Origin of the sequence: Variovorax sp. CF079 (assembly GCF_900101545.1) — a bacterium.
Taxonomy (GTDB): domain Bacteria; phylum Pseudomonadota; class Gammaproteobacteria; order Burkholderiales; family Burkholderiaceae_C; genus Variovorax.
Genome location: NZ_FMZU01000023.1, coordinates 1 through 111,587, shown reverse-complemented (window position 1 = coordinate 111,587; position 111,587 = coordinate 1). Strand labels below are relative to the sequence as shown.

The following is a 111,587-nucleotide window of genomic DNA, read 5'->3' as shown; positions in this document are numbered from 1 at the left end:
CTTGGGCCTCGATCGGAGGTAGAGGTCATATACCGCCGGCTCCACCGTCGGGGCCGGTGCGCTGGCGAAGGCCTGATCGAGTGCGCGGGCGATGTTCTCGGAGATCTCGTCCTGCACGGCGAAGATGTCTTCCACCCCGCGCTCGAAGCGTTCCGACCACAGCGTGGTCTGCGAGGCGGCCTCCATCAGATGCGCGCTGACCCGCAACCGGGCCGCTGCGCGGCGGATCGAGCCGTCGAGCACGTGGGTGCAATGCAAGGCGTTCGCCGCCTCGGCCTTGCGATCGCCGCGGAACTGGAAGCTCGACGTGCGTCCGATCACCTTGAGCTGGCTGCCACGCGATACGCGCTGAATGATTTCCTCGCTGACGCCGTCGGAGAAGAACTGCATCTCGGGGTCGTTGGACAGGTTGTCGAATGCCAGCACGGCGAGCAGTGGTCCGGCGGCCGGCGCGGCGGACGTCGACGATGTGGCGGCCTGGGCCACGCGCTGCGCCTTTTCCGCGCTTGGAGGCGGCGTCAGCGCGTCAGCGCCGGCGGTGGCCACTTCGCAGACCTCCACCGGATCGTCAACGCCGGCCATCCGGTACGGCCCGTGCACGGCCCAGCGCAGCGCGGCCTCGTCGGCATGGCCCACCGCACCCCGGCGCGCGAAGTCGTAGGCCGTGCGTGTCATCAGAATGCGCCCCTGGCCGGCGAGCGACATGACGCGCGCGGCGATGGCCTTGGCCAGGCCCTCGACCTCCAACGGCTTGGCGCCTCGCGCGACGTCGGCGGCCGCGTTCTCGCGCAGCACCACCTCGCCGAGATGAATGCCCACGCGCGAGGCGAGGGAAGTCTTCGACTGGGCGCCGAGTTCGAGCAGCTGCGCCTGGTAGGCAAGCGCGAAGCGCACCGCCTCGACCGGCCGCTCGAACAGCAGCAGGAACCCGTCGCTCTTGTCGATCTCGCGGCCGCCGTGGGCAGCAAGCAGGTCACGCGCGATGCGGTCGTGGCGTGCCATCAACTCGGCCGCAGCGGCGTCGCCCAGGCGCTCGACGAGGTGGGTGCTGGCGACCAGGTCGCACAACAGCAACGCGCGGATCGCGGGGGAGGATGGGCCGGGTGCGGGAGTGGGCATGCAGGGGTCCCTCGATCGAGACCACCGCGCGGTAGCCGCGTCAGGGCACATCTTCGCACAGGAGCCTGCCAGGTCAGCGGCGCATGGCCGTTGCGAGCGATTCGACGTCCGAATCAGGGGAACACCAAGCGTCGAGCGCGCATCCGCGAAGCGGAAACCGCGCTCGACGAAGTCGCGAATGTTCTGTTTCGGAAGCGCCGTGTTTCGGCTCTGGGGTCGAGAGTGCGAGTTCGCAACTTTCGAGTGTGGCCGTTCGGTTGCCGTGTTTTCCCAGTCGTCGATTGACCCCTACCAATGACCGCTTCCGCTGGGCTCTGAGTCGCCCCGCAAGTTCCGCGGAAGCCCAGGCCCAGGCCCAGGGTGGACCGACCGGTCGCTCGGAGACCGCCACGGGCTGCAATGGTTCGAAAGCGGCGTCGAGCGGCTGCTTCTGGCATCCACGTTGAATGCTGTTGATGGCCGCATTCTGACCCTAGCCTGTAATGCGGCGAACGTCGCTCACCAGCGAGGCCGAAGGGTCGCTCGGCGCTGTCGAAATGGTCACACGGCTCATCTTCGTTGGGAGGTGATAGTGGATGACTGGTCTTGGGCCGACACCGGTATTCGGCGCTCGCATGTCACGTACAGCACCGGGCTCCCTTGCGGTCCATCGCCCTCGATCGCTCAACGGCATATGGAGCAAGCAACGGTTGCTGCATATGGCCAGAGGCTGCTTCCTGGCAGCAAAACGGTGGCGGGTGATCCGCCGTAGGTCAACGTCCAAGGCTGCCAGCGGCGGCAATGATCTCCGCCGCATTCGGGAAGATGGAGAGGCTGTTCGGCCCGTCGGGCGCCTCGATCTGCACCCAGCCGACGATGCCGGCCGCATCGACCAGGAAGTGTCCGACGAGCTGAGTGCCGTGGTTCGCGACGATCGCCTTGTCGGCCTCTTCAAGCTCGAAGCCGTCCTTGGCGTTGAGTGCGGCGAGGGCTTCCAACGGCTGTAACGGTTCCGGCAGCTCACCGGTAGGGTTGATGCGCGACGCGACGAATTCCGCCATGCTTGCCTGATAGGGCCATTCGGGCTGCTCAAGGCTGCCATCGGGCAGGAACTCGCCATGCGGCACGCCGAAGGCCCGGTGCGTGACGCATTCCGGGTCGCACAGAAGCGTGACCGGCGTCGGCCGGTGGCGGAAATACAGGCGGGCGTTGTCCAGGGGCGTGTTGATCACTGCCACGGTCTCTACGCCGGCCGCATGCAAGGCCGGCTGTACGCCTGCAAGCTGAAGCACCTGGCGCCGGCAGAACGGGCAATGCAGCCCGCGATAGAAGCCAATCAGGAACGGGCGACCACGCAAGCTGTCGAGGGAGACCATTCCTTCGAGGTTGGCCGCCGGAAGCGCGAACGCCGGCGCAAGTTCTCCCGGTCGCAGCGGGCGTCTCTGGTCTCCCATGGATTCGACCGTATCACTTGTCGAAGGAAGGCACAACGCTCAACGTCGAGTGTCGCGTCCGCCTCTCAGCCTAGAGCGTTGCCTTTGCGGCCGCATTCTGCCTAGGCAGTCGGCTACCCAATCGCAGGCTTGGAGCCGACCAGGATGGGCTGATAGAACGCGTCGTCAAGCCGCTTCACGCTCTCGAACTCTCGAAGCCAGCCTTGCGCATCAACTCGCAAAGCCGTGCGACCGAAGCTGCGTAGTACCTTGAACGCATCACGTGGGTCTTCGCCTGGCCGGTGGCCAATTCATCTTCAACAACGAAGAAGGACAGGTCGTAGTGGTCGCCACCGAAATCCCAGACTTGGAACAGCACGTAGCGCTTGCCGTCTTCGACCCGCGCTCCGTAGTGCTTGACTAGGTTCGTGCCGCGCGCTTCCTCGTCATAGTCCCTGACACTGATGATGCATCCGCCGCCAGGGCGCAAACACGCGACGAACTGCCGAAACGCAAGTAGCAGGTCGTCGTCGGTCAACAGGTGCGGAACCGAGTTGTCACACGAAATGTGCCAAATTCGGACGGTCGCCAGCGGGCCCTAAGCGGTCAGACGCGAGGACTACTCTCCATGACGGCATGCGCCCAAAGCGAAGTGGCTGGAACCAAATCCGGTGATGAAGACAGGCAGGACCTTCCGGGGTCAATCGCTTCGTGATTCAACGCCGGCTTGGCCAGGGCATGTCCGCTCGATGGATAGACCCCACCGGTAAGGTAATTTACTTCTCCGGCATGGCCGAAGAATGGTGGCTGGTGATTAGCCATTGACTACCGTCCCACTTGTAGGTGTACGTGTACCGCGCCTTGACGACAGCTCCCGTCTTGGCGAACGTGAAGGTATACAGGCCAGCATCCACTGCCGTGGTGCAACCTATCTCTATTGTTCTGAAGTCAATGCGGCCGAACGGCTTGTTTTCAAGAAAGTGTTCAAAGTAGTCTTCCTTTTGCGCCGCATTGAGACGCGGTGTGTTGGAAACGGTGGGAAGCAGGACCGATTTCTCCGCATAATTTGCAACCACCTTGTGCGCGTCGCCAGTTTGCAAAGACTGGTTCCAGCGGTCAAACAGCGCGGCAACTTCCCGCTCGCTGGTTGCCTTGCAGACTTCGGTTCGCGTAGATGTGGAACCCGGTGGATTTAAGGCGCATCCTGCAAGCACGGCGCCCGCGGCCAAAAGCGAAAATACGACATCTTTCTTCACGGGTGCTCCTTTTCGGTCTGGGAACTCGGCTGTAGGCGAAGTAGGGGTTTAACGAATATATACATAAACCGCAAACGGGTGAGTCGGTAGGTCGGCTCACGCGGGCCAGCGACCGAGCCCGGTTGATGCATCCCGAGCAGGCGATACAGAGGTTCTGTGAGCTTACCGGTCAACCCCGTACAGAGAAACTCAGGTAATTGCCAATGACAGGCCGGGCCCCTCATCGTCCCAGGCCATTGCGCTCATCTTCCACCCTGTGGGCGTCAGAATGAACTGGGTCGAAATCATCCCACGCGCCGTGAAAGAGCGTCCATTCATGGTTCCAGACTTCGAGTACGCGCTGAAGCGGTGCGCGATATTGCCGAAGATTTGCGTTACCTCGGAAAGCTCTTCTTCTAGGAACCTCGTCAGTTCGCCCTTGCGGACCATGGTCTCCCTTGGCTCGATGAATTCCTGAACAGTAGAGATTTCAGGCGTGGCTCCCACGTTCTTGATGAGCAAACCGGACTTGATGAAGAGCGACCGGATGCGCTCATAGGCTGGTGGGCTGCTGGCGGGTTCAAACGACACAGCGCCGAAGAACTCGGAAGTCAGACGGTCGAGTTCGGTCTTCACAGACTCGGTGGTTTGCTGATTGCCCATGGCGCCCTCCTAGAGGAGCTAGATTCTGCGCTGCTCGTCGACAACAGGCCAGCGGGTCAGGTTTGCGAACGCCGCCCGTCCCGCGACCGTGAGTCTGCTTGATCACCATCCGCCAGCGGCGAGCCACTCTTCGACAACCGGCAATTTCTCCAAACCGAAGAACGGCTCTCCATCCACGATGAAGTAGGGCGAACCAAACACGCCGCGCTGGATCGAGTCATCGACATTGCGCCGAAGGAGCTCAGCCGGAGTTCCCTCGGCGCGAGCCGCCTCGAAGGCGGGCCACGACAGCCCGGCCTTTCTTACACACGCGCTCAGCACGCTGTCCTCCGAGATGTCGAGACAGCGCACGAAGTAGCTGCTAAAGATGAATCCGGCGAGCCGTTTGGCAGCTGCCGGATCGATCCCCTTTGCCCAGGCGAAGGCGCGTCCAGCCTCCACAGGGCGGGACGTTGGAGACGTGCTGGGGCGTTCGAATGCAACTTGATGCTGCCTGGCATAGCGTTTGGCATCGTTGATGACATATGGACCCTTCAGCGGAAGCTCGACGATGGGCGGCAGACCCATCACCTTGAGCACACTGACGCCCACCAGCATCGATGTCCACTCCACCTCGCGGCCATAACGTCGGGCCAGCTCGTCGATTCGAAGGCTCGCGAAGTAGCCGAAGGGGGAAATGAAGTCGAAGTAGAACTGGATCGGCGTTGCGGTTTGCGCCGTCATTTAGCTTCCAGCTTGATCGATCTGGCGAGCCGCCGGAGCTTCTCGGTGTCGTCGCCATAGAACTTCGCTGCTTGTTGCAGCGTCAGGCCGGGGTCGGGAACGCTGGTGCCGTTCTCAGCCGAGAACTTGAGGTACTCCGGGGTGCGAATCGCATCATTGACGGCGGCGTTCACCTTCTTTGCCGCCTCGGCGGGCAACGTGGCAGGGCCGAACAGGCCCAACCAGACGGTGTGGTGCAAGCCCTTCATCTGCCGGGACTCGTCCACCGATGCGACTTGTGGGAGTTGGGGATTTCGCTTGGGGCCCGTCAGCGCGATGGGCTTCACCCGGCCTGAATTGATGAGGCCCACAGTCTGTCCGGCCACGGGCAAAAAGGCGAGGTCGACCTGATTGCCGATCAGATCGGTGACGACGGGTCCCATACCCCGGTAGGGGACGTGCAGCAGTTTCCCGCCGCTGCGATTCTTCAGGTCCTCTCCGATCAGGTGGTAGATCGACCCGTCCCCGAAGGAGGCGTAGCTCAATTCCGTGCTGAATGCGGCGCGCATGTGCGCCACGAGGTCATCCAGGCTGTTCAAGGCCAGCCCCGGGCGCCCCACGATGACGAATTCGGCTTGGCCCATGTAGCCCAGCAGGCGCAGATCTTCAGGCTTGTATCGCGCCGACTGGATGGCAAGCGGTGCCAGCACCGTGTCGCTCGCGGTACCGAGAAACAGGACGTGCCCTTCAGGCGCCGCATTCAGCATCTTCTGCACGCCGATGGAACCACCGGCACCTGGCACGTTCTCGACGATGACGGACTGTCCCCACGACTTTTGAAGGTGCGGTATCGCGACCCGGGCGGTGACGTCCGTCGCGCCGCCGGCGGGAAAGCCGACCACGACGGAAATGGTGCGCGAGGGAAACGCCGGGCTCTGGGCCCGAACGCTTCCGAAAGGCAAAAGCGTAGCTGCGACGGCCGCTGCGGCGGTCCGCCTGTTGACGGTTTTCAAGGTGATCTCCTGGTTGCGATCAGGACGGGCTTGCCTGGGAGCTTGCCCACTCGAGGGTGAGCAGATAGCCCTTCAAGTCGGCAGCGATGCGCTGACGGGTTTCGTGGGAGGAGTCCTCCTCGGCGGCTGCCAACTCGATGCACACGACCAGGCCGCGGCCGGGTTCCTCGCGCACCGTCAGGGCTGCGATCGATTCACCCTGGAGCACCTCCAGCAAGTGCTGCCGTGTGCAGTCCTGCCGCAGTGCGGGCTTGTAGATCTTTCCCACGGCGGTCATGGGCAGTTGCTCCAGGACGAAGAGCCGCCGCGGGAGCGCGGGCGGTTCATTGATGGTGGCCTTGGCGAAAGCCAGCAATTCGTCCTCCGTGACGCTAGCGCCTTGCCGCAACGTGACATAGACCACCGGCACTTCGCCCGCGTAGGCGTCCAGCATGCCCACCGCGCCCGCATCGGCCACTGCGGGGTGCCGCATCAGGCACTCTTCGATGACAGCCGGGTCGATGTTGTGGCCGCCGCGGATGATCAGGTCCTTGGCGCGACCCGTGATGAACACACGACCGGTGGCGTCGACGTACCCCACGTCTCCGGTGATGAGCCAGCCGTCCTCGGTAAAGAGGCTGGCGGATTGCCCGGCGTCCTTGTAGCCGGGCGTCACGTTGGGCCCGCGAACCACGAGCATGCCCGCCTCACCCGGCATGCAGGAGCGGCTCGAGGCGCTTGTTCCGGCCAGCGCGCGCGCCTCGACTTCGCAGAACGGTATGGGGCACCCCGCGGACCCCATGACCCGCGCGCGGGACACCGGGTCGACGCAGATCACGCCACCGGCTTCGGTCATGCCGTAGACCTCACGCATGGGCTTGCCCGTGAGCAGCTCCATCTGCTCGGCGACACTGCGAGGAAGCAAGGAGGCACCGCAGATGTTGATGCGCACGCGGCTCAAGTCCGCGCCTTTCGGATCGACCTTCACCACGGCCGAGAGCGCCGTGGGTACGCCGCCGACGATGGTCGTTCCGGTGCGCTCCACGATGCGCCAGAAGTTGGCGACGATCTGGGGGTTGCGAAATCCGGCTGGCGAGAGGATCACCACTTCCGCGCCGGCAACGAACATGGCCAGGCTGCAAAAGATTGCGGATGCCACGTGGAACATCGGCAAACCGTTGACGATCACATCGTCGGTGCAAGCGCCTACCGCCCAGGCGCCTCCGTAGGCAGCGGCCAGCTGGTTGCGATGGGTATGAATAACCAGCTTCGGCGCACCGGTCGTTCCGCCCGTGTGGAAATAGGCGGCGACATCGTCTGGCTCGGGCAGGTCAGAAAATGCCAGTTGCCGCGAGTTCGACCGCAGCAGATCCGCCAGGAGATGAACCTTGGCGCCGCTGGCGGCTTTCTCACCTCCCACCTGGATCAGGGCGCCGATCGCCGGCACCAGCGCTCTTACCCGCTCGGCCTTGTCCCAGATCTCGGTGCCCGGCAGAGGTCCCAGTGCCACCAGCGCCTTGACACCGGCTGCCCGGCAAAGGCTGGCGATCTCCTCGGCCTTCAGCAGCGGGTTGAGCGGCAAGGCCGACGCAGCCGTCGCCGCGCCCCACAGCACGAACTGCGTTTCGACCAGCGACGGCAGCATATAGGCCACCACGTCGCCCCGCCGCAAGCCGAGAGACCGGAAGGCATTCGCCGTCCGCGCGATCCCCTCCACAAGTTGGGTGTAGCTGAGCTTGTGTGGCGGGGCTTCAGGCTCCGTGCCGAGGAAGGTGATGGCTGTCTTGCCGCCGGCGCAGCGCCTTTGCGTGCGCTCGATGGCATCGAACACGTTCGTAGCCTGAATCCAGTCTTCGAAGCGCATTCCAGGGCTGGGTGTGTCGATGGTCGGCAAGGCGACGCCGCAGGTGTTGCTCATCGTTGTCTCCTTTTTCTTGCAGATTTCAGGTGGCGGCGCTGGCGGCCTGCGCGACAGAATCCTTCAGCATCCGTCCGAACTCCAGGGAGCCGACGGCGGAGAAGCCGCCATCGATCGGAATCACCACGCCATTGATATAGCGCCCGGATTCGCTGGCCAGGTACAGCGCCAGGTCGGCGATCTCCTGCTTGGATGCGCCACGTCCGGACGGAATGGACTGCAGCAGCCTGGCCCAGCTTTCCTGGCCCTGCGGCGCGAGCCGGACCATGCCTTCGGTATCGGCCACCGGGCCCGGCGCTATGCCCACGCATCGGATTCCATCCTCGGCCCACTCCACCGCCAGTGAGCGAATCAACATGTCGATGCCGGCCTTGGCGGCGCACACATGGGCCTGGGCGTAGGTGGGCATGCTGGACTGGACGGCGGAAATGGCCAGCACCAGGGCGGATGGCTTGCGAAGGAAATCGTAGGCGGCGCGTAGCGCATTGAAAGTCCCGACCAGATCGGTGTCGATGACGGCACGAAAGCCGTTGGAACTCATCCCCGTCGCCGGCGCGACGAAATTTCCGGCGGCGCCGGCGACCACGATGTCGATCGGGCCAAACGCCGCGTGCGCCTGCTCGACGGCGTTTCGTAACGCCTCATAGCTGCGCACATCCGCGGACAGCCCGATCGCATGCCCGCCGACAGCCCCGATCTCGGCAGCGGCATCGCGCGCCTTTTCCTCGCTGCGGCCAACGATCGTCACTGACGCCCCGGCAAGCGCGTAGGTGATCGCGATCTGGCGGTTGATGCCGCTGCCGCCGCCCGTGATGAACACGGCCTTGTTGCGCAGGAGGCCGGGTTGGAAGGTGTGGTGGGTGCTCATGGCGTTCCTCTCAATGCGCGCGCAGCGCGGCAGCGATGGCGGCGAACGCCCGCCGGTCGAGGTTGTGCGTGAAGCCGGTATCGCCATTGGGGTGGGAAGAGAGCTTGACGATGACCAGCTCGGCCGCCGGGTTGATGTGCATGTGCTGCCCGTTCAATCCCTTCATCTCGAAGGTGCCGTCGCGGTCGTGGGGAATCCACCACTGGTTGTGATACGAGTAGCCGAAGCGCGTCGCCTGGCCGCTGGCCTTGAACTTCTCGATGTCGGCGCCCTTGCGGATTTCCGCGATGACGCTTTCCGCGATGACCTGCTGCCCGTTGGAACGGCCCGCCGTGCGCAGCGTCTCGCCCACCCGCCCAAGGTCTCGCAGCGTTGCGCTGAAGCCCACGCTGGTGATCTGCGTGCCGATCGGGTCGACCCAGACGTACGCGTCATCCTGGGCGCCGATGCGCGACCAGAGGCGCTCGGACAGGAGCGCGGAATAGCTCTTGCCCGTGACGCGCTGCAGGAGCCAGCCCATGACCTCGGTGTCGACGGTCTTGTATTTGAATCCCGCGCCATGCTCGCCATCCTTCTTGAGGGTCACCAGCAGGTCGGGGATGGCGCGGGGCCCGCTGTAAGCGGGAGGCGCAGGCAACAGCCCGGCGGCGTGCAGGTACTGGAAGATGCCGGAGCTCGGGTCGCGGAAGTTTTCCTGGTACGCAACGCCAGTGGTCATGTCGAGCGTCTGCTGTACGGTGGCATCCGCCCACGCGCTGTCTTTCAGCTCGGGCAGGTACTTCGTGACCAGGGCGTTGGGATCGATCACCCCCTCCTTGATCAGCATCGTTGAGAGCAAGCCGGTAAACGACTTGCTCATGGACCAGAGCGAATGCGGCTGGTGGGCGGCCATGCCGGAGTAGTGCTTCTGGTAGACGATCGCGCCCTTGTGCAGCACGAGAAGGCCATCGGTGTAGGTGCTGCGCTGCCAGTCGGCCAGGGTGGTCTTGCCGCCCTTGTCGTCCTCGAACTTCAGCGCGCCGATATCCTGTTGGGCCTCGCGCACGATGGACGGCTTCTCGTCGCCACGCCAGACCTGCACCGTCGGACCGAGTTCTCGCATGTGGTGGAACGCCCAGCGGCCATTGGGGAATTTCAGGACCGTGGACAGCCTGACGGTTTTGTCGGGCGCCGGCGGGAATCCTTTCATGAGTTCCAGCTTCACGGGATCGGTGGCCTCTGGCGGCGGAGGCTGCGGAGCCTGCGCCAGGGAGGCCGAGGCACTGAGGATGAGAGCAACCGCGACGGCAACGGCGCGATGCGGTTTCGATGGGTTCTGCATGATGGTCCTTGCGAGGTGGGATTGGGGTTGGGGTTCAGGGGATTTTTCTTGCCGCTTTGCGAGCGGGGGCGGGGCTGATGCGTTCCAGGGCGCTTGTGCCGCGGCTGCTGGCCGTCCCCTGATGGGCGCCGCGAACCAGGGCTGACATGGTCCTTTCATGGAGTTGCCGCAGTTCGGTGTCGTCGGCCACGATGCCCGAGAGCCTCAGCATCACGAGGCCGTGTGCGGACGCCCACAGCATCTGCCCCAGGGCTTGCGTTTCGCCGCGCAGGATGCCCTTGTCGATCAGTGGGGCCACGTATGCCACCATGCTGCGGCGCGCCCGCGCCAAAGCTTCTGTCAGCTCCGCATTGCCGGTCACTGCGGCTTGACTGACGTCGAACATCATTCGGTAGGCGTCCGGGTTCTCCAGGGCAAAACCCAGGTAGGCCTGGCCGACGTTGCGTGCGCTCTTGCGCGGGTCCGGGCTCGAGCGCGTCGCTTCTTCGATGACTTCGCAGAACCGGTTGAATGCAGCGGCTCGCACAGCCGCAAGGATTTCTTCCTTGTTCTTGAAGTAGCGGTAGGCGGTGGTAGGACTCCAGGCAAGCTCCGCGGCAATCTGCCGCATCGTGACGCCCTCGACGCCATGACGCGCGAACAGCACCTCGGCAACGCGGCAGACATCGGCACGGAACTGAGCTACCTCTTCGTCGGTCAGTACAGGTCGCATTTCACTTACACCGTTAAATAAACAGTGTTAAATGTACTTTGCTTGCGTTCGTTGTCAATGCTTTTTCGGGCGGATCGCTGAAAAGGCCAGTAGGGACAGGGCACAACGCCCCCACGCGGCAACGGCCGGTGCCGACTTCTGAAGACCGATCGCTCGATCTGGACGTCGTGTGCCGCCCGTATTGAGAAAGAGATCGAACAGCTCTCTGGTCCCGCGCAGCGTGAGGGGGTGCACACCGCCGCACTCGCAATCGATACCCGCAATTGGCAATGGATGAAGTTTGTAGCGTGGGAGCACGCAGTTGCGATTGACGAGGTTGTCACCGAGAAGTTCGAGATCCTGCATGTGTCCACGCCCGGCGGGCCGGGTTTGGTAGGGAGCATCGCCTACGCACAGGTGTGCCGAATTTTCAGAGCACCTCTGCGGTCTTGGCAACGCGTGGCGTTTGCCGGCATGCCATCGCGCTCGTGGCCATGGCATTGGCGGCTACCGCGATCTTGTTCTTCTCACGCGGGCGCTTGTGGCAGCCGTGAGCAAAATGGATCTGGCGGCAGAATGGCGTGCTCATAGACTCGCCCTGCTTGCGGCCACAAGCATCGATGATCGGGCGGGTCCAGTAGCTCGCGGAGTTGTCTCTCTAGACTCGTAGCCCTTCACGAAGGAGAGATCGAACGAGGTCGGCGAGCGCAATTCAGGGCGAGCGATCTGCTGAACAGGACTGACGCATCGATCGCCGATGGCGTGCCCATGCAGGTGGCGTTGTCGTTGATCGACTTCGATCCATCGCAGCCGCGGCGTTCGGTCGATGAAAGGACCATCGCGGAACTGGCGGAGTCGATTCAGACGCACGGGGTGCTGGAGCCCGTGTCGCTGCGCCGGCATCCGGAGGCAGCGGGACGCTACATCGTGAACCGGGGGGAACGTCGCGTTCGCGCGGCCAGGCGCGCGGGACTCGAAACTGTGCCGGCCTTCCTGGACGACCGGGTGGATCCGTTCGCCCAGGCCGCAGGAAACCTCCACCGCGAAAACATGTCGCCGTTCGACCTGGCGCTGTTCATCGCGGAGCGCGAGAGGGAGGGGTATTCGCGCGCGGAGATTGCCCGCAGGCCCAACAAGCCTCGATCATTCATCACCGAGGCCGCGGGCCTGATCGACGCGCCGGCGCAGGTGCGGTCTGCATTCGAGACAGGACGTGTGGGTGGCGATACCCGGGTGCTCTACCAGCTCGCAGCGGCGATGAAGAAACGACCGGCCCAGACCGTGGCGTTGCCGGAGGGCAGCGCAGCCATCACGCGTGGCAACGTCGATGCGATTCTTGGTCGACCACCGCCAGCTGAGTCGGGCGCAGCAGCGACTGCGGCGCCCGCCGCGGTTCGTTGCGACTCAAGGCGCACGACAACGACCTGGCAGAGATTCGCTTCGGCGATGGCTCTCGCGACCTCATCAATTTGAAAGAGCTCCGGCTCGTCTGCTGGGCGACGGAGGAATGAACCATGGACCACTTCAATATCGGCCGATCTCGATCTGTGACCGTGCCCGCGCACCGCATTCCCATCGCGCTTCGGTTGCTGGAGATCTCGCTTTTTGTCGGTTGGCAGATGGTGCGCCTGGCATGCTGCGCCTTGCTCGTGCTGATGGAGCCGTTTCTGCGCGCGACGTTCGTGCCGATCGCATTCTTGGGGTTCCTGGTAACCCTGGTCTTCGGCTTCCTGATCGGCAACCCCCGATTTCCGCGCTGGGGCATGCTTGCGTTCTCGGTGGGGGCGCTGATGCTCTACTGGCTATTCCTGGGCCTGATGAGCCTCTTCATGACCTTGCCGCCCAGCCATGATCGTCATTGACAGCCACCCGCTCGAACGCGTCGCGCGCGAGCGGCGCTTCGATCCGCGGACATTGGAGATTGCCTGGCGGCTTTTCATCGAGAAGGAACCGGTCAAGAAGTTGTCGGCCGAGTACGGCGTGAGCAGATGACCGAGCTGGCAGCGGAAGCGAACAAGTAGTCGATGGATCGGCGACCGCGAGGGCATCGGTAGTCGCGAGATCGACTGTTGACGCCCCTGCGCTGCCCATGGAGTGCCAGCGTCCTGGTCGCGTGGTTAACCCCGGAGGTCTTCCAGAGTCTTTCCGGCGGCCAGTGCGGCCTTCAGCCATCCGGGCTTGGGCCCCATCCCGCTCCAGGAATTGCCGGCATCATCCTTGTAGATCTTCGACGCGGCGCGCTTCGCCTTCTTGCGGGCAGGGCGGGCAGCTGGCGCAACAGTCTCGCCGGACACGGTCTCCACGGAGACAGGCTTCGACTTCTTGCGCGATCCCACTCGGAATTCGTCGATCGACCGACCCGCCGTCAGCGCGTCACGAAGCCATTGAGGACGCGGTCCACGGCCTGACCAGACGTTGCCGTTGCCGTCACTGAACTTCGCACCGGACTTGCCCGACGCGTTCGTGGCCTTCTTCGGCTGAGCAACTGTCTTGTTCGTGCCAAGTCCCAGTTGTGCAGCCGTCAGGCCGTAGTGCGCAATCGCCACCTTGATGCGGTCGATGACACCTTTGACCTCACTGTTGCGCAGAGCTTCTGCCTGTCGTTGAAGCTGTTCGATCTGCTTCTGGATCTGCTTGTACGTTTGCGCCATGGATACTTCCATTGAATGAATAAAGGGCCGACTTTACTCGGTTGCCAATTGGAAGCTGATTAACTCCATTCGCCAGTCCACCAATGCGTCTGATTGCTGGGTGCCCGTTCGACAGTGTGAATCAGATGCTAGACCACATCTTCGGGACTGCTCACGACTCTGCGGTATTTGCCCATGGCCTCTGGCTCGACACCAAGCCACCGTGCGACCTGATCGGAATCTGTCCCGCGGCGCAGCTGCCGCAATGCGAAGGTATGCCGCAACCGGAACGAGCCGCCATCGCTGGCATCCAGACCTGCTTCCTCCAAGACCTGCCTGGCGGCCTTGTACTGCGCATCCTTGCTCCAGGGCTTGCCGCTGCGGGTCGACGGAAAAAGGAAATTGCCCAGAATGCGAGCTTCCGTGCGGACTTGGAGCCAGTGCTGCAGCAACTCGCCCGCCCAAGGGGCGATCGGCGTTTCGCGTGCAGGCGAATTGCCGTTGCCCGGCACCGCGACTTTCCATGGGCGTTCGCGCACGCGGCCACCGCGCGATGTCGGCGCATCGAGGGTCAGCGCGCGAACATCGCCCGGTGCCAGGCCCCCGCCCAATTGCAGCGCTACGGCCACTCGATTGCGCAGCTGCTGCCAGGTGAAAGCCAGATGACTGTCGCGGCGTGAGCCCGACAGACCCGGGCGAGGTCGCGCATCCGACAAGAACGTGATCAGGTGCCGCGCCTCGGCCACCGACAAAAACTCAGGCAAGGGATCGGCCTGCGCGGCTTCGGCGTAGCGGATCTCCGGGTGCGCATCGATCCAGTCGCTCGCCGCCGTGTTCACGGGCTCGCCGGTCTCAGCGGCATGGTGACGCAGCACCCGGTCGATCAGGCGCAGCAGGCGAAGCGCGTGACGCGGGGTGAGCGACAGGTCGGCGCTTTTCATGCCGAAGCGCGCCGCCTGGAACGCCTGCAGATCGCGGACATCGAGAGACGCCAGCGACACGGCCGGGGATTGCCCGAGGCACCAGGCCGTGAAGCTGCCCCACATGTCTCGGTAGACCTCGATGGACGACGCCTGGCGCAGGGATCCAACGGCGCGCTGGTCCCGCAACCATCGCTCAAACGCCAGGCGATGAACGGCGAGGGGCGACTCTTCGAAGAGGGAGAGAGAAGGCATTGAAATTACGCTAACGGCGAGGAAGTTGATTTTGCCTAGCTGGGTTGGTTTTGTCACTTTGTGATGGAGTGAGGGCGTGCTTGCTGGGTGCTAAGCTGGCATGCCGTTAGTGTATTAATTGCGGGACAAGGGATGGGACCCGGCCTGGGGTTCCGGGCTCGAACTCTGGGACAAGAAGCAGGACCGCTGCGTGACCACCGTGCAGCCCGAGTTCGGCCGCACCATCGTGCTGCCGCACGGCCCCGCGAGCTACCACGGCCACACCAAGCCGCTGCAGGCGCCGGACGGCCGGCCGCGCCGTTCGGTCGCCGCCTACTACTACACCAGCCCGCTCGCCGGCAAGCAGCACGGGGACGAATCGGCCTCGGTCTTCATGAAGACGCACCGCGTCGACCGCGTCAAGGCGCTGGCCCGCATGCTGACGCCGCCTGTGGTCTGGCTGCTGGCGCGAAAGGTCAGCGGGCGCGCCTGAGGAGCGGACCCGGCGCTGCCCCGCAGGACGGGGGAGATGTCAGTCTTTCGACTTCGGGACTTCCCCGAGTGTGCGACAGTCCTACGCCAGCACTGGCAACTCCCGACACCCTCGGCCGGTCGCGCTGCAGCAAGATGAATCATGAGACATCTTTGGTTAATGGCCAGGGTGATCGTGATCATCGTGCTGACACCCTTGGTCGTGATTGCGGGTTTAGCCATGGGCCAGATCTACGCCGTGCTGGCGCTGCTGTCGCTGCCGTTCCTGTTGGCGTACGAACTGATCCAGCGGAAGGCCGAAGAAGCCGCCTTGGCCGAGCGCGAACTGGATCTGCTGCAGATGACCGACCCAGACGTTCCGCGGCACATGCTGCGGCAAGCCAGGCGGGGAACTCTCATGCAGGAGGGCGGACATGAAGTAGACGCGCGGCAGTTGGAGCGCGATGCGACAGCGGAGATGTGGGCCGACACTGCAGGGCAACGCGCTCCAGACCTGTCGCGCTGATGCGCTCGCTCGCCGAAGCGTTCGACGGCCCCGTGCTCAACGCGCGCACACGCCTCAATCATCCTTGCGAGTCGCTTGGCGACCTGGCATTCAGTTTTCATCGTCGTGCTCGCATTGACGCAATGAAAGTGGCAGTAGTTTCTGCTGCGGCCAACATCCTAGATTCCTGGATCGAAGCCGCGGCGCTGCTGCCACTCGAAAGTCGTGCAGGTCTTTTTCTGCCAATGGCATGCGCCTGCTGTCCCGCAGACAGTCCGGTTTGGTCATTCACGGCTACCTCCACGCGCAGTCGCACATTGTCGAATTGCTGAGCTGGTATCAGCTCGGAAATGCTGCCGCGCGCAGCTCGCTCGACGAATTCGAAGAACCCCCGCGACACCCGCTTACCGTCAGCACCGGGGCCGTAGACGCGAACGCTTCCTAGGTGCGGCCCGGCGGCACATGAAAGATGGAACTTGAGGTCGCCCCCATCGTCCGAAATGGGGACCAAGTGCGATGGCAACCCGTCGAGCAGCAGGTTCCTGAGCAGCGCTCGAACGTCAGTCCAATAGGGTGGCTTACTCCCACGTCCTCACAGGTGTCCTTTTGGTGATGGTCCGCCATCGTCGCGGATCACGCAATTGACACACCCAACAAGGCCATCACCTGGCGCACGGCCAGGTCTAGGGCCGCGCGGGACAAAGCACACTAACATTGCGGGCGACCAGCGGCAGGTGTTGGTCGTTCCTGCCGCTCTCGCAAGACGGCGCCCCCGGCCCGAGTGCAAGTCTGAGCAATGAGCAACAAGAGCAACAAGAGCAAAAGGATTCGCGGCACCGTCGAGATGGTTGCCGCCATGCTGATTTCGGGGACGATCGGGTGGTTCGTCGTTTTTTCCGGGCAGCCTATCATCCAACTGCTGTTTTGGCGCTGCGTCTTCGGAGCCGCGACGCTGCTGGTCGTATGCTTCCTCACAGGAGCGCTGGTCGGCAGGCTGACGCTCAAGCAGGTCGGTTGGGCGGCCCTCGGCGGCGTGGCCATCGTCCTCAACTGGCTGCTGATCTTCGGCTCGTTCTCGCGGGCATCGATCTCCGTTGCGATCGCCGTCTACAACACGCAGCCGTTCATGCTGGTCGGCCTGGGCGCGATCTTCTTCTCGGAGCGCATCACCGCCACCAAGCTGACGTGGCTTGGCATCGCATTCGCGGGCGTGCTGCTCATTGTCTATACGAGACCTTCAGCGGCGGCCTACGCAGGGCCCGCAAGCGCCTACATCGCCGGCGTTCTGATGGCGCTCGGCGCCGCATTCTTCTACGCCATCGCGGCGATCGCGACCAAGAAGCTGGGCGACACGCCACCGCACCTCATCGCGTTGATCCATGTCTGCGTCGGCACCGTCATGATCGCGCCCTTCGCGGACCTCACGAATCTTCCAACCGACTATCGGGCCTGGCGCGATTTCGTGGTGATGGGCGCCGTATACACGGGTCTGGTCTTCGCGCTTCTGTACGGCGCGATCCAGAAGCTGCCGACGCACTCCGTAGGTGCACTGTCCTTCCTCTATCCCATCTTCGCCATGGTCGTGGACTTCGTCGCCTTCGATCATAGGCTCAAGCTGTTGCAGTTCGTCGGCTCGGTTGCCATCCTGATCGCCGCTGCCGGAATGACCCTCGGGTGGTCCCTGCATCGAAGGAAGACTACTTCGCAGACCTGAGCTTGGAAGGGAGCCGCCATGGGAGCGGCGGCTGGGCGCGACAGCATGACTCTCTTCGTCGCCGCTCGAGTAGTTCACGTTGATGGCCGCGATCGGAATTCTGGCGTGTCCCGGCTCGCCGGAGCCGGCGTTCCACTCGGGAAGTACAACCAGCTCCGAGTGACCCGGGAGTCTTCCGAGTCGAAGCGTGCCTTGGACACCCCTTCTAGGAACCGGTCACGCATCGCAGCGGGAAGCGGAAGTTCAGCAGTGCACGGCCGCCGCTATGACGTACATAGATCTAAATTGGGTGGCCCATCACCGCAGTCTATTCAGCCGAACAATGGGTAGGAAAGCTTCCCGCGCCATAGGCTCTGAAAAGCTGTTCCCCTCTGCTAACCGTAGGAACCAGCCTGCTCCCCTCCTTCCGGTGGATTCATGCAGCGCTTTCGATCTCGCAATGAATGCTTTAGTAAACGCCGAAGGATTGGCTGGCCGAGAAGTGCAGCCGGGGGTTGAACGGCACTGGCCGACAAAACGCCGCCCCTCGAAGCAATTGCGTCGTGACAACGCAACTTCATTCACGCTCGTGCGATCTCTGGTCGCTCACGCACGTGTGCCGGGCGGGCTTTTATGAGTATGCTGGCCGAGGCGTTGACCCGATGACCAGAGCGAAGCGACGCTTCCGGGTCTGCGGCATCGAGCTGCGGCTGTTCCGACCTGAACTCACATGATGCGCCTCCCAGTCCTTCGCCTCTCTCGCCTCGGCCTGCGCGCCCGGTTGTCCCTGGGCATGGTCGCCGTTGTCCTGCTGACGACGCTGGGCGTCGCCACCGCCGCGCTCTACTTTGCCAAGCGCCACATGCAGGAGGACATCGCCAACGAACAGTTCGATCGGATTTCGGCCATCGCCGATGCAGTGGATCAGAAGTTCTTAAGCCGGCGCACCTTGCTCAAGACCTTCGGCAACAGCGTCGAGGCACAACACATTGCCGACAGCAAGCTGCTGCAGGACTTTGTTATGCAGCACAAGTCGCTGAAGGAGGCCTTTGACAACGTCGCCTTTGTCGACAGGAACGGCGACCTTGTGGCCAACCTCAACGGCGCGGACAAAATCGGCAAGGTCAATATCAAAGACCGCGAATACTTCCTGCGGACGGTCGCTGCCAAGGCGGGCGTCATCTCGCAGCCCTACCGGAATCGACTCAACGGTCTGGCGCAGATCGCGATGACGGAGCCGGTATTGAACAGCCAGGGTGAAGTGGTCTATGTCATCTCCGGCGCCATCAGCCTCAAGGAGCAGAACTTCCTGGGTGAACTTGCCAACATCAAATTTGGCAAGAGCGGATACATGTTCATCGCCAATACGGATGGCATTGTTATCGACCACCCTCGCAAGGACCTGATTCTGCAGAGTGTGAATGCTGAGGGAGGCCGCAATCCTGCGCTGGACCGCGCCATCGCCGGATTTGAGGGTACGGCCCAAGCCATGAATCGCGTTGGCGTGTACGGGCTCTACGCATTCAAGCGCAGCAGCCAGACCAACTGGGTGCTCGGGGGCATTTATCCGCGAAGCGAGGCCTTTGCCCGCATCGAAGAGATCGAGCGGTACACCTGGGCGGGCGCGCTGCTCCTGACCGCGCTGGTCGGGGGGCTCGCCTTCGTGGTCATGCGCTCCCAGCTCATGCCCTTGTCACAGCTGCATGAACACATGCAGGTTTCGCGCGCCGTCTCGAACTACGCCCCCTTGGAGCAGGTCGGCCCCAAGGACGAGATCGGCGATCTTTCGCGCACCTTCGATTCGCTCATGCTGGAGCGCCAGATCGCCCACGAGCGGCTGCGGTCGAGCGAACGGTTCTTGCGCGATGTGACCGACAACCTGCCGGCCGTCGTCGCCTACTTCGATCGCCACCAGGTCTGCCTCTTCGGCAACAAGGCGGGACTCGCCATGCGCGGCAAGACGAAGGCCGACATCGGCACACTGACGATGAAGGAGTCGCTGCCGGAGGCGGTCTACAAGCAACTGGAGCCGGAGATTGCCAAAGTGCTGGCGGGGACGGCGACGCGCTACGTGGGCACCTACGATCGCAATGGCAAGGAGGGTTTCTTCGAGTGCCATCTGGTACCCGACATACGCCATGCCGGCGAGGTGTTCGGCTACTACGTGATGACCTTCGACGTCACGCGCCAGAAGGTGGCCGAACGCGAGCGAGCTGCGGGCGAGGCTCGCATTCGCACCATCACCGATAACCTCCCGGCACTGGTCTCGCACGTGGATGCATCGTTGCGCTACACCTTTGTCAACGCACATGTGCGGGCGCTGCACGACAACGCGGAGCTGGTGGGCCAGAGCATGGCCGATGTGCGTGGAATCGAAGACTTCAAGATGGTCGAGCCCTATGTGCAGCGTGTGCTCGCCGGGGAAGCGGTGACCTTCGAGATGACTGGATACCGTACGCGCGGGCTCAGTCAGAACTGGTACCAGTCTCACTACATTCCGGATCGCGATCAGGAAGGCATCGTGCGAGGCTTTTATGCGATGACCTTCGACGTGACCGAGCGCAAGCGAGCCGAGATCCGCAGTGCCGAGAGCGAGAAACGCCTGCGCGGGCTCACCGATAACGTGCCGGCGCTCCTGACCGAGCTGGATCGCGATGAGCGGGTGGTATTCTGCAACGGCAGGTACCTGACCTGGCTCGGCATCCCGCCATCTTCGATGATGAACCGGCCCATTCGGGAGGCCGTTGGTGACGCGCACTACGAGATGCGCAAGCCGCTGCTGGCGCGCGCGTTTGCCGGCGAGGAGGTCTCCTTCGAGCAGACGGCCAAGCTGCTGGTCGGCGAGCGAACTCTGCAGACGACCTACCTGCCGCAGAGAAATGCAGAGGGCGAGGTCGTCGGCCTGTACATCCTGGCGAACGACGTCAGCGACTTGAAGCAGAAGCAGATGCAGCTGGACACCCTCGCGCGTGAAGACGCGCTCACGGGCCTGCCGAACCGCCGGTCCTTCGAAGAGCACGTGCGCGAGGCATTCGCCAGATCCCGGCGGTCCCACCTTCCGGTCTGTCTCATGTTCCTGGACATCGACTACTTCAAGTCAATCAACGATTCGCTGGGCCATGCAGCGGGCGACGCGGTGCTCAAGGAATTCGGCCGTCGGCTCAAGGAGAGCGTGCGTGAGACGGACATGGCGGCGCGCTACGCCGGCGACGAATTCGTGGTCCTGCTCGAAGGTGTCACCGATGCCGACGAAGCGCGGCTGGTTGCCGGCAAGGTGATCAGTGCGATGCAGCCGGTATTCCACCTTCCGAGCCGCACCTTGCAGGTGACGACCAGCATCGGTGTCGCGATCTCGGAGGGGGATGAGGACTTTCCCGCGCTGCTGGCATGCGCCGACTCGGCGCTGTACGCGGCCAAGAAAGAGGGAAGAAACCGATTCATAATGGCCGCGTCGAGGTCCGAAACCCAGGAAGCCCGGTACGGATCCTCATTTGCGAGGCGGGAGCAGCTGGTCCAATGAAAACCGAAAACATCACCGAGGCCGCCGGTTCTCGCATCGGGCCGGACTTCACCATCGCGTTCCAGCCCATCGTGGACCTCGAGCAGCGAGACATCTTCGCGCATGAGGCGCTTGTTCGAGGCATTCACGGGGAAGGGGCCTTCGAGGTGCTCGGCAAGGTGCAGGCGCGTCATCGCTTTGCTTTCCACGAGGCGTGCCGCGTGAGGTCGATCGAGATGGCATCGATGCTCGGCATGCGATCGAGGCTCAGTCTCAATGTCATGCCCAACGACATTGCAAGGCCAGCGGAATGTTTCCAATCTGCCATCCGCACGGCCGAGCGAGTGGGCTTTCCCGTCGATCGCCTGATGTTCGAGATCACGGAGGGCGAGCCGTTCAAGGACCTGCGCGAACTGGCCGCGACGTTCGAAACCTTCGAGCGCTTCGGGTTCATCTCGGCCATCGACGATTTCGGTGCGGCCTATGCAGGCTTCGAACTGCTGGCCGCTTTTCAGCCGGATATCGTCAAGATTGACATGAGCTTCATTCGGGACATCCACCTCAGCGCCGTGCGCTTCACGATCGTGAAGGGGTTCGTCGCGACGTGCGACGAACTCCAGATCAAGGTGATCGCGGAAGGGGTGGAGACCCGGCAAGAGGTCGATTCGCTCCGAAGCCTCGGCGTGAAGTTGTTCCAGGGCTACCTATTTGCACGTCCTGGCATAGCCATGCTGCCGAATGTTGTCTGGGATGCGGCCTGAGCTTAGCGCTGCGCGATGCCCGTCGGCGCCAGCAGACGGGCGCGCGCGATGGCCTGCTGTCGATTGCCCATGTCACCGGTGACTGGTGTCGACGTCGCCGTGCCGTTGGCGAGGGTCGTCACCGGAGGACCGAGATGGGCGAGGCCGTCAGGGCGCAGTCCTGGCCCAGTCTCGCTGCGGGCTCAGAGGCTTCGTAGGTCTCGGACATCGGCTTCGGGCAGCGTGGTCGCACTGTCAGAGCCCAACACCACGGCCAGCAAGGCATTGCACGCCCGCTGATCGGTCCGCGGGACAGAAAGCCGGACCTATGCGCCGCCGCGGAAGCAGGACAGGCCCCACGGCGTGGCGGGATGAACGGCCGGGATCTGCCCGAGAGGAGCCGTCGATACGACGATAAGGGGCTTGCGTGAAGTTGGACATCCACGAAATTCTGAAAAGGCTTCCCCACCGCTATCCGTTCCTGTTGGTGGACCGCGTCGTGAAGCTCGAGGCGGGCAAGCGGATCGAGGCGCTGAAGAATGTCACGATCAATGAAGCGTTGTTCCAGCCCGAGAGCGAGAGACTTTTCCACGCAAGCAACGCGCTGTCGAGAACGGCTGTTGCGGTCGCCCAGCCCAAGCCGTCGTTGACTGCCTGGCAGCGCAGTTGGTAGGTCTCGGTCGTCGTGGTATTGCCGACCCGGGCAAAGAACAGCGACCGGATTTCTGCGCGGTACTTCTCGCGTGTCGGTCGCAGCAGTCCGGTCAGCTCCATGCCCAGCGTGATCCGTTGGGGCGCGAGGATGCGCAGCCGCTCGACATCCGCCGCGGCCTTCGCAGCCGAGATCTCGAGTTCGCAGGCCGGCAGCTGATCCTGCTAGGCCTTGGCACGGGGGCCTGCGCGCTCCAGCACCCAGGCGTTCATTTCCCCGTGCACAGCGCGAACGCACCGGATCACAGCGTTGTAGAGGCACCGGGCCTTGAGGATCTGCTCGGCTGCCGCAGCTTCGCAGTTCTCGTCGAGGCGAGCACTGAACTCGTAGACCACGATGTTCGCGGGCGCCGAAATCCAGGGTTTGAAGAGGAGTGGGTGGGGGGCGGGCGCAGGCGTAGCGCCGATCTCGGTGCCTTTCGCCTCAAGCAGGAACCCGTCGGCACTCTTCATGGCTAACGCGTGCCGGGCTGTGCCTTACGTTGTCGAACGGCGCTGAGGATCCCGCGCAAGATGTCGACCGGCGGTGGGGGACAGCCGGGTATCGCCACATCGACAGGAATCACGTTCGCTACCTTGCCACAGCTGGCATAGCTCTCACCGAAGATGCCGCCGGTGCAGCCGCAATCGCCAACGGCGACCACCAGCTTCGGTTCCGGCGTAGCGTCGTAGGTGCGCCGCAATGCCTCTTCCATGTTGCGCGACACCGGCCCAGTCACCAGCAGCATATCGGCGTGGCGCGGACTGGCGACGAACTTGATGCCGAGTCCCTCGATGTTGTAGTAGGGGTTGTTGAGTGCGTGGATCTCGAGTTCACAGCCGTTGCATGAGCCGGCATCGACCTCGCGGATCGTCAGCGCCTGGCCAAGGATGGCCAGTAGGTCGCGCTGAATGCGATCGACCGCGGCGTGTTCGGCATCGTCAACCTGCGGCGCCGGCTCAGTGACGATGCCGGTGCGCACGATCTGCTTGAGGATGTGCCACATCAGAGGTCGTGCCCCGAATAACTGAGGTTGAAGGACTTGTTGATCAGCGGGAAGTCCGGAACGATGTTGCCGATGATGGCGTGCTCGAGCACTGGCCAGTTCTGCCAGGACGGATCATGGCAATGGCATCGCACGATGCGACCATCGCTCCCGATCTCCAGTGCGACGAAAACCTCGCCCCGCCAGCCTTCGACCCAGCCCGCCCCCAGCGATGCCGACGCCTGAGGCCGGATCTCGGTGCGAGCGGCGCCGTCCGGCAAGCCAGCGCAGATGGCGCGGATGAGCCGCAATGACTCGAAGGCCTCTTCGAACCGCATCGTCACGCGCGCAGCGACATCGCCGTCGCTGGATGTGGCGATCGCAACCTTGAGCCGATCGTAAGGCGGCCATGGGAAGCTGCAGCGCAGATCGGCCGTCTGCCCGCTGGCGCGTCCCGCAAGGCCCGAGAGGCCGAGTTGCGCGGCCAGTTGGGGCGTCACCCGCCCGGTGCCGACAAAGCGGTCCTGCAGGCCCGCATGTTCGTCGTACACACGTCGCAGCGCGCGCACCTCTCGCTCGATCACATCGCACTGCATGCAAAGGCGATCCCGCTTCATTGGCGTCAAATCGATCGCCACGCCGCCGGGCACGATGGCGTCCATCATCAGGCGGTGGCCGAAGATCTCCTTGGACAGGCGCAACCAGTCTTCGCGCAGGCGCGAGAACTGCGCCAGGCCGAAGGCCAGGGCCGCATCGTTCCCAAGAGCGCCGAGGTCGCCCAGATGATTGGCCACGCGTTCGCGCTCCAGCATCAGCGCACGCAGCCAGTTGGCGCGGTCCGGGACCTCGCCGCCCCAGGCTGACTCCAGCGCCATGCTGTAGGCCCAGGCGTAGGCCGCCGTCGTGTCGCCCGAGATGCGTCCCGCGAGGCGGTGTCCCTCGAGCGGCATCAGTTCCATGAACCGGCGCTCGATGCCCTTGTGCGTGTACCCGAGGTGCTGTTCGAGCCTGAGCACCTTCTCGCCCACGACGGAGAACCGAAAGTGGCCAGGCTCGATGATGCCGGCATGCACGGGCCCGACGGCGATCTCGTGCACCCCGTCGCCGTCGACGCGCACGAAGGGGTAGTCGGCAGGTAGCGCGCCGGCGGTAGCAGATGCTTCGGGCTGGGGTTTGTGCTGCAGTGGCAATGATCCGGGTGGCCACACCCCGTGGTCGAGCCAGGGGCGATCGTCACGGCTACCCTCGGCTCGGATGCCTGACAGGTCGGCCACGGCGCGTTGCATGCGCGCCGCGCACGGGAATGCGATGGCCAGATCGGGAAACCCTTGCGCTGCATCGTCCAGCTTCAGTTCGAGCCAGACCAGCCCCTGGGGGACCGCATAGGCTGCACACGCCGCCATGGCCTCGCCCGATGCGCTGCGATCGACGCCCCAGACTGAGATCAGGCGCCCACCCATGTCCGCGATGCTGCGCGCCATGGCGCTCCAGGCGTCCCGACCCACGCGCCCATGCCAAATGGGCGTCGGCGCCGACAGGCGCCGCAGATCGAGTCCGAGTTCCGGCCGTGCCATTTGCTCAGTTCCCCAGCATCGCCGCCGCCTGGACGTACCAGGCGTTGAGATAGGGTGGGATGTAGACGCCGAGCATCAGGCCAAGCGCCAGATGCACGAACACCGGAACCAGGGCCGGCGGATGCGCCAGGGGCTTGACGTTGGTCTCGCCGAAGACCATCGGCTGCACCCGGCTGAAGACGGATGCAAACGCCAGGCCCAGGGCGATCAGCAGGAACGGCGTCGCCCAGGGCTGCTCGCGCATTGCGGTCGTGACGATCAGGAACTCGCTGGCGAAGACCCCGAACGGCGGCATGCCGAGGATGGCGAGCGATCCGAGCATCATCCCCCAGGCGACCGTCGGGCTGACCTTGATGAGCCCGCGGATGTCTTCCATGATCTGGGTGCCCGCCTTTTGCGTGGCATGGCCGACGGCAAAGAAGATCGCGGACTTGATCAGCGAATGCACCGTCATGTGCAGCAGCCCGGCGTAGTTGGCGATCGGGCCGCCCATGCCGAAAGCGAAGGTCATCATCCCCATGTGCTCGATCGACGAGTAGGCGAACATGCGCTTCACATCCTTCTGCCGGATCAGGAAGAACACTGCCGCCACCACCGACAGCAGGCCGAAGCCCATCATCAACCGGCCGGCCAGAGGATAGTGCAGCGCACCATCGGTCAGCACCTTGCAGCGCAGGATTGCGTAGAGTGCGACGTTCAGCAGCAGGCCCGACAGCACGGCCGACACCGGCGTCGGACCCTCGGCATGCGCGTCCGGCAGCCAGTTGTGGACCGGCACCAGCCCGACCTTGGTACCGTAGCCGATGAACAGGAACGCGAACGCCAGCGTGATGATGTTCGGGTCGAGCTGGTCCTTCACTGCATCGAGGTTGGTCCAGAGCAAGGCGCCGCCCTCGGGGCCGATCACCTTTTCGGCCGCCATGTAGAGCAACACCGTTCCGAACAACGCCTGGGCGATGCCCACGCCGCACAGGATGAAGTATTTCCATGCGGCCTCGAGACTGGCCGCGGTGCGATAGACGCTGACCAGCAGCACGGTGGTCAGCGTGGCGGCTTCCATCGCGACCCAGATGATGCCCATGTTGTTGGTCGTCAGTGCCAGCAGCATCGTGAAGCTGAACAGCTGGTACATGCTGTGGTACAGGCGCAGGCGCGGCGGCGTCATCTTGCCGTGGTCGCGCTCCACGCGCATGTAGGGGCGCGAGAAGATGGAAGTGGTCAGGCCGACGAATGCGGTCAGCGTGACGAGAAAGACGTTCAGCGGGTCGATGTAGAACTCGCGGTCCCACACCAGCATCGGCCCGCTCTTGACGATCTGCGCCGTGAGCACGCAGGCGGCGACGAAGGTGCCCAGGCTGAAGGCGACGTTGACGTCGCGCGCGTTGTCGCGATGGCCGACCAGCGCCAGCACCAGTCCGCCGGCCAGCGGAGTTGCGAGGAGGAAGGCCAATGCGAGCACCTCAGTCGTCCTTCAGCTTCTCGAGGTGGCGGATGTCCAGGCTGTCGAACTGCTCGCGAATCTGGAACATGAACACGCCCAGAATCAGCACGCCGATCAGCACGTCCAGCGCGATGCCGAACTCGACCACCATCGGCATCCCGTAGGTGGCCGACGTGGCGGCAAAGAACAGGCCGTTCTCCATCGCGAGGAAGCCGATCACCTGCGGAACCGCCTTCGCACGCGTGATCATCATCAGGAACGACAGCAGCACGCAGGCCAGCGCGATGCCCAGTGTGCCGCTGGCCAGCGCCGAGGACAGCTGGGAGATCGGTATCGCCAGATTGAAGGCGAAGATCACGACCCCGATGCCGATCAGCATCGTCGTCGGGATATTGATCAGTGTCTCGACGTCCCAGCGGATGTCGAGACGGTCGATGACCCGGTGCAGCAGGTATGGAATCAGCAGCACCTTGAGCACCAAGGTCAGCCCGGCTGACAGGTACAGGTGGTGCTGGTCGGTCGCATAGCCGACCACGGCGGTCGCGAGCGCCAGCGCCGCACCCTGCATCGTGAACAGGTGAATCAGGGTGAGGATGCGCCGCTGCGAGATCATCGCGAATGCGAGCATCAGCAGCACCGCACCGAGCAGGTTGACGAGTTGGGTCAGGATGCCGCTGCTCATGTCACTGGTTGAGCAGCAGGTGCACCAGCATGCCGATCACCGCAAGCAGGAAGGCGGTGGCCAGGAACTCGGGCACGCGGAAGATGCGCATCTTGGCGCTTGCCGTCTCCAGCGCGGCAAGCAGAAAGCCGCCCACGGCGAGCTTGATCACCAACACGGGCAGCGCCAGCAACATCTCCAGCGGCGCCTGGGCCTCGGCAACGCCCCAAGGGAAGAACAGGGCCAGGCCGATGCACGAATAGGCGAACAGCTTCAGGCTGGCCGCCCATTCGATCAACGCCAGGTGGCGGCCCGAGTACTCGAGGATGAGCGCCTCGTGGATCATCGTCAGCTCAAGGTGCGTGGCCGGGTTGTCGACCGGCACGCGCGCGTTCTCGGCCAGCGACACCATCGTGAATGCGACCCCGGCAAAGGCCATACCGGGATAGATCGCCAGTTCGCGGTGCGCCAGCGTCTCGACTATCGTGGTGAGCGAGGTCGACTGGGAAATCAGCGAAGCCGAGAACAGCACCATCAACAAGGCAGGTTCGGCAAGAAAACCAACCAGCATCTCGCGCCGCGCACCCATGGTGCCGAACGCGGTGCCGATGTCCATGGCGGCCAACGAGATGAACACTCGCGCCAGGGCGAACAGGCCGACGAGTGCGATCGCATCGGCCGCTGGCGCCAGCGGTAGATCGGTCGACAGCGTGGGGATGATGGCGCAAGCCAGCACCATGCATCCGAACATCACATAGGGCGCGACGCGAAACAGTCGCGATGCATGGTCGGCGACCATCGACTCCTTGTTGAACAGCTTGTGCAGCATCCGGTAGGGCTGCCAGAGGCTGGGCGCGGACTTGTTCTGGAGCCACGCGCGCCACAGGTTGACCCAGCCGGTGAGCAGGGGTGCCAGCCCGATCGCGATGACGATCTCCAGCAACTGCGACATGAAGCCGGCGAAGCTCATGGCGACCTCATCGCATCACCACGAGCAACGTGGCCACCAGCGTCAGGAAGCTGTACAGCAGGTAGACCGAGATTCGCCCTTGCTGCATCAGGCCGATCAGCCGCGCGAGGTACGCCGCCAGGTCGACGATGGGCACATAGAGCCAGCGCCAGAAGTGATCCTCCACCGTTACGCGGTAGCGCGGTTTCGCGTCGAAGGGCGTGGGCAGATCACGTCGCATCAGGAAGAAAGGTTCGAAGATCTGGCGGATCGGCTGGCCGAATCCTTCGGCGGTGTCCTGCATGCGTGCTGTGCCCCACGGGAAGCCGCAGGCCCAGGGCAGGCCGCGACGCACGCGGCCGTGGTAGAGCTTCCGCACGAGCAGGAAGGCGAACGCAAAGCTCCCCAGGATGCCGAGCAGGAAGATCACGGGGCCGTAGCTGGCCTGCGCGAGACTGTTCGGCGCCAACAGCCAGCCATTGGCTGCCACCTTGGCGCCGAGACCCGACTCGACAAGCTGCTGCGTCACAGGGTCCATCAGCTGAATGAATTGTGTCGGCAGCAGTCCGAGCGCGATGCAGCCGAGCGCCAGCCATACCATACCCATGCGCTCCCAGCGGCCGGCATCGTGGGCGTGGGTGAGCTTGTCCTCGCGCGGCTGCCCGAGGAAGATCACGCCGAAGAACTTGACCATTGTGTAGCCGGCCAGCGCTGCGACCAGAGCGATGAGTGCGGCGACCACCGGGATGAGCATGGTCAGCAACGGCACCGGCAGCCCCGGCGTGAAGAGGAAGCTCTGGAGCAGCAGCCATTCTGATACGAAGCCCCCCAGCGGCGGCAGACCCGCGCTGGTCAGCACGCCCAACAGCGTGAGCCAGGCGACCCAGGGCATGGTCCGGATCAGGCCCCCCAGCTTGCCGAGGCTTCTCTCGGAAGTGGCATGAAGCACGCTGCCGGTGCCGAGGAAGAGCAGGCTCTTGAAAAAGGCGTGGCTCGCGACGTGATAGAGGGTCGCAGTCAACGCGAGTGCGGCCATCGGCTTCATGTCGTAGGCCGAGAAAATCAAGGTCAGGCCCATGCCGACGAACAGCAGGCCCATGTTCTCGATCGACGAATAGGCCAGCAGCCGCTTCATGTCGGTCTGCACCGCCGCGAAGATCACGCCGAACAGGGCCGTCGCCAAACCGAGCGCCAGCAGCAGCCCGCCCCACCACCACAGGTGCGTGTGCAGCAAGTCGAAAGACACGCGCAACAGGCCGTAGATGGCCGTGTTGAGCATGACGCCACTCATCATGGCCGAGACGGGGGAGGGTGCGGCGGGGTGAGCTTCGGGCAGCCACACATGCAGGGGCAGGATGCCGGCCTTGGCGCCGAACCCCAACACGGCGAGCAGGAAGCCGGCCGAGGCCCAGAACGGCGACAGTGCCTGGGCGCGCATGTTGGCGAAGGTGTAGTCGCCCGTGTTGGCCTGCAGCACACCGAAGCACAGCAGGACAGCGATCGCGCCGATTCTCGCCATCGTGATGTAGAGATAGCCGGCGCTGCGCACTTCAGCCATGCGGTGGTTCGCGGTCACCAGGAAGAACGACGACAGCGCCATCGTCTCCCACATCACCATGAACGAATACGCGTCGTCGGCGAGGACCACCCCCACCATGCTGACCAGAAAAACGTGGTACTCCAGGCACAGCAGGCCGGGCGGCGTGCCTTCGCCCTTGCGGAAGTATCCGGCCGCAAATGTGGAGATGCCGGCTGATGCTCCACCGATCACCATCAGGAAGTAGGCCGACAGACTGTCCAGGCGGAGATGGAACGGCAATGCCGGCAACCCGATGGGCAGCACGGCGACCTCGGGGGCGCCAAGCAGGGCATCGATGGCAAGCCCGAAGAGCACCAAGCCAAACAGCGCCCCGACGGGGAAGAGCACCTGGGACACCAGGCTGAAGCGATGCAGGGCGAAGATCCCGGCGGCCCCCACGAGCAACCAGGCCATCGTCACAACGAGTATCCAATCGAGATGGAGCCATTGCGCGACGGGGGGCATGCTGCTCCTCAGGCCCTGGGGCGCACGGCTCGACGCCTCACGGCCGAAAGAGCGGCGCCCAGCGAATCCGACCTCGGCCGCAGCGCCGGTATGTCGAATCGGGCGGCGAACTCTCTCGCGCTCACGCCGCGCGCCATGTACTGGACACCGTGCTGTGTGAAGTAGTCACGGGCCAGCTGTCGCACCACCTGCGACGCCGTCCGATCCTGCAGCGCACAAAGTCGCTCGAAGGCTTCCTTCTCATGAGGATCAATGAGCAGAGTCAGGCGTGCAGTTTTGAGCTCCATGGATCCTCAGCATGACAATGCAACAGGTACCCGTGACACATAGTATATGAACGCCATGCGATTCAAGAAGCCCTAGCTTCGCTGATCTTTCAGCACCGATGCGATCAACGCAAACCCTGCGAGCAACTGGCTGGCGGCGCCTGGATCGAGGTCTGGCGGCCTTCGAATTGCTCCCAGGCGGTACGTCTCGAGGGCGTCACCTTTGCAGGCAAACACGATGCTATGGCTCTCCTCGCCGTCATCGACCACCAGGACCGAGCCATTGAAGCTGCGACGGATGCGAGCCAGGTGCTCGTCGGTTTCGGGGTCGCCGTACTGCAAGTTGACCACCATGATTCCGTCGGGCTGGAGCGTCTCGCGGCAGTCGTCGTAGAAGCTTTGAGAAGACAGTTGGGCAGGCAGTCCCTCAAGGTCATAGCCGTCGACGATCAACACGTCGAAACGACTTGAACCGCGGCGTACAAAGTCCGCCCCATCGCTTTGAAAAACGATGAACCGCGCGTCATCGCGCGGGATGTGGAACTCCTCGCGCAATGCGATCACCATCGAATTGATCTCGGCGATTTGGATTCGGGCGCGGCTCAAATGGCGATAGCAGAATTTGGCCAACGACCCACCGCCCAAGCCGATCATTCCAATACTCCGCGGCTCCGGCTTGAAAAGCAGGAATCCCATCATCGTGCGCGTGTACTCGAGAGCGAGCGCGTATGGGTCGCTGAGTCGCATGCGGCTTTGAGTGTGACTGATACAGAAGTGGAGAGCCTTGGAGCTGACGGTCTCGTAGATGAAGGGTTTGACGTGCTGCGCAGATGCGGAACTATCGGACATGAGCAAGGTCGATTTTCTGTTTCTTGATTGAGGGGCTACTTGGATTTCAGTGCTTAGCCATGTGTACCAGCGAGGCACGAACGTGATCGGTGTCCATGTTGGTGATCACCACGCGCGGAGTGAGGAACGTCGGCTGGTTGATTTGGAGATTGGGCACTACGAGCAGGCATTGGGTCCGAGCATTGTTCGGGGCGGTCATCCTGTGGTGTGCCAGCACCCCTTGATGTACGACGTCCGTCGAGGTGATGTTCGCGAGCAAGGTGACAACCACCGCTCGATCCAGCCCGAGGTCCAGCGTTGCGACGTCATCCCCCTTTTGAGAGGTCGATTCGATTTGTCCTGCCACCAAATCAGGGGCGTTCTTCAGGATCTGCCTGATCATTTCCAGCAGGCAATCGCGCATGATCGTCTCCGGGAAGGCGCCAGCGGTCTCGGTCGCCCGAATCAGACCTGCCAGCCCTAACAGGCTGGCGTCGCCTCCGTCGTACCGCACGCATCGCAATCGCCACTCGGGGTGTTGCTGACATGCGGTATCAACCTCGTGCGGATCGGCAGCGGCGTAGCACGCTGCATCCAGCCAGGTCATGGCTTCTTCGAAGGCATCGATCGACGCCAAGGCATCGGGAAACTGCCGTGCATAGGACTTCGGATCCCGAACACCGTTGCGCGCGCGCATGAGCGGCGCCGCGAGGCGTACACGGTCACCCTCGCGCCAGAGTGCTGCACAAACTCGTGGTTTCCCGCTGGGTGGCAGGAATTGCACCAGCATCAGGTTGTGGTTCAGCTGTGATCCGCAGGCCGCCGCGGGCTTGTTGAAATGCTGTTGGGGCATGGCGTCGCCTCAGGCCCCTCGAACGACGTTGATCAACCGTCGTCTCGGTGAACACCGCCGGCCAACTCGAACTGCGATCGCCGTCGCTGCCGGAACGATAGCAAGAGTCGGGCGAATGAACCCCACGTAATCGAGCCTCCGCACTGCAAGTGTGGCCAGCGACGCGATTTCTCGACGCTGGACTAGCCAACGCACTCAAGGAGGCATAAGCTTCAAGGCAAATGTAATGCGTTGAAAGTGTAATTGCAATGGTAATGATATTAACATGTTTGGCGGATGCGGATGCGGATGCGGATGCGGATGCGGATGCGGATGCGGATGCGGATGCGGATGCGGATGCGGATGCGGATGCGGATGCGGATGCCGGATCGCTGCAGGTGCGGCCACCGCGATGCGGCGATGGAGCCGACGCGCTATCCGTCGTCCGTTGGAGGGCAATCCACCTGCGGATCCGATCGCTACCAGCGAGGCGTTGCCCCAGCTCAGTCCGAGGCACCCGACACCGAAGCCGATGCTGGCGATGCTCACGTTTTCGGTCGACGAGTAGCCCAGCAGACGCTTCAGGTCGCGTTGCCCGACCGTGTACAGGGCGCCGACCACCGCCGATAGCACGGAGAAGCCGATCAGGAACCAGCCCATCCATTCGTCAGGCTTGCCGATCAGAAAAAGCGAAGCGCACCAGTGCGTAGAGGCTGGCCTTGTGGATGACACTCGACATCAGCGCCGACACATGGGCTGGCGCCGCTGCGTGGGCCCGTGGCAGCCAGGAAGGAAACGGAAAGAACGCGGATTTAAGGCCGAAGCCCGTGACCTGCAGCAGGAAGACGAGGTTGCGTTCCGAGCTCGCGTTGTCGCGCAGTCATCGTCCGAAGCTGCTGAGGTCCCACGAGTCCGAGTGCGTGTACAGGATCATGAACGCCGCACCCAGGAAGATCAGACCGATGTGCGTGGACACCAGGTAGTTGAACCCGGCGAAGCGGACTTTCTGGTTCGTGTAATCCCAGATGACGAGGAGCCATGCGGCCAGAGCGGCGGTCTCCCAGCCGAGCAGGAAGATCAGATCCTCAGATCCGCGGTGTAGACGAGCACGAACGACAGGGCCGTCAGGTTCAGCAGTGCGTAGTGCACCCCCAGATGACGCTTCGATGTGAAGTGCGGCCGCAGGTGGCCGACCGCATAGACGCTGCCCAGCAAGATCATCGGGAGTGACCAGGCCAGGAAGAAGGCGCCGAGCGCGTCCAACCGTACGGCGGCGCTGAGAGCCGTCATTGGTGTTCCAGAGCCTTGGGCGCCGCGAAGCCGTCTCTAACTCGTCCGGTTACGTGCTTCAGCGAACCGGACGGCCAAGCCGCGTGCGGTGCGCAGGAATCAACGAGACAATGCAATGAACAGCTCTGGCATCTCGGCCAAGCGGGCATCAGAAACGCCTTGGCCTAGCTTGCAATTCGATTGCGCTGGATGATACTGTTATTATCATGAAACTGACATAGGGATAGCTCATGGAACTCAAGACAGCGCGCCTGACGGTGCTGGTCGATCCCTCGAAGAAAAAGGCCTTTGAGGCACTTTGCGCCCGCCAGGATGTCACGCCTTCGCAGGTCGTTCGACGTCTGATTCGCGACTACTTGGCGCACCACGGCGTCACCTTCGTCCCAAGCGGAATGGAGCAAGACGAGGAAATGCCTGCGAAGCCCTGATAGCCGCTGACGCGTGCGAGAACATTTGAGAAAACTGTCGGACGGTACAGTGGTTGGTGTCGGCAGCCCGGAAATCTTTGCCCAGTTCGGATGCTGGGTGCATGCATTTTTCTCGGGGACGGTCTGCGAAGCGCGATCTGGTCCCAATGGCTCTGGTCGCTACGTGCTGTCGGCAACGGCGACTGCGAAACTTCGTGGGCCGCGCGCGGCGGCCCTCGGTCAGCACGAGAGTCGCCGAGCCACATGGCGATCCTCGGCCTTGTGCGCAACTCGACGATTGAAAGTGTCAAGCCCAGCGGCGGCCATGACAACGCGGCGCGCGGTATTTTGCGTAGCCGCCTCATCAGGCACTGAATGTCTTCTCCCAACGAAATTGAGAAACGAGCGGACGTGAGTGACCGCGTGCCGCCGCATGAACTCGACGACGATCAATTGGCCGAGTTGGCCCGGGAATGGCGCAGTCGGGCCGCACGCGGGGATGAGCTCGCCTTTGGCCTCGCGCATGCTTTCGAGGCCGAACTTCGTCGCCGCGTGCGGGACAGCCAGGTCTCGCCTCTCGCGACGCCCGAGCAACCGAGTAGCCCCGAACCGCGGCCATGGTGGAAGTTCTGGTGAAGCATCAGTTTGATGCGTAGTCCGACAGTACCGAATCACTATCCACCCGCTCTGTCCCGCCTCATTTCTGTAAAACACCCCGAGCCTGCCTTTTTCCGGCACGCGTTTCGCGTCGCAGGCTCGACTTACAGCTTGACCTCAACCGGCTCAATGCCGAACCAGGCGGGAGCAAGCGCGCGGCAGCTGTGCAACCGTGCCCGCACGCAACCACCGCATTTCGTGCGCCGAAACCCGTCGTCGCGATCTCAGACCTTCGACAGGATTTCCATCGCCTTGTTGGCGTCGCCCAGCGAGTCGACCGCGATATAGGCCACGAACTGTTTGCCGATCACGGAGGCCGAGAAGCCGCGAAGATTGATTTCCCCGGCGGCAAGCTTTTGCGTCAACTCCGCAGCGATGCCCGGGCGATCCGGGCCCATGACTCGAACCGAGTGAAGGCTTTGCGTCACGTTGAAGCCCACCTGTGCCGCCGCACGGATTTCACGGTCGTTCTGCAGCGGCGTGACATAGACGACCCCCGTCGCGGGCTTGTCCGGCCTACGCCTCGCAACGATGAATTGCAGGTCTGCCCCCGCTTCGCGCAGCGTATCCAGCACCTCGGCAAGGCCGCCGGGCCGGTCCTGGATGTCCGCTGCCCATACATCCGTACGTTCCACGAGAAGATCCATGATTGATCCTCCTTTTCTGCTGGTGACGTGTCCAACCAGAGGCTAGGCCAAAACCTCCGGGTTGACAAGCATGGGCAGAGTGGTGTAGTTGTTTCTGCTTGGAAATTCGATCTGCCCAAAAAAAGGAGTGACCGTCATGACTGAACACAGGTCGTCTCGCCATGCCGCGGAGCAGCAGACTGTTGAAGTCTCCGAGGCACAGATCGCGGTGCATTGGCCGGAAGAGGACTATGTCGCGCCGTCCAGCCGGTTTGTCGCGCAGGCCAACTTGACCGACGCCGGCATCTTCCAGCGCTTTGCCCTCGACAAATTCCCCGAGTGCTTCAAGGAATTCGCGGACCTTCTCGACTGGTACCAGCACTGGCAGACGACGCTCGATGCCAGCAACCCGCCGTTCTGGCGCTGGTTCGTCGGCGGCAGGATCAACGCCTGCCACAACTGCGTCGATCGCCACCTCGTCAAACACAAGAACAAGACCGCGATCCATTTCGTGCCCGAGCCGGAGAACGAGCCGGTACAGCACCTGACCTATCAAGAACTATTCGTCCGCGTCAACGAGTTCGCGGCGCTGTTGCGCGACTTCTGCGGACTCAAGGCAGGCGACCGCGTGACCTTGCATATGCCGATGGTGGCGGAACTACCGATCACCATGCTCGCCTGCGCGCGGCTCGGCGTGATCCACTCACAGGTGTTCAGCGGCTTCAGCGGCAAGGCTTGTGCCGACCGCATCTGGGATTCCGAGAGCCGCGTGCTGATCACGATGGACGCGTACTACCGTGCCGGCCATCTGCTCGATCACAAGGAAAAGGCTGACATCGCGGTGAAAGAGGCCTCCAGCCTCGGCCAGCAGATCGACAAGGTCCTGGTCTGGCAGCGCTACCCGGGCAAAACCTCGAGCGCCAGGCAGCTGGTCGAGGGGCGCGACGTCATCGTCAACGACCTGCTCGGTAAGTTCCGCGGCCATCGTGTCGAGCCCGTGCCGATGCCGGCCGAGGCGCCGCTGTTCCTGATGTACACGAGCGGCACCACCGGGCGGCCGAAAGGTTGCCAACATTCGATCGGCGGCTACCTCGCCTACGTCACCTGGACATCCAAATACATCCAGGACATCCACCCCGAGGACGTGTATTGGTGCATGGCCGACATCGGCTGGATCACGGGCCATTCCTACATCGTCTACGGCCCGTTGGCGCTCGCTGCTTCAACGGTCGTGTATGAAGGCGTTCCGACCCATCCGGATGCCGGCCGGCCATGGCGCATCGCTGAACAACTCGATGTCAACATCTTCCATACCTCGCCCACGGCAATCCGCGCGCTGCGGCGCGACGGACCCGACGAGCCAGCGAAATACAGCCACCAATTCAAGCACATGACGACCGTTGGCGAGCCGATCGAGCCCGAGGTGTGGAAGTGGTACCACCGCATGGTCGGCAAGGGCGAAGCCGTCATCGTGGACACCTGGTGGCAGACCGAAACCGGCGGCTTCCTCTGCAGCACGGTGCCGGGCATCCACCAGATGAAACCCGGCAGCGCCGGGCCCGCGATTCCCGGCATTCATCCGGTGATCTACGACGATCAGGGCAAGGAGCTCGCCAGCGGTTCGGGCAAGGCCGGCAACATCTGCATCCGCAATCCCTGGCCGGGCGGCTTCCAGACGATCTGGAAGGATCCCGAGCGTTATGTGCGCCAGTACTACTCGCGCTACTGCAAGGATCCCAAGAGCAAGGACTGGCGCGACTGGCCCTACCTGGCGGGCGACGGCGCGGTGCAAACGGCCGACGGGTACTACCGCATCCTCGGCCGCATCGACGACGTGATCAACGTTGCCGGCCACCGCCTGGGCACCAAGGAAATCGAATCGGCTGCGCTGCTCGTGCCAGAGGTCGTCGAGGCGGCCGTGGTTCCGGTGGCCGACCCGGTCAAGGGCAAGGTGCCCGACCTGTATGTCGCGTTGAAGCTGGGGCTGGCACCTTCCGCGGAGATTGCCGACCGGGTCTCGGCATCGGTGGTGTCCGAAATCGGCGCCATTGCGCGTCCGCGCCGGGTGATCGTCGTTCCCGACATGCCCAAGACGCGCTCGGGAAAGATCATGCGGCGCGTGCTCGCAGCGATTTCGAACCGTCAGGATCCAGGCGACGTGTCCACCCTCGCCAATCCGGAGGTCGTCGACCGGATCAGGGAGCTGGCCAAATAGAACCGTACTCGGGCGACTGCGCTTCGTGGCCAAGCTGCGCCTGCAATCTGAACGCGGTTCTGTCGGCCTGAAATTCGGTCGTTCGCCAACCTTGCCGCCATCATCGCCTACCTGAGGGTGCAGCCCGCCGTCAGGAATGAAGTACCCAAGTCGAAATTCAACATCCGTCTGCCGACCAGTTACGGCCCGGTCGTCAAGAGCGTACAGGCACCGGCCACCAGCAAGAAGGTGAAATACGGGGAGTACCTCGCCAACGTCGGCCACCGCATGGAATGCCACACCCCGCGCGACGCCAAGGGCTTGCTGTAGCGCGCCAGCCTGGGCGCAGGCGGCATTGCCGGTCTTCGGCTCTTGGTCGCAATGGCGGGGCATCGCTTGTTCGATGACGCGGTCCCGGCAGTCAGCTTGTGTTGGCCTTCAGCCGCTCGAAGACTTCGGTCACCCGTGTCCGGCGCTGCGGTTCGACGAAGTCGAAGTTGAGGCCGCGGTCATTCAGTTCCCAGAACACTCGGTCCTGCACGGAAAGGATGCCGAGCTTCGCTTTCTCGATGACAGCCGGCGTCACGCCCCGCAACGAGGCCTCCACGAGTTCCAACTCCTGCGTCAACCCGCACTCGAGGAAATAGGCCGCGAGAATTGCACGCGACTTGACCAAGCCTACGCTCTGCGCGGCGCCGTCGAAGGCGAGCACGGCATCGAGCAGCTCTCGCGCTGGCGCAGCCTTGCGCTCGTAGGCGCGCTCGGTCAGTTCGCTCAACTCGTAACTGACCAGTTCATAGATGAAAGGCAGCCCCTGCATGCGCGCGTACTCGGCGTAAAAGCGCAGGTAGCGTACCAGTCGAGGAACCTGCTCGGGACGGTCGCTGAGCAAGCGACGGATCAGGGCCTTGTACGAGTAGACGACATTGAAGACGGAGGCATTCTCTTTCTTCTTGATCGCCTCGCGCGTGAAACAATTCAGCACGCGCACGAGCAGGTCGAAGACAGCATCGTTGCGCCGGCACGCCTCTTCGTGCGCGGCGTTCTTGACCGCCTGGGCCATGGCGCTCACGCCGTCCGGCATCTTCCCCAGCACGCTCTTGAAGGCCAGGACCAACTGAATGGCAATGCGGTGCTCCATCCAGATGCGGGCCTCGCTGAGAATGTCGGTGGCGTCGCCGGACAGGCCGACGAGCAGGTCGTTGCCGACCTGGAAGAACTTCTCGGGCAGCCGCGCCTTCACATCGCGTAAGCGAGCCAGTTCCAGCATGTGTGTCTGGATTGCGTCGAAGGTCACGTCGCGATCAGCTCGATCCGCCGCGCGCAGCAGCACGCTGCCGAGGTTGGCGATCTTCTGGTTGACGCGATGCTGGGACACAGCCACCGAATGCTTGCCGGCGGCAGCGTCGTCGAGTTCGTGCATCAGGCTGTTGCGCACCCGCTTGATGATCGTCAGCGGGTCAATGAAGCTGACGACATAGAAGTAGTACGGCAGCAGCAAGAGCCAGCCGAAGATCGCACCGGCAACCGCAAGCGCGAACGGCAGTTGTCCGGTCCATTGGTCGAACGAAAGGCTGAAGGCGAACAGGTTGTGGGAGGCGAGAATCGCGCAGGTGCAGAGCACAAACAGGTTGATGCGGTCGCGGATGAAGATTTCGATCAGCTTCGGGGTGTAGAGATTGGCTGTGATCGGGATGGCCAGGGAGATGAAGGTCAACAGCAGGGCGATCAGCGTGTTGTAGGCGCCGGCGAAAGACGAAGAGAGCGAACGCACCATCGCCGGCGTCGCTCGAAGTTGCGACAGCCGCACGGCCTCCCCGGTGGCTGGGTCAATCGCGTGCGACAAATCCCATGCGGCTTCCAGCCAGAAGAAGCTCAGCGTGATAAAAAACAGGGCGACCAGCAGCCTCAGGGCGAATTTGACATGGTCCATGGTGGAAGGGTCACAAGCGATAAGGGCTTTCGGCCAGCATCCCAGCATTCTGGAGCGACACGACCTACTTGTCCGCTTCGCGTCCGCGTCGAACCCAATCCTCACACTCCACTGCGGAGGGGATTTGCCCGGCGCCCGCCGGCACGCAAGATCTGGGTCAATCGGGAGTAATCTTCGCTATCCTTGGAGAATCGCCATGTTCAAACGCATTCTTGTCGCTACCGATGGTTCCGCGCTGTCCGAACAGGCCGTCGCCAAGGCGATCGACCTGAGCGTGCTGACCGGGGCCGAGCTGTTTGCAGTCACTGTCGCTCACCTCGAACCGCACAGCTACTTTGACGGCTCGACCGTGTTGTTGAACGACCGGGAGATCGAAGAGTCGCGTCATCGTTCGGTCGCTGCCGCCCAGAAGTTGGTCGACGCAGTCAAAAGCGCCGCGCTCGCCAAGGGGGTTCGCAGTGCGGAGGCCGTGGTCATGAAGTCGAACCTGGTGGCCGAGTCCATCGTCGACGTCGCCAAAACCCACGAGTGCGACTTGATCGTGATGGCTTCGCACGGGCGCCGGGGCCTCACGCGGCTGCTGATGGGTAGCGAGACGCTGCACGTCCTGACCCACTCGCACACGCCCGTGCTGGTACTGCGCTAGTCAGGGCTGCCTGCCACGCGGGCTTTGCGTGCCGGCCACGGACTGCTGCACACCCTATTCTTGCACCATCGTCGCTATCGGCCTGTTTCTTGGGAAACGTGCCGGCGTGCAAGCGCGACCCCCATGGCAGCCGCGATTCGCTCACTCACACCAGCGGCATGCCCCGTATGGCGGCCGCTCGAGCAATTGCGCCTTCCTGTCGGTGATCTGGTTGGGAGGCACGTCGTGCTGCTGGGCCAACGCGGCCAGCATCGTGTCACCACGGACGGCCCCCAACGCCACCAAGGCTCAAGAACGCTGGTGAGTGATCGCGGCGTGGTCTTGGCTCTTGGTCTCTATGCCTCGTACACCCGCTTCGCAGGTGCGTTTATGGGGCAGAGTTTCCATTCATCGCGGTGTGGGGCCAGCGATCCAGACGGCGCGCTCAACCCTTCGATCGAGACCGTGATCCGCAGCCACAACGAGGGCGAGGCCGATTGCTCATCTAGGAAGCGTCATCGTCCAAAACGCAATGTGGCGCGCCCTGGCAGACGGTGCACTGAAGCCGATCGAGACTCAGACCATCCTCCTCGACAGCGATGGCGTCCGGTTCGTCGTGCGCACGGTGTCGAGCCTCGCGCGCAGGGACAAGGCGCGCCATGGAAGCAAACTCAACATGTGCGCGCGAACCGTGGAACAGCGGCCAAGCGGCTGGCGTCAATCCGGCCGCCATGCCATGTCGATGCGGCCGTCGACGATGCCGATGCGCCGGTCTGCCACAGAGGCAAAGTTGGCGTCGTGCGTGACGGCAACCACGGTCTTATCGAACTCGTGGGTCAGGTTGCGCAGGATGTCGCGCACGTTGGTGCTGGCGACCGAATCGAGGTTGCCGGTCGGCTCGTCGGCGAGGATCACGAGCGGGTCATTCGCCAGCGCACGGGCGATCGCGACGCGCTGGCGCTGGCCACCCGACAACTGGCTCGGCCGCTTGTGGTGCTGGCCCGCTAGGCCGAATCGATCCAATAGCTCGGCGGCGCGCGCCCGGGCCGCTTCGTCGGACACGCGGCCCAGCTTTCGCATGGGCAGCGACACATTGTCGAGCGCGCTGAACTCGGCTAGCAAGAAATGGAACTGGAACACATAGCCCAGCCGCAACAGCCGAAAATCCGTGAGCCGGTCGTCGTCGAAGCTGCTCGTATCTTCGCCGTCGATCCAGACGCGCCCACGCGTGGGCACGTCGAGCAGCCCCAGCAGGTATAGCAGGGAGGACTTGCCCGAGCCCGAAGGCCCCATCACGCAGACAAACTCGCCGCGCTCGATCTGCAGGCTCACGTCGCTCACCAGCGTGACCGGCACCTCGCCTTGGAGCGTGCGGGTCACGTGTTCGACACGAATCGCCGGGCCAGACGCCGATTCACCGCCACTCATGCCGCACCCCGCAGGATGTCCACAGGATTTACGCGTCCGGCGCGCCGCGCCGGAAGATACGAGGCCGCCAGGCACGAAAGCATCGCAAACGCCGCCGCCAGCGCGTACTGTTCGGCGCCCCAGAACATCGGCAGGTGCACGACCTCGGTCACGCCGGGCGGACGGATCTCGATCTGCTCCAGCAGCCGCATCAGAGACAGGCCGAGCAGTTCGCCTAAGGCGCTGCCGATGAGTCCGACGATCAGCCCTTCGAGTAGGAAAATGCGGCGCAGGTCGCGCGCGTGGAAGCCCATCGACTTCATGATCGCGATGTCGCGCGTCTTTTCCATCACGATGGTCGAGATCGTGTTGTAGATGCCGAACGCGGCCACCACCAGGATCGCCGAGACCACGCTGTACATGATGATGTTGCGCACCAGAAGCAGGCTCAGCAGGTCTTCTGAGGCCTCGATCCACGACACCGACTTGTAGCCCGTGGCGGCCTCGATGGTCTGCGCCACGCTCTGCGCCGCATACGGGTCGGCGACTTGGATGACAAAGCGGTTGACGCGGTTCTCGCGCCCTAGCAGCGACTGCGCGCGCTTGAGCAGCACAAAGGCCTGGGCCTCGTCGTACGTGGCGTTGCCGGTGCGAAAGATGCCGACCACGCGCAAGGATCGGCTGGTGCCGTCGGCGGCCAGCACGATCAGCGTACTTCCCAGGCGCAGGCTGAACTTGTCGACCAGGCCGCGGCCGACGACAACCCCGTTGGGGTCGGCAGCAAGCGCTTCGAGCGAGCCCTCGAGCATCTTCTCTTCGATGGTCGTCACATGCTTCATCTTCTCTGGCACCACGCCGGACAAGGTGACGCCCTGCTGGCGCCCAGCGAAGGTGAGCACGGCTGCGTCGGCGAGCACCGGCGCGGCGCGCACACCCGGCAAAGCCTCGATGACGGCCAGCCGCTGCGACCAGCCGCGTATGCCGCGCGTCTCACGCGGCGGCCGCACGTTGTGCACGCTGACTGCGCCATCGGGCCAGCGCATCGCGGCCGGCTGCGCGCGGCCGTGGCGCATCTCGTCGTAGACGGTGATGTGCGGGCTGTTGTCGACCAGACGCTTGAGAAAGTCTGCCTCCGAGCCGCGCATCAGCCCCGACACAGCGAGGAAGAAGGCCACGCCGAGCACGACGCCGGTGAGCGAGACCAGGGTCTGCCGCTTGCGACTAGTCAGGTGAGCCAGCGCGACGTCGAGTGCGATCGCCATGGCGTCACCGTTGGGTCGATGGTGCCGAGGCAGCCGAGGCGGGCGCGCTGCGCGCGCGCTGCCCGTCGCGCAACGCGTCGGGCGGCGACAGCACCACTTCTTCGCCATCCGCGAGTCCGGTGACGATCTCGGTGCGCTCGCCGCCGACCACGCCCTTGTTCACCGTGCGCCGCTTCACTCGACCCTGCGCCAACACCCACACGGCGTCGCCCTTCAGCGCGCGGTTCGGTATCAGTAGCGCCCCTTCGCGGCGCGACACGATCAGGTTGGCGTCCATCGTCATGCCGCTGCGCAGCGGGCCGGCATCGACGGCGGGCGCGTCGGCGAGGCGGACGCGCACCCGGTAGCTGCGCGACACCGGATCGCCCTTGGGCGTGATCTCGGCCACCTCGCCGTCGAACAGGCGCTTGGGCAAGGCATCGCTGCGCATCGTAACCTTCTGGCCGACCGCGACACGGGCGATGTCCTCTTCGTCGACCTCAGCCGTCACGCGCAGCGGCGCGCAGCAGGCCAGCGTGAACACCGCCTGGCCGGCAGGCACGAACTGGCCGGCTTCGCCATCGCGGCGCAGCACCATGCCGTCGGCCGGGGCCACGAGTTGGTTGTAGTCGCGTTGGGCTTGGGCCCGCTTCGCAGCAGCCTGCGCGACCTGCAGCTCGCTGCGCGTGCGGTCGAGCTCGGCCGGCGCGACGAAGCGCTTCTCCACCAGGTTGCGGGTGCGCTCGAACTGGGCGCGCGCCAGCTGTTCGCGCGCGCGCATCTCCAGCACGGTCTGATCGAGGTCGATCGACTCGATGCGCGCGAGCACCTGGCCGCGCTTTACCGGCGCGCCTTCCTCGGCCTCGATCGCCACCAGCCGTCCGCCGGCGCGCGGCGCCACCGGCACCATCACCGTGGGTTCGACCGTGCCCGTGGCGTACACCGCCTCGATCGCCGGACCGCGCGTAGGCAGCGCGGTTTCCACGCGCGCGGGCCACTGCCACCAGACGATGGTGACCGCCCCAGTCGTCAGCGCGGCGAGGGCGATGGCGATTGCCGTCTTCCGTTGCAAGCGCATTCCGGTTCGCATGAGTGCAAGGGGGTTCACTATCGCACGCCGGTGAATTCATGGGCTAGGGGTCTTTGGCATTTGCGATGTCCGGTCTGGCCCGACTGCCGAAGTCAGCAGCAGTCGCATCGACCGGTTGAATCCGCACTGCAAACCCGGCCGGACGCGTCATGCGGCCGCAGCCTCATGTCGAAGAGAAATGTCTCGGCAGAGTACAGATTGATCGCCACTTCCGCGACCCTGTCCGAAGCCGTCTTGTACGAGCGAGTGGCGATCCGGTTCTCATCGGTCCTGTGCGCGTTTCACCAGCTTGCGAAGCTCGCTGAACCACAGCACCACGCTGGCCATCGCAGCGCACACCAGCCATTGATCGACAGCCAGCGGCACCGTGCCAAAGGCGAGGTTGAGGAAGTCGAGATGGACAACCGCCACCTGCAGCAGAACCGAAAGCGCAACCGCCCCCCAGAGCCAAGGATTGACGAACAGATGCGAGAAGGCACTCGTGGTTTCGGAGCGCGCATTGAAGCAGTTGAACAACTGGGCGAAGACGAGCACCGTGAAGCCCGCAGTGCGCGCAGTGGCGAGGTCGTGCGTGCCCTCGATCAGCCCGCCGGGCAGGTGGATGTCGATTGTCAGCAGCGTCATCGCGGCCATCACGGCGCCGATCTGGATCACCCCTGCCCACATTCGCGCGTCGATCACCCGTTCGGTGAGCCGCCTCGGCCTTCGGGCCATGACATCGTCGGTGGGCGGGTCGACACCCATCGCCAGTGCGGGCCCCGAGTCGGTGATCAGATTGATCCAGAGAATCTGCGTCGCCAGCAGCGGCAGCACCAGCGCCTCGCCGGAACCCGTGAGCCCGATCACGCCGGCTCCCACGACACCCAGGAAGACGGTCAGTACTTCGCCCATGTTCGAGGACAGCAGGTAGCGCAGGAATTTGCGGATGTCGTCGAAGATGGCGCGCCCTTCGCGCACGGCCGCGACGATCGTGGCGAAGTTGTCGTCGACGAGGATCATCTTGGCGGCCTCCTTCGTGACCTCGGTCCCGGTCACACCCATTGCAATACCGATGTCTGCCGATCTCAATGCCGGAGCGTCGTTGACGCCGTCGCCGGTCATCGCGACGACGTTGCCATCGGCCTGCAGCGCATCGACGATGCGCAGCTTGTGCGCGGGCGCCACCCGGGCGTAGACCGAGGTCTTGCGCACTGCCTCGGCGAAGGCCGCATCGTCCAGCCCATCGATCTCGATGCCGGTCAGCGCGGTCACGCCGGATTCCACAATCCCGAGATCCGTGGCGATGCGCACAGCCGTGCGGGGATGGTCACCGGTGATCATGATCACGCGGATTCCTGCGCGCCGGGCCTCGCGAATGGCCACGGCCGCTTCCTCGCGCGGCGGGTCGATGATGCCCACGGTGCCGACGAACACGAGATCGCGTTCGAGCGCTTCCGTGATCAGCGGATCTTCCTCGGGCCCGAGCGGGCGGTAGGCCACGGCCAGCGTCCGCAGCGCCGCGTCGGACAGCGTTTCGACGTCGGCGAGGATCCGCGCCCGAAGCGAGCCGTCGAGAACGACCGCGTCCATTCCCACCCGCGCCCGGGTGCACCGATCGAGCAGGACGTCCGGGGCTCCCTTGGTGATCAGCACGACTTCGTCGCCGTGCTCGTGGTCGCGCTCGATCGTCGACATCATCTTGCGCTCGGACGTGAACGGGATTTCCCCGATGCGCTCGAAACGCCGCTCGCGCCGCCCGGTGACGCCCAGCTTGCGCTCGGCTACCAGAAAGGCCGCCTCCGTGGGATCGCCCTGGATCTCCCATTGGCCATCCGGTCCTTGGCGCAGGTCGGCATTGCCGGCCAGGCTGCCGCCGCTGAGCACCACGATGTGCTCCTCGCGCAGCGCCCCGGGCTCAAGTTCGACGCCTTCGTGCTCGACCCGTCCCTGCGGCGCGTACCCCACCCCGGTGACGCGGGAACTGCCCGAGGCGGTGATCACCCTCTCAATGGTCATCTCCGCCCGGGTCAACGTTCCTGTCTTGTCCGAGCAGATGACCGACGCCGACCCGAGCGTCTCCACGGACGACAGGTTCTTGACAATCGCGTTGTGCTTTGCCATCCGCTGCACTCCCAGGGCGAGCACCACCGACAGGATCGCCGGCAGCCCTTCGGGCACGGCCGCCACCGCCAGCGAGACGCCGAGCAACAGGACGGTGATGACATCTGCGGCGCTGCGGATGTCGGAGATCAGCAGGATGGTCCCCACCACCACGACGGCGATGATGACGACCGCGATGCCCAGCATGCGCCCGATGCGTCCGACCTCCTTCTCGAGCGGCGTCGGCTCCTGGGCGGTGGCCTCGAGCATTTCGGCAATCGCGCCCATCTCGGTGTCCATCCCGGTCGCCGTGACGACGGCGCGGCCGGTTCCCTGCGCGACGGCCGTTCCCTTGAAGACCATGTCGAGGCGGTCGCCGAGTGCAGCGCAATCCTGAAGCGTGGCGGCGTCCTTGAGCACCGCTTCGCTCTCGCCGGTGAGAGAGGCTTCCTGCACGCGCAGCGATGTGGCCTGAATCAGGCGCGCGTCCGCCCCAACGGCGTCACCCTCGCCGAGGACAAGCAGGTCCCCGCACACCAGTTCGGCGCTGGGAACGCGCAGCGACTGCCCGTCGCGCACGACGGCCGAAGTCGCGGCGGTCATCCGGGCCAGCGCGGCCACGGCGTTCGCCGCCTTGGCCTGCTGCAGATAGCCCAACACGGCGTTGAGCAGGACGATCGTCGCGATGACGATCGCATCCACGGGCCAGCCTTCCCGGCCTTCGATCGCCCAGGCAATGAGCGCGATGGCGACGGCGACCAGCAGCAGGTAGATCAGCGGATCCTGGAACTGCGACAGGATGCGGCGCCAGGTCGGCGTCTGCGGGCTGGCGCGAAGTTCATTCGGACCGCTTTCCGAAAGTCGGCGTGACGCCTCCTGCGAAGTGAGCCCTTTGTCGACGTCCGCCCCGAGCGCACGCGCGACCTCGTCGATGTCCTTCGTGGCCGGCTCGTCGAGGCGGGCTGCCTTTGCCATGGCGTCAGGCCGCCTGGGTCATGTATCCCATCCATGACCAGTACGTCAGCGCGAAGATCCCCAGCAGAACGGTCGCCGCCAGCATGTTCTGCGGCGCATTCACCGGCAGGATGAAGCCGAAGCTCACCACGAACTGCAGCAGCATGGTCATGCCGGAGATCTGGACCCTGTCTCCAGGCTTGAACGCGGAAACACCCGGACCCACGGCGTCGCCGATGCCCACGCCTTCATGGCGCGGTACGGTTGCGGGTTGGCAGCTCGGCGCGTCACCCTTGAGGATGTGCAGGTCGGTGCCGCAGATGGTCATCTTCGTGATTCCTGATGATCGCGTCGGTGGGCCTGCTGATGATCGGCTTGGAGCGGACTTCCAGCGTCTGGCGACCTGGGCCGTTGTACACGAGGGCTTGAATGAGGATCTCCTTTGCAATCGGCCTGATGGCTGGTACGGGTGAGAGCGGACAAGAACCCACGTAGCCTAGGTTTCGAGCTTGCGCTGTGGCTTGCGCTGAATCAACGCAGCGTTTTCGGCCGGCGTGGCAAAGCTTGATCGAGCGCAAGTGCCATGTCCCGGCTGCTCGCTAGTCTCGGCCATTGTCCGCGGAGAAGTCATGACACGAGCATCAATGAAATTCAGATTGGCTGCGGCTTCACTGCTGCAAGCGCTTCGAGACGGTGAGCGCGAGGTCTCGTCGTTTGACGCCGGCGGACGATCGCGCGATGACGACGCCATCACGGCTCAAACGAAAGAAAGATCAACTCGGCGCAAGCGGCCCGGCTCAAGCGCCGGTAAGCCCCCCGGGCGACTGCAAGCCCCTTGAGGGGGAACTTTCATTCAATGGCGCCGTGGGCGCTCGTTGTCTCACGCGCGGCGCCATGGAGGCCGCGTTCTGGAAACTTTCATGGTCCTTCCATCGACGAGCTCAAGCGCTGGGCATCCCAACACTTTGGATTCATCGAGAACCTGCTGGATGGTGCGTCAGGTCAATGAGCTTGAATAAGCGGATCAGATGTCAGCCTCGGATCGATCCGACGCCCCTTCCATGGGCTTGCCTCTCGCGGATCCGGCTGCGAGAGATAGATCGGGCTTCTGACGGTGCTTGAAGAGGCCAACAACACCCATTCGTCGGCAGCCAGATGGCTCGTGTGGATCGCCCCTCAACGGGCATTGACCGGCAGACAGATGATGCAAGCTCTCATCGCGGCCGCCGGCTGCGGCTCTTCAGCAAGACCTGCGGCCACCAGCAGGGCTGTCGCTCCAAGGGTTGCAAGAACGAAGGCCAGCGCCTTCAGCGTTCGGGTGTGCCTCGAGATCATGGGGTCCACTCCTCATTCAACGAAGCACCAATACCGGCAACGCCGAATGGGTCAGCACATGCTGTGTCTCGCTCCCGAGCAACAGCCGCTTGATGCCCTTGCGGCCGTGCGATGCCATGACGATCAAGTCGCTCTTGTGCTTCTTTGCGGCGGCGATCACTGCGTCCCCCACGAGGTCCGAGTTGATGGTTGCCGTCTTGCTCCTGACACCCGCTGCCTCTGCCAGCGTAGTGGCTTCGTCCAACGTGCCCTGCGCGGTCTCGGCCCACTGCCGCTCAATGCGCGCGACCTCGTCGTGCGAGAAGACCATCGCGCCGTCGAAATAGGCCTTCGGATAGCGAGGCACGACCGTGACTGCCACGAGGTCGGCATTGTTCTGAGCCGCCAGGGCGACGGCGCTTTTCACGGCCTTCTTCGAGAGCGCGGAGCCGTCCGTGGCGACGAGGATGCGTTTGAACATGATCTTTCCCCTATGAGGATGAACGTTGCAAGCGTACGGAACGCGGTGTGATGGGGGTTTGATGCAGATCAAGGCCGCCCTGCATGCGTGCCAATAGCCTTGCACAATGCAAGCCGCAGCTGCGTCCAGCCCGCCCGCCCGCCACGACCCCATGTCCGCCGATCTCGCGGCACAGGCGGACTGCTCGCTGCTGGACGATGCGACCGAGTGGCCGGCATTCGGGCGTTCGCTCGACGACCAGCCTGCGGCGGGCCGCTGGGAATCGCAGGTTGTGGTCGAGGGCATGCATTGTGCAGCCTGCGCCTTCACGGTCGAGGCGGCGCTGGCACAGGTGCCGGGCGTCGAGAAGGCGGAAGTCAATGCCGCAACCCAGCGCGCCCGTATTGTGTGGTCGGCCGCGGCCGTCAAGCCTTCGCGCTGGTTCGCGGCCTGCTCGGCCGCCGGCTACCGGCTCGTGCCGGCCGGCGACATGTTCGTGCGTGCACGGCGTGCGCGCGAGGCGCGGCTCGCGCTCTGGCGCTGGCTGGTCGCGGGCTTCTGCATGATGCAGGTGATGATGTATGCCTACCCAGCGTACATCGCCGAGCCCGGAGACATGACGCCCGATGCCGCGCAGCTGCTGCGCTGGGCCTCCTGGGTGCTCACCCTGCCAGTGATCCTTTTCTCGTGCGGCCCGTTCTTTCGCAGCGCGCTTCTTGATCTGCGCCGAAAGCGCATCGGCATGGACCTGCCTGTTGCGCTCGGCATCGCAATCACCTTTGTTGTCAGCACGGCGGCCACCTTCGATGCCTCTGGCCCGCTGGGCGGCGAGGTGTACTTCGACTCCCTCACGATGTTCGTGTTCTTCCTGCTCACCGGCCGCTGGCTCGAGACGCGCCTGCGCGACCGCACGGCGGGCGCGCTCGAAGCCTTGATGAACCGGCTGCCCGACAGCATCGAGCGGCTCGGCGCCGACGGAATATTCACTCGCGTGGCCGTGCGCCGGCTTGCGCTTGGAGACATCGTGCGCGTGCTGCCGGGCGAGGCTTTTCCGGCGGACGGCATCCTGACGGCCGGCGACACCACGGCGGATGAGGCCTTGTTGACAGGCGAATCGCGCCCGGTGCCGCGTCCCTGCGGCACGCGCGTCTTGGCCGGCAGTCACAACCTGTCGTCGGCGGTGCAGATGCAGGTCGAATCGCTGGGCCAGAACACGCGCTTCGCGCAGATCATGGCGCTGATGGAGAGCGCCTCGCTGCAGAAGCCGCGGCTCGCTCGGCTCGCGGATCGCGCGGCGCGGCCCTTCCTGGTGGCGGTTCTGACTGCCGCCGTCCTTGCCGCAGCGTTCTGGTGGCCGGTCGATTCGGGCAGGGCGTTGATGGTCGCGGTGGCGGTGCTGATCGTGACCTGCCCCTGCGCGTTGTCGCTCGCCACGCCGGCGGCGATGCTCGCGAGTGCGGGCTTCCTGGCCCGTCGTGGCGTCGTGGTGCGCAATCTGCAGGCGCTCGAGGCGCTCGCCTCGGTCGACACCGTGGTCTTCGACAAGACCGGCACGCTCACGCGCGATGTGCCCCGACTCGAGCGCGCCTATTGCCGGCAAGGCCTGCGCCCGGGCGACGCGGTGGAACTCGCCGCGGCGATCGCCGCGCAGTCGCTGCATCCCGCAGGCCGTGCCCTTGTCACGGCGTGGAGTGCCCAGTTCCGCACCGCGCCGGCGTGGGAGATCCTTCAACTGACGGAGTACGGTGGGCTCGGAGTCGAAGCACGTGTTCGCCGAAAAGCGGCGATGGACGACACCGCGCGTTGCGTGCGCCTCGGCTCGGCAGCCTTTTGCGGGGTTCCCCCGCTGGAGGTCGAGGCGGTGCAGGTGCATCTGAGCGATGCGCAGGGCTGGCTGGCGAGCTTCGTGCTGGCCGAGGATCTTCGCCCCGATGCGGGCGTCGCGGTGGCTGCGCTGCAAGGGCAGGGCGTGTCGGTGCAGCTTCTCTCCGGCGACCGCGACGCAGCCGCGCGCGAGGTCGCCGCCCGCGCCGGCATCGAGCAAGCCAGTGGCGACTGTGCGCCCGAGGAGAAGCTGCGCGTCCTGCAGGCGCTCCAAGCGAGCGGTCGGCGCGTCGCGATGGTCGGCGATGGCCTCAATGACGGCCCCATCCTGGCGCACGCGCATGTCTCTTTCGCCTTTGGCAACGCCATTCCGCTGGCCCAGGCGCGAGCCGACTTCGTCGTGCTGGGCGGTTCGCTTGCCGTCATTGCGCAAGCGGTCGCGCAGGCACGCCGCACGCTGCGGGTGGTGCGGCAGAACCTCTGGTGGGCCGCCGGCTACAACGCGCTGTGCGTGCCGCTGGCCGTCGCAGGCTGGCTGCCGGCCTGGCTCGCCGGGCTCGGGATGGCGGCGAGTTCGCTGCTCGTGGTGCTCAATGCGGCGCGCCTGGCCAGGCCCGTTGAGGAAGGGCGCTGATGGACATCCTGTTTCTCCTGATCCCCTTCTCGGTCGTGCTCGTGCTGGTGATCCTGGGCGGACTCTGGTGGGCCGTCGAGCGTGGCCAATTCGACGACGTCGAAGGCGAGGGCGAGCGCATTCTGCGCAACGATTGATCTGCATCAAACCGTCTCGCATGTCGCGCCGGGACACTGACCGCAATCCACGAGAAGGCCAGAAGATGCAAGTATCCAATCCTCCCGCAGCGGTCTACAGCGACACCGTCGTGCGGCAACTCGCCCTGATGTCGGTCGTGTGGGGGGTGGTCGGCATGCTCGTCGGCGTCATCATCGCCTCGCAGCTGGCCTGGCCCGAGCTCAACCTCGGCATTCCCTGGCTCAGCTACGGCCGGCTGCGGCCGCTGCACACCAACGCGGTGATCTTCGCCTTCGGCGGCTGCGCGCTGATGGCCACCAGCTTTCACGTGGTGCAGCGCACCTGCCAGGTACGCCTGTTCGCGCCGGCGCTCGCGTCCTTCGTCTTCTGGGGCTGGCAGGCCGTGATCGTGGCTGCCGCCATCAGCCTGCCGATGGGCTACACGAGCGGCAAGGAATATGCGGAGCTCGAATGGCCAATCGACATCCTGATCGCCCTGGTCTGGGTGGCCTATGCGGTCGTGTTCTTTGGAACCATCGGCACGCGCAAGGTCCGGCACATCTACGTGGCCAACTGGTTCTATGGCGCCTTCATCATCGCGGTCGCCCTGCTGCACATCGTCAACAGCGTGGCGATCCCCGCCGGCTTGATGAAGAGCTACTCGGCCTACGCCGGCGTGCAGGACGCGATGGTGCAGTGGTGGTACGGCCACAACGCGGTCGGCTTCTTCCTCACGGCCGGCTTCCTCGGGATGATGTACTACTACATCCCCAAGCAGGCCGGCCGGCCGGTGTATTCGTACCGGCTCTCGATCGTGCACTTCTGGGCGCTGATCTTCACCTACATGTGGGCAGGGCCGCACCACCTGCACTACACGGCGCTGCCCGACTGGACCCAGTCGATCGGCATGGTGTTCTCGCTGATCCTGCTGGCGCCGAGCTGGGGCGGAATGATCAACGGCGTCATGACCCTCTCGGGCGCCTGGCACAAGCTGCGCACCGACCCGATCCTGCGCTTCCTGATCGTGGCGCTCTCGTTCTACGGCATGGCGACCTTCGAGGGGCCGATGATGTCGATCAAGACGGTCAACGCGCTCTCCCACTACACCGACTGGACCGTCGGCCACGTGCATGCCGGCGCGCTCGGCTGGGTGGGACTGATCTCGATGGGCTCGCTTTACTACCTGATCCCGAGGATGTACAGCCGTAGCGAGATGCACAGCGTCAAGGCGATCGAGCTGCATTTCTGGATGTCCACCATCGGCATCGTGCTCTACATCGCCGCCATGTGGATCGCCGGCGTCATGCAGGGCCTGATGTGGCGCTCCATCAACCCGGACGGCACGCTCACCTACACCTTCGTGGAGAGCGTGAAGGCCACCTATCCCTACTACGTGGTGCGCCTGATCGGCGGTCTGCTCTACCTGGGCGGGATGCTGGTCATGGCATGGAACGTCGTCATGACCGTCATCTCGGGACGCTCGGTGCGCGCATCCATTCCGCTGCCGGCAGCCGCCCACGCCTGAGAAAGAAAAGCATGAGCTCGAACCCTCCCAAGACCGGCTTCTCGCACGAGAAGATCGAGACCAACAACTTCCTGATGATCGTGCTGATCCTGCTGGTCGTCGCCGTCGGCGGCCTGGTCGAGATCGTGCCGCTTTTCTTCCAGAAATCGACCACGCAGGCCGTGGCGGGCATGCAGCCGCCGAGTTCGCTGCAGGTGCTGGGCCGCGACGTCTACGTGCGCGAGGGCTGCTACAACTGCCACTCGCAGATGATCCGGCCCTTCCGTGCCGAGACGCTGCGCTACGGCCACTACTCGGTCGCCGGCGAGTTCGTCTACGACCACCCGTTTCAGTGGGGCAGCAAGCGCACCGGCCCTGATCTGCAGCGCGTCGGCGGCAAGTACAGCGATGAGTGGCACCGCATCCACCTGAACAACCCGCGCGATGTGGTGCCCGAATCGAACATGCCGGGCTACGCCTGGCTCGAGAAGGCGCCGCTCGACGGAGCCGAGGCTGCGACGCACATGCGTGCCCTGCGCCGCGTCGGCGTGCCTTTCACCGATGAGCAGGTCGCCGCCGCGGCGGCCGAGGTGAAAGGGAAGACCGAGATGGATGCGCTGGTGGCCTATCTCCAGTCGCTCGGGCTCGCGATCAAGTAAGGAGCACGCCATGGACATCACCACCTTGCGGATCGTCGCCACCTTGATTTCCTTCGCCACCTTCATCGGCATCCTCGTATGGGCCTACTCGCGCCGCAACGCGAAGGCTTTCGAGGGTGCAGCCCAATTGCCGTTCGAACAGGACTGAGAGAGCAACATGAGCGATTTCTTCAGTGACTTCTGGTCGAACTATGTCGCCATTGCCTCGCTGGGCAGCATCCTGCTGTGCGCATTGCTGCTGTGGCTCGTTGCCCGCGCGAAGGTTCCGGGCGGGACCGATGAAACGACCGGACATGTCTGGGACGAAGACCTGCGCGAAGCCAACAATCCGATGCCGCGCTGGTGGATCGGCCTCTTCGTGCTCACCATCATCTTCGGCGTGGCCTACCTGGTCGCGTATCCGGGGCTCGGCAGTTACCAGGGCCAGCTCGCATGGAGTACCGAGAACGAGTATGCGAAGGACCTTGCCAAGGCCAAGCGTGATCTCGAACCCGTCTACGCCGCCTATGCGGCCATGCCGATCGAGCGCGTGGCGGGCGAACCCGCGGCGACGGCGATCGGCGAGCGTCTGTTCCTCAACAACTGCGCGCAGTGCCACGGCTCGGACGCACGCGGCAGCAAGGGCTTTCCGAACCTGGCCGATCGCGACTGGTTGCACGGCGGCGCACCCGAGAAGATCAAGGAATCGATCACCCGGGGGCGCACCGGCGTGATGCCGCCGATGGCCGCGGCGGTCGGCACCCCCGAGGACGTCAAGAACGTCGCCAACTATGTGCTGAGCCTGTCGGGCAGCCCGCACGATTCGGTCCGCGCCGGCCTGGGTAAGAGCAAGTTCAGCGCCTGCGCGGCCTGCCACGGCATCGGCGGTGTCGGCAACCCGGCGATGGGTGCGCCCAACCTGGCCGACAAGGTCTGGCTGCACGGCTACGGGCAGGAGGCGATCATCTCGATCATCAACACCGGCAGGACAAATCAGATGCCGGGGCAGCAGGGCCGACTGACCGAGGCCCAGATCCATGTGCTGGCCTCCTATGTCTGGGGCTTGTCGAGCAAGCCTGCCGCTGCGCCCTAGGGATCCGTCATGAAGGATGCCGCTTCCGCGTCGACCCCGGTGAGGCGTCGAGTGATCCCGATCGCCGCCGCCCAGTCTGGCGGCGGCCTGTTCGCCGCGCACCAGAAGGTCTATCCCCGCACGGTGCGCGGCGTCTTCGCGCGCTGGCGCTGGGCGATGGTGTTCCTGACGCAGCTCGTGTTCTATGGCCTGCCCTGGCTCGAGTGGGGGCAGCGCCAAGCGGTGCTGTTCGACCTGGGCGCGCGGCGCTTCTACATCCTCGGCCTCGTGCTGTACCCGCAGGATCTGATCTACCTGACGGGCCTGCTGGTGATCTCGGCGCTGTCGCTGTTCCTCTTCACCGCGGTGGCGGGGCGGTTGTGGTGCGGCTATGCCTGTCCGCAAACCGTCTACACCGAGATCTTTCTGTGGGTCGAGCACAAGATCGAAGGCAACCGCATCGCGCGCATGCGCCTGGACGAGGGCGATTTCTCGCTCGAGAAACTGGTCAAGAAGTGGTTCAAGCACATCGTGTGGCTCGGCATCGCGCTGTGGACCGGCTTTACCTTCGTCGGCTACTTCACGCCGATCCGCGAGCTGGGCCTGGAATTCCTGCAAACGCGCATGAGTTCGTGGGAGGTGTTCTGGGTCTTCTTCTACGGCTTTGCGACCTACGGCAATGCGGGTTTCATGCGCGAGCAGGTCTGCATGTACATGTGTCCCTATGCGCGCTTCCAGAGCGCCATGTTCGATCGCGACACGCTGATCGTGAGCTACGACAGCGAGCGTGGCGAACCCCGCGGAGTGCGTTCCAAGAGCAGCAATGCCCGCGCTCAGGGACTTGGCGACTGCATCGACTGTTCGTTGTGCGTGCAGGTCTGCCCGACCGGAATCGATATCCGCAAGGGGCTGCAGTACGAATGCATCGGCTGCGGGCTCTGTGTGGACGCCTGCAACACCGTGATGGACAGGATGGCCACGCCGCGAGGTCTGATCCGCTACGCGACACAGAACGGCATGGCCGGCCATTGGACGCCGAGGCAGGTGCTGCGCCGCGTGCAGCGCCCACGGGTGCTGATCTACACGGGCTTGCTCGCTGCGCTGACGATGGGTGTGCTGGCGAGCCTGGTCGTGCGCACGCCGCTGAAGGTCGACGTGGTGCGCGACCGGGCTTCGCTCGCGCGCATCGTCGATGGCGGCCAACTCGAGAACGTCTATCGCCTGCAGATCATGAACGCGACCGAGCAGGTGCAGCGCTACCGCATCGAAGCCAGGGGGCTGGAAGGCTTGAGCGTGTCGCCGCCTGATCCGGTCGAGGTCGGTTCTGCGCAGTCGCGCTGGGTCGCGGTGCGCCTGCAGCTCCCCTACGGCAGCGCCACCGCGGGTTCCCACGTCGTGCACTTCGACGTGCGCTCGGCCGACGGCAGCGCGCAGGTGTCGGAGAAGGCGACCTTCCTGGTGCCTCGTTGAGTTGGCAAAGAGGAGACAAGATGGACGATCATGCGATGACTTCCCCGAAGTGCGAACCCTGGTGGCAGTTCCCGCTGCTGTGGATGGTGATGGCCGGGCCCGCCGTGGTCATCGTCGCCAGCTTCGTGACGCTCTGGCTCGCCCTGCGCACGCCCGATCCGGTGGTGGCGCCGGACTACTACCGCCAGGGCCTCGAGATCAACAAGCAACTGGTCGAAAAGAAGCTGATGCCCGCGCTGGCGGGCCGCAATCATGCGGCAACGCCTGATGCCGACTTGCCCGCACCCAAGCGCTGATGGCCATGAAGACGCGCAACTGGATGTCGATTCTCTGGCCCGCCTTTCTGCTGGCGAGCGCGGCCGAACTGCTGGTGTTTGCGCTGGTCGACCCCGGCGACCTCCACTGGCGCGGCGAGGCCGTCGGCCTGTCGCGCCAGGCGGTCTATGCGGCCGGCTTCTTCGCCTTCTGGCTGCTGGCGATAGGGTCGAGCGCGTTGACGCTGCTTCTGACCAGGCCGGCCTCCGAGATCAACAACCCGGAGGATTGACGATGCGCCGGAGCGCCTCTGCGTCGACGATGCGAAGGTTGCGCTTCTCCACCTCGACGATGCCATCCTCCATGAACTTGGAGAGCGTCCGGCTCACCGTTTCGAGGGTGAGCCCGAGGTAGCTGCCGATCTCCTCGCGCGTCATGCGCAGCACGAACTCGGAACGCGAGAAGCCGCGCGCATGCAGGCGCTGCACGAGATTGAGCAGGAACGCCGCGAGGCGTTCCTCGGCCCGCATGCTCCCCAGGAGCAGCATCACCCCGTGTTCGCGCACGATCTCGCGGCTCATGATCTGGTGCACGTGGCGCTGCAGCGCCGCGACCTCGCGCGACAGTTCCTCGATGCGGTGAAAGGGCATCACGCAGACCTCGGCATCCTCGAGCGCCACCGCGTCGCAGGTGTGCTGGTTGTTGACGATGCCATCGAGGCCGATGATTTCGCCGGCCATCTGGAAACCGGTGACCTGGTCGCGCCCATCCTCGGTCGCCACGCGGGTCTTGAAGACGCCGGTGCGGATCGCATAGAGCGAGGTGAAGGGCTCGCCGTTGCGAAAGAGCGTCTCGCGACGTCGGACCTTGCGCCGCGTGGCCACGATCTCGTCGATGCGTTTCAACTCGCTCGGCTCCAGCCCCGCGGGCATGCACAGCTCGCGCAGGGTGCAACTGGAGCAGGCGACCTTGATGTGTTCGGCTTTCATGGAGGGCGTCGAGGGTTGCAGTGATTCTGTGACGCGCTGCGCCACCCAGGCTTGATGCACATCAAGGATGACGGGCCGACCTGCCCGCATAGTGGGTCATTGCCTGCCACACCCACCGCCGCATGAACGCATCTCTCGCCCTCGCCCCTGCCGATTCATCTCCCGTCCCGGCTGAGCGCAACCGCACGCGCTTCTCGCGCATCTTCTGATCATGCAGACTGCGCTCGCCAGCACTGCGCTCCTGATGGGATTGGTCGGCGGGCCCCATTGCGTCGCGATGTGCGGCGCTGCCTGTGCCGGCGTGATCCGCATCGTGCGCGTGCCGGTGGATGGTGCTGTGGCACCGCTTTCGGCGAGCCCTCCGGCTGTTTCCGCATCCGTCGCCTTCCATGCGGCCCGTATCGCGGGCTATACGGCTGCCGGGGCGGCCGCCGCAGCGGCGATGCAGAGCCTCGCGTTCGCGAGCGAACAGGTCGCGGCGTTGCGTCCTCTGTGGGTGCTGCTTCATGTGTTCGTGCTCGCCTGGGGCCTGGTGCTCGCCACGCTCGGGCGACAGCCACTCTGGGCGCACCGTATCGGACGCGCGCTCGCGACGCGCCTGCGGCCGCTCACCGGATCGTTGGCCGGCGTGCTCGCGACGGGTGCGCTCTGGGTCTCCATGCCTTGCGGTCTGTTGTATTCCGCGCTGATGCTTGCCGGGCTGGCCAACGGACCGGCGCAAGGCGCACTGACGATGGCCCTCTTTGCCGTGGGCAGCGGCGTGTCGCTGGTTCTGGCCCCTTGGCTGTGGCAGCGCTTGCGTTCAGGTGCCAGCATTGCGCGCAAGGAATGGGGAACCCGGCTTGCCGGCGGGCTGCTTGCGGCGGTGGCAATTCAGGCGCTGTGGATCGACCTGAGTCATCAGATCGACATATGGTGCCGCTGACGGGAGACGCCATGAGAAGCAACATGATCGCGCTGATCGGACTTTCGGCCGTCTGCGCCGCGCTCATGAGCCCTTGCGCTGCCCAGCAGCGCCCCGCGCAACCAGAACTTCAGATGCAGGGCATGGTCGCCCATGACGTTGCATATCAGGCGGCTCTCGATGCAGCCTCGGCCACGCGAAACGCGTCCAAGGACGCCGCTGCGGCGTTGCTCAAGGCAAGAAGGTATGCAGCTCGGCCCTCTGATCGCCGCGTGAAGGCGGCCGGCGAAGCGGCACGAAAGACCGGGCTGTCCGCCCATCGCGCTTGGCAAAGGGCGCTTGTTGCAGCCGATCGCGCGACGAGCCAAAGCAAGACAGCGGCCGAGCATGCGGCGCAGGCGAGCGAACAAGCCTCTGTCGCCTGGACCCAGGCGCTCGAGCAAATCGAGGCGGCGTCCGACCAGTTCGGTGGAGCGAGCCGGGCGCAAGCCAAGAGCGCCGCGAGCGCTGCCTACGAAGATCTCCGGACAGCGCGCGATGCCTTGCGCATGGCAGCAAAGGCGAGCCACGAGGCCGCTGAGGAATCATGGCGGGCGAAAAGACGGGCGCTGAGCGGAGAGACAGCTTCGGCCGCGCCTTAGCGCCGGGTGAGCCTTCAATGAGCACAAACCAGACGGCAGCGGCCCATGCGCATGCGAGGTTGGCAAACAGGGCGGCACCGACACGCAGCGCGAAGCTGCAAGCCCCTGCGTTGACGGCCAGGGTAGATTGGATCACCGTGTTGGCGCTGACCGCGACCAAGGCGCCGCGCACGAAGTGATGGTCGGCAAGCGCCCGCCTATGCTGCGACGGCGAAGGTGCGCAGGCCTGCGGCGGCGCGACGATCACCGTCGCCTTTGCGACCCTTTGCGACGTTCGCGCTCGATACCGAGCAGGAGCCCGAGGCCCAACGCCTGGCGGGGCGAATTGCTCATACCTTCAGTGTCGCTTGAAGCTGCGCGTTCGCCGAGCCGCCGCCGCCAGCGCGCCAGGGATATCGCGATTGCATCAATCCAGGGTGATCCAGGCAATCAGCGCCTGGAAGGCGAGCCACAGCAGTGCCGCGCCGAGCAGCACCAAGACCGCGACGATCATCCACATGACAGGTTTCCCAAGGCGCCTCGATGGGCCGACATTCACGGTCTTGCTGGCCGGGCTCGAGGGCTGTCGCTGGCACAGGTTCTGACGCCGAACAGCGCGTAGGCGGGGCAGGCGCCGAAGAGGCCTGTCAGCAGGGGCACGATGCCCAGATACCCCCATGGCCCGATCGTCCCGGCAGCCGACAGGCCGATGAGCGCGACACCCGCCGTGATGCGCAGCAGGCGATCGGCAGCTCCAACATTCCGCTTCATTGCGCACGCTCCTTGTAGCTTCAATGCATGCATCGTGCGCCAGACATGGGCGAGCGTCCTTGCGAAGGATCAAGGGGTGATGATCGGACTGTTCAATGTCTTGACCACGCGCCGCACGCCCGAATCGGGCGGTTCCGCCGGATCGGCCTCGAAGCCCATGGCGCGCGCCAGGTTCAGCATCCGCGTGTTCTCGCGCAGGATGATGCCCACGAGACGGCCGATTTCGCGGCTCCTGGCGTGCTCGATCATTTGCGCGAACAGCAGCTTGCCGAGCCCGGCGCCCTTGAGATCGGAGCGCACGATGATGGCGAACTCGGCCTCCACCCGGTCGGGATCGCTCACGGTACGGGCCACGCCCAGCGTCTCGGGCGCCCCCTGCGCGTCGGAGCCTTCGGCAATGAAGGCCATCTCACGGTCGTAGTCGATCTGGGTGAGGCGGGCGAGTTCGCTGCGCGGCAGCTCACGCCTTGTCTGGAAGATTCGCATGCGGATGTCTTCCGGGTCGAGTTGCTCCAGAAAGCGCCGGTGCTGCGCCTCGTCCTCGGGGCGGATCGGTCGCAGCGTGATCTCGCGGCCGTTCCAGGCCAGGGTGCGGACCCATTGCGAAGGATACGGAAGGATCGCAAAGCGCTCCGCCCCGGCGACCGGCCGCGCGGCGACGCGAATGCGGGCATCGAGAGCGACAGCGCCCGATTCGTCGACATACAGCGGATTGATGTCGAGTTCCGCCAACTGCGGCAGGTCGGCGAGCATCTGCGACACGGCGATCAGCACGTCGTAGAGCGCGTCCATCCGGGCCGGCGGATGGTCGCGGTAGCCGGCCAGCAGGCGCGACACGCGCGTGCGCGAGACCAGTTCGCGCGCCAGGCTGCGGTTGAGAGGGGGCAGGGCGACGGCACTGTCGGCGCTGACCTCCACCGCGGTGCCACCCTGGCCGCAAAGAATGACCGGGCCGAACACGCTGTCGATGCTGGCCCCGACAATGACTTCCTGGGCATGAGGCCGACGCACCATCGGCTGCACAGTGAACCCGTCGATGCGCGCATCGGGCCGGGCGGTCCGCACGGCGTGCAGCATCTCGCTGACCGCATGGTCCAGCGATGCCTGGTCGCGCAGGTCGAGCCGGACGCCGCCGACGTCGGATTTGTGCGTGATGTCGCGCGAGACGATCTTGAGCGCCACCGGGTAGCCGACTTCTCGCGCCGCTGAAAAAATGGCCTCGGCCGAGGCGGGAACCGCGAGCGTTGGCACCACCGGCACGCCATAGGCCTTGAGCACGGCCTTGGCCTCCTGCTCGCCAAGCCATTCGCGACCTTCGGCGAGCACCGCGTCCAGCCGGCGATGTGCCGATGCGACATCGGGCGCCGGGTTCTCGCTGGCGCTCGGTGCCTCGATCAGGGTGTCCTGGTTGCGTCTGTAGGTTTGCAGCATCGCGAAGGCGCGAACGGCTTCCTCCGGCGTCGGGTAGTCGGGTATGCCGGCCTGTTCGAACAGCTGGCGCGCCTGGGCGACGGCGGCGTCGCCGAGCCAGGCGCTCATGACGCGCGGCCCGGTTGTGCGCAGCAAGGGCAGGCAGGCGCGCGCGATGTCGTCGCTGCGAACGATCGCGGTCGGCGCGTGGACGAACAGCACCGCGCCGGCCGACTCGTCGGCCAGCAGGGCCGACAGCGTGGCGGTGTAGCGCTCGATCGGTGCATCGCCGATGATGTCGATCGGGTTGGCGTGCGACCAGTTGGCTGGCAGCACCGCATTCAAGCGTTCCAGCAGCGCCTCGTTCGGCTCGGCGAGCGTGATGCCGGCCCGCGCGGCCGCGTCCGCTGCCATCACGCCGGCGCCGCCGCCGTTGGTCATGATGGTCAGCGATTCACTGCGGTTGCCGCGAAAACGCGCCAGGGTCTCCGCCGCGATGAACAGGTCCTGCAGCGTGTCGACACGCAACATGCCGGCGCGGCGGATGGCGGCGTCGTAGACGGCGTCCGAACCCGCCAGTGCACCGGTGTGCGAGGCGGCGGCGCGCACGCCGTTGCCGGCGCGCCCGGCCTTCACGACGATCACCGGCTTGTTGCGCGCCGCCGCACGCGCGGCGGACATGAACTTGCGCGGCGACTCCACCGATTCGACGTAGAGCAGGATGGATCGCGTGCGCGCGTCGCTCGCCAGATGGTCGAGCAGGTCGCCGAAATCGACGTCGCAGTGGTCGCCGAGGGACACGAGGTGCGACAGGCCGATGCCGCGGCTCTTGGCCCAGTCAAGTACCGCGGTGACCAGCGCGCCGGACTGCGACACGAAGGCCAGCTCCCCCGGCAGCGCGTCGGTATGGGCGAAGCTGGCATTCAGCCCGATGTGCGGGCTCAGCAGCCCGATGCAATTGGGACCCAGCAGGCGCATCAGATAGGGCTTTGCCGCATCGAGCGCTGTCTGCTTCTGCGCTGCACTCAGACCGGCGGTCACGATGATGGCAGCGCGGGTGCCCAGCGCGCCGAGTTCGGCGATCAGTTGCGCCACCGTGTGCGCCGGCGTACACAGGAGGGCGAGATCCGGTGCGCCGGGCAGATGGGCAGCCTTCGCGAACACGGGCGCACCACCCAGCACAGCGTGCTTGGGATTGACGGCATAGATCGGCCCCGTGAAATGGCCGGCGCGCAGGTTGCGCCAGACGGTGGCGCCGACACTGCCTTGGCGGTTCGAAGCGCCGAACACGGCGACCGAGTTCGGAGACAGCAGGCGGTCGAGATGGCGAATGGTCAAGGGGGCCTCCGGCGAAAAGCCGATCATGCGCAGCGAGGCACGCCTGTGCCTTGACGAACATCAAGCCGAAGCGTGCGGCGGCTGCCACGTATCGGCCAGCCGTCATCGCACGCCGCCTGACCGTCTGCTGCCGGTCGCGCGAAGACCGAAGGGATGCCGCTCGGCCTGAGACTTTCGCGTCAGACTCTCTCTATCGTGTCCAGCAACACCGCCTGCATCACGCGTCGGTGCGTCTCCGAGCGTCTAGCCTCGTCGAGCATGCTCGATGGCGAATGCAGCGCCCAGCGAGGATGGTGCGTGGCATCGACCACGAAAATCGTCGCGTCGTTCGATGCCGCCTGCAGGCGCTGGCCCAGGCGCACCTCGAAGCCGATCTGCCGGGCGGCCGCGAGAAACGCGCGCCCGCGCTTCGTTCGCGGGTCGCCGAGGTAGAGGATCGAAGGCTTCGAGGCCTTCGATGCCGATGGCGGCCGATGGTCACAGAGCGTCATGAGATCCGCCAGCACCTGCACCAGATGATCCTCAAGGGCCAATCCTGCGTAGACCGGCACGCCCGCCGCCTCCTGCTCGATCTGGCGCACGGTGACCGCAGCCAGCGTGCCGCAGTCGATGGCGTCGTACATGCGCCTCAGCATCCGCGCCAGGCCGCGGATATCGTCGCGTCCTGACACCCCGGCCGGTTCGGCGAATGGCACCTCGGCGACCCGGGCGCCGAGCTCCAGCGCGGCGCGATGCAGGGCGGAGGTTTCCCCGCTGGGCGATCGACCCAGCAGCAGGGCGATGTTCTTGCCGTGCAAGGGCTTGCCGATCGTGCCCGCATGCGCGTGCGCCTGCAGGCGCCGGGCGGCCGCGAAGATCGCCAGGATGTCTCCCGCGGCCAGCGGCTTGTCCAGCGCCAGGCGGTGAGAAGGGAGGGAGAGAGCGGATTCCACAGGAGCGAAGGTAGGCCCCGCTGCGGTCACGACCTTTGATCGCCATCAACATTCCGGCGTCCAGCCGCCATCGATACCGGTCTGACACAGAGCATTCACCCACTGTTACCGAGCGGGCCGCCGCATTGGCGCTCCTGTTGCAGTGCCCTTCTAAGCTTCCAGCTATCGAACTGCGAGGACCAAGCGATGACTGAAGCGACAAGCGTGACCCAGGGCCACCGGACTGCCGCGCGGCGCATTGCCGACATGCTGCAACTGCTGCAGGACAGCGTGGCGATCCAGCGGCGCATCGTCCGCGCGGGCGACACGGTCTACCAGGTGGGGCAGCAGTTCGGCTGCCTCTACATCGTGAACTCGGGCTTCTTCAAGATGGTCAACCTCTCCGGGGAGGGGCGCGAGCAGGTGGTCGGTCTGCACTTCAAGGGCGACTGGCTGGGCCTCGACGGCATCGCGGCGGGCCAGTACGGCTGCGACGCGGTCGCGATGGACACCGGCGAGGTCTGGGCGGTTCGCTATGACGCGCTGCTGCAGGCGGCGGTTCGCACGCCCGCCTTGCTGACCGCGCTGCACCAGGCGATGAGCCGCGAGCTCGTGCGCGACCACGATTCGCTGCTCTCACTGTGCACCTTGCCGGCCGACGCCCGCGTAGCCGGTTTCCTGCGCTACTGGGCCGACGCGCTCGCACAGCGCGGCCTGCGCACCGACCAGATCACCCTTCACATGACCCGCGCGGAGATCGGCAACTACCTGGGCATGACGCTGGAGTCGGTGAGCCGGGCGCTGTCGCGGCTGGCGCGTGGCGACGTGATCCGCTTCATCGAGAAGGGCCGGCGCGACATCCACATCCCGCAGGTCGAGGCGCTGACGAGCTTCATCCAGCGCATCGCCGCGCCGATGACGGCGGCGGCCCTTCATTGAGCGGCGCCCAGGACCTTCACCATCGCGCGTTCGAGTTCGACCCGCGTGTAGGGCTTGCGCAGCAGCTCCCAGTCCTGCGGCTCGTGGAACACTTTGCTGGAATAACCCGACATCAGCAGCATCGGCAGGCCTGGCCGTCGCGTGCGTGCCGCCTCCGCCAGTTCGGTGCCGCGCATGCCGGCGCCGAGCAGGATGTCGGTGAGCAGCAGCCCGATGTCCGAGTCTGATGCGAGCATGCGCAACGCGTCTTCGGCGTTCGCGCAGGCGACGACCTCGCAGGCCATCGAAGTGAGAAACTTCTGCACCACGCTTCGGACCTCGGCGTCGTCCTCGACCAGCAGGACACGCAGTCCGGGCGGTACGCTGTCCAGAGTCGCGGCGTCGAACTCGTCGTCGGCAGCACCGTCCACTTCGACTTGGGGAAGATAAAGCGTTACCGTCGTGCCCGCGCCGGGCGCGCTGCTGAGACCGACGGCGCCGCGCGACTGCTTGGCGAAGCCGTAGACGGTCGAGAGACCCAGGCCGGTGCCGCGGCCGGCTTCCTTGGTCGTGAAGAAGGGCTCGAAGGCGCGCTCCTTCACGGCCTCGGGCATTCCCTCGCCGGTGTCCGAGATCGAGATTGCCACATAGCCGTCCGCCTCGGCCTGCTCTCGCTCGGCATCGAGACTGGCCGGCAGCGACGCAACGGCGCGGCAGGCAAAGGCCAGCGTGCCGCCTTGAGGCATGGCATCGCGTGCATTGATGGCGATGTTCAACAGCGCGGATTCGAGCTGCACCGGATCCGCCAGACACAGCACCTCCTTGGCATCGAGCGTGATGACGATGCGCTGGTCCAGCGTGCGGCGCAGCATGTCGGTCAGGGAATGCAGCAACGCGGAGGTGTCGACGATCGTGGGCTGAAGCACCTGGCGCCGCGAGAACGCGAGCAGCTTGCTCGTCAATTCGGCACCACGGCGTGTGGCGCGGGCGGCGGCGCCGACGAGTTGCTGGACGAAGGGATCGTCGGCGCACGCAGGAGCGTCCTCCAGCACCTGCAGATTGCCGGAGATGACGGTCAGCAGGTTGTTGAAGTCGTGCGCGACGCCGCCGGTGAGCTGGCCGACGGTCTCCAGCCGCTGTGCATGGTTGAGCGCCTCTTCGCTCTGCGCGCGCTGCAGGACGGTCGCGAGCAGGCTCGACAGCGAATCGAGGAATCGAAGTTCGTCGTCGCCGAAGCGTCTGGGCGTGCTCGAACGTACGGCCAGCACACCGATGGTCCGGCCACGATCCGACAGCGGCACGGCGAGCTCGCTTGGCAGGCCGCTTTCAATCGCGCGCGCCGCCGACTGGAAGCGCTGCTCCCGGGCGTGATCATCCACCAGAACCGCTTTGCCGTCGGCTACAACGCTGCCGGCAAGCGAGGTGGGGGACTTGGGAATTCGATCGCCGACGGCGAGATCCTGCAAGGCGCCGGTGATGGCCGCGACCCGAAACTCGAGGCCGTTCGGCTCCAGCAGGAGAATCTCGGCCGTTTCGACCTGGAGCGCTTCGGCCGCGATCGCCGGCACGAGTTCCAGAAGTTCTTGCGGGTCGCGCGCATCGACTGCGAAGCGGCCGAACTGGGCGAGATGCTCGGCGTACCGGGCTCTCTGCAACGCCTGCTTGACGCGCGGATAGGTACCCACGCTGCGAATCGCGGCCACGACATACGGCAGGCCGTGGTCCTGCAATGGGCTCAGCGCGATCTCGACCATCACCTCGCTGCCGTCGCGCCGCTTGGCGACCAGGTCCATCTGCATGCCCATTGGGCGTGTACGCGGGTGGGCTGCATAGGCGCTGCGATAGGCCGCATGGCGTGGCCGGATCGCGTCGGGCACCAGTTCGTCGACCGAAAGTCCAACGAGTTCATCTGCCGAATAACCCAGCAAATCGAGCGCCGCCGGATTGGCCAGTCCGATCACGCCCTGAAGATCGACCAGCAGAAGTGCGTCCGGATAGGCAGCGAAGAGCGAACGGAATACGGCCCCGTCGTCGAATCCGGGAACGAGGGATTTCCGTTTCATCAACCCGCCTCGACCTTGGCGACGAGGATGTAGCCGGCGCCGCGGACCGATTTGATGATCTGCGGATTGTTCGGGTCGGCTTCCAGCTTGCGGCGTAGTCGTCCGACCTGGACATCGATGGTGCGGTCGAAGGGACCACCGTCGCGGCCACGGGTGCGCTCGAGGAGGAAGTCCCGCGACAGCACGCGGCCCGGGTGCGTCACGAGCGTGTGCAGCAGGTCGAATTCGCCGGTAGTCAGCGGCACCTCGTTTCGACCCGGATCCAGCAGCCGCCGTGCCGCGGTGTCGAGCTCCCACTGCGCGAAGCGCAACAGCGTCGTCGCGGCTTCGGCGTTCGCTTTTCCCTGGCCTTGTTCACCAGGTGTAAGGCGGCGCAGCACCGCTTTGATGCGCGCCAGCAATTCGCGCAGATCGAAAGGCTTGGTGACGTAGTCGTCGGCCCCGATCTCGAGGCCGACCACCTTGTCGACCGCATCGCCGCGGCCGGTGACGATCACCAGCCCGCAGCGCCAGTGCTCTCGCAACTGGCGCGCGATGGCGAAACCGTCCTCGCCAGGCAGACCCAGGTCGAGCAGCACGAGCATGGGCGCATCGCGTTGCATCAACTCCATGAGCGCTGCACCGGAATGCAGCTGGCTGACGCGAAACCCATGCCCTTGCAGATAGGTTGCAAGAAGCGTTGTGATTTCGACTTCATCGTCGAGGACGGCGAGGTGGGTGGGAGCAGTCACCCAGGGATGTTATCCCTTGTGGCGGCGGCATCGCAACGCCACGCCTGGACACGCCGAGGGCGGGAAATGGCCCGGCGGATGCGACTAGTGAGCCATCAAGGCTGGCACCGTCATCGACTCCAGCACTGTGCGGGTCGCCCCGCCCAGCACCAACTCGCGTGCGCGGCTGTGGCCGTAGCAGCCCATCACGATCATTTCGGCGCCGGTGTCCGCCGCCAGGGTCAGCAGTTCGTTGCCGGCATCGCGTTCCGTGAGCCAACGATGCTCGCGCACGTGCTCGATGCCGTGCAGGCGAAGGTAGTTCGGGACCTCCAATGGCGCCGACTGCGTGTAGTCGGCGTTTTGGTCGGCGCACACCAGGTGGACCTGCCGGGCGCCTCGCAGGAAGGGCAGGGCGGCAGTGAGTGCGCGGGCGGATTCGCGCGTCGGCTTCCAGGCCACCAACACGGTCTGCGGTGCGGCGGTTGCCTCGCCGGCGTATGGAATGACGAGCGCGGGCCGGCCGCTGTCGATGATCGCGCACTCGACGAAGTCGCCCGGCACATCGCGGCCCGTGGCATCGCCCGGATCGCGTTGCCCAAGTACCAGAAGGTCCGACGCCAGGGCGCGCCGCGCGAAACTGCAGATCACCGGATCGCCGTTCAACTCCAGCCACTCGCACTCGGGCGCTCCGGCATGCCTCGCTCGCTCGAACGTGGCCATGGCATGGGCACGGTGATCCGCATCGATGCCGGCGGGCGGTGGCACCAACGGAACGCCTCCCGCGAGGGGCAGCAGGGGCGGGTAGCGTGGGGCTACTGCGAACAGCGCGGTCAACCTGGCCCGATAGGCGCTTGCCAGTTGGTGCGCAAGGCGCAGCCGTGCCTCGGCGCGCGCCGTTCCGTCAAGGTGAACAAGAAGGGATTTGACGGGGTGCATGACGGTGCTCCTGCATGTTCATCCATCTTGCGCGGCAGCACGGCTGCAAGGCTTGCGTCAGCGCAAGCAATCGGCGGGTCGCAGCCGCTCGGATGCAGCGGTCCTCGCTGCATCCGAGCGATGTTCGGCACTGTTGACCTACATCAAAACGCCCGAAACACCGCTGAGCGATCCTGAGCTGGTACCCGTGCTGCAACGGAATGGCGCAACCCTTGTCCTGGAGAACCGTATGCCCAATGAAACTTCCACCGTCTACTCGCTTCGCGACGGCTACTTGCGGTCGGCTCTCGAATGGCAGGGCGCATTGACCGAGGCCTTGATGCAGGCTCAGCGCAGCCAGTTGCAGATGGTGTCCGCCTGGCAGACGTCACTGGGCGCATTCAACCAGGACTTGTGGGACCGATGGGTATGCCGCTTCGGCGGCGGCGTGCCGCTCGACGGCTAGGGGTCAGCGACGAAGCCGGAGCTCGGCCGTGGCTTGGCACGCGGCACAGCGAATGGCGATGGGTTGCGCGAGCAGGCGCTCGCGCGCAATGGCCTCGCCGCAGTCCGCGCAGATGCCGTAGCGCCCATCTGACATGCGCTGCTCGGCCTGCTCGATGTCGCGCAGCCTGGCGCGGTCGATCTCGATCTCGGCGAAGCGCACGTCGCCGAGACGTTCGGCTTCGGCTTCGTCCGCGTGGCTCTGAACTTCATGGTCCTGAGGCTGAAGATGGGCTTCGACATCGGCCGCGGTATCGCGGATTTCATCGAGGACGCTGTGTTTCATGGCCTGGAGTTGAGCGGCCAGTGCGTTGAGGTCGGCTGAAGTCAGATGTTTCATGGGAACCTACTAGAAGATCGGGGAGTGCATTGATCGTCGCTGCCGTCGGTCTCGATCACCTTGACCTCCGTCAAACTGTGGGCGACATGTGCTCCAGCAGATGGCTGTGGATTGGCGCCGGGCAGGTACTGCATGGCGGTGCGGCGGGCCGATGTCGCGACGCTCAGGGCAACAGTACCGCGGCGCCCAGAAGTCGGCCGGCGCGCAGGTCGGCGAGCGCTTCATTGGCCTGGGCCAGGCTATAGGTCGTGATGTGGATCTGCGGCGGGTGCGCTTGCACCTGGTCCAGGAATTCACGGGCGTCGAGGCGCGTGAGATTGGCCACGGAGACGAGCTGCCGTTCTTCCCAGAGCAATCGGTAGGCAAAGGCGGGAATGTCGCTCATGTGGATGCCAGCGCAGACGACGCGGCCGCCTTTGCGCACCGCGCTCAGCGCGATCGGCACGAGTTCGCCCGCCGGCGCAAAGATGATCGCGGCGTCCAGCGGGACGGCGGGCGTTTCGTCCGAACCCCCGGCCCATGCGGCGCCCAGCGAGCGCGCGAAGGCCTGGCCTGCTGCGTCGCCAGGCCGTGTGAAGGCATGGACCTGCCGGCCCTGGCCGGCAGCGACCTGCGCGATCAGGTGCGCAGCCGCGCCAAACCCGTAGAGGCCCAGGCGCCGTGCGCCTTCACCGGCTGCTTTCAGGCTGCGCCAGCCGATCAGACCGGCGCACATGAGAGGTGCGATCCGGGCCGGCTCCTGCGTCAACATGCCGAGCGGCAGGCAGAAATCGGCCTCGGCGATGACATGGCTCGCAAAGCCGCCGTCGCGGTGGTAGCCGGTGAAGCGCGGCGCATCGCACAGGTTTTCGCTGCCGCTGGCGCAGAAGGCGCAGTGGCCGCAGCTGTGGCCCAGCCAGGGTACGCCAACGCGGTCGCCGATGCGGTGCACGAGGACGCCCGCACCGAGCGCTTCGACCTCGCCGACGATCTCATGGCCTGGCACGATCGGCATCACGGGCAGTGGCAGGTCGCCGTCGACCACGTGCAGGTCGGTGCGGCAGACCGCGCAGGCCAGCACGCGCAGACGCAGCTCGCCGGCGGCCGGCTCCGGCAGTGGGCGCTGTTCCATCCGCAGCGCCTGGCCCGCAGCGCAGAGCACCATCGCCTGCATCGAAGCTAGACCTCGTCCGTCAAGCGCATGACGACTCGGCCCTCGATCCGGCCTTGGCGCATGCGGTCGAAGACTGAGTTGATGTTGTCGAGCCGGTCTTCGCTGCACACCGTGCGCACCTTGCCTTCGCCGGCGAATTCCAGCGCCTCCTGCAGGTCCTTGCGGGTGCCCACGATCGAGCCCCGCACGGTCTTGGCATTGAGGACCATGTCGAAGATCGGCAGCGCGAAATCGCCCGGCGGCAGTCCCACCATCGACATGGTGCCGCGCTTGTGCAGCATGCCCAGCGCCTGGGCGAAGGCGCTGCGCGAGACGGCGGTCACCAGCACGCCGTGCGCGCCGCGCAGGGCCTTCTGCATCTCCTGCGCGGGATCCTGTTTCGCAGCATTGATCAGCATGTCGGCCCCGACCTCCTTGGCCAGTTGCAGCTTCTCGTCGTCGATGTCGACGGCGGCGACGTGGAAGCCCATCGCCTTGGCGTACTGCACCGCCAGGTGACCCAGGCCGCCGACACCGGAGATTGCCACCCAGTCGCCCGGTTTGCAATCCAGGACCTTGAGTCCCTTGTAGACCGTGACGCCCGCGCAGAGCACGGGCGCGATCTCGGTGAAGCCGACATTCGCCGGCAGGTGGCCCACGTAGCCCGGGTCGGCGAGCACGTATTCCGCGTAGCCGCCGTTGACGGTGTAGCCGGTCATCTGCTGGTGGTCGCACAGCGTCTCCCAGCCGGTGATGCAGTGTTCGCAATGGCCGCAGGCGGTATGCAGCCACGGCACGCCCACGCGGTCGCCTTCCTTGACGTGCTTCACGCCCGCGCCGACGGCCGCGACGTGGCCCACGCCCTCGTGGCCGGGGATGAAGGGCAAGGCGGGCTTGACCGGCCAGTCGCCTTCGGCTGCATGCAGGTCGGTATGGCAGACGCCGGAGGCGGCCACCTTGACCAGCACCTGCCCCGGGGGCACCTCGGGCACGGGCACTTCTTCAATCTTCAGGGGTTGTCCGAACGCGTGGACAACCGCGGCTTTCATCGTTCGCATGGCAAGCTCCAGGAGCAGAAAAAGGGGGATGTTTGTTTGGTCGCTATGCGGCCGCTCAGGGCATGTACTTGCCGCCGTTGATCGACAGCGTGATGCCGCTGATGAAACCGGCTTCGTCGGCGGCTAGAAAGACGACGCCGCGCGCGATCTCCGCCGGTGTCGCCAGCCGCCCCATCGGGACAGCCTTCAGGATCTGCGCCAGCGCGTCGGGCGGCACGGCACCGACCATGGCGGTGTCGGTGTAACCCGGCGCGACGACATTGGCCGTGATGTTGCGGGACGCGCCCTCGAGCGCGAGCGACTTCGTGAAGCCGACGAGGCCCGCCTTGGTCGCGGCATAGTTGGTCTGCCCCGCCTGGCCCGACAGCCCGTTGACCGAGCTCATGTTGACGATACGGCCGAAGCGGCGTTCCCGCATACCCTCGATCACCGCCCGGCACATGTTGAAGCACCCGCCAAGATTCACGTCGAGCACCTCGCGCCACTGCTCGAACGTCATCTTGTGCAGCATCGCGTCGCGCGTGATGCCGGCATTGTTGATCAGCACCTCGATCGGTCCCAGGGCGGCCTCCACGCGGGCCACGCCCGCCTTGCAAGCCGCAGGATCGGCCACATTCCACGCGAATGCGGGAATGCCGGTTCGTGCGGTGAACGCCTCCGCCGCCTGCGTGTTGGTTCCGTAGTTGGAGGCGACGCGGTAGCCTGCGGCCAAAAGGGCTTCGGCCACGGCGGCTCCGATGCCAGCGGTGCCGCCGGTGACCAGTGCGACGCGCATCCTCAGGCTTCAACGAGCAGGTTGTTGATCACGTTGGCGACGCCCGGCGCCGACCATGCGGCTCCCTGGGCGGCCTTGCGTTCGGCCCAAGAGTGGACCTTGCCGCTGAGCGTGACGTGGGCACCGTTGACCTCGATCTTGATCTGCTCGGCCTCGCGATCGGCCTGGCGCTCCAAAGCTTCGCGGATCTTCTTTTCGACGTCGGCCGGCGTGAACTTCGGCTTCACGACGACCCGGTTCGTGACGCCGGTGACGCCCAGCAGGCTGCGCACGGCACCTTCCGCGGCCCTGCGCTGGTATTCCCACTCGACCTCACCATTGAGCGTGACCCAGCCCTGTTCCACCATCGGGTGGATCTTGTCGTCAGGCACAAGCACGTTCCACTCGATGGCGCGCTCCACCGCCATGGCGATGTCGGCGTCGGTGCGCTCGTAGTCGGAGGCGAGCTTGACCGGCATTTCGATCGCCAACGCCTTCACGCCCTTGACGCGCTGCGCAGCGCGCTCGATGGCGTACTTCTCGGCGTGGCTGGAGGGATGGCCTGTCAATGTGACCACGCCGTCCTTGACGATCACGCCGACGTTGGTGGCGGTGATCGCCGGGTCCCAGGTCAGCTCGGCGACGATATCGCTTCTGAGTTGTGCATCGGATCTCATGAGCTTCCTTTCGTTGGTGGATGGAGGGCAGCCGTGTGGCGCTCTGGATTCAGGCTCGCAATGCCTGTGACATCACTTTAGGAAGCGCTTGGGGGTTGAGCGTTGCGCTGGATCAAGGGATTGGCACGGCGCGGGACTCAACGCGCCATGACATAGGTGCCCGGTGCGTTGCAGATGGGGGCGTAGCCGAGCTGCGCATGGCCCATGCGCGGCGGCTTGCGCCGCGGTCCGGAGCGATCCGCCAGCCATACTTGCAACGCCGGCCACCAGGAGCCTTCGATCTGCTCGGCGCGAGCCGTGTACCCATCCGGCGGCACATAGGGTGCATTCCTGGCGCGGTGGAGGATCCGATAGTGGCGGTGCGCGTGGCCGGGCTCGCTCAGGATGCCGGCGTTGTGGCCGCCGTCCGTGAGGACGAAGCTGATCTCGGTATCGCACAGCAGGTTCAACTTGTAGACGGAGCGCCATGGCGCGACATGGTCGGTTCGTGTGCCGACGGCGAAGACCGGCACCTCGATGTCGCCCAGGGAGACCGGGTGTCCGTTCACCAGATACTGGCCACGCGCAAGCGCGTTCTCGAGGAACAGGCTGCGCAGGTAGTCGGCGTGCATCCGGTAGGGCATGCGCGTGCCGTCGGCGTTCCAAGCCATGAGATCGGTCATCGGCGCTCGCTCGCCGAGGAGGTAGTTCTGCACCATGGGCGACCAGATGAGGTCGACGGCGCGCAGCAAGTGGAAGGCGCCGGCCATCTGTCTCGAATCCAGATAGCCCTGGCGCGCCATCAGGTCTTCCATGAAGCTGAGCTGGCTCTCGTCGATGAAAAGGCCGAGTTCTCCCGGCTCGGTGAAGTCAGTCTGCGCCGCCAGCAACGTCACGGTGGCCAGGCGATCGTCTTGGTCGCGCGCCATGGCTGCCGCGCCGATGGCCAGCAGCGTGCCGCCCAGGCAGTAGCCCACCGCATGCACGCGCTGACGGGGCACGATGGCGTTGATGGCATCGAGGCCCGCCATCAGGCCCTGCGCCAGGTAGTCATTGATGCCGAGGTCCCGATCTTTCGCATCCGGGTTCTTCCACGAGATCGCGAACACGGTGTGACCCTGGTCGACCAGGTAGCGGATCAGCGAGTTGTGCGGCGACAGGTCGAGGATGTAGTACTTCATGATCCACGCGCTCATGACCAGCACCGGCTCGGCATGGACCGTGGCCGTCGTGGGCGCGTACTGGATCAGTTCCATCAGGTGGTTGCGCAAGACGACCTTGCCGGGGGTGATCGCGACGTCGCGCCCCGGCACGAAGTTCTCGGCACCCTTTGGCGGCAGGCGCTGAACGCTCCGCTGCAGGTCTTCTGCCCAGTTGCGGGCACCTTGCATCAGATTCAGTCCGCCGGTCGCAGCGGTTCTTTGCAGCACCAGCGGGTGGGTGGCCGGCGAATTTGCCGGCGAGCACATGTTGTGCAACTGCCGCGTCGCGAAAGAAACGACCTCTTCGTGATGACGTTCGACGCCGGGCACCGCTTCGGTCAGCTCCCGCAGCCATTGCGTGCCTGTGCGGAACGCCTGCCGGTACAGGTTGAAAGGCCATGCATCCCACGAAGGATCTGCGAGGCGGCGGTCGTCCTCGTGCGAATCCGGCGTCGGTGGTCCATGGGCGGGCATGGGTTGGAAGGCCTGGGTCGCGGCCGCAACCGCCTGCGTCAGCGGGCGGATCATGAGCACTTGCGCGCTGCGCGCCGGCTGCGCCGCGAGGTGGATGGCCCAGTCCGACCAGGCCAGCATCAGCGCTGCGGGCGAAAGTCCCTTCGTCAGTTGGGCCAGTCCGGCGTGCAGTGTCCGGTCCAGCGCGTCGACTCTGTCGTCCATCTGAATCCTTGAAGTGATTACCGATCGCGTCGAAGTCTGGGTGCGAGAACGAGTGCGGCGTTTGATCGATGTCAAGGTGCCGCAACATCGATCAATCGAAGATGGTCGCATTTCGTTGGAACGGAAGATCCATGAATATCGGAACCATCCTCGTCCACCTGGACCACACGGAGCGGTGTGCCGCGCGCGTCGAGCTCGCCGCGCGCTTGGGCCGCGCGCACGGCAGCCATCTTGTCGGGCTCGTGCCGACGGGCCTTCTCGATGGCACCGCGCCGATGGATGCGGATCCGATGCGCAGCACCGAATTCATCGCGGCTGCCGCTGACGGCCTGCGCCTGCGTGCGGAGGCGACCGCCCATGTCTTCAGGGACCTGGTGCGTGGGCCAGGGTCGTTGTCGTACGACGTGCGGCTGGTCGACGGCGAGCCCGTGAATGCGATTGTCCATCACGGTCACGCCAGCGATCTGCTCATCGTGGGGCAGGTCGACTACGCCAAGGTAGACCACGACAAGACCGCAGACATGGTGGCGCGTGATCTGCCCGAGCAGATCGTCTTGCACTCGGGGCGGCCCGTGCTCATCGTTCCTTGCGCCGGTCATTTTCCGGAGGTGGGCAAGAACGTCCTGGTCGCCTGGGACGGCACGCGCGAGGCGGCCATGGCATTGCGCGACGCGCTACCGCTGTTCGCCGAATCGGCGCGGGTCACGCTGGTGTCGTTGCGCAAGGAAGGTGATGCGGAAGCGGCCGCCAAGCGCTGCATTTCAGAGACCATCGCCTGGCTTTGGCGGCACGGCGTTGAGGCGAAGGCCGAGCAGTACATGACCACCATCGGCTTCGCGGACACCTTGCTCTCTTGCGCGGTGAGCATGGGCGTGGATCTGATGGTGATGGGCGCCTATGGGCACACCCGCCTGCGGGAACTCGTGCTCGGTGGTGTCACCCGCGAGATCCTTGCACGCATGAACGTGCCGGTCCTGATGGCGCATTGAAGCCAGCGGGGCTGGGGCCCGCTGGTGTGCCGTGATGTCACGGTCACTGGCGCCCCGACTGCTCAAGCATGTAGCAATGCAGCGGGAAAACCCGCAGCTCGCTGACCCCATCCGGCACATCGGCAGGCTCACCGAGCCGTTTGCGACATGGCATGGACATTGCCCTCGATCAACGTGGAGGACGCAGCCAACAGGCCGTGTTCGACCCGCGATCAACCCTTGAGGAGACCACCCCATGCAACTGAAACTCTTGACCGTTCTCGTGTCCGCCGCTCTGGCTGCCACGGCGTCCCACGCCGTCGTGACAGACAAGATGATCGATAACGAAGCCACCGCCACCGGCGATGTCCTGACCTGGGGCTTGAACACCCAGGGCCAACGCTATTCACCGCTCAAGCAGGTGAATGTCGCCACTGTCGGCAAGCTCGCGCCGGTGTGGGCGTTCTCCTTCGGCGGCGAGAAGCAGCGCGGGCAGGAGTCGCAGCCGGTCCTGCACAACGGCAAGATGTTCGTCACCGCGTCGTACTCTCGCCTTTTCGCGCTCGATGCAACCACCGGCCAGAAGCTGTGGAAGTACGAGCACCGGTTGCCCGAAGGCATCATGCCCTGCTGCGATGTCGTCAACCGCGGTGCCGCGCTGTACGGCAACCTGGTGATCTTCGCCACGCTCGATGCGCAACTCGTGGCGCTCGACCAGGACACGGGCAACGTGGTCTGGAAGGAAAAGATCGACGACTACAAGGCCGGCTATTCGGCCACCGCCGCACCGATCATCGCCAACGGCTTGATCCTCACCGGCGTGTCCGGTGGCGAGTTCGGTGTGGTCGGCCGCGTCGAGGCCCGCAACGCCAAGACCGGACAGCTGGTCTGGACGCGCCCCACCGTCGAGGGCCACATGGGCTACGTCTACGACTCCGATGGCAACGCCAAGGAAAACGGCATCTCCGGCACCACCAACCAGAGCTGGCCGGGCGACCTGTGGAAGACCGGCGGCGCAGCCACCTGGCTTGGTGGCACCTACGACAGCAAGACCGGCCTGGCCTACTTCGGCACCGGAAACCCCGCGCCGTGGAACAGCCACCTGCGCCAGGGCGACAACCTGTTCTCCTGCGCCACCGTGGCCATCGACGTGAAGACCGGCCAGATCAAGTGGCACTACCAGGCCACGCCCAACGACAGCTGGGACTTCGACGGCGTGAACGAGTTCGTGACCTTCGACCTGGACGGCAAACGCGTGGGCGGCAAGGCGGATCGCAACGGCTTCTTCTACGTGAACGACGCCGCCACCGGCAAGCTGATCAACGCATTTCCGTTCGTCAGGAAGATCACCTGGGCGAGCAGCATCGACCTGAAGACCGGCCGCCCCAACTTCATCGCCGACAACCGGCCCGGCGACCCGACCGCGAGCGCGGAAGGCAAGAAGGGCAGCCCGGTCTTCGCCGCGCCCGGCTTCCTCGGTGGCAAGAACCAGATGCCGATGGCTTACAGCCCCGACACGAAGATGTTCTACGTGCCCGCCAACGAATGGGGCATGGACATCTGGAACGAACCCGTTGCCTACAAGAAGGGCGCGGCCTACCTTGGCGCCGGCTTCACGATCAAGCCGCTCAACGACGACTACATCGGCGCGCTGCGCGCGGTCGATCCGAAGACCGGCAGGATCGTGTGGGAAGTGAAGAACGGCGCGCCGCTGTGGGGCGGTGTGCTGACCACCGGCGGCAACCTCGTGTTCTGGGGCACGCCCGAAGGCTATCTGAAGGCGGCCGATGCCAAGACCGGCAAGGTGGTGTGGCAGTTCCAGACCGGCTCCGGCGTCGTGGCGCCGCCGGTCACCTGGCAGCAGGGCGGCGAGCAGTACGTGAGCGTGGTCTCCGGCTGGGGGGGCGCCGTGCCCCTGTGGGGCGGCGAGGTGGCCAAGAAGGTGAACTTGCTCGAACAGGGCGGGATGGTATGGGTGTTCAAGATTCCCAAGGCCACCAGTGCTGCGAGCGCGGCGAAGACCAACGTTGTCGGAGACTGAGATGAAAGACACGACGCGGCGCATCTTCATCACTCGAACCCTTGCAAGCGGCTGCGCCATGCTTGCATCCTCCGCAGTCACGCAAGCCGCACCGGCGCGCGTCGACGAGGCCGACGAGACGGCCCAGGCCCTCGGCTACAAGCACGACACCGCCAAGGTGGACAAGAAGCGCTTTCCCAAGCACAGCGCCACGCAGCGTTGCACGAACTGCTCCTTCTTCCAGGGCGGTGCCTCCGACGAATGGGGTGGCTGCGCGATGTTCGGGCGCAAGCAGATCGCAGGTCCCGGCTGGTGCAGCGCGTGGGCGCCCAAGCCCGGCTGAAAAACTTGTCGCGCGTTCCTGTTTTTTGTCCATGTCACGGGAACGCGCCTGCATGTCATGAGACACGCCGTTGGCATCGGCGGCCACCCAATGGTTCGGTGGCGCGCCCGCCAAGGGGGGATGGGGGCGAGGTCGATCGGCGCGAAGACGCAGGCGACCAGCGCCTTCGCGGTGGCGTCCTGCTGGAGGATCGGCCGCCCCGGGAAGCTGCGCATCCCGTTCGCCGACGATCACCGGCGGCGGAAAGCGCAGCGGCTCGCGACGGTCGCCATCACCCGGGCCTCGCCGCACATCACTCCTGGCCGGGCCTCAGCCCCAGCCGTTCGACGATGCGCTGCTGCGCCGCGAAGGATTCGCGCATGCTGCGGCCATAGTCCGCGCTGCCCAGGTAGGCGATCTCTTGGTCGTACCTGGCCAACTCCGCAATGTGCCGAGGGTCGAACAACGCCGTCTTGAACGCATCGTGCAGCGTGCGCAGCACGGAGGCCGGCAGGCCGCGCGGACCGGCCAGGCCGTAGGGCGACATCGCGACGATGCCATGGCCCAGCTCGTCCAGGGTCGGCACGTTCGGCCAGCGCCCGGTGCGCGCCGCGCCGAAGGTCGCCAGTAGACGCAGCCGGCCCGAATCAACATAGGGAGCGAAACCGTTGGAGTTGACGCCCGCCATCACCTGGTCCGAGGCCACCGCCACCATCTGCTCGGCGGTTCCCTTGTAGGGAACATGGATGTAGCTCAGACCGTGCCGCGCGAACAAGCCGTCCAGCACGACATGCGGTGTCGTGCCGATGCCGTTGGTGGCGATGCTCAGTTCGCCGGGGTGCGCGGCGGCATGGCCCAGCAGGTCGTCGACGCTGCGCAAGGCGCTCGCCGCAGGCACGACCAGGCCGAAGGTCACGCCGCTGATCTGCAGGATGGGCGTGGTGTCGCGGATCGGGTCCCAGGCGACCTTCTGCGTGTGCGGCGCGCGGAACACCGGCTGCGGCATCTGCGCCAGGGTGTAGCCATCGGGCGGCGCCTGCTGCAGCACCGGCATCGCCAGCGTGCCGCCGGCGCCGCCGCGGTTTTCGATCAGGATCCTCTGACCCAGCTGTCGGCCGGCAAGGTCGGCCAGCAGGCGCAGCGTGACGTCGGTGGCACCGCCCGCCGGCCATGGCACCCACAGCGAGATGGGGCGCTGCGGAAACGAGGTATCGCTGCCGGGCTGGGCATGAACCCAGGGCGCGGCGCTCGCTGCTGCTGTGGCCGCTGCACAGAACAGGACGCGACGTCGCGAGATCATGCCGCCCCCCGCTGCGCCAGGGTGCCGAAGCCGCGCTGCGGCTCGTAGCCCCGGCACGCCAGCGTGAAGCACAGCAGCAACGTGACCAGGACGATCAGCGGCGCGATCCCGGGATCCTTGCCATAGAGCGCGAAGCGGATCCACTCGACGGCGTGCGTGAACGGGTTGAGCTGCGCTGCGCGCCACACCCACGTCGCGCCCGACTCTTCCAGCTTCCACAGCGGGTACAGCGCAGTCGACAGGAAGTACATCGGGAAGATGACGAAGTTCATCGCGCCGGCGAAGTTCTCGAGCTGCTGCACGTACACCGACAGCAGCAGCCCCAGCGACGCAAGCATCAGCGCGGCGGCGAGCGTGGCACCGAACGCGTGCAGCAGCGATAGCGCGTCCATCGGCAGCGTCGTGCCCAGCAAGGCGGCCACAGCCACGAAGGCCAGCACCTGCACCAGGCTCAGCAGCGCGGCCGCGACCAGCTTGCACAGCAGCAGCCACCAGCGGGGCAGGGGCGCCGTGAGCAACAGTCGCATCAGACCCATCTCGCGGTCGTAGACCATCGCCAGCGACGACTGCATGCCATTGAACAGCAGCACCATGCCGACAAGCCCGGGAGCGATATACAAGTCGTAGGGAATGTAGGTGTCGTACGGCTCGACGATGGCGACTCCGAACACGTTGCGAAAGCCGGCTGCAAACACCGCCAGCCACAGCACCGGGCGCACCAGCGCCGAGACGAGCCGCGCCCTCTGCCGCGCGAACCTGATCAGCTCGCGCAGCACGATGGCGCGCATGGCTTGCAGCGCATGCGCGGCGCAAGCGCGTGCCGCGTGCGACTCAGTCATCGACGACCACCGTGTGCGGCACGCGGCCGACGGACAGCGTCTTCAGCGCCTTGGCGCTGGCGGTGTCGACCACCGTCATGTCGTCCGACAGGCCATTGACCACGAACAGACGCGAGCCGTCGCGGTTCAGTCCGAGACCCCAGGCACGCTTGCCGACAAGCACCAGCCGGTTCGCCTTGCGTGAGGCCACGTCGACGAAGGCCACGTGGTTGGCGCGGCCGAGCCCCACGTACATCGTTCTGCCGTCGCGCGACAGCGTGAGCCCGACCGGCGTGATGTCGTCGGCGCGCATGCCTTTCACCTCGAAGGAGATGGTGGCCACCACCGCCAGGTCGTGGACCGAGATGACGCTGACGCTGCTGCCGAGCTCGTTGCTGACCCACAGCTCGCTGCCGTCGGCCGAGAACGCGAAGCGCCGCGGGCGCTTGCCCACCGCGATGTTCTTGACGATCTTCAGCGTGGCGGTGTCGACCACGTGCACCAGGTTCGCGACTTCCGAGCTCACGTAGACGCGCTTGCCGTCGGCGGCGACCTTCACGCCCTCGGGCTCCTTGCCGAGCGGCACGCTCTTGACCAGCTTCTTCGCGACGAGGTCGAAGACGTTGAGCGCGCCGTCCTCCTCGGCCGACACATAGGCGGTGCGGCCATCGGGCGACAGGTCGAAGACCTCGGGGTCATCGCCGAGCGGCACGCTGCCGACCGAGCGGCGGCTCGCCAGGTCGATGATGTCGGCGCGGCCGGAATCGCTGCATGCGACCATCAGCTGCGTGTCGGCGCGAAGCCGCTGCATGTGGCGCGGGCGCTTGCAGGTCGAGATGGTGCCCACCACGGCGAGCGTCTTCAGGTCGACCATCGTGATCGCATGGTCCTTCTCGCTGGAGATGTAGGCAAGCCCGCTGTCCTTCGCATGGACGGTGGGGGCGCTCAGCGTGGCCGCCAGCAGCAGCATCGGGAGCAGGAAGAGGGGTTTCATGGGCTTCATGCGCCGGCGGCTCAGCGGGTGGCATTGAGGAAGGCTGTCTCGAGCGTCGGCCCGCCGAGAGCCGCGGTGACTGCGGCCGGTGTTCCCTCGGCCAGCAACTCGCCACGGTGCAGCACCAGCACGCGGTCGGCGCCTTCGGCCTCGGACACCAAGTGGGTGGCCCACAGGACCGTCACGCCTCGCTCGCGCACCTCTTGGTGCAGGCCGTCGATCAGGTCGCGACGGGACTTCGGATCGAGGCCGACGGTGGCCTCGTCCATCAACAGGAGTTCGGGCCGGTGCAGCAGCGCGCGCACCAGTTCGACCTTGCGCCGGCTGCCGCCCGAGAGTTCTCGCACGCGCCGCCCCAGGTCGGCCACGAGGCCGAAGCGCGCCGCTTCGAAGGCGATGCGCTCGGCGGCCGCAGCGCGCGGCAGGCCCTGCAGGTCGGCGTGGAACTGCAGGTTGCGCGCGACGCTCAGGTCGAGGTCGAGCGACTGCTGCTGGAACACCACGCCGATGTGCGCCAGCGCGCGTCGCGCGTCGCTGCGCATCGACAGGCCTGCCACTTCCACATCGCCCGCATCGGCCGCGAACAGGCCTGTGAGCACCTGGAACAGCGTCGACTTGCCGGCCCCGTTGGGCCCGAGGAGGACGGCGAAGCTGCCGCGTGCGATCGAGATGCTGAGCGCGTTGAGCGCCACCCGCGCGCCGTAGCGCTGGGTGAGCTGGTGGACTTTCAGCATGGCGCGGCCTGCGAAGCCGAGAGCGCGCGCGAATTCTCGTCGCTGCGGTAGATCAGCCCGGCCTGCTTCGCCGCACCCGGCACGAAGCGCAAGGGCTGCACCGGCATGCCGCATTGCCCGGCGTGCGCGCGTTCGGTGTCCGCATCGGCGAGCATGGCGTCGATGCGCCCGCGGCGTTCGCTCTTCGGGCACACCGGGTCGGTGGCCGCGGCATCGCCCGTCACCAGGAAAGCCTGGCAGCGGCAGCCGCCGAAGTCGTGGTCCTTTTCGTCGCAGTCGCCGCAGGTGCTGCTCATCCACGACTGGCCGCGGTAGCGGTTGAACGCGTCGCTCTCGTACCAGGCCTCGCGCACCGAGGCATGGCGCAGGTCCGGGAACGCGATGCCGGGCAGCATGCGCGCGCTGTGGCATGGCAGTGCGCTGCCGTCGGGCGCCACCACCATGAACAGCGAGCCCCAGCCGGCCATGCAGGGCTTGGGTTTGGCGTCGGCATAGTCGGGCGAGACCCACAGCACCTTCATGCGGCCGTCGAGGCGATCGCGGTGCACCATGACGACCGCCTCGGCGTCGCGCAGCTCGTCGACGGTTGGCATCAGGGCCGCGCGGTTCTGCCAGGCCCAGCCGTAGTACTGCGTGTTGGCAAGCTCGAGGTAGTCGGCGCCCATGCGCTCGGCCATGTCGATGATTCGGCCCACATGCGGCAGGTTGAAACGGTGCATGACACAGTTCAGCACCATCGGGTATCCCTGCGCCTTGATGATCGCGGCGACCTTCGACTTCAGTTCGAAGGTGCGGGTCGAGCTGATGAAGTCGTTGAGTTCGCGCGTCGAGTCCTGGAACGAGAGCTGGATGTGGTCGAGCCCGGCCGACTTCAGTGCCTTCGCGCGGGCCTCGGTGAGGCCAACGCCCGAGGTGATGAGGTTGGTATAAAAGCCGAGCTGGCGCGCATGTGCGACCAGCGCTTCGAGGTCGTCGCGCAGCAGGGGCTCGCCGCCCGAGAAGCCGAGCTGCACGGCGCCAAGCGCACGCGCCTCGCCGAGCACGCGCTTCCAGGTCGCGGTGTCCAGCTCGCTGTCATGCCGGGCGTAGTCGACCGGGTTGGAACAGAACACGCAATGCAGCGGGCAGCGGTAGGTCAGCTCCGCCAGCAGCCACATGGGAGGCCGGATCATCGTGCTGTTGGCGGCGGCTTGCATCGTCGCCCCTATTGCAGCCAGCCGCGCTGCCTGGCCTGGCTGAGAAACGCGCAGACGTCGCCGGCGAGCCCGGGCTGTCCGAACGCGAGCTCGAGCTCCGCCACGATCTGGTCCACCGAGCGGCAACCGTCGCAGCGCCGCAGGATCTCGGCGGCTGGCGTGTTGAGCCTGACCATGCCTTCCGGATAGAGCAGCACCCAGCTGTCCTGCGCCGGCTCGAACTGCAGCCGGAACATTGTCGCCACGTTGGGCCTGGCGTTCATGGCTGCGACTCCAACGACAGGTCGTCGGGGTAGGCGCGCTCGATGGCGTCGAGCATCGACCACAGGATGTCCAGCTTGAACTGCAGGATGGCAATCGCGCGCTCCTGGCGTGCACGCGTGCTGCACCAGCGCCGCGCCACTTCGAGCCCGTGCTCGACATCGCGCGTGGCGAGCGGGATGCGATGGCGAAAGTAGGCGAGGCCGTCCGCTTCGATCCATGGGTACAGCGTCGGCCAGCCCGCCAGCCGGTCCGCGTGGATCCTCGGCGCGAACATCTCGGTCAACGACGAGATCGCCGCCTCTTCCCACGGCCTGCTGCGCGCGAAGTTCACATAGGCGTCGACGGCGAAGCGCACGCCTGCCTGGACATGGCGATGCGACCAGAGGTCTTCGCGGCGCAGGCCGACGGCCTCACCGAGACGGCTCCAGGCCTCGATGCCGCCCGCATTGCTGCCGCCGAAGTCGCCGCGGCCGTCATGGTCGAGGATGCGTTCGATCCAGCGCCGGCGCTGCGCACGGTCGGTGCAGTTGGCCAGTACCGCCGCATCCTTCTGCGGAATGTTGACCTGATAGTAGAAGCGATTCGCCACCCATCCCCGAACCTGGAACGGCTGCAGTTCGCCACGGTTCAGGCGCTTGTTGAAGGGGTGGTGGATGTGATAGTCCTTCTCGCAGTCGCGAAGCCTGGCCTCGAAGGCCGAAGCGCTCCACGGTTCGTGCGCGTCGCCCTGATCGGCCGCCGGCGGGGCGCTCTGGAACAGTTCGGTATTCACAGCGTGATCTCCATTCCGTCGTAGGACACCTCGATGCCGTGCGCCTCTAGCACGCGGCGCTGCGGACTGCCTTCGTCGAGGATCGGGTTGCTGTTGTTGATGTGGATGAGCACCTTGCGTCGTGCGGTCGTGGCCCGCATCACATCGACCATGCCGGTGCGCACTGCGCTGGCGCTCTGCGGCAGGTGACCCATCTCGGTGGCGGTCTTGCCGCTCAGGCCGGCACGCTGCATTTCGTCTTCTTCCCAGAAGGTGCCGTCGACCAACAGGCAGTCGGCATTGCTCATCCAGCGCAGCTCCTGGTTGCCCACCTCGGCGAGGCCCGGCGAGTAGAACAGGCGCCTGCCATCGCGCCGGTCTTCGATCAGCAGGGCGATGTTGTCGCCGACCATCTGCTCGCGACGGTGCGGCGAATACGGCGGCGCCTTGCCCGGGATGGCCAGCGCAGTGAAGCGCAGCGAGGCGAAGCCCTCGATCTCGAACTCGGCGCTCACCTGGTCGCCCGCCACCGGCAGCATGTGCCAGCGCGTGCCGCAATAGTGCTGGAGCACGTTCAACAGCGGCAGGCCGGTGGTGAGGTCTTCGAACACGCAGGGCGTGGCATAGAGGTCGATGCAAGGGCCTTCGCGCAGACCCAGCAGACCGGTGACGTGGTCGATCTGGGCGTCCATCAACACCACCGCCTTGATCGGCGTGTCGCGCAGCCCCTGCCGCGGGTGGAGCTGCGGATGGCTGCGAATCTGCTGGCCGATGTCGGGCGACGCGTTGAGCAGTACCCACGACTCACCGTCGGCCGACACGGCGATGGAGCTCTGCGTTCGCGCACGCGCGCTCAGCTCGCCTTGCCGCTGGCCGGCGCACAAGCGGCAGTTGCAGTTCCATTGCGGGAAGCCGCCGCCGGCGCCCGAGCCGAGCACGAGAATTTTCATGGGAAGGTGTGTCTGGTGTGACCGGCGGCGGCACATCGCATGCGAGGCGCCGCCGCCTGGGTCGAGCGGGTCAGCGGTTCGAGATGTACATCGTGATTTCGAAACCGAAGCGCATGTCTTCGAATGCGGGTTGCGACCATTGCATGAGAGTCTCCTTGGGGTTGTCATCCAAAGTCCGGGCAGGATTGCCGTGAGGACACACGCCGTTCCGCAAGACGCATGCCTGTGGCACGCTGGCCCAAAAAACTGGTGCTTGCCCCTAGGCACAGGCGTGCGCGGCCGGGTCTGCGCGATATCGAAAGGCAGGCGAAGGGCAAGCAAGGGGAATGTTGTGTTGCGACTGCTCCATCCGGGGACAGCGGCGTGCAGCGATGGCACAGGGATTTCCCGTGCCCGGGTGTTCAGCCGCCCTTGCCCCAGCGCAGCTTGCGGTAGATGGTGTTGCGGCTGATGCCCAGTCGCTTCGACGCAATGGAGATGTTGCCGTTCGCCGCCGCAAGGGCCGCGCGAATCATCTCGATCTCGGCTTCTCCGAGCGTGAGTGACGACGTGCCGTCGTAGGCGGTCTCGGCCGGCGGGGCGACGACGGTCGGCTCGGCGGGTCGGTCCACGGACGCCGGCGCGGGCACGTCAAGCGGCATGCTCGCCGCCGGGGCTGCGATGGCCGGGGCCGCTGCGGGAACGGACGAGCGGACCCGCTGCACGTCCTCGAGGAAGTCGTCCGACAGATGATGTTCGGTGATCTGCGGCGCGCCGGCCGCCATCACGGCGGCCGTGCGCAGCACGTTCGCGAGCTGGCGGATGTTGCCGGGCCATGCGTAGCGGCTGAACAGCGCCGACACGTGCGGGCTGATCTCCGGCGTGCCATGCGGGCACTCGGTCAGCAGGATGCGGCGTGCCACGACGCCGAGATCGCTGCGCTCGCGCAGCGCCGGCAGGCGCACGACCAGCCCGTTCAAGCGGTAGTACAGGTCTTCGCGGAACGTGCCGGCCTCGATCATCTCGCGCAAGTTGCGGTGGGTCGCCCCGATCACGGCGATGTCCACCGGAATCGACTTCTGGCTGCCCAGCGGCATCACGCAGCGCTCCTGGAGAACGCGCAGCAGCCGCGCCTGCAGGGCGAGCGGCATGTCGCCGATCTCGTCGAGGAACAGTGTGCCGCCGTTGGCTTGCACGATGCGCCCGCATGCGCCCTTGCGGCGTGCGCCGGTGAACGCGCCGTCTTCATAGCCGAACAGCTCGGCCTCGATCAGGGACTCGGGGATGGAGGCGCAGTTCACGGCCACGAAGGCCTGCCTGGAACGGTTCGAGTCCTGGTGCACCGCGCGCGCGAGCAGCTCCTTGCCGGTGCCGGTTTCCCCGAGGATCAGGAGCGGGATGTCGCGGTTCAGGACGCGCTGCACCTTCTGCACCATCGCCTCGATCTGCGTATCGCCGGTCTTCAGGTAGTGCAGGCCCGAGAAAGCGCTCGGTGGCGCGGCCGCGGCGTTGGCCGGATGAGGCGGCGGGCTCGCGTCGACCAGCACGGCTTCGCGGGCCGTGACGGCCTGCGATGCCGGTTCGTCGCCGCCCAGGCCGGCCATCATCGAGCGCGGCGTGCCGTTGAAGCGGGCCTTGACATAGAACTGCCGGCCGTTCGAAAGGCTCAGGCACATCGGCGTCGACAGCGGTGCCCGGAGATGGTCGAACATGGCCGGGACGGTGGTGCCGAACAGGCTGGTCAGGCTCTGCATTCGCAGCGCCGCGCTGCTCATGTCGAGCTGGTCCAGCGCGCTGCGATTGGCGCCGAGGATCTTGCCATCGGCGCCGACAACGATGATGCCTTCGAGCAAGGTGCCGATGAACTCGACGCGGCTGTGCAGGTGCAGCCGAAGCCGGTTGCCGAAGTCGTCCGACAGCCACTGGTTCTCGATCATGCGCGCCGACATGCGCACCAGCCCCATGGTGTGCTGGTGATACGAACGCTGGTCGCCGGTGACGTCGAGCACGCCGAGCATATTGCCGCGCGGATCGAAGATCGGGGCCGCCGAACAGGTGAGGAAGCTGTTCGCATGGATGAAGTGCTCGCCGCCGTGAACGACCGTGGGCGACTCCTCGAACAGCGCCGTGCCGATGGCGTTGGTCCCCTTCGAATGCTCGGCCCAGTTGACGCCCGGCGACAGTGCCACTTTGCCGGCGCGTTCGAGAAACTTGTCGTCCCCGACCGAGTGCAGGATCGTTCCCTGGGCATCGGCCAGCACGATCATGCTCTCGGTGTTCACGATCTGCTCGAACAGCATCTCCATCACCGGCGCCGCGTGCGTGAACAGGCGCTGGTTGCGCTCCCGCGCCACGCTGAGGTCGCTGCGCATCAGGGGTTCGAAGTCGGGGCGCTCGATGCGGGTCAACCCTAGTGCGGCGCAGCGCTGATGCGACTGCTCGATCAGTTCCGTGCGCGCGGCCTGCCGCACGAAAGGCAGTGCAGACGGCGTCGTCCAGGTCTTGGCGTTCGTGACCAAGGCGCGATGGGTTGCGGACATCTTTGTGTCTCCTCTGCGCCTGCCGAGGCAGGTTGTCTCCGTCGAATAACCACGCGCCGGGCCGTTGTCACCAGCTGCGTGGCACTGCTGCGTTTTGGCACAGCTCTCCGGGTCTGTTGCAAAGCACGCCGGCCAAAGTGGCAAGGATGCCGCGGTGCCGGCCGTGCGGCTTGATCTGGAGCAACTGGGCGATCGATCACAGGCAATTTGTGTTCCCACCTGCAACACCGGCGCGTGGCACGGCGTTTGCAGACCGAGCTCATCTTTCAACACGACCATGACGGAGACCTGACATGAAGCGAAACGGAAATCTGCCGGCCGCATCCACCCCGCCCAGCCACCGGCGCGGGCGCATTGCCTTGCGCCACGGCGCCTGGCTGCTGGCCATCGCCGCTTGCGCCGCAAGCCCCGCCGTGTGGGCGCACGGCGACGTGACGCCGCAGGCCGTCGACACCTCGGCGCTGCCGAAGCTCGGCCAGGAGTGGCGTCCCGAGAACCCGTTCCGGGCCAACGACGCCGCCGTCAAGATCGGCACGTCGGCCTACAACCAGAACTGCGCCCGCTGCCATGGGCTGGAAGCGATCTCCGGCGGCATCGCGCCCGACCTGCGCAAGATCGACAACGAATGCGCAGCGCTCAAGGACAGCGCCAAGAAGGCGGCCTGCGTGAAGGAGATCGACGAGTTCTACCTCACGACCGTTCGCCAGGGGCGCACGCGCAACGGCGCGGTGTACATGCCGCCGTTCGAAGGGGTCATGAACCAGGAAGCCATCTGGGCGATCAAGGCCTATCTCGAAACGCGCCGTGACAAGCCGTTCTAGGCGGGGTGGGACCATGAAACCCACGACAGCGAGCCGTCGCGACTGCCTGCGCTGGCTGGGCGCGTCCGGCGCTGCAGCCCTGGCATGCGCGCCGCTGCACCTGCGGGCGACGCCACTGGAGCGCGTGCGCGAGCGCGGCGCGCTGACGGTCGGCCTCTACCACGACATGCCGCCGTTCCACGTCGGCGGCCAGGGCATCGACGTGGAGCTGGCGCGCGCCCTGGCCGAATCGCTGGGCGTCAGGCTCTCGCTGCTGCCGTTCCATGCCGACGACAACATGAACGACGACTTGCGCAACATGGTGTGGCGCGGCCATTACCTCGGCTACGGCCCGGCCGACGTGTTGCTGCACGTGCCGGTCGACCGGCCGCTGATGGAAGGCAACCCGCAGGTCAGCGTCTTCGCGCCGTACTACCGCGATCGGGTCGTGATGGCACGCCAGCTCGAGCGCGTGCCGCGGCTCGAGACGCTGTCCCAGTTGGGCGCCGACAAGGTGGCGGTGCCTGGCCAGTCGCTCGCGGGCTGGTTGCTGATCGGCGCCGATGGCGGCGCCTACCGCAACCAGTTGATCACGCAATGGAAGGACGGCGCCGAGACGGCACGCGCGCTGTTGCGCGGCGAGGTGGCGGTGGCCGCAGGACTGGCGTCGGAGATGGAGTCGGTGCTGCGCGGCGACCCGCGCTTCGCCATCGCGCCGATGCCTTCGCCGCGGGCGCCGCGCGACGGATGGGCCGTCGGCATGGCCGTCAAGCGTGATGCCACCGAGCTGGCGCAGGCGCTGCAGCGCGCGGTGAACGAAATCGCGGCCAGCGGCCGGCTGCGTCAGATCTTCGAGCACGGCAACCTCGCGTGGCAAGCCGCATGACGCGCGAAAAACCCGGCAGCCTGCTGCCGGGTTCGCGTGAGCTGCGCCGCGGCGCTAGAGCCTTCCGCGCGCTTCGAGCACCTTCCACTCCGCGTCGTCGTACAGGCGCGAGCGCGTGAGAAAGCGCAGGCCGGTCGGGCGCTCGAGCGAGAACATGCCGCCGTTGCCCGCCACCGCATCGATGATGAGATGCGTATGCTCCCAATACGCGAACTGGGCCCGGCTCATGTAGAACGGCGTGCCCGCGATCTCGCCCAGGCAGACGTCCGAATCGCCGGTGACGAACTCGCCGGCGGCGAAGCACATCGGTGCGCTGCCGTCGCAGCAGCCGCCGGACTGGTGGAACATCAGCGGCCCGTGCACGGCGCGCAGGCGCTCGATGAGCGCCTGCGCGGCCGGCGTGGCGGACACGCGGCTGACGCCGTCTTCGGGCATCTTCAGAAGAATCCCAGCTTGTTCTGGCTGTAGCTCACCAGCAGGTTCTTGGTCTGCTGATAGTGGTCCAGCATCATCTTGTGGTTCTCGCGGCCGATGCCCGACTGCTTGTAGCCGCCGAAGGCCGCATGGGCCGGATAGGCGTGATAGCAATTGGTCCACACGCGTCCCGCCTGGATGCCGCGGCCCATGCGGAAGGCACGCGCGCCATCGCGGGTCCACACGCCGGCGCCCAGTCCGTAGAGCGTGTCGTTGGCGATCTCCAGCGCCTCTTCTTCCGTCTTGAAGGTCGTCACCGACAGCACCGGGCCGAAGATTTCTTCCTGGAAGATGCGCATCTTGTTGTGGCCCTTGAAGACCGTGGGCTTGACGTAGTAGCCAGCGCCGAGTTCACCGACCTGCGTATTGCGTTCGCCACCGATCAGGCATTGCGCGCCTTCCTGCTTGCCGAGATCGATGTACGACAGGATCTTCTCCATCTGCTCCTGGGAGGCCTGCGCACCAATCATGGTGGACGGGTCCAACGGATGGCCCTGCTTGATGGCCTCGACCCGCTTGATCGCGCGCTCGATGAAGCGCTCGTAGATCGACTCCTGCACCAGCGCCCGGCTCGGGCAGGTGCAGACCTCGCCCTGGTTCAGCGCGAACATCGCGAAGCCCTCGAGCGCCTTGTCGAAGAAGGCGTCGTCCGCCGCCATGACGTCCTCGAAGAAGATGTTGGGCGATTTGCCCCCCAGCTCCAGGGTCACGGGAATGATGTTCTGGCTCGCGTACTGCATGATCAGCCGGCCGGTGGTGGTTTCGCCCGTGAAGGCGATCTTCGCGATGCGCTTGCTCGACGCCAGCGGCTTGCCCGCCTCCAGCCCGAAGCCGTTGACCACGTTGAGCACGCCGGGCGGCAGCAGGTCGCCGATCAGCTCCATCAACACCAGGATCGAGGCGGGCGTCTGTTCGGCCGGCTTGAGCACCACGCAGTTGCCTGCGGCCAGCGCGGGGGCCAGCTTCCACACCGCCATGAGGATCGGGAAGTTCCACGGAATGATCTGCCCGACCACGCCCAGCGGCTCATGGAAGTGGTAGGCATAGGTGTCGTGATCGATCTCGCTGATGCCGCCTTCCTGCGCGCGGATGCAGCTGGCGAAATAGCGGAAGTGGTCGATGGCCAGCGGCATGTCGGCCGCCATCGTCTCGCGCAGCGGCTTGCCGTTGTCGATCGTCTCGGCCACGGCAAGCGTCTTGAGGTTCTGCTCCATGCGATCGGCGATCTTGAGCAGGACGTTGGCCCGTTCGGTGGGCGACGTGCAGCCCCAGGCCGCCTTCGCCTTGTGCGCAGCATCGAGCGCGGCTTCGATGTCCTTCGCGTTCGAGCGCGGGATGCTGGTGAAGGCCTGGCCGGTGATCGGTGTCAGGTTGTCGAAGTACTGGCCGTCGATCGGTGCAACCCACTCGCCGCCGATGTAGTTGCCGTATTGCTTCTTGTACGGGTTCGCAATGTCGAGGTGGGTCATTTCTGCCATGTCCATGAGTCGTCTCCTGTCGGGTGGTTGAAAAAAACGGATAGCGGGACGCGACGCGGCCCGCGGAGCGACTCAGTGCAAAGCGCGGGCCACGCCGCGGCGGCGTCATCGCGAACGACGCAAGCCGTTGTCAGGCATGGAGTTTTTCCGCCAGCCTGGCGCGGCGCGTCGTCGTTGCTCCAGCGGGCGGCTGTGCCGTCGAGGAGCAACTGCTGCAAAACGGATCACGTTGCACGTGCAGCCGCGCAGTACCGACTTGACGCACGCCAGCGGCCTTCAGCTCCGAGTTCCTCCACCCTGCGCCAAGGTGCCCTACCTTGATCTTGCTCAAGCGCGCCGCGCGGTGCGCGGTGCGCTTGCCACCTGCGTACTTGGACATCAAGATTCGCAGCATCCCATGCACAGGCGCGCGGCAGGTGGCCGAAGGAGTCGCAATGGATCGTCGCAAGTTCATTCGGATTGCGGGAGGCGGTTTCGTCTTCGCTGCGGCGACGGCGGCACTCGCCGGCTGCAGCCAGCAGATGCCCGCTGCGGCCATCGAGCCGTGGCAGGGGCCGGGGCCGGAGGCCGACCCGCGCCGCTGGATCCTCGGCTACGCGATCCTGGCGCCGCACTCGCACAATCTGCAGTCCTGGCTGGTGGATCTGCGCACACCGGACGAGATCGTGCTGCGCTGCGACCTTGGCCGGCTGCTGCCCGAGACCGACCCGTTCTCGCGCCAGATCATGATGAGCCACGGCACCTTCCTGGAGCTGCTCGACATCGCGGCGCGCGAGCGCGGGCTGCGTGCCGACATCACCCTGTTTCCCGAGGGTGCGTTCGGCCCCGAGAAAGTCGATCAGCGACCGGTGGCGCGCGTCCGCCTGATGCCCGATGCGGCCACGCGCAAGGACCCGCTGTTCGCGCAGATCCTCGCGCGCCGCACCAACCGCAGCCTGTACGACCTGCAGCGGCCGGTGCCCGCCGAGGCCTGGAAGGCGATGGCCGAAGCAGTGGGGCCGCACCCCTTGCATTTCGGCTTCGTCGGCGCGGACCGGGCCGACGCGCTGGAACAGCATCGCGCCATCGCGGCCGAGGCCTGGCGCATCGAGCTGAGCACGCCGCGCACGATCCTGGAGTCGTACAAGGTGCTGCGCGTCGGCGCCGCCGAGATCGAGAAGCACCGTGACGGCTTGTCGATGCTGGACCCGACGGTGGTGCTGCTCGAGCGCATCGGCCTGTTCGATCGCAGCAAGGCGCCGGCGTCCGATGCCTTCGCCACCACCAGCCAGATCAGGGACTTCGGCAAGAAGCTCGCGTCCACGCCCGGCTTCCTCTGGATGGTGACCGAGAGCAACGACCGGGTGACCCAGGTCAACGCGGGACGCGCCTACGCGCGGGTGCAGCTCGCCGCGACCGGGCAGGGCCTGGCGATGCAGCCGCTGCAGCAGGCCCTGCAGGAGTATCCCGAGCAGGCCGGACCCCACGCCGACATTCGGCGCCTGCTGGCCGTGCCGCTACCCGAGCGGACCGTGCAGATGTGGGCGCGTGTGGGTTATGCGCCGCCGGTCGGTCCTGCGCCGCGCCGTGGCCTGGCAGCGCAGCTGATTCGCGCGTGACGGCTTGTTATCGACGACAACCATCATGCGGGACATGAGAGGTGAGACCGACGCTCTAAGTCGCCAGCCTCGTCGCCTCGGCAGAATTCGGCCAGACGCCGACCTTCAACGTCGTCGTGAGATGTTGTCGTATTCGGCCAGCAGGTCGCTCATGGCCTCGCCGACTCCGTAGCCGATGTTCTGACTGATGCGACACACAGCATCCAGTCGCTCCATGAACAAGGGCCGCTGCGCATCCGGCAGTCTCGCAATGGTCTGCAACGCCTGCTCGAACATTCGCACCAGCGCACTGAAGTAGCCCTCGTCCTGCAGGCCGACTTCGACGCTGAAGCCTGACGCGCGCTCGCAGTAGAAGACCATCAGCTCTGCCAGACCCGCCGGTTGGCCAATGGCCTTCTTGAAATTCGCGATGGGCTTCTTGGCCTCGGCGACGGACGCGTTCTGGTTCCGGAACATGTCGGGCCAGAGCCAACGGTTGATGGTGGTCTTGTACGGCTCCAGGACATCTTCGCCCAGCCCGAAACGGGCGTGAAGGAACACTTGATTGTCCTTGTTGGCCGTGTACAGGTCATGCACCAAGCCGACCAGGCCGTCGTGGTCGAAGTGGGTCAGTCTGGCCTTGACGTCACTCCAGGACGCGGCTTCCTTACTCTTGCTTGCTTTCATCTCTGTGCGGTTTCCGGAATTGAAGGCAGGCCATATTGGATGGGCTAAGGCCGAATGACCAAAGTACTATCGTAAAGTCGAACTGCAGTCGTGCAGTGGGCGCAGGCAATCAGAGGTTGGGCCCTTTCACAGGGTCACCGTCGTGCTGAACGTTGAGGGGCGAGCACATGAAATACGACATGGTCAAGGTCGAAGAGGCGCTTCTGGCGTTGCTTGGCGTCTTCGAGTTCGAGAACGGACGCGTGTGGAAGCGGTATGACTTTGCAGTCATGGACGGTCTACACGACAAGGGGCTCATCACGGAGCCCCACGGCAGGCAAGAGTCGGTCTACCTGACTGACGAGGGCCTGCGCCGCGCCAAGGAGCTCGCGGCCAAACACTTCGGGACCAGCGGGGCGGCGCTGGAGCAGCCATAGCTGCGGCAGAATCCGGCCCAACCACGGACGTTCGGACCCTCTACCCCAATCAAGCCAAATGAAGTCCGGGCGCGTCGCCAAGTCCTACACGGCGATCCCATCGATGACGGCGCGAGACCATGAAGCACGGCGGCTATGCTCGAATGCCAACGATAGAAGGACCACGCCATGAAGAAGCTAGTCGCTGCACTTCTCGCAACAGCCATGCTCGGGGGCTGCGTTGTCTACCCCGACGGTCCGGGATATCCCGGTGGCGGATACGGGAAACAATGCCCGCCGGGACAGGCAAAAAAGGGCAACTGCTAATCCCGGCTTCGCCCTCGGCCCGGCTCGGCACGAATGGCCAAGGGCAATTGCCCTTCGCGACATCGCCAGCGTCCGGCCGACCGCCCGTGTTCCTTGGTAGCCTCTGGCCCGATGGCCGCCTGGTAGATCGCGTCCAGCACCTGCGCGTGCTTGCGCGAACGCCCGGGCCGGCTCGGCCCCGGGGCCGTCGCGATCTCTGACGGCGCATCGTGACACTCAGCCGCTGGCCTGGTGTTTCTCACGGCGCTGAGGAATACGACATCCTTGGTTTGGCGCATCGGGGTCTCCGGGTGGTAGCGGCGACAACGGATTTATCGCCGCGGCGGCGGTCATGAGTTGCGCTGCGTCAAACAGGCTTCGCGCCGTGCGCTGGAACCGGGTCCCGCATGTCCAGCCTCAGTACTTCAAACGCGCGTACCAGGTGCGCTGCGCCGCCTCGCGCGCCTGGCCCAGCGTGTGGACTCCCTTGTCCGCCAGCAAAGGGATCAGGCGAAGGAACACCTCCGCCGTCAGGATCGCATCGCCCAGGGCGGTGTGGCGGCCCAGCACCGCGATGCCGAAGCGCTCGGCAATGGCTTCCAGCTCGTGCGACGCCTGGTGCGGGTTTGCCACCGCGGACAACAGCAGCGTGTCGAGCACCGGCTGATCGAAACGCACGCCGGTAGATGCTTCCTTCAGCTGCAGGAAGCGCATGTCGAACGCGGCGTTGTGTGCCACCAGGACGGTGTCGTTGGCGAAGGCGTGGAAGATCGGCAGGATCTCGGCGATGCCCGGCTGGCCGGCGACCATCGCCGGAGTGATGCCGTGTATGGGAATGCCGGCGGCCGGGATACTTCGACCGGGGTCGATGAGCTGCTCGAAGCTCTCCTGCCGCAGCAGCTTGCCGTTGACGATGCGCGCCGCGCCGATCTGGATGATCTCGTCGCCCTGCGACGGATCGAGCCCGGTGGTCTCGGTGTCGAACACCGTGTAGGCCAGGTCCACCAGGCGACGCTCGTCGAGCTCGCGCGCCTGAATGCCGGGCTGGAACAGGTCGAAATCGTAGTACTCGGGGCGGCTTTCGCTGCGCAGCACCGCGGCTGCCTCCAGTTGTTCCTGGGGTGGAGCGAGCGGGAGCAGGAAGCGAAAGAAAGTCGTTTGCAACGCGCGCTCGCGCTGAAACCAGAACTCGCCACCATGGCGCTCGACCACGTCGCGAACCGACAGCGGGCTGGCCCGATCGCCCACCGTCATCGGGCTCGACTCCCAGCTCGTCACCGTTTCGGTGCTGATGGCCGTGCCGGCCCAGACCAGGTCGAGATGGGCGCGTTCGCCCGCGCGGCGCAGTCGCAATTGAACGCGCTTGACCGCGAACTCGTCCACCAGCCGGGTCGCCAGCGAGGCCAGTGCCTGGAGCAAGGCGTAGCTGTCGACCCTGAGCCACAGGCCAGCGTCGACTTCCGGCGCGGAGGCGCGCGCGCCCGAGCGCGCCTCGATCAGGCGCAGGGCGGCCTGTACCAGGTCGGCGCCGAGCATGTCCTCGAGCGGCCAGCGCGTCTTCAGGCCCTGGCTGGCGCTCGCTGCGAGCGACTGGAGGCGCGCCGTCATGGCGCGAACTTCGTCGTGCACGACGCGCAGGAAGCGCTCGCGCGTCGGCGCGTCCAGGTCGGGCAGCTCGAGCATGTCCACTGCCGCCTGCAGGCTGCCCAATGACGAGCGGCTGCCTTCGGTCAGTCCGTGCAGCAGGCGGTCCTGCTCGGCATCCTCCTCGAACTCGCGGGTGATGTTCTGCAGCATCAGAACGAAGCCCGACAGCTGCGCGGCATCTCCGGGCACGGCCGAGGGATCGCGCACCGGCGCCAGCTGCACCCGCAGCAGTTGACCGGCCTGCGAACTGGTGACGAACTGCGCCGAGGGCTGGGGTGCTCCGCGCAACAGCCGCCGTTGGACGCTTTCGAGCGCGTGGGCGATGAGCTCGCGGTCGAACAGGGCGTAGATCGAGCGGCCCAGTCCGATCAACTCCGCCCCGTCGGCCAATGCCGGCACAGACGACAGCGCGCGAGACTGCAGCCGCGCCCGATTGTTGTAGAGCAGGATGCGGCCGTCCAGGTTGCACACGACCACGCTCTGCGTGAGCTCCGACATCAGCGCAGCCAGGCGGCTGCGTTCCTGCTCGATGCCGCGCGCGGCCTCCTGCACCCGGGCGTCGATGTCGGCGCGCAGGCCGTCGCGCTGGCGCGCGAGCTCATCGACGACGCCGGCCAGCGCCCGGGCACCCGCTCCGCATGCCGCCTCCGCGGGGGGCGCGCTGCGGTGGGGCGCGCCGCCGGCCGCCGTGGCCTGCGCGGCTTCAGCCAGCCGGGCCGGCTCGGTCACCCAGATCGCATGGGCGCGACGCGCCAGCGCACCCAGCGCGATCGCCAACACCGCCCAGCCCAGCACCAGCAGGGGCACGCGCGGCGCGATCATCTCCCCCAGCACGGCGCGCTCGTCTGGCGCAAGCGTGGCAGCGAAGATGGCGCCGAGCCCCAAGCCGAGGAGCGCCAGGAGAGCTCCCGGCGCGAGCGCCACGGCGAATTGGTGGGCATCGATCTTCATGCGGAGCTGCTGAGCAACTGCCGCACGCGCGCGGCAAGCTCCCGGGTGGAGAAGGGCTTGGTCATGTAGGCATCGGCTCCCAGGGCCATGCCCTTCGCGACGTCGGTCTCCCGGCCCTTGGCGGTGAGCAGGAGGATCTTCGTGGCGGCGATCTCCTCGTCGGCACGCACGGCCTGCAGGACCTCGAGGCCGGACTTGAAAGGCATCATGACGTCCAGCAGCACCAGGTCAGGCTGTAGGCTGCGGATCAGTTCGAGCGCCTGCTGGCCGTCGCGCGCGATGCTCACCGCGTGCCCTTCGCGCTTCATGAGGAATTCGAGCGAAATCACGATGTTGGGCTCATCGTCTGCAATCAGCACCTTGTAGGCCATGGTCATGTCTCCAGTTCTTGCGTCTCGGGGTGCAGCGGCAGTTCGAAGCCGAAGCATGCGCCGTGACCCGGCCTGGAGTCGAGCCACATCCGGCCGCCGAAGTGTTCGACGATGCGACGGCTGATGGGCAGGCCCAGGCCGGTACCCTGCGGACGATGCGCGGCATCGCCACCCTGGCGAAACTTATCGAACACCAGCTCCTTCTGCTCCGGCGGCACACCGGGGCCGTTGTCCTGCACAGTGATGGTGACGCGATCGACATCGCAGTGCAGGCTGACCTCGACCCGGCCCTGCCCCTGCGGCACGAACTTGGCCGCGTTCGACAGCAGATTGATCAGCACCTGCGTGAGGCGGTCGGGGTCGAGTTGCAGCGGCGGCACCGCATCGGGGAGCCTCAGCGCCACGACCGCGCCACGCTCACGGAACAGCTCCTGCGTCGTCTGAACGGCTTGCTGAACCAGCGCGCGCAGGTCGATCTCGGTGCTGCGCCATTCGGCGACGCCCGATTCGATCTTCGCCATGTCCAGCACCTGGTTGACCAGGCGCGTCAGGCGCTCGGTCTCGGTCACCACCAGGCCGAGAAAATGCTGGCGCTGTCCGGTGTCCATCGCCGGGTCGTCAAGCATCAGTTCGGCCAGCGCGCGGATCGAGGTCAGCGGCGTGCGCAGCTCGTGCGTCACCGAGGACATGAAGTCGTCCTTCAGCCGATCGAGACTCTTGAGCTGTTCGTTGGCCTTGCTGAGATCTGCGGTGGCGCGCTCCAGGGAGAGCGATTTCTCCTCCAGCGCCTGCGAATGGGCGCGCAGCGCCGCCGTCTCGCGCGAGGCTTCGTCCAGGATGCGCATGACGTCATCCAGCTCCAGCGCTTCTTCTTCGACGACCGAGGCCACCACCAGCCGGGCCGAGGCGCTGCCGATGGCGCCCGCGAGCTGCGTTTCGATGAACTGCACCAGCCGCGCGTCGGCGGCGAGCTGCTCCGGCCCGGCCAGGCCGTTGCGTCGTGCGTAGTCGTTCAGCAGCCGGTCGGCAGCCGCGGCGCCCAGGAATCGCGTGGCCAGTTGGCGCAGATCGGCCAGCCTGGCGCGGCCGCGCCAGAACACCGGCCCAGCCTCGGCGGCCCCGCGTTCCGTACGCTGGAAGACGTCGACGAACATCAAGGCCTGGCTCGCTTCGCGTGCGGAAGGGCGGCTCAGCAGCGACACGCCGAAGTACAAGGCGGTGTTGACCAGCAGGCTCCAGAACAGCGCATGGGTCAGGTTGTCCAGGCCCGCGAGGCCCAGCAGCTGCTCGGGCCGCAGCCAGGCGATGCCGAACGGCCCTTGGTCGATGTATCCGGCGGGGATCCAACCCGACTTGGCGATCGACGGCAGCATCAGCGTCCAGGCCCACAGCACGAAGCCGGCGCCAAGGCCGGCGAGCGCGCCGTGCCGCGTGCCGCCCTTCCAGTACATGCCCGCCAGCATCGGCGGCGCGAATTGGGCGACGGCGGCGAAACTGATGAGCCCGATGCTGACCAGCGCATAGTCCTCGCCGGCGACGCGGTAGTAGAGATAGCCCAGCAGCAGGATCGCCACGATCACCGTCCGGCGGATGCCCAGCAGCACGCCGCTCAGGTCGCGCGCTGTGCGCAGGCCGGCGCGCAGCAGCAGCGGCATCACGAGGTCGTTGCAGACCATGGTCGAGACCGCGATGGCCTCGACGATGACCATGCCCGTGGCGGCCGAGAGGCCGCCGATGAATGCCGCCAGCGCCAGCCCCGGCTGGCCGTCGGCCAGCGGCAGCGAAAGCACAAAGGCCTCGGGATTCTGCCGGCCGACACCGAAGTACAGCAGGCCGCCCAGTGCGATTGGCAGCACGAAGAGATTGATCAGCAGCAGGTACAGCGGAAACGCCCAGGTGGCGCGCCGCAGATGGCGCTCATCGACGTTTTCGACCACCATCATCTGGAACTGCCGTGGCAGGAAGATCACCGAGAGCATGGCAAGCAGCGTCAGCGCGAACCACTGGCCGCCCGCAAAGCCAGTGGCCGCTGTGGCGCCACCGGTGTTCCCAAGGCTCAGCAGGCGGCCCAGTTCGGGCCGCGCCGCGGCGCGGCCGAACAGGTCGGCCGGTCCGTCGAACAGGTGCCAGGTGACGAAAACGCCGACGGCCAGAAAGGCCAGCAGCTTCACCACCGACTCGACGGCGATCGCCGCCACCATGCCCTCGTGCCGCTCGGTGGTATCGAGGTGGCGCGTGCCGAAGGCGATCGTGAAGCCGGCCAGCGCCAGCGCGATGTACAGCGTGCTGTCGCGCCACCAGGCCAAGGGCTGCTGCAGCGCAGCGCCGGGTGCGGCGGTGAGCAGCGCATAGCCGCTGGCGATGGCCTTGAGCTGCAGCGCCACGTAGGGCAGGATGCCCACCACCGCGATCAGTGTGACCAGCATGGCCAGCAGCGTGCTCTTGCCGTGGCGGCTGGCGATGAAATCGGCGATGGAGGTGATGCGGTAGCTGCGCGCGATGCGGATCATCTTGCGCAGCACCATCCAGGCCATCAGCATCGCGAGCGTCGGGCCGAGGTAGATCGGCAGGAACCACAGGCCCGACGACGCGGCCCGGCCCACGCTGCCGAAGTAGGTCCAGGCCGTGCAGTACACGCCCAGCGACAGCGTGTAGACCCACGCATTGCCGATCAGCGAACGGCCTTCGCGTGCGCGCTTGTCGCCCACGTGCGCCACCAGGAACAGCAACGCCAGGTAGGCGAAAGAGGCGGTGATGACCGTGGAAGCGGGCAGCATGTCAGTGCTCCCCCGGTGCCTCGGCCACCCACGCCGCCAGCGCGATGAGGATGCCCCAGCCGCCGAAGAGCGCAAGCGGCATCAGCGGCAGCCCCCAGAGCATGACCGGGCGGTCCCACAGCGTGAGCAGCGGCACGTTCAGCAGCAGCCAGCCCAGTGCGAAGAGGCCGAGCAGGCGTTGCGATCTCAAGCCTTGGAACATGGTGGCTCGCCTGAACTACAAGGCGTCGAGGTGGAAGCGTTGCCGCAGCACGCCGCGAAAGCGGCGCACGATGCCCAGCGCATCACGCAGGGCATCACGTTCCAGCGCACCCAGCTCGGACAGCCGAACATCATTGCCTGGCACTTGTCCGGCCTGCTTCTGACGCAGCTGATGCGTCAGCCTGAGCGCCATCAAGTAGTGCAGCGCGTCCAGCACGTCGCGCGCCAGGCCGGATTCGATCTGCTGTTGCTCGACCAGCAAGCGCAGCCGCGCGGCCGTGCCGTTGACGCGCAGGCGCCGCTGCAGCGCCAGCGCCCGCACGCCGTGAACGATCGGGAAGGTGCCGAGCTTTTTCAGATCCATTGTCTCGTCGTCGTGACGTGCGGTGAGCCTGCGCCACCATCCCGTCGGGTGGTCGAACAGATCGATCGCGCTGGCAAAGCGCGCGAGGAAGACGTCTGCGCTGTCGAGGACGCGCTCCAGATGCCGGCGTGCCTCCTGCAGAAGCCCCGCGTCGCCGGCCACTGACTTGCTGTCCATGAAGATGGCGAGTCGCATCGGGCCCTCGGGGTCGGATCCGTGTACCCAGTCGCGCAGCGACTCCTTGAAGCCGGCCAGCGGCTGCCGCCAGAGCGGGTTGGTCAGCATGATCTGCCCGGCGCAGGGGGGATAGCCCAGCTCGGCCAGCGCGGCATTGAACTGCATGGCGATGGCCTCGAGATCGGGACACGCGAAGCCGTCGCGCAGCAGCAGCGCGTTGTCCTGGTCGGTCTTGACGATCTGCTCGTCGCGGCCCTCGCTGCCCATGACCACCAGGCAGCTGTTGGCCACCAGATCGGATGGCGCCAGCAACGACCACAAGCGCGCGAAGAGGCGCGCGTTGAGCTCCCCCACGAGCCGCGCGATGCGCTCGATCTTGATGCCGCCCTCGTGCAGCAGCGAGACCATGGTGTCGATGCGCGCGGCTGCGGCCGCCAGTTCGGCCACATTGGCGGCTTCGTCGATCTGCAGCGCGGCGATCTGCGAATGGTTGGCGACGAAGCTCACCAAGTCGAGCTGGTCCAGCAGGCCGAGCACGGTGTCGCCGTCGCGCACCAGCAGGCGGTGCACCCGGTGGCGCGCCATCAGCCACAGCGCCTCGAAGAGGTCCGCGTCGGGGTGGATCTCGACCAGGCCGAAGCGGGCCACCTCGCGGACCGCCAGCTCGGCCGGGGCCTCGGGACGCAGCAGCGCATCGCGCAGGTCGGCGGTGGTGAAGATGCCCAGGCGATGGCCGTCCCGCACCAGCGCGTCGCGCAGCCCCTGCTGCGACAGCACCCGGCACACCGACACCAGGTCGAGCCCGCCATCGACGTAGCAGGCCTTGCGCACATGGGCGTCGCGCACGCGCGCAGTGAGGAGCGAGAGCATCTCGCGCTGGGTTTCGACTGCGCGCAGTTCCGTCATGGTGCGGGGCACAAAAAATGAACGGGCCGGTAGACAGTGTGCCTGCCTACCGGCCCGTCCACTACCCGCTCAATGCCCGCTGGCGCCGGACGCCCCGATGCCGGTTTCCGATCGCACCTGCTGGGCCAGGAAGCCGCGCTTGTCAACGTCGCCGCGCGCGCTGGAATCCAGCACCGAAAAGATCCAGATGCCGAGGAAGCCGATGGTCATCGAGAACAGGCACGGCGAGGCGTACGGGAAGAACGCGGAGCCCTTCGGATAGCCCAGCGTCGCCTCCCACACGGAGGGCGAGACGATCGTCAGCGCAACCGACGAGACCAGCCCGAGGAAGCCGCCGATCACCGCGCCGCGCGTGGTGCAGCCCTTCCACAGCACCGACATGAACAGCACCGGGAAATTGGCCGACGCGGCGATGGCGAACGCCAGCGACACCATGAAGGCGATGTTCTGCTTCTCGAACACGATGCCGAGCAGCACCGCCAGCACGCCGAGCGCGACGGTGGTGATGCGCGAGACGCGCAATTCCGAGGCGCTGTCGGCCTTGCCGCTCTTGACCACCGTCGCATACAGGTCGTGCGACACCGCCGAGGCGCCCGACAGCGTCAGGCCGGCAACGACCGCGAGGATGGTTGCGAAGGCCACCGCCGAGATGAAGCCGAGGAACACGTTGCCGCCCACCGCATTGGCGAGATGAATCGCCGCCATGTTGCCGCCGCCGATCAGCACGCCCTGGGCGTCGACGAACTGGGGGTTGGTGAGCACGAAGGTGATGGCGCCGAAGCCGATGATGAAGGTCAGCAGGTAGAAGTAGCCGATCCAGCCGGTGGCCCACATGACCGACTTGCGCGCTTCCTTGGCGCTGGGCACGGTGAAGAAGCGCATCAGGATGTGCGGCAGACCGGCCGTGCCGAACATCAGCGCCATGCCGAAGGAGATGGCCGAGATCGGGTCCTTGACGAAATTGCCGGGACCCATGATCGACTGGCCGATGGCCGCGGCCGCCTCCGCAGTCTTGCCGTCCTTGAGCGCCAGGTCGGTCTTGACCTTCACGGCACCGGCGAACATCGCTTCGGGGCTGAAGCCGAAGTGCCACAGCACCGACAGCGCCATGAAGCTGGCGCCGCCCAGCAGCAGGCAGGCCTTGATGATCTGGACCCAGGTCGTGGCGGTCATGCCGCCGAAGAGCACGTAGACCATCATCAGCGAGCCGACGATGGCAACGGCGATCCAGTATTCGAGGCCGAACAGCAGTTTGATCAGTTGGCCCGCACCGACCATCTGGGCGATCAGGTAGAAGGCCACGACGACCAGCGTGCCCGAGGCCGCGAAGATGCGCACCGGTGCCTGCTTGAAGCGGAACGCCGCCACGTCGGCAAAGGTGAACTTGCCCAGGTTGCGCAGCCGCTCCGCCATCAGGAATGTGATCACCGGCCAGCCGACGAGAAAGCCGATCGAGTAGATCAGGCCGTCGTAGCCGGCCGCCATCACGGCCGCCGAGATGCCGAGGAACGATGCCGCCGACATGTAGTCGCCGGCGATCGCCAGGCCGTTCTGGAAGCCGGTGATGCCACCGCCGGCGGTGTAGAAGTCTGCCGCCGACTTGGTCTTGGACGCGGCCCACTTGGTGATGAACAGCGTGCCGAGGACGAACAGCCCGAACATGCCGATGGCCGTCCAGTTCGTCGCCTGCTTTTGCGCCTGGCCGAGATCGGCGCCGGCCGCATAGACGGTCGCAGACGCGGCAACCAGGGCGGCGAGCGCCAGTGCCCGGCGTGCGACCAGGGAGAAGGCCTTCATTTGAGCACCGCCTTCGCGACGGCGTCCGACAGGGTGTCGAACTCGGCATTGGCGCGTCTGACGTAATAGGCGGTGATCGCAATGGTGAACACGATGACGCCGAAGCCGATCGGGATGCCCAAGGTCATGACGCCTTCGCCCAGGCGCTGGGCGAGGAAAGGCTTGTTGAAAGCCACGAGCAGCACGAAGCCGTAATACGCGATCAGCATCAGTGCCGTCAGTGTCCAGCCGAAGCGCGTGCGCTTGGCCCTCAACTCCTGATATTGGGGATGGCCGGCGATGCGTGCAACTAGGTCGTCTTCCATGGAGGTCTCCTCGAAGGGTGGATTGGCTTCGGCGATTGGACGCGGTGCGACGGCGCACGCAGTTGCGCTAGCGCAAGGTTTGCAACCGCCATGTCGTCGACGATGCGGAACCCGCCCGAACCCAACAGGAGCTACGCATGAGCACGCAGGACAACGCCCCGCATTCCAAGCATTATCCGCCGCCAGAGGCCCTGGCGCGCTCGGCCCACGTCGCGGGCCGCGCGGCCTATGACGCGCTCGTGGCCGAGGCGCAAGCCGACTATGAAGGCTACTGGGCGCGCCTGGCGCGCGAGTTTGTGGAGTGGAAGACGCCCTTCACGACGGTGCTCGACAGCGCGAAGGCGCCGCATTACGAATGGTTCGGTGACGGCACCTTGAACGTCTCGTACAACTGCCTGGACCGGCAGGTCGCCGCCGGCCTCGGCGAGAAGACCGCGATCATCTTTGAAGCCGACGACGGCAAGGTCACGCGCACGAGCTACGCCGAAATGCTGGCGCGGACCTGCCGCATGGCCAATGCGCTGAAGAGCCTGGGCGTGAAGAAGGGTGACCGCGTGGTCATTTACATGCCGATGTCGGTCGAAGCCGTGGTGGCCATGCAGGCCTGCGCGCGCCTGGGGGCGGTGCATTCCGTGGTCTTTGGCGGCTTTTCGGCGCATTCGCTGCGCGACCGCATTGCCGATACCGGCGCGGTGGTCCTCGTCACCGCCGATGAGCAGATGCGCGGCGGCAAGGCACTGCCGTTGAAGGCGCTGGCCGATGAAGCCCTGGCGCTCGGCGGCTGCGAAACGGTGCGCGAGGTGATCGTCTACCGCCGCACCGGCGGCGCGATCGCCTGGCAGGCGCGCGACCTGTGGATGCACGAGATCATGGATGCGCAGTCCGACACCTGCGAACCCGAATGGGTGGGTGCCGAGCATCCGCTGTTCCTCCTCTACACCTCGGGCTCCACCGGCAAGCCCAAGGGCGTGCAGCACAGCAGCGGCGGCTACCTGGTGCAGGCCGCGGCGACGATGAAGTGGACCTTCGACATGCACGACGACGATGTGTTCTGGTGCACGGCCGACATCGGCTGGGTCACCGGCCACACCTACATCACTTATGGGCCACTGGCCATCGGCGCGACCGAGGTGGTGTTCGAAGGCGTGCCGACCTATCCCGATGCCGCCCGCTTCTGGAAGATGATCGAGCGGCACAAGGTGACGGTTTTCTATACCGCGCCGACCGCCATCCGTTCGCTGATCAAGGCGGCGGAGGCAAACGCCGCCGTGCACCCGGACAGGCACGACCTGACGAGCCTGCGCATCCTCGGCTCGGTCGGCGAGCCGATCAACCCGGCGGCCTGGGAGTGGTATCACAAGCACGTGGGGGGCGGCCGCTGTCCGATCGTCGACACCTGGTGGCAGACCGAAACCGGCGGCCAGATGATCACCCCGCTGCCGGGCGCCACGGCGCTGGTGCCGGGCTCCTGCACGCTGCCGTTCCCCGGCATCATGGCCGCGATCGTCGACGAGACCGGCGGCGACCTGCCCAACGGGCAGAGCGGCCTCCTGGTCATCCAGAAGCCCTGGCCCGGCATGATCCGCACGATCTGGGGCGACGATGCCCGCTACCAATCGAGCTACTACCCGCCCGAACTGCGCGGCTACTATCTCGCGGGCGACGGCGCGGCGCGCGATCCGGAAACGGGCTACTTCACGATCGGAGGTCGCATCGACGACGTGCTGAACGTCAGCGGCCATCGCATGGGCACGATGGAAATCGAGTCTGCGCTGGTGTCGTGCACCGATCTCGTTGCCGAAGCGGCGGTGGTTGGCCGGCCGGACGACACGAGCGGCGAGGCCATCTGTGCTTTCATCGTGCTCAAGCGCCCGAGGCCGACGGGCGAAGAGGCGAGGAAGCTGGCCATCGAATTGCGCAACTGGGTCGGCAAGGAGATCGGCCCGATCGCCAAGCCCAAGGACATCCGCTTCGCCGACAACCTGCCGAAGACGCGCAGCGGCAAGATCATGCGCCGCCTGCTGCGTTCGGTGGCGAAGGGCGAGGCCATCACCCAGGACATCTCCACGCTGGAGAACCCGGCCATCCTGGACCAGTTGTCGGAGGCGCATTGAGCGGAATGCCGTGACGGGAATGGGAAGCCCCGCATCGGCGCTGCTGGCAGCATGCGTGCTGGCCAGCGCGCTGGCCTGCGCGCCCACGGCAAGCGCTCAATCGCGCGGCGAGTTGCTCTACGCGACCCACTGCATTGCCTGCCACACCACGCAGGTGCACTGGCGCGACAGGAAGCTGGCCACCGACTGGAATAGCCTCAAGCTGCAGGTGCGGCGCTGGCAAGCGGTGGCGGCGCTCGATTGGAGCGAACAGGATGTGCTTGAGGTCACGCGGCACCTGAACGACAGCTTCTATGGATTCAAGCCCACATCCAATACGGTGGGCGTGCTGGTGCCAGCGGCAAACAGGAGCCGCAACAGGCCGGCCTCGAACTGAGCCGGCCGCGTCAGGCCTTGCACATGGCGAAGCGCATCCTCATCATTCAGGGCCATCCCGATGGCTCCACCCCCCATCTATGCCATGCCCTGAGCGAGGCGTATGCGCAAGGGGCTCGCAGCGCGGGGCATGTGGTCGAGACGATCGATGTCGGCCAGCTCGACTTTCCGCTGTTGCGCAGCAAGAGCGACTGGGACAAGGGCACGCTGCCGCAGAGCCTGATGGCCTCCCAGCTGGCCATCAAGAGTGCCGAGCATCTGGTCTTCTTCTTCCCGCTCTGGCTCGGTGGCATGCCGGCCTTGCTGAAGGGATTCATGGAGCAAGTCATGCGGCCGGCTGTCGGGTTGTTTGTCGACGGGGGGACCAGGCCCGGCAGGCCGCTGAGCGGCCGCAGCGCGCGAATCGTGATCACGATGGGGATGCCGGCCAGCCTCTATCGCTGGTACTTCCGTGCCCATAGCCTCAAGGCACTGAAGCGCAGCATCCTCGGCTTCGTCGGGGTCGCGCCGGTGCGCGACACCCTGATCGGCGCGGTCGAAGCGATGGACGCCGGCCGCCGCGCGCAATGGATGGAGCGGATGCACGATCTGGGGCGCCGGGCCGCCTGAGGTCTCTCAACGCAACGGCTGGCTGCGCTGGCGCTGCGCGGGGAGCTGGACCGGCACGTAGGCCAGCCTTCTGTCGCGCATCACCAGCAGCGCGATCGTCTGGCCGGGCGGTATCTGCGCCAGCGTGCGGGCGAAATCGTCGACGCGCTCGAGCCGGGTATCGTTGATGGCGACGATGAGGCCGCCTGAGCGGATGCCTTCGCTGCGTGCAGCGCCGGTAGCTTCGCGGACCAGCAGGCCGCCGTCAATGCGCAGCTGGAGGCGCAGCGCTGCCGGGACTTCGCTCAGGCTCAGCCCCAGGCCGCCGCTGCGTTCACGCTCAACTTCGTTGCGCGCGAAAGTCCTGATCGGGGGCTGGGGGCCGAGGATGGCCCAGAGCGTGCGCTTTGCTCCATGGCGCCACACATCCAGTCTGGTTTGGGCGCCGGCCGGGCGGTTCGATACCTGCTCCAGCAACTCGGAAAAGTGCAAGATCCGGACACCGTCGAACGCCCTGACGATGTCGCCTCGGAGCAGGCCGGCCGCCTGGGCGGGGCTGTCTGCATCCACCCGCACTACCAGGGCGCCGGCCACGTCGGGCAGCGCGAAAGACTGCGCCAGCGCGGGCGTCATCTCCTGGAACTCGGCGCCGAGTTGCGCGCGCTGAACCACGCCGACCGTGCGCAGCTGGGTGACGATCCTCATCGCCAGGTTGATCGGTACGGCAAAGGACAGGCCCATGTAGCCGCCGCTGCCGCTGTAGATCATCGAGTTGATGGCGACGACCTCACCGCGGCCGTTGAACAAGGGGCTGCCTGAACTGCCGGGATTGATGGCGACGTCGGTCTGGATGAAGGGAATCTCGCCGCCGCCGCCGATGAAGCGGTTCGTGGCGCTGACCACGCCCGTCGTCACGCTGCTATGGAATCCGAACGGCGCACCGATGGCGGCCACCCAGTCGCCCGGCGCCAGGTGCGAGGAGTCGCCGATGACGGCGACGGGCAGGCCGGCTGCGTCGATCTTCAGCAGCCCGACGTCGGTGCGTCTGTCGACACCGACCACGCGGGCCGAGAAGCGGCGGCCGTCGTCGAGGCGGACCTGCGCCTCGTCGACGTTGGCGACCACGTGCGCGCAGGTGAGAATCAGCCCGTCGCTCGTGAGAATCACGCCCGAGGCGAGGTCGCGGACCTCGCTGAGCCGCACGCTCGCTGGCAGCGGCCAGGCCAGCCGGTCGGCGAAATCGTTCTCGGGAGCGAATTCCAGCTCGATATCTTCGCGACCTTCGTCGCGCCCGATGCGCAGGGTACTCATGTCCACCACGGTGGCGCTGCGGCTCGCCACGAGCGACGAGAAGACAGGCGCGGCCGGCGCGGCCGGTGCGGCGACTTCGCCCCCGGCGCTTGCCTCAGGCGTTGGCCCAAGGCTCGCGGCACACGCGCCGAGAAGGCACGCGAGTCCGATGGCGGGAAGAAGGGCGGTGATCCGAAGCACGGGGCCGCCGGCTCAGGCGTCGACCGGCTCGTTGCGCACCAGCAGGACCGGCACGGGGCTGCCGCGTACCACCAGGTCGGCGTCGCTGCCCAGCGCCAGTCGGCTGAAGCCGCGGCGGCCGTGCGTGCCCATGACGATCAGGTCGCAACCGGATTTCCCGGCCTCGTCCACCACGACATTTGCGACGCGGCCCTGCATGACTTCGCGCAAGACGGTCTCGGTCTCCACGCCTGCCTCGGTGGCAGTCCTGCGGCTCTTGGCCAGCAGCGCCTCGCCATATGCACGAACTTCGCGCATCGTCGTCTCGAAGCTGGAGGCTGCCGCCATGTCCATTAGCATCGGAAGGTTGTCGATGACATGCAGCAGACGCAGTTTCCCCTTCTGCTCGGCGGCGAGCCGCATCGCTTCGCGCAAGCCACGCTCTGCAGTTGCACTGCCGTCCAGGGGGACCAGAATGTGTTGGTACATGGGTGTTCCTTGCCGGCCGCATCAGGAGGGTGCTCGCCACCGGCCATGCGGGCGGGCAAACCATTCTTGGCCTGTAGCCCGTGTGGACCTTTGCGCCAGATCAATTTTCTAGGCGCACAGGCGTGCGCCTGCGCGACGCAGGCGCTGCTCCGCATCGTCGGCGATCGCCTGGATCTCCTTGGCGCTCGTCAGTCCGACCATGGTCTGCGGATTCAGAAAACCGACGATCACACGTTCAGGTCCCCCTTCGCGCACCACCACATTGCACGGCAGCAGCAGACCGATGTCGGGTTCGGCTTGCAAGGCCCGGTGCGCGAGCCGCGGGTGGCAGGCGCCAAGGATGCGATACGGACGCGTGTTGATGTCGAGCTTGTCCTTCATCGTGCGCTGCATGTCGATGTCGCTAAGGACGCCGAAGCCTTCACCCCTGAGCGCATCAATGACCTTGGCCACGGCCTCGTCGAAGGGCGTGTGGCTCAGCGCGACGGTGAAGCCGTACATGGAATATCTCGAGGAGTTGGGGATGTTGGACCGGGTTCGATCGCGCCCATCGGAGCGCCTGAGGTGACATGTTGATCGTCCGCATGACCGGCTGTGTGTCCTCTGCGTTGCACACTGGCGTGCCATACCGCCGTGCCGAACCTCTGCAGGCGATCCGCGCAGCTGCCGTCGTTGACCTCTTGCATGGTGAGCGCGGTGCTCAGGATGGGAGCGCGACCGATGATGCGGCCGATCTCGGCAACGGCGTTGGGCGCACCGCTGCCGCCCATGACTGACACCACGGCCACATCGGGCAGGTGATCGCGCCGCCTCGTGACGAAGCTGCGCATGGGTCCGGCAAGTTGCTGTCCCCAGATGGGGGACACCAGCACCACCGTGTCGAAGTGCCTGGGCGGCGGGCCGCCATACCGAATCTCCGGACAGCGTCGGAACAGGGAATCGAGAAGACAGCGCAAGTTCCCGAACGCGCCGCTGCGCGGCCGGACCTCCGCGATCTCGGCCACCTCCCAGCCTTGCTGATCGCGCAGAAGTTGCGCCACCCGGCGGGAAGTGCCCGTATAGGAATAGCTGACGACGAGAACTTTGGTCATGCTGTCTCCGCTGCTTGATGCGTAATTAGTATCGATCTCGAGTGCTGGAAGCGCTTTGCGCTCGATCAAGGGACAAGCGCGATGCAGCCGCCGGCCATTGCGTCTTTCTCCGCTCAAGTGCCAGATCGAAGTCTCCTGCCGCCGTGCCACCAAGCTAGATGGGCGCCGCGCGAAGGCTCCCCCTGCGGCAGCATCTGTGCCGGCCGCTGCACCTGCGCGGCCTCTAGGCTCTGCTCGTCGCTCAACGCCTTTCGACCGCGTGGCGTCACCTCTAGGGCGATGGCGGGTTCCTGACGCGCGCAGTTGTCGCAATCGACGTGGACGGCTGGAATGAATGCCTTGACGTATCCCATGGCGTCAAGCATCCGCAACCGGTCAATGAGGGCCTTGTCGGCAATGGTGAGGGGGAGCTTCGTGTCAGCGAGCATTCCCAAGAGATTCGTGCACATCGCCGGGTCTCCTTCAGTCTTGAAGCCAAGGAGCGAACAACGGAAGTGCTCGGTTGCCATGTCGGCTGCGCGACCTGGGCGCCTTTCCTGTTTCGCCCCGAACGCTTGACATATTCCATCGTTGTGGCGTGCAGGTTGTTGCGCTGGATCAAGCTTCCAGTGTTCGAGCCGTCGACTCGGGCGCGCTGCGCTTTGATCGCCGTCAAGGTGGGTGCGCGAGAAGTGATCGAGGATGCGAACATCTTCGAAAGGATGACCCATGGACTTCAAGACCATCCTGGTTCACCTGGACCACACGGACAGGTGTTCCGCCCGCGTCGCGTTCGCGGCCGGGCTCGCCAGGGCGCACGGCAGCCACCTGATCGGCCTCGTGCCGACTGGTTTGTATGACGGCGTCATTCCCGCGGATGCGATCCCAACGGGTGTCACCGACTTCATTGCCGAATCGGCGGACCATTTGCGCCGGCGCGCGGAGGCGATCAGCGAAAGTTTCAAGGTCCGGGTGTCCGGGCCGATTCCCGTGTCGCACGAGATTCGACTGACCGATGGGACGGCAGTCGATGCCATCGTGCAGCATGGTCGCTCGAGCGACCTGATCGTGCTAGGCCAGGAGGATCGCTCGGCGAGCTCGGACGCGCCGGCGCACGGCCTCGTGCCGCGCGTGATGCTGCAGGCCGGTCGTCCTGTGCTGGTCGTGCCCTACGCGGGAAGCGCCGAGCCGAAAGTGAAGAACGTGTTCGTCGCGTGGGATGGATCCCGCGCGTCGGCGGTGGCGATGCGCGCTGCGTTGCCGCTGCTGGCCAAGGCGCGCCAGGTGAAGCTCGTTTTCTGTCGCAGGCTCGGCGAGCCTCATGAGCCGGCGCGACTGCTTGTTGCCGAAACGCTCCAGTGGCTCCAGAGGCACGGCATCAAGGCGACGGCTGAGGAGGACGTGATCGAGATCGACATCGCCGCCGCGCTGCTTTCGCGGGCCTGCGATCTCGGCGCCGACCTGATGGTGATGGGCGGCTATGGCCACTCGCGCCTGCGCGAGATGGTGCTCGGCGGCGTCACACAGCAGATCCTCGCGCATATGACCTTTCCAATCCTGATTGCGCATTGAGCGGGCGCGTGCGAGAGCGCGGCCTTGAGTTGACGTGCATCAAGGTCGAGGGGCCGCCTGGCGCTGAAACTGATAGCGAACTCTTACCGCCCCACTCGAGGGATAGTCATGTACCAACGCATTCTGGTTCCCATCGATGGCAGCCCGACCTCCCTGCGTGGCCTGGATGAGGCCCTTCGTCTGGCCAAGCTCACGGGCGCGACGCTGAGGCTCGTCCACGTCGTGGACGAGCTGAAGTATGTGACCGGCTTCGAGACCTTCGCCGCCTACAGTTCGGACGTGGTCCCGCTGATGGAAGCAGCGGGCGAGCAGATTCTCCGGCAGGGGAGGGAGCGTGCGCAGCGCGCCGGAATCAAGGCGGAAACAGTGCTCTTTACCTCGCTTGCGGGTCGCGTATCGGAACTCGTCGCCGAGCAGGCGAGGGCCTGGAACGCCGAACTCATCGTGATCGGCACGCACGGCCGCCACGGCGTCGGGCGTGTGCTGCTGGGCAGCGATGCGGAACAGGTACTGCGCATCTCACCGATCCCGGTGCTGCTGGTCAATGTCCACCAGGCAGACGGCGAAGCAAGCCGCGCAGCGGCGCCGCACGAAACGGCCGAGGTGCGAGACGGGATGCGCCAGCCAGTGGCATTGGGGGCGGGCCCTAGGTCTCGCGATTGTCAACGCGCGCCTGTATTCTGCGGAAACCCCGGGCTTGCACCCGGAGGTGGATCCGCAGATTGGCCTGCCGGCTGAACGGGCGGCGCGGCGACAGGGCCATCCCGGCAAGAATCGGCTGACCGAGGTGACCCGCAAAGCCCGATGCGGCGTGTCCGCGATCGGTTTCGCGATCTTGGGGTACTGGTACTGATCCCGGCTGTCGATCGGCGCCGAGGACGCAACCCCCGAGGCGTCGCGCGTCAAGGACTTGGAGCAGATCTACCAGGTCACTTTGAACCCGCTGCGCAACACAGTTTGAATTTTCGGGCGGTTTTTTCGCCCCTCTTTGAATTTTCCGGATCTCGAGAAGGGTCACGAGGCACCGACGGCCAGGCCGCGAACAGCCGGTTGAATCCGCAGCCCCGAGCAGAAGTTCGCCAAGCCACAGAGCGGACCTTTGGCAGGTCCGCTTGGGGCCGCTGCCGTCCACTGACGGAGTGCCGAAGGCGCCCCTAGTACATCAACACGTAAGTTTCGAAACGTAATGACGCCCGAGCTTGTGATCTGCATCCTGTCGAGTGAACTTCCACTCGATGGTTCGGCGCAGCGCGTTTCGATCTGTTTGCCAAGCATCGACTTCGCGTCGCAGAAGTTGCTGACTTGGGAGGCGGCGGTTCAGGCATTGGCGCGTGAGGATGCCGATCTCGATCTCTGCCATGTTGAGCCAACTTGCGTGCTTGGGCGTGTAGTGAAAGCACACCCGGCGCAGCAGCGTGCTGGC

Annotated in this window: 110 protein-coding genes and 6 pseudogenes (1 of these 116 running past the window's edge); 40 read left to right on the top strand and 76 right to left on the bottom strand. The window is 65.6% G+C overall.

Annotation, left to right across the window (positions count from 1 at the left end; genetic code table 11):
• The 13 genes from BLS74_RS27105 to BLS74_RS35230 form a co-directional block, all read right to left on the bottom strand.
• Positions 1–1,119, bottom strand: partial view of an adenylate/guanylate cyclase domain-containing protein gene (locus BLS74_RS27105; RefSeq protein ID WP_170855726.1) — the 5' portion only. 1,041 nt of this gene lie to the left of the window's left edge; only the first 1,119 of its 2,160 coding nucleotides appear in the window; its start codon is at positions 1,117–1,119; its stop codon lies beyond the left edge, outside the window.
• 752 nt (positions 1,120–1,871) lie between these two features.
• Entirely contained in the window at positions 1,872–2,552 is a 681-nt protein-coding gene (locus BLS74_RS27100; protein WP_093110257.1) for a redoxin domain-containing protein, read from the bottom strand.
• A 175-nt stretch (positions 2,553–2,727) separates the two neighbouring features.
• A complete protein-coding gene (locus BLS74_RS27095; RefSeq protein ID WP_093110256.1) occupies positions 2,728–3,069 on the bottom strand; it encodes a hypothetical protein in 342 nt (113 codons plus the stop codon).
• A 238-nt stretch (positions 3,070–3,307) separates the two neighbouring features.
• Positions 3,308–3,745: an SgcJ/EcaC family oxidoreductase gene (locus tag BLS74_RS27090; protein ID WP_244504023.1), complete on the bottom strand. Its 438-nt coding sequence runs from the start codon at positions 3,743–3,745 to the stop codon at positions 3,308–3,310.
• A 231-nt stretch (positions 3,746–3,976) separates the two neighbouring features.
• Positions 3,977–4,429, bottom strand: a complete 453-nt coding sequence (locus BLS74_RS27085) for a hypothetical protein (protein ID WP_093110255.1) — start codon at positions 4,427–4,429, stop codon at positions 3,977–3,979.
• Between the two features lie 102 nt (positions 4,430–4,531).
• Positions 4,532–5,152, bottom strand: coding sequence for a 2-hydroxychromene-2-carboxylate isomerase (locus BLS74_RS27080; RefSeq protein ID WP_093110254.1), 621 nt, complete (start codon positions 5,150–5,152; stop codon positions 4,532–4,534).
• Positions 5,149–6,144 (bottom strand): Bug family tripartite tricarboxylate transporter substrate binding protein, encoded by a 996-nt coding sequence (locus BLS74_RS27075; RefSeq protein ID WP_170855724.1) that lies wholly within the window; start codon positions 6,142–6,144, stop codon positions 5,149–5,151. The genes BLS74_RS27080 and BLS74_RS27075 overlap by 4 nt, the downstream gene beginning before the upstream one ends.
• 19 nt (positions 6,145–6,163) lie before the next feature.
• Positions 6,164–8,041: an AMP-binding protein gene (locus BLS74_RS27070; RefSeq protein WP_093110252.1), complete on the bottom strand. Its 1,878-nt coding sequence runs from the start codon at positions 8,039–8,041 to the stop codon at positions 6,164–6,166.
• A gap of 25 nt (positions 8,042–8,066) precedes the next feature.
• Entirely contained in the window at positions 8,067–8,909 is an 843-nt protein-coding gene (locus BLS74_RS27065; RefSeq protein WP_093110251.1) for an SDR family oxidoreductase, read from the bottom strand.
• A 10-nt stretch (positions 8,910–8,919) separates the two neighbouring features.
• A complete protein-coding gene (locus BLS74_RS27060; RefSeq protein ID WP_093110250.1) occupies positions 8,920–10,230 on the bottom strand; it encodes a serine hydrolase domain-containing protein in 1,311 nt (436 codons plus the stop codon).
• Between the two features lie 34 nt (positions 10,231–10,264).
• Positions 10,265–10,876: a TetR/AcrR family transcriptional regulator gene (locus tag BLS74_RS27055; protein WP_170855723.1), complete on the bottom strand. Its 612-nt coding sequence runs from the start codon at positions 10,874–10,876 to the stop codon at positions 10,265–10,267.
• A 120-nt stretch (positions 10,877–10,996) separates the two neighbouring features.
• Complete coding sequence (locus BLS74_RS35235; RefSeq protein ID WP_244504021.1) at positions 10,997–11,287, bottom strand: hypothetical protein; 291 nt, start codon at positions 11,285–11,287, stop codon at positions 10,997–10,999.
• Positions 11,288–11,351: 64 nt separating this feature from the next.
• Positions 11,352–11,510 (bottom strand): hypothetical protein, encoded by a 159-nt coding sequence (locus BLS74_RS35230; RefSeq protein ID WP_244504020.1) that lies wholly within the window; start codon positions 11,508–11,510, stop codon positions 11,352–11,354.
• 179 nt (positions 11,511–11,689) lie between these two features.
• On the opposite strand from BLS74_RS35230, the gene BLS74_RS27050 reads away from it, so the two are divergent.
• From BLS74_RS27050 to BLS74_RS34570, 3 genes are read left to right on the top strand one after another with little or no spacing between them, the layout of a single operon-like run.
• Positions 11,690–12,394 (top strand): ParB/RepB/Spo0J family partition protein, encoded by a 705-nt coding sequence (locus tag BLS74_RS27050; protein WP_244504019.1) that lies wholly within the window; start codon positions 11,690–11,692, stop codon positions 12,392–12,394.
• Between the two features lie 41 nt (positions 12,395–12,435).
• Positions 12,436–12,783 carry a hypothetical protein gene (locus BLS74_RS27045; protein WP_093110248.1) on the top strand — a complete coding sequence of 116 codons (348 nt, stop codon included), beginning with the start codon at positions 12,436–12,438 and terminating at the stop codon, positions 12,781–12,783.
• Positions 12,770–12,913, top strand: coding sequence for a hypothetical protein (locus BLS74_RS34570; protein ID WP_170855722.1), 144 nt, complete (start codon positions 12,770–12,772; stop codon positions 12,911–12,913). The genes BLS74_RS27045 and BLS74_RS34570 overlap by 14 nt, the downstream gene beginning before the upstream one ends.
• Before the next feature lie 125 nt (positions 12,914–13,038).
• Here the strand turns inward: BLS74_RS34570 and BLS74_RS27040 are convergent, their stop codons facing one another.
• Together BLS74_RS27040 and BLS74_RS27035 are read right to left on the bottom strand one after the other, a co-directional pair.
• A complete protein-coding gene (locus BLS74_RS27040) occupies positions 13,039–13,572 on the bottom strand; it encodes an H-NS family nucleoid-associated regulatory protein (RefSeq protein WP_170855721.1) in 534 nt (177 codons plus the stop codon).
• 128 nt (positions 13,573–13,700) lie between these two features.
• Complete coding sequence (locus BLS74_RS27035) at positions 13,701–14,783, bottom strand: tyrosine-type recombinase/integrase (RefSeq protein WP_244504018.1); 1,083 nt, start codon at positions 14,781–14,783, stop codon at positions 13,701–13,703.
• 61 nt (positions 14,784–14,844) lie between these two features.
• On the opposite strand from BLS74_RS27035, the gene BLS74_RS27030 reads away from it, so the two are divergent.
• From BLS74_RS27030 to BLS74_RS27000, 6 genes and pseudogenes are all read left to right on the top strand, one after another.
• Complete coding sequence (locus tag BLS74_RS27030) at positions 14,845–15,198, top strand: 2OG-Fe(II) oxygenase (RefSeq protein ID WP_093110245.1); 354 nt, start codon at positions 14,845–14,847, stop codon at positions 15,196–15,198.
• A gap of 141 nt (positions 15,199–15,339) precedes the next feature.
• A complete protein-coding gene (locus tag BLS74_RS27025) occupies positions 15,340–15,702 on the top strand; it encodes a hypothetical protein (protein WP_139191746.1) in 363 nt (120 codons plus the stop codon).
• Between the two features lie 775 nt (positions 15,703–16,477).
• Entirely contained in the window at positions 16,478–17,395 is a 918-nt protein-coding gene (locus tag BLS74_RS27015) for a DMT family transporter (protein WP_093110242.1), read from the top strand.
• Between the two features lie 709 nt (positions 17,396–18,104).
• Complete coding sequence (locus BLS74_RS27010) at positions 18,105–20,894, top strand: sensor domain-containing diguanylate cyclase (RefSeq protein WP_244504017.1); 2,790 nt, start codon at positions 18,105–18,107, stop codon at positions 20,892–20,894.
• On the top strand, positions 20,891–21,634 hold the full coding sequence (locus BLS74_RS27005) for an EAL domain-containing protein (RefSeq protein WP_093110241.1): 744 nt from the start codon (positions 20,891–20,893) through the stop codon (positions 21,632–21,634). Before BLS74_RS27010 ends, BLS74_RS27005 begins: the two co-directional genes overlap by 4 nt.
• 412 nt (positions 21,635–22,046) lie before the next feature.
• A pseudogene (locus tag BLS74_RS27000) lies at positions 22,047–22,169 on the top strand (3-hydroxyacyl-[acyl-carrier-protein] dehydratase FabZ); the annotation flags it as partial.
• 320 nt (positions 22,170–22,489) lie between these two features.
• Here the strand turns inward: BLS74_RS27000 and BLS74_RS26995 are convergent.
• The 13 genes and pseudogenes from BLS74_RS26995 to BLS74_RS35215 all read right to left on the bottom strand — a co-directional run bounded on the left by BLS74_RS26995 (position 22,490) and on the right by BLS74_RS35215 (position 33,174).
• Positions 22,490–22,777: a hypothetical protein gene (locus tag BLS74_RS26995; protein ID WP_093110240.1), complete on the bottom strand. Its 288-nt coding sequence runs from the start codon at positions 22,775–22,777 to the stop codon at positions 22,490–22,492.
• Between the two features lie 2 nt (positions 22,778–22,779).
• On the bottom strand, positions 22,780–23,310 hold the full coding sequence (locus tag BLS74_RS26990) for an NADH-quinone oxidoreductase subunit B family protein (protein WP_093110239.1): 531 nt from the start codon (positions 23,308–23,310) through the stop codon (positions 22,780–22,782).
• Positions 23,310–24,863, bottom strand: coding sequence for a hydrogenase large subunit (locus BLS74_RS26985; protein ID WP_093110238.1), 1,554 nt, complete (start codon positions 24,861–24,863; stop codon positions 23,310–23,312). Before BLS74_RS26985 ends, BLS74_RS26990 begins: the two co-directional genes overlap by 1 nt.
• A gap of 4 nt (positions 24,864–24,867) precedes the next feature.
• Complete coding sequence (locus tag BLS74_RS26980) at positions 24,868–26,322, bottom strand: hydrogenase 4 subunit F (protein ID WP_093110237.1); 1,455 nt, start codon at positions 26,320–26,322, stop codon at positions 24,868–24,870.
• Position 26,323: 1 nt separating this feature from the next.
• A complete protein-coding gene (locus tag BLS74_RS26975) occupies positions 26,324–26,986 on the bottom strand; it encodes a formate hydrogenlyase (RefSeq protein WP_093110236.1) in 663 nt (220 codons plus the stop codon).
• A 1-nt stretch (position 26,987) separates the two neighbouring features.
• Positions 26,988–27,935, bottom strand: a complete 948-nt coding sequence (locus BLS74_RS26970) for a respiratory chain complex I subunit 1 family protein (protein ID WP_093110235.1) — start codon at positions 27,933–27,935, stop codon at positions 26,988–26,990.
• A 7-nt stretch (positions 27,936–27,942) separates the two neighbouring features.
• The gene (hyfB, locus tag BLS74_RS26965) at positions 27,943–29,958 is read right to left on the bottom strand and encodes a hydrogenase 4 subunit B (protein WP_093110234.1); all 2,016 of its coding nucleotides are present in this window, start codon (positions 29,956–29,958) and stop codon (positions 27,943–27,945) included.
• Between the two features lie 8 nt (positions 29,959–29,966).
• Complete coding sequence (locus BLS74_RS35225) at positions 29,967–30,245, bottom strand: CopG family transcriptional regulator (protein ID WP_244504016.1); 279 nt, start codon at positions 30,243–30,245, stop codon at positions 29,967–29,969.
• A 72-nt stretch (positions 30,246–30,317) separates the two neighbouring features.
• Positions 30,318–31,073, bottom strand: a complete 756-nt coding sequence (locus tag BLS74_RS26955) for a fused MFS/spermidine synthase (protein WP_093110233.1) — start codon at positions 31,071–31,073, stop codon at positions 30,318–30,320.
• Positions 31,074–31,119: 46 nt separating this feature from the next.
• A complete protein-coding gene (locus BLS74_RS26950; RefSeq protein WP_139191745.1) occupies positions 31,120–31,905 on the bottom strand; it encodes a hypothetical protein in 786 nt (261 codons plus the stop codon).
• Between the two features lie 195 nt (positions 31,906–32,100).
• Positions 32,101–32,616: a proton-conducting transporter transmembrane domain-containing protein gene (locus BLS74_RS35580; RefSeq protein WP_280142667.1), complete on the bottom strand. Its 516-nt coding sequence runs from the start codon at positions 32,614–32,616 to the stop codon at positions 32,101–32,103.
• A pseudogene (locus BLS74_RS35575) lies at positions 32,552–32,911 on the bottom strand (proton-conducting transporter membrane subunit). The gene BLS74_RS35580 and the pseudogene BLS74_RS35575 overlap by 65 nt, the downstream one beginning before the upstream one ends.
• A 50-nt stretch (positions 32,912–32,961) precedes the next feature.
• Positions 32,962–33,174 (bottom strand): hypothetical protein, encoded by a 213-nt coding sequence (locus BLS74_RS35215; protein ID WP_244504015.1) that lies wholly within the window; start codon positions 33,172–33,174, stop codon positions 32,962–32,964.
• Positions 33,175–33,404: 230 nt separating this feature from the next.
• Between BLS74_RS35215 and BLS74_RS26940 the strand changes: the two genes are divergently transcribed.
• Positions 33,405–33,602 carry a ribbon-helix-helix protein, CopG family gene (locus tag BLS74_RS26940; RefSeq protein ID WP_093110231.1) on the top strand — a complete coding sequence of 66 codons (198 nt, stop codon included), beginning with the start codon at positions 33,405–33,407 and terminating at the stop codon, positions 33,600–33,602.
• A gap of 354 nt (positions 33,603–33,956) precedes the next feature.
• Positions 33,957–34,217, top strand: a complete 261-nt coding sequence (locus BLS74_RS26935; protein ID WP_244504014.1) for a hypothetical protein — start codon at positions 33,957–33,959, stop codon at positions 34,215–34,217.
• A 245-nt stretch (positions 34,218–34,462) separates the two neighbouring features.
• Here the strand turns inward: BLS74_RS26935 and BLS74_RS26930 are convergent, their stop codons facing one another.
• On the bottom strand, positions 34,463–34,885 hold the full coding sequence (locus tag BLS74_RS26930; RefSeq protein WP_093110230.1) for an ACT domain-containing protein: 423 nt from the start codon (positions 34,883–34,885) through the stop codon (positions 34,463–34,465).
• Between the two features lie 136 nt (positions 34,886–35,021).
• Here BLS74_RS26930 and acs (BLS74_RS26925) point away from each other — a divergent pair, with 136 nt between their 5' ends.
• Positions 35,022–37,079 (top strand): acetate--CoA ligase, encoded by a 2,058-nt coding sequence (acs, locus tag BLS74_RS26925; RefSeq protein WP_093110229.1) that lies wholly within the window; start codon positions 35,022–35,024, stop codon positions 37,077–37,079.
• Positions 37,080–37,196: 117 nt separating this feature from the next.
• Positions 37,197–37,388, top strand: a complete 192-nt coding sequence (locus tag BLS74_RS26920) for a hypothetical protein (RefSeq protein ID WP_093110228.1) — start codon at positions 37,197–37,199, stop codon at positions 37,386–37,388.
• A 91-nt stretch (positions 37,389–37,479) separates the two neighbouring features.
• Here the strand turns inward: BLS74_RS26920 and BLS74_RS26915 are convergent, their stop codons facing one another.
• Positions 37,480–38,991, bottom strand: a complete 1,512-nt coding sequence (locus BLS74_RS26915) for a DUF2254 family protein (RefSeq protein WP_170855720.1) — start codon at positions 38,989–38,991, stop codon at positions 37,480–37,482.
• 196 nt (positions 38,992–39,187) lie between these two features.
• Between BLS74_RS26915 and BLS74_RS26910 the strand changes: the two genes are divergently transcribed.
• Positions 39,188–39,637, top strand: coding sequence for a universal stress protein (locus tag BLS74_RS26910; protein ID WP_093110226.1), 450 nt, complete (start codon positions 39,188–39,190; stop codon positions 39,635–39,637).
• Between the two features lie 177 nt (positions 39,638–39,814).
• On the opposite strand, the pseudogene BLS74_RS35210 reads toward BLS74_RS26910, so the two are convergent.
• Positions 39,815–39,998 (bottom strand): annotated as a pseudogene (locus BLS74_RS35210) (hypothetical protein); the annotation flags it as partial.
• A 150-nt stretch (positions 39,999–40,148) separates the two neighbouring features.
• Between BLS74_RS35210 and BLS74_RS35570 the strand changes: the two are divergent.
• Positions 40,149–40,280 (top strand): annotated as a pseudogene (locus BLS74_RS35570) (hypothetical protein); the annotation flags it as partial.
• A gap of 53 nt (positions 40,281–40,333) precedes the next feature.
• Here BLS74_RS35570 and BLS74_RS26905 read toward each other — a convergent pair.
• From BLS74_RS26905 to BLS74_RS26880, 7 genes and pseudogenes are all read right to left on the bottom strand, one after another.
• The gene (locus BLS74_RS26905) at positions 40,334–40,996 is read right to left on the bottom strand and encodes an ABC transporter ATP-binding protein (protein ID WP_212733701.1); all 663 of its coding nucleotides are present in this window, start codon (positions 40,994–40,996) and stop codon (positions 40,334–40,336) included.
• 44 nt (positions 40,997–41,040) lie between these two features.
• On the bottom strand, positions 41,041–42,285 hold the full coding sequence (locus BLS74_RS26900; RefSeq protein WP_093110224.1) for an ABC transporter permease: 1,245 nt from the start codon (positions 42,283–42,285) through the stop codon (positions 41,041–41,043).
• Between the two features lie 4 nt (positions 42,286–42,289).
• Complete coding sequence (locus BLS74_RS26895; protein ID WP_170855719.1) at positions 42,290–43,336, bottom strand: efflux RND transporter periplasmic adaptor subunit; 1,047 nt, start codon at positions 43,334–43,336, stop codon at positions 42,290–42,292.
• A gap of 279 nt (positions 43,337–43,615) precedes the next feature.
• Entirely contained in the window at positions 43,616–46,408 is a 2,793-nt protein-coding gene (locus BLS74_RS26890; RefSeq protein ID WP_093110222.1) for a cation-translocating P-type ATPase, read from the bottom strand.
• 154 nt (positions 46,409–46,562) lie between these two features.
• Positions 46,563–46,818 (bottom strand): annotated as a pseudogene (locus tag BLS74_RS35200) (alcohol dehydrogenase catalytic domain-containing protein); the annotation flags it as partial.
• Between the two features lie 745 nt (positions 46,819–47,563).
• Positions 47,564–47,722 carry a hypothetical protein gene (locus BLS74_RS34565; RefSeq protein WP_170855718.1) on the bottom strand — a complete coding sequence of 53 codons (159 nt, stop codon included), beginning with the start codon at positions 47,720–47,722 and terminating at the stop codon, positions 47,564–47,566.
• A gap of 16 nt (positions 47,723–47,738) precedes the next feature.
• Positions 47,739–48,182 (bottom strand): universal stress protein, encoded by a 444-nt coding sequence (locus BLS74_RS26880; protein WP_093110221.1) that lies wholly within the window; start codon positions 48,180–48,182, stop codon positions 47,739–47,741.
• 151 nt (positions 48,183–48,333) lie between these two features.
• On the opposite strand from BLS74_RS26880, the gene BLS74_RS26875 reads away from it, so the two are divergent.
• The 9 genes from BLS74_RS26875 to BLS74_RS26835 all read left to right on the top strand — a co-directional run bounded on the left by BLS74_RS26875 (position 48,334) and on the right by BLS74_RS26835 (position 55,967).
• A complete protein-coding gene (locus tag BLS74_RS26875; RefSeq protein ID WP_244504013.1) occupies positions 48,334–50,619 on the top strand; it encodes a heavy metal translocating P-type ATPase in 2,286 nt (761 codons plus the stop codon).
• Positions 50,619–50,756, top strand: coding sequence for a cbb3-type cytochrome oxidase assembly protein CcoS (gene ccoS, locus BLS74_RS26870; protein ID WP_093110219.1), 138 nt, complete (start codon positions 50,619–50,621; stop codon positions 50,754–50,756). The genes BLS74_RS26875 and ccoS overlap by 1 nt, the downstream gene beginning before the upstream one ends.
• Before the next feature lie 65 nt (positions 50,757–50,821).
• Positions 50,822–52,261, top strand: a complete 1,440-nt coding sequence (gene ccoN, locus BLS74_RS26865; RefSeq protein ID WP_093110218.1) for a cytochrome-c oxidase, cbb3-type subunit I — start codon at positions 50,822–50,824, stop codon at positions 52,259–52,261.
• A gap of 11 nt (positions 52,262–52,272) precedes the next feature.
• Positions 52,273–52,899, top strand: a complete 627-nt coding sequence (gene ccoO, locus BLS74_RS26860) for a cytochrome-c oxidase, cbb3-type subunit II (protein WP_093110217.1) — start codon at positions 52,273–52,275, stop codon at positions 52,897–52,899.
• A 10-nt stretch (positions 52,900–52,909) separates the two neighbouring features.
• Positions 52,910–53,047, top strand: coding sequence for a cbb3-type cytochrome oxidase subunit 3 (locus BLS74_RS26855; protein WP_093110216.1), 138 nt, complete (start codon positions 52,910–52,912; stop codon positions 53,045–53,047).
• A 9-nt stretch (positions 53,048–53,056) separates the two neighbouring features.
• Entirely contained in the window at positions 53,057–53,971 is a 915-nt protein-coding gene (gene ccoP / locus BLS74_RS26850; RefSeq protein ID WP_093110215.1) for a cytochrome-c oxidase, cbb3-type subunit III, read from the top strand.
• A gap of 9 nt (positions 53,972–53,980) precedes the next feature.
• Entirely contained in the window at positions 53,981–55,420 is a 1,440-nt protein-coding gene (gene ccoG / locus BLS74_RS26845) for a cytochrome c oxidase accessory protein CcoG (protein WP_093110214.1), read from the top strand.
• A 35-nt stretch (positions 55,421–55,455) separates the two neighbouring features.
• A complete protein-coding gene (locus BLS74_RS26840; RefSeq protein WP_244504012.1) occupies positions 55,456–55,716 on the top strand; it encodes a FixH family protein in 261 nt (86 codons plus the stop codon).
• Between the two features lie 5 nt (positions 55,717–55,721).
• Positions 55,722–55,967, top strand: coding sequence for a hypothetical protein (locus BLS74_RS26835; protein ID WP_139191744.1), 246 nt, complete (start codon positions 55,722–55,724; stop codon positions 55,965–55,967).
• Here the strand turns inward: BLS74_RS26835 and fnr are convergent.
• Positions 55,948–56,664: a fumarate/nitrate reduction transcriptional regulator Fnr gene (gene fnr / locus BLS74_RS26830; RefSeq protein WP_093110211.1), complete on the bottom strand. Its 717-nt coding sequence runs from the start codon at positions 56,662–56,664 to the stop codon at positions 55,948–55,950. The two genes, BLS74_RS26835 and fnr, sit on opposite strands and share 20 nt — an antisense overlap.
• A 211-nt stretch (positions 56,665–56,875) precedes the next feature.
• Here fnr and BLS74_RS26825 point away from each other — a divergent pair, with 211 nt between their 5' ends.
• Together BLS74_RS26825 and BLS74_RS26820 are read left to right on the top strand one after the other, a co-directional pair.
• Positions 56,876–57,589 carry a sulfite exporter TauE/SafE family protein gene (locus BLS74_RS26825; protein WP_093110210.1) on the top strand — a complete coding sequence of 238 codons (714 nt, stop codon included), beginning with the start codon at positions 56,876–56,878 and terminating at the stop codon, positions 57,587–57,589.
• Between the two features lie 23 nt (positions 57,590–57,612).
• Positions 57,613–58,209, top strand: coding sequence for a hypothetical protein (locus BLS74_RS26820; RefSeq protein ID WP_139191743.1), 597 nt, complete (start codon positions 57,613–57,615; stop codon positions 58,207–58,209).
• 534 nt (positions 58,210–58,743) lie between these two features.
• Here the strand turns inward: BLS74_RS26820 and BLS74_RS26815 are convergent.
• From BLS74_RS26815 to BLS74_RS26805, 3 genes are all read right to left on the bottom strand, one after another.
• Positions 58,744–58,959, bottom strand: coding sequence for a YgaP family membrane protein (locus tag BLS74_RS26815; RefSeq protein WP_093110208.1), 216 nt, complete (start codon positions 58,957–58,959; stop codon positions 58,744–58,746).
• Between the two features lie 69 nt (positions 58,960–59,028).
• Positions 59,029–61,707, bottom strand: a complete 2,679-nt coding sequence (locus BLS74_RS26810; protein WP_093110282.1) for a bifunctional acetate--CoA ligase family protein/GNAT family N-acetyltransferase — start codon at positions 61,705–61,707, stop codon at positions 59,029–59,031.
• 179 nt (positions 61,708–61,886) lie between these two features.
• A complete protein-coding gene (locus tag BLS74_RS26805; RefSeq protein WP_170855717.1) occupies positions 61,887–62,639 on the bottom strand; it encodes a Rossmann-fold NAD(P)-binding domain-containing protein in 753 nt (250 codons plus the stop codon).
• A gap of 186 nt (positions 62,640–62,825) precedes the next feature.
• On the opposite strand from BLS74_RS26805, the gene BLS74_RS26800 reads away from it, so the two are divergent.
• Positions 62,826–63,557 carry a Crp/Fnr family transcriptional regulator gene (locus BLS74_RS26800; RefSeq protein ID WP_093110206.1) on the top strand — a complete coding sequence of 244 codons (732 nt, stop codon included), beginning with the start codon at positions 62,826–62,828 and terminating at the stop codon, positions 63,555–63,557.
• Here the strand turns inward: BLS74_RS26800 and BLS74_RS26795 are convergent.
• The 3 genes from BLS74_RS26795 to BLS74_RS26785 form a co-directional block, all read right to left on the bottom strand.
• Positions 63,551–65,599 carry a PAS domain S-box protein gene (locus BLS74_RS26795; protein WP_093110205.1) on the bottom strand — a complete coding sequence of 683 codons (2,049 nt, stop codon included), beginning with the start codon at positions 65,597–65,599 and terminating at the stop codon, positions 63,551–63,553. The two genes, BLS74_RS26800 and BLS74_RS26795, sit on opposite strands and share 7 nt — an antisense overlap.
• Positions 65,599–66,330: a winged helix-turn-helix domain-containing protein gene (locus BLS74_RS26790; RefSeq protein WP_093110204.1), complete on the bottom strand. Its 732-nt coding sequence runs from the start codon at positions 66,328–66,330 to the stop codon at positions 65,599–65,601. Before BLS74_RS26790 ends, BLS74_RS26795 begins: the two co-directional genes overlap by 1 nt.
• Positions 66,331–66,414: 84 nt before the next feature.
• Positions 66,415–67,248 carry a universal stress protein gene (locus BLS74_RS26785; RefSeq protein ID WP_093110203.1) on the bottom strand — a complete coding sequence of 278 codons (834 nt, stop codon included), beginning with the start codon at positions 67,246–67,248 and terminating at the stop codon, positions 66,415–66,417.
• On the opposite strand from BLS74_RS26785, the gene BLS74_RS35195 reads away from it, so the two are divergent.
• On the top strand, positions 67,247–67,693 hold the full coding sequence (locus tag BLS74_RS35195; RefSeq protein WP_244504011.1) for a hypothetical protein: 447 nt from the start codon (positions 67,247–67,249) through the stop codon (positions 67,691–67,693). The two genes, BLS74_RS26785 and BLS74_RS35195, sit on opposite strands and share 2 nt — an antisense overlap.
• 3 nt (positions 67,694–67,696) lie before the next feature.
• Here the strand turns inward: BLS74_RS35195 and BLS74_RS26775 are convergent, their stop codons facing one another.
• From BLS74_RS26775 to BLS74_RS26750, 6 genes are all read right to left on the bottom strand, one after another.
• The gene (locus tag BLS74_RS26775; RefSeq protein WP_093110201.1) at positions 67,697–68,071 is read right to left on the bottom strand and encodes a TraR/DksA family transcriptional regulator; all 375 of its coding nucleotides are present in this window, start codon (positions 68,069–68,071) and stop codon (positions 67,697–67,699) included.
• 163 nt (positions 68,072–68,234) lie between these two features.
• Positions 68,235–69,224, bottom strand: a complete 990-nt coding sequence (locus tag BLS74_RS26770; protein WP_093110200.1) for a zinc-dependent alcohol dehydrogenase family protein — start codon at positions 69,222–69,224, stop codon at positions 68,235–68,237.
• Between the two features lie 5 nt (positions 69,225–69,229).
• Positions 69,230–70,261 (bottom strand): alcohol dehydrogenase AdhP, encoded by a 1,032-nt coding sequence (gene adhP, locus BLS74_RS26765; RefSeq protein ID WP_093110199.1) that lies wholly within the window; start codon positions 70,259–70,261, stop codon positions 69,230–69,232.
• 55 nt (positions 70,262–70,316) lie between these two features.
• On the bottom strand, positions 70,317–71,036 hold the full coding sequence (gene phbB, locus BLS74_RS26760; RefSeq protein ID WP_093110198.1) for an acetoacetyl-CoA reductase: 720 nt from the start codon (positions 71,034–71,036) through the stop codon (positions 70,317–70,319).
• 2 nt (positions 71,037–71,038) lie between these two features.
• Complete coding sequence (locus tag BLS74_RS26755; RefSeq protein WP_093110197.1) at positions 71,039–71,692, bottom strand: BON domain-containing protein; 654 nt, start codon at positions 71,690–71,692, stop codon at positions 71,039–71,041.
• 137 nt (positions 71,693–71,829) lie between these two features.
• A complete protein-coding gene (locus tag BLS74_RS26750) occupies positions 71,830–73,551 on the bottom strand; it encodes a PHA/PHB synthase family protein (protein WP_093110196.1) in 1,722 nt (573 codons plus the stop codon).
• 131 nt (positions 73,552–73,682) lie between these two features.
• Between BLS74_RS26750 and BLS74_RS26745 the strand changes: the two genes are divergently transcribed.
• The 3 genes from BLS74_RS26745 to BLS74_RS26735 all read left to right on the top strand — a co-directional run bounded on the left by BLS74_RS26745 (position 73,683) and on the right by BLS74_RS26735 (position 76,882).
• Positions 73,683–74,540: a universal stress protein gene (locus tag BLS74_RS26745; RefSeq protein WP_093110195.1), complete on the top strand. Its 858-nt coding sequence runs from the start codon at positions 73,683–73,685 to the stop codon at positions 74,538–74,540.
• Between the two features lie 235 nt (positions 74,541–74,775).
• Positions 74,776–76,560: a PQQ-dependent methanol/ethanol family dehydrogenase gene (locus BLS74_RS26740; protein WP_093110194.1), complete on the top strand. Its 1,785-nt coding sequence runs from the start codon at positions 74,776–74,778 to the stop codon at positions 76,558–76,560.
• A 1-nt stretch (position 76,561) separates the two neighbouring features.
• Entirely contained in the window at positions 76,562–76,882 is a 321-nt protein-coding gene (locus tag BLS74_RS26735; RefSeq protein WP_093110193.1) for a high-potential iron-sulfur protein, read from the top strand.
• A gap of 292 nt (positions 76,883–77,174) precedes the next feature.
• Here the strand turns inward: BLS74_RS26735 and BLS74_RS26730 are convergent, their stop codons facing one another.
• The 9 genes from BLS74_RS26730 to BLS74_RS26685 all read right to left on the bottom strand — a co-directional run bounded on the left by BLS74_RS26730 (position 77,175) and on the right by BLS74_RS26685 (position 86,387).
• A complete protein-coding gene (locus BLS74_RS26730; RefSeq protein WP_093110192.1) occupies positions 77,175–78,161 on the bottom strand; it encodes a tripartite tricarboxylate transporter substrate binding protein in 987 nt (328 codons plus the stop codon).
• Positions 78,158–79,000, bottom strand: coding sequence for an ABC transporter permease (locus BLS74_RS26725; RefSeq protein WP_093110191.1), 843 nt, complete (start codon positions 78,998–79,000; stop codon positions 78,158–78,160). Before BLS74_RS26725 ends, BLS74_RS26730 begins: the two co-directional genes overlap by 4 nt.
• Complete coding sequence (locus BLS74_RS26720; protein WP_170855716.1) at positions 78,993–79,973, bottom strand: PQQ-dependent catabolism-associated beta-propeller protein; 981 nt, start codon at positions 79,971–79,973, stop codon at positions 78,993–78,995. The genes BLS74_RS26725 and BLS74_RS26720 overlap by 8 nt, the downstream gene beginning before the upstream one ends.
• A 20-nt stretch (positions 79,974–79,993) precedes the next feature.
• Complete coding sequence (locus BLS74_RS26715; protein ID WP_093110189.1) at positions 79,994–80,707, bottom strand: ABC transporter ATP-binding protein; 714 nt, start codon at positions 80,705–80,707, stop codon at positions 79,994–79,996.
• Entirely contained in the window at positions 80,701–81,903 is a 1,203-nt protein-coding gene (gene pqqE / locus BLS74_RS26710) for a pyrroloquinoline quinone biosynthesis protein PqqE (protein ID WP_093110188.1), read from the bottom strand. Before pqqE ends, BLS74_RS26715 begins: the two co-directional genes overlap by 7 nt.
• Before the next feature lie 8 nt (positions 81,904–81,911).
• Positions 81,912–82,166, bottom strand: a complete 255-nt coding sequence (gene pqqD, locus BLS74_RS26705) for a pyrroloquinoline quinone biosynthesis peptide chaperone PqqD (protein ID WP_093110187.1) — start codon at positions 82,164–82,166, stop codon at positions 81,912–81,914.
• Positions 82,163–82,939, bottom strand: coding sequence for a pyrroloquinoline-quinone synthase PqqC (gene pqqC, locus BLS74_RS26700; RefSeq protein ID WP_244504010.1), 777 nt, complete (start codon positions 82,937–82,939; stop codon positions 82,163–82,165). The genes pqqD and pqqC overlap by 4 nt, the downstream gene beginning before the upstream one ends.
• The gene (gene pqqB / locus BLS74_RS26695) at positions 82,936–83,868 is read right to left on the bottom strand and encodes a pyrroloquinoline quinone biosynthesis protein PqqB (protein WP_093110186.1); all 933 of its coding nucleotides are present in this window, start codon (positions 83,866–83,868) and stop codon (positions 82,936–82,938) included. The genes pqqC and pqqB overlap by 4 nt, the downstream gene beginning before the upstream one ends.
• 401 nt (positions 83,869–84,269) lie before the next feature.
• Positions 84,270–86,387 carry a sigma-54-dependent Fis family transcriptional regulator gene (locus BLS74_RS26685; RefSeq protein ID WP_093110184.1) on the bottom strand — a complete coding sequence of 706 codons (2,118 nt, stop codon included), beginning with the start codon at positions 86,385–86,387 and terminating at the stop codon, positions 84,270–84,272.
• 293 nt (positions 86,388–86,680) lie between these two features.
• On the opposite strand from BLS74_RS26685, the gene pedF reads away from it, so the two are divergent.
• Together pedF and BLS74_RS26675 are read left to right on the top strand one after the other, a co-directional pair.
• Positions 86,681–87,208, top strand: a complete 528-nt coding sequence (pedF, locus tag BLS74_RS26680; RefSeq protein ID WP_093110183.1) for a cytochrome c-550 PedF — start codon at positions 86,681–86,683, stop codon at positions 87,206–87,208.
• Positions 87,209–87,221: 13 nt separating this feature from the next.
• Positions 87,222–88,073 carry a substrate-binding periplasmic protein gene (locus BLS74_RS26675; protein ID WP_093110182.1) on the top strand — a complete coding sequence of 284 codons (852 nt, stop codon included), beginning with the start codon at positions 87,222–87,224 and terminating at the stop codon, positions 88,071–88,073.
• 54 nt (positions 88,074–88,127) lie between these two features.
• Here BLS74_RS26675 and BLS74_RS26670 read toward each other — a convergent pair whose 3' ends face one another.
• Both BLS74_RS26670 and adh read right to left on the bottom strand, forming a co-directional pair.
• Entirely contained in the window at positions 88,128–88,508 is a 381-nt protein-coding gene (locus BLS74_RS26670; RefSeq protein WP_093110181.1) for a DUF779 domain-containing protein, read from the bottom strand.
• 2 nt (positions 88,509–88,510) lie between these two features.
• A complete protein-coding gene (adh, locus tag BLS74_RS26665) occupies positions 88,511–90,031 on the bottom strand; it encodes an aldehyde dehydrogenase (RefSeq protein ID WP_093110180.1) in 1,521 nt (506 codons plus the stop codon).
• A gap of 428 nt (positions 90,032–90,459) precedes the next feature.
• On the opposite strand from adh, the gene BLS74_RS26660 reads away from it, so the two are divergent.
• Positions 90,460–91,623 (top strand): Acg family FMN-binding oxidoreductase, encoded by a 1,164-nt coding sequence (locus BLS74_RS26660; protein ID WP_093110179.1) that lies wholly within the window; start codon positions 90,460–90,462, stop codon positions 91,621–91,623.
• A 105-nt stretch (positions 91,624–91,728) separates the two neighbouring features.
• Here the strand turns inward: BLS74_RS26660 and BLS74_RS26655 are convergent, their stop codons facing one another.
• The gene (locus BLS74_RS26655) at positions 91,729–92,289 is read right to left on the bottom strand and encodes a hypothetical protein (protein WP_093110178.1); all 561 of its coding nucleotides are present in this window, start codon (positions 92,287–92,289) and stop codon (positions 91,729–91,731) included.
• A gap of 167 nt (positions 92,290–92,456) precedes the next feature.
• Here BLS74_RS26655 and BLS74_RS26650 point away from each other — a divergent pair, with 167 nt between their 5' ends.
• Complete coding sequence (locus tag BLS74_RS26650; protein WP_093110177.1) at positions 92,457–92,705, top strand: DUF6429 family protein; 249 nt, start codon at positions 92,457–92,459, stop codon at positions 92,703–92,705.
• 702 nt (positions 92,706–93,407) lie between these two features.
• Here the strand turns inward: BLS74_RS26650 and BLS74_RS26645 are convergent.
• From BLS74_RS26645 to BLS74_RS26615, 7 genes are all read right to left on the bottom strand, one after another.
• Positions 93,408–95,588 (bottom strand): 3'-5' exonuclease, encoded by a 2,181-nt coding sequence (locus tag BLS74_RS26645; protein WP_093110176.1) that lies wholly within the window; start codon positions 95,586–95,588, stop codon positions 93,408–93,410.
• Positions 95,585–95,959: a response regulator transcription factor gene (locus BLS74_RS26640; RefSeq protein ID WP_093110175.1), complete on the bottom strand. Its 375-nt coding sequence runs from the start codon at positions 95,957–95,959 to the stop codon at positions 95,585–95,587. Before BLS74_RS26640 ends, BLS74_RS26645 begins: the two co-directional genes overlap by 4 nt.
• 2 nt (positions 95,960–95,961) lie before the next feature.
• Positions 95,962–98,736 (bottom strand): sensor histidine kinase, encoded by a 2,775-nt coding sequence (locus BLS74_RS26635; RefSeq protein WP_093110174.1) that lies wholly within the window; start codon positions 98,734–98,736, stop codon positions 95,962–95,964.
• A 1-nt stretch (position 98,737) separates the two neighbouring features.
• Positions 98,738–98,926 (bottom strand): hypothetical protein, encoded by a 189-nt coding sequence (locus BLS74_RS26630; protein WP_244504009.1) that lies wholly within the window; start codon positions 98,924–98,926, stop codon positions 98,738–98,740.
• A gap of 27 nt (positions 98,927–98,953) precedes the next feature.
• Positions 98,954–100,384 carry a putative nucleotidyltransferase substrate binding domain-containing protein gene (locus tag BLS74_RS26625; RefSeq protein ID WP_244504008.1) on the bottom strand — a complete coding sequence of 477 codons (1,431 nt, stop codon included), beginning with the start codon at positions 100,382–100,384 and terminating at the stop codon, positions 98,954–98,956.
• A gap of 69 nt (positions 100,385–100,453) precedes the next feature.
• On the bottom strand, positions 100,454–102,181 hold the full coding sequence (locus tag BLS74_RS26620) for a cation acetate symporter (RefSeq protein ID WP_093110172.1): 1,728 nt from the start codon (positions 102,179–102,181) through the stop codon (positions 100,454–100,456).
• The gene (locus BLS74_RS26615) at positions 102,178–102,486 is read right to left on the bottom strand and encodes a DUF485 domain-containing protein (protein ID WP_093110171.1); all 309 of its coding nucleotides are present in this window, start codon (positions 102,484–102,486) and stop codon (positions 102,178–102,180) included. The genes BLS74_RS26620 and BLS74_RS26615 overlap by 4 nt, the downstream gene beginning before the upstream one ends.
• Before the next feature lie 137 nt (positions 102,487–102,623).
• Here BLS74_RS26615 and acs (BLS74_RS26610) point away from each other — a divergent pair, with 137 nt between their 5' ends.
• The 3 genes from acs (BLS74_RS26610) to BLS74_RS26600 are packed head-to-tail and all read left to right on the top strand — an operon-like array spanning position 102,624 to position 105,584.
• A complete protein-coding gene (gene acs / locus BLS74_RS26610; protein ID WP_093110170.1) occupies positions 102,624–104,600 on the top strand; it encodes an acetate--CoA ligase in 1,977 nt (658 codons plus the stop codon).
• A gap of 19 nt (positions 104,601–104,619) precedes the next feature.
• Complete coding sequence (locus BLS74_RS26605; protein WP_093110169.1) at positions 104,620–104,976, top strand: c-type cytochrome; 357 nt, start codon at positions 104,620–104,622, stop codon at positions 104,974–104,976.
• Positions 104,977–104,999: 23 nt separating this feature from the next.
• Entirely contained in the window at positions 105,000–105,584 is a 585-nt protein-coding gene (locus BLS74_RS26600; protein ID WP_093110168.1) for an NAD(P)H-dependent oxidoreductase, read from the top strand.
• A gap of 6 nt (positions 105,585–105,590) precedes the next feature.
• On the opposite strand, the gene BLS74_RS26595 is transcribed toward BLS74_RS26600, so the two are convergent.
• The 5 genes from BLS74_RS26595 to BLS74_RS26575 form a co-directional block, all read right to left on the bottom strand.
• The gene (locus tag BLS74_RS26595; RefSeq protein ID WP_244504007.1) at positions 105,591–107,054 is read right to left on the bottom strand and encodes a trypsin-like peptidase domain-containing protein; all 1,464 of its coding nucleotides are present in this window, start codon (positions 107,052–107,054) and stop codon (positions 105,591–105,593) included.
• A 12-nt stretch (positions 107,055–107,066) separates the two neighbouring features.
• Positions 107,067–107,522: a universal stress protein gene (locus BLS74_RS26590; RefSeq protein ID WP_093110166.1), complete on the bottom strand. Its 456-nt coding sequence runs from the start codon at positions 107,520–107,522 to the stop codon at positions 107,067–107,069.
• A gap of 108 nt (positions 107,523–107,630) precedes the next feature.
• On the bottom strand, positions 107,631–108,023 hold the full coding sequence (locus BLS74_RS26585; RefSeq protein WP_093110165.1) for a DUF302 domain-containing protein: 393 nt from the start codon (positions 108,021–108,023) through the stop codon (positions 107,631–107,633).
• Complete coding sequence (locus BLS74_RS26580) at positions 107,999–108,613, bottom strand: flavodoxin family protein (RefSeq protein WP_212733700.1); 615 nt, start codon at positions 108,611–108,613, stop codon at positions 107,999–108,001. Before BLS74_RS26580 ends, BLS74_RS26585 begins: the two co-directional genes overlap by 25 nt.
• 113 nt (positions 108,614–108,726) lie before the next feature.
• Positions 108,727–109,332: a hypothetical protein gene (locus tag BLS74_RS26575; RefSeq protein ID WP_139191742.1), complete on the bottom strand. Its 606-nt coding sequence runs from the start codon at positions 109,330–109,332 to the stop codon at positions 108,727–108,729.
• On the opposite strand from BLS74_RS26575, the gene BLS74_RS26570 reads away from it, so the two are divergent.
• Both BLS74_RS26570 and BLS74_RS26565 read left to right on the top strand, forming a co-directional pair.
• Positions 109,322–110,164: a universal stress protein gene (locus BLS74_RS26570; RefSeq protein ID WP_093110163.1), complete on the top strand. Its 843-nt coding sequence runs from the start codon at positions 109,322–109,324 to the stop codon at positions 110,162–110,164. The genes BLS74_RS26575 and BLS74_RS26570 overlap by 11 nt on opposite strands.
• A 108-nt stretch (positions 110,165–110,272) precedes the next feature.
• On the top strand, positions 110,273–110,902 hold the full coding sequence (locus tag BLS74_RS26565) for a universal stress protein (protein WP_093110162.1): 630 nt from the start codon (positions 110,273–110,275) through the stop codon (positions 110,900–110,902).
• 508 nt (positions 110,903–111,410) lie between these two features.
• Here BLS74_RS26565 and BLS74_RS26560 read toward each other — a convergent pair.
• Positions 111,411–111,587: pseudogene (locus tag BLS74_RS26560) on the bottom strand (transposase); the annotation flags it as partial.

Bases quoted from the DNA above. Each gene is read 5' to 3' on its own strand.
- BLS74_RS27100 (WP_093110257.1), bottom strand. From the start codon at position 2,552: ATGGGAGACCAGAGACGCCCGCTGCGACCGGGAGAACTTGCGCCGGCG.
- BLS74_RS27085 (WP_093110255.1), bottom strand. From the start codon at position 4,429: ATGGGCAATCAGCAAACCACCGAGTCTGTGAAGACCGAACTCGACCGT.
- BLS74_RS27080 (WP_093110254.1), bottom strand. From the start codon at position 5,152: ATGACGGCGCAAACCGCAACGCCGATCCAGTTCTACTTCGACTTCATT.
- BLS74_RS27070 (WP_093110252.1), bottom strand. From the start codon at position 8,041: ATGAGCAACACCTGCGGCGTCGCCTTGCCGACCATCGACACACCCAGC.
- BLS74_RS27065 (WP_093110251.1), bottom strand. From the start codon at position 8,909: ATGAGCACCCACCACACCTTCCAACCCGGCCTCCTGCGCAACAAGGCC.
- BLS74_RS27060 (WP_093110250.1), bottom strand. From the start codon at position 10,230: ATGCAGAACCCATCGAAACCGCATCGCGCCGTTGCCGTCGCGGTTGCT.
- BLS74_RS35235 (WP_244504021.1), bottom strand. From the start codon at position 11,287: ATGCAGGATCTCGAACTTCTCGGTGACAACCTCGTCAATCGCAACTGC.
- BLS74_RS35230 (WP_244504020.1), bottom strand. From the start codon at position 11,510: ATGAGCACGCCATTCTGCCGCCAGATCCATTTTGCTCACGGCTGCCAC.
- BLS74_RS27050 (WP_244504019.1), top strand. From the start codon at position 11,690: ATGCAGGTGGCGTTGTCGTTGATCGACTTCGATCCATCGCAGCCGCGG.
- BLS74_RS27045 (WP_093110248.1), top strand. From the start codon at position 12,436: ATGGACCACTTCAATATCGGCCGATCTCGATCTGTGACCGTGCCCGCG.
- BLS74_RS34570 (WP_170855722.1), top strand. From the start codon at position 12,770: ATGATCGTCATTGACAGCCACCCGCTCGAACGCGTCGCGCGCGAGCGG.
- BLS74_RS27040 (WP_170855721.1), bottom strand. From the start codon at position 13,572: ATGGCGCAAACGTACAAGCAGATCCAGAAGCAGATCGAACAGCTTCAA.
- BLS74_RS27025 (WP_139191746.1), top strand. From the start codon at position 15,340: ATGAGACATCTTTGGTTAATGGCCAGGGTGATCGTGATCATCGTGCTG.
- BLS74_RS27015 (WP_093110242.1), top strand. From the start codon at position 16,478: ATGAGCAACAAGAGCAACAAGAGCAAAAGGATTCGCGGCACCGTCGAG.
- BLS74_RS27010 (WP_244504017.1), top strand. From the start codon at position 18,105: ATGATGCGCCTCCCAGTCCTTCGCCTCTCTCGCCTCGGCCTGCGCGCC.
- BLS74_RS27005 (WP_093110241.1), top strand. From the start codon at position 20,891: ATGAAAACCGAAAACATCACCGAGGCCGCCGGTTCTCGCATCGGGCCG.
- BLS74_RS26995 (WP_093110240.1), bottom strand. From the start codon at position 22,777: ATGAAGAGTGCCGACGGGTTCCTGCTTGAGGCGAAAGGCACCGAGATC.
- BLS74_RS26990 (WP_093110239.1), bottom strand. From the start codon at position 23,310: ATGTGGCACATCCTCAAGCAGATCGTGCGCACCGGCATCGTCACTGAG.
- BLS74_RS26985 (WP_093110238.1), bottom strand. From the start codon at position 24,863: ATGGCACGGCCGGAACTCGGACTCGATCTGCGGCGCCTGTCGGCGCCG.
- BLS74_RS26975 (WP_093110236.1), bottom strand. From the start codon at position 26,986: ATGAGCAGCGGCATCCTGACCCAACTCGTCAACCTGCTCGGTGCGGTG.
- BLS74_RS26970 (WP_093110235.1), bottom strand. From the start codon at position 27,935: ATGAGCTTCGCCGGCTTCATGTCGCAGTTGCTGGAGATCGTCATCGCG.
- hyfB (WP_093110234.1), bottom strand. From the start codon at position 29,958: ATGCCCCCCGTCGCGCAATGGCTCCATCTCGATTGGATACTCGTTGTG.
- BLS74_RS35225 (WP_244504016.1), bottom strand. From the start codon at position 30,245: ATGGAGCTCAAAACTGCACGCCTGACTCTGCTCATTGATCCTCATGAG.
- BLS74_RS26955 (WP_093110233.1), bottom strand. From the start codon at position 31,073: ATGTCCGATAGTTCCGCATCTGCGCAGCACGTCAAACCCTTCATCTAC.
- BLS74_RS26950 (WP_139191745.1), bottom strand. From the start codon at position 31,905: ATGCCCCAACAGCATTTCAACAAGCCCGCGGCGGCCTGCGGATCACAG.
- BLS74_RS35215 (WP_244504015.1), bottom strand. From the start codon at position 33,174: ATGACGGCTCTCAGCGCCGCCGTACGGTTGGACGCGCTCGGCGCCTTC.
- BLS74_RS26940 (WP_093110231.1), top strand. From the start codon at position 33,405: ATGGAACTCAAGACAGCGCGCCTGACGGTGCTGGTCGATCCCTCGAAG.
- BLS74_RS26935 (WP_244504014.1), top strand. From the start codon at position 33,957: ATGTCTTCTCCCAACGAAATTGAGAAACGAGCGGACGTGAGTGACCGC.
- BLS74_RS26930 (WP_093110230.1), bottom strand. From the start codon at position 34,885: ATGGATCTTCTCGTGGAACGTACGGATGTATGGGCAGCGGACATCCAG.
- acs (WP_093110229.1), top strand. From the start codon at position 35,022: ATGACTGAACACAGGTCGTCTCGCCATGCCGCGGAGCAGCAGACTGTT.
- BLS74_RS26915 (WP_170855720.1), bottom strand. From the start codon at position 38,991: ATGGACCATGTCAAATTCGCCCTGAGGCTGCTGGTCGCCCTGTTTTTT.
- BLS74_RS26910 (WP_093110226.1), top strand. From the start codon at position 39,188: ATGTTCAAACGCATTCTTGTCGCTACCGATGGTTCCGCGCTGTCCGAA.
- BLS74_RS26900 (WP_093110224.1), bottom strand. From the start codon at position 42,285: ATGGCGATCGCACTCGACGTCGCGCTGGCTCACCTGACTAGTCGCAAG.
- BLS74_RS26890 (WP_093110222.1), bottom strand. From the start codon at position 46,408: ATGGCAAAGGCAGCCCGCCTCGACGAGCCGGCCACGAAGGACATCGAC.
- BLS74_RS34565 (WP_170855718.1), bottom strand. From the start codon at position 47,722: ATGATCTCGAGGCACACCCGAACGCTGAAGGCGCTGGCCTTCGTTCTT.
- BLS74_RS26880 (WP_093110221.1), bottom strand. From the start codon at position 48,182: ATGTTCAAACGCATCCTCGTCGCCACGGACGGCTCCGCGCTCTCGAAG.
- BLS74_RS26875 (WP_244504013.1), top strand. From the start codon at position 48,334: ATGTCCGCCGATCTCGCGGCACAGGCGGACTGCTCGCTGCTGGACGAT.
- ccoS (WP_093110219.1), top strand. From the start codon at position 50,619: ATGGACATCCTGTTTCTCCTGATCCCCTTCTCGGTCGTGCTCGTGCTG.
- ccoN (WP_093110218.1), top strand. From the start codon at position 50,822: ATGCAAGTATCCAATCCTCCCGCAGCGGTCTACAGCGACACCGTCGTG.
- ccoO (WP_093110217.1), top strand. From the start codon at position 52,273: ATGAGCTCGAACCCTCCCAAGACCGGCTTCTCGCACGAGAAGATCGAG.
- BLS74_RS26855 (WP_093110216.1), top strand. From the start codon at position 52,910: ATGGACATCACCACCTTGCGGATCGTCGCCACCTTGATTTCCTTCGCC.
- ccoP (WP_093110215.1), top strand. From the start codon at position 53,057: ATGAGCGATTTCTTCAGTGACTTCTGGTCGAACTATGTCGCCATTGCC.
- ccoG (WP_093110214.1), top strand. From the start codon at position 53,981: ATGAAGGATGCCGCTTCCGCGTCGACCCCGGTGAGGCGTCGAGTGATC.
- BLS74_RS26840 (WP_244504012.1), top strand. From the start codon at position 55,456: ATGACTTCCCCGAAGTGCGAACCCTGGTGGCAGTTCCCGCTGCTGTGG.
- BLS74_RS26835 (WP_139191744.1), top strand. From the start codon at position 55,722: ATGAAGACGCGCAACTGGATGTCGATTCTCTGGCCCGCCTTTCTGCTG.
- fnr (WP_093110211.1), bottom strand. From the start codon at position 56,664: ATGAAAGCCGAACACATCAAGGTCGCCTGCTCCAGTTGCACCCTGCGC.
- BLS74_RS26825 (WP_093110210.1), top strand. From the start codon at position 56,876: ATGCAGACTGCGCTCGCCAGCACTGCGCTCCTGATGGGATTGGTCGGC.
- BLS74_RS26820 (WP_139191743.1), top strand. From the start codon at position 57,613: ATGATCGCGCTGATCGGACTTTCGGCCGTCTGCGCCGCGCTCATGAGC.
- BLS74_RS26815 (WP_093110208.1), bottom strand. From the start codon at position 58,959: ATGAAGCGGAATGTTGGAGCTGCCGATCGCCTGCTGCGCATCACGGCG.
- BLS74_RS26800 (WP_093110206.1), top strand. From the start codon at position 62,826: ATGACTGAAGCGACAAGCGTGACCCAGGGCCACCGGACTGCCGCGCGG.
- BLS74_RS26795 (WP_093110205.1), bottom strand. From the start codon at position 65,599: ATGAAACGGAAATCCCTCGTTCCCGGATTCGACGACGGGGCCGTATTC.
- BLS74_RS35195 (WP_244504011.1), top strand. From the start codon at position 67,247: ATGACGGTGCTCCTGCATGTTCATCCATCTTGCGCGGCAGCACGGCTG.
- BLS74_RS26785 (WP_093110203.1), bottom strand. From the start codon at position 67,248: ATGCACCCCGTCAAATCCCTTCTTGTTCACCTTGACGGAACGGCGCGC.
- BLS74_RS26775 (WP_093110201.1), bottom strand. From the start codon at position 68,071: ATGAAACATCTGACTTCAGCCGACCTCAACGCACTGGCCGCTCAACTC.
- BLS74_RS26770 (WP_093110200.1), bottom strand. From the start codon at position 69,224: ATGCAGGCGATGGTGCTCTGCGCTGCGGGCCAGGCGCTGCGGATGGAA.
- adhP (WP_093110199.1), bottom strand. From the start codon at position 70,261: ATGCGAACGATGAAAGCCGCGGTTGTCCACGCGTTCGGACAACCCCTG.
- phbB (WP_093110198.1), bottom strand. From the start codon at position 71,036: ATGCGCGTCGCACTGGTCACCGGCGGCACCGCTGGCATCGGAGCCGCC.
- BLS74_RS26755 (WP_093110197.1), bottom strand. From the start codon at position 71,692: ATGAGATCCGATGCACAACTCAGAAGCGATATCGTCGCCGAGCTGACC.
- BLS74_RS26750 (WP_093110196.1), bottom strand. From the start codon at position 73,551: ATGGACGACAGAGTCGACGCGCTGGACCGGACACTGCACGCCGGACTG.
- BLS74_RS26745 (WP_093110195.1), top strand. From the start codon at position 73,683: ATGAATATCGGAACCATCCTCGTCCACCTGGACCACACGGAGCGGTGT.
- BLS74_RS26740 (WP_093110194.1), top strand. From the start codon at position 74,776: ATGCAACTGAAACTCTTGACCGTTCTCGTGTCCGCCGCTCTGGCTGCC.
- BLS74_RS26735 (WP_093110193.1), top strand. From the start codon at position 76,562: ATGAAAGACACGACGCGGCGCATCTTCATCACTCGAACCCTTGCAAGC.
- BLS74_RS26730 (WP_093110192.1), bottom strand. From the start codon at position 78,161: ATGATCTCGCGACGTCGCGTCCTGTTCTGTGCAGCGGCCACAGCAGCA.
- BLS74_RS26725 (WP_093110191.1), bottom strand. From the start codon at position 79,000: ATGACTGAGTCGCACGCGGCACGCGCTTGCGCCGCGCATGCGCTGCAA.
- BLS74_RS26720 (WP_170855716.1), bottom strand. From the start codon at position 79,973: ATGAAACCCCTCTTCCTGCTCCCGATGCTGCTGCTGGCGGCCACGCTG.
- BLS74_RS26715 (WP_093110189.1), bottom strand. From the start codon at position 80,707: ATGCTGAAAGTCCACCAGCTCACCCAGCGCTACGGCGCGCGGGTGGCG.
- pqqE (WP_093110188.1), bottom strand. From the start codon at position 81,903: ATGCAAGCCGCCGCCAACAGCACGATGATCCGGCCTCCCATGTGGCTG.
- pqqD (WP_093110187.1), bottom strand. From the start codon at position 82,166: ATGAACGCCAGGCCCAACGTGGCGACAATGTTCCGGCTGCAGTTCGAG.
- pqqB (WP_093110186.1), bottom strand. From the start codon at position 83,868: ATGAAAATTCTCGTGCTCGGCTCGGGCGCCGGCGGCGGCTTCCCGCAA.
- BLS74_RS26685 (WP_093110184.1), bottom strand. From the start codon at position 86,387: ATGTCCGCAACCCATCGCGCCTTGGTCACGAACGCCAAGACCTGGACG.
- pedF (WP_093110183.1), top strand. From the start codon at position 86,681: ATGAAGCGAAACGGAAATCTGCCGGCCGCATCCACCCCGCCCAGCCAC.
- BLS74_RS26675 (WP_093110182.1), top strand. From the start codon at position 87,222: ATGAAACCCACGACAGCGAGCCGTCGCGACTGCCTGCGCTGGCTGGGC.
- BLS74_RS26670 (WP_093110181.1), bottom strand. From the start codon at position 88,508: ATGCCCGAAGACGGCGTCAGCCGCGTGTCCGCCACGCCGGCCGCGCAG.
- adh (WP_093110180.1), bottom strand. From the start codon at position 90,031: ATGGACATGGCAGAAATGACCCACCTCGACATTGCGAACCCGTACAAG.
- BLS74_RS26660 (WP_093110179.1), top strand. From the start codon at position 90,460: ATGGATCGTCGCAAGTTCATTCGGATTGCGGGAGGCGGTTTCGTCTTC.
- BLS74_RS26655 (WP_093110178.1), bottom strand. From the start codon at position 92,289: ATGAAAGCAAGCAAGAGTAAGGAAGCCGCGTCCTGGAGTGACGTCAAG.
- BLS74_RS26650 (WP_093110177.1), top strand. From the start codon at position 92,457: ATGAAATACGACATGGTCAAGGTCGAAGAGGCGCTTCTGGCGTTGCTT.
- BLS74_RS26645 (WP_093110176.1), bottom strand. From the start codon at position 95,588: ATGAAGATCGATGCCCACCAATTCGCCGTGGCGCTCGCGCCGGGAGCT.
- BLS74_RS26640 (WP_093110175.1), bottom strand. From the start codon at position 95,959: ATGGCCTACAAGGTGCTGATTGCAGACGATGAGCCCAACATCGTGATT.
- BLS74_RS26635 (WP_093110174.1), bottom strand. From the start codon at position 98,736: ATGCTGCCCGCTTCCACGGTCATCACCGCCTCTTTCGCCTACCTGGCG.
- BLS74_RS26625 (WP_244504008.1), bottom strand. From the start codon at position 100,384: ATGACGGAACTGCGCGCAGTCGAAACCCAGCGCGAGATGCTCTCGCTC.
- BLS74_RS26620 (WP_093110172.1), bottom strand. From the start codon at position 102,181: ATGAAGGCCTTCTCCCTGGTCGCACGCCGGGCACTGGCGCTCGCCGCC.
- BLS74_RS26615 (WP_093110171.1), bottom strand. From the start codon at position 102,486: ATGGAAGACGACCTAGTTGCACGCATCGCCGGCCATCCCCAATATCAG.
- acs (WP_093110170.1), top strand. From the start codon at position 102,624: ATGAGCACGCAGGACAACGCCCCGCATTCCAAGCATTATCCGCCGCCA.
- BLS74_RS26605 (WP_093110169.1), top strand. From the start codon at position 104,620: ATGGGAAGCCCCGCATCGGCGCTGCTGGCAGCATGCGTGCTGGCCAGC.
- BLS74_RS26600 (WP_093110168.1), top strand. From the start codon at position 105,000: ATGGCGAAGCGCATCCTCATCATTCAGGGCCATCCCGATGGCTCCACC.
- BLS74_RS26590 (WP_093110166.1), bottom strand. From the start codon at position 107,522: ATGTACCAACACATTCTGGTCCCCCTGGACGGCAGTGCAACTGCAGAG.
- BLS74_RS26585 (WP_093110165.1), bottom strand. From the start codon at position 108,023: ATGTACGGCTTCACCGTCGCGCTGAGCCACACGCCCTTCGACGAGGCC.
- BLS74_RS26580 (WP_212733700.1), bottom strand. From the start codon at position 108,613: ATGACCAAAGTTCTCGTCGTCAGCTATTCCTATACGGGCACTTCCCGC.
- BLS74_RS26570 (WP_093110163.1), top strand. From the start codon at position 109,322: ATGGACTTCAAGACCATCCTGGTTCACCTGGACCACACGGACAGGTGT.
- BLS74_RS26565 (WP_093110162.1), top strand. From the start codon at position 110,273: ATGTACCAACGCATTCTGGTTCCCATCGATGGCAGCCCGACCTCCCTG.